Origin of the sequence: Formivibrio citricus, assembly GCF_900115065.1 — a bacterium.
GTDB classification, from domain to species: domain Bacteria; phylum Pseudomonadota; class Gammaproteobacteria; order Burkholderiales; family Chitinibacteraceae; genus Formivibrio; species Formivibrio citricus.
Map to the genome: position 1 here is coordinate 1 of NZ_FOVE01000004.1, position 115,343 is coordinate 115,343.

At 58.1% G+C, this 115,343-nt stretch carries 96 protein-coding genes, 2 tRNA genes and 1 pseudogene (1 of these 99 running past the window's edge); 59 read left to right on the forward strand and 40 right to left on the reverse strand.

The features are described 5' to 3' along the window. The 13 genes from BMZ36_RS03355 to BMZ36_RS03410 form a co-directional block, all read left to right on the forward strand. The coding region (locus BMZ36_RS03355) for a DUF2345 domain-containing protein (RefSeq protein WP_143085958.1) at positions 1-1,830 on the forward strand (1,830 nt) is incomplete at its 5' end. Next, a complete protein-coding gene (locus BMZ36_RS03360) occupies positions 1,827-3,758 on the forward strand; it encodes a phospholipase D-like domain-containing protein (RefSeq protein WP_091191411.1) in 1,932 nt (643 codons plus the stop codon). The genes BMZ36_RS03355 and BMZ36_RS03360, both read left to right, overlap by 4 nt. Before the next feature lie 3 nt (positions 3,759-3,761). After that, entirely contained in the window at positions 3,762-4,802 is a 1,041-nt protein-coding gene (locus BMZ36_RS03365; RefSeq protein WP_091191413.1) for an SEL1-like repeat protein, read from the forward strand. Positions 4,803-4,806: 4 nt separating this feature from the next. Continuing rightward, the gene (locus BMZ36_RS14785) at positions 4,807-4,929 is read left to right on the forward strand and encodes a hypothetical protein (protein WP_281242181.1); all 123 of its coding nucleotides are present in this window, start codon (positions 4,807-4,809) and stop codon (positions 4,927-4,929) included. Between the two features lie 20 nt (positions 4,930-4,949). Beyond that, positions 4,950-5,231, forward strand: a complete 282-nt coding sequence (locus BMZ36_RS03370; protein WP_143085959.1) for a hypothetical protein — start codon at positions 4,950-4,952, stop codon at positions 5,229-5,231. A gap of 16 nt (positions 5,232-5,247) precedes the next feature. After that, positions 5,248-5,442 carry a DUF6396 domain-containing protein gene (locus BMZ36_RS14845; protein WP_091191417.1) on the forward strand — a complete coding sequence of 65 codons (195 nt, stop codon included), beginning with the start codon at positions 5,248-5,250 and terminating at the stop codon, positions 5,440-5,442. 322 nt (positions 5,443-5,764) lie between these two features. Next, positions 5,765-7,624, forward strand: coding sequence for a type VI secretion system baseplate subunit TssF (gene tssF, locus BMZ36_RS03380; protein ID WP_091191419.1), 1,860 nt, complete (start codon positions 5,765-5,767; stop codon positions 7,622-7,624). Further along, positions 7,588-8,619, forward strand: a complete 1,032-nt coding sequence (gene tssG / locus BMZ36_RS03385) for a type VI secretion system baseplate subunit TssG (protein ID WP_091191775.1) — start codon at positions 7,588-7,590, stop codon at positions 8,617-8,619. Before tssF ends, tssG begins: the two co-directional genes overlap by 37 nt. 61 nt (positions 8,620-8,680) lie before the next feature. Next, positions 8,681-11,326: a type VI secretion system ATPase TssH gene (gene tssH, locus BMZ36_RS03390; protein ID WP_091191420.1), complete on the forward strand. Its 2,646-nt coding sequence runs from the start codon at positions 8,681-8,683 to the stop codon at positions 11,324-11,326. Positions 11,327-11,339: 13 nt separating this feature from the next. After that, on the forward strand, positions 11,340-12,797 hold the full coding sequence (locus tag BMZ36_RS03395) for a hypothetical protein (RefSeq protein WP_091191423.1): 1,458 nt from the start codon (positions 11,340-11,342) through the stop codon (positions 12,795-12,797). Beyond that, entirely contained in the window at positions 12,794-13,057 is a 264-nt protein-coding gene (locus tag BMZ36_RS03400; RefSeq protein WP_091191425.1) for a PAAR domain-containing protein, read from the forward strand. The genes BMZ36_RS03395 and BMZ36_RS03400 overlap by 4 nt, the downstream gene beginning before the upstream one ends. A 66-nt stretch (positions 13,058-13,123) precedes the next feature. Then, on the forward strand, positions 13,124-14,239 hold the full coding sequence (gene tssA / locus BMZ36_RS03405; protein ID WP_091191777.1) for a type VI secretion system protein TssA: 1,116 nt from the start codon (positions 13,124-13,126) through the stop codon (positions 14,237-14,239). A gap of 277 nt (positions 14,240-14,516) precedes the next feature. After that, on the forward strand, positions 14,517-15,890 hold the full coding sequence (locus BMZ36_RS03410) for an enolase C-terminal domain-like protein (RefSeq protein ID WP_218142621.1): 1,374 nt from the start codon (positions 14,517-14,519) through the stop codon (positions 15,888-15,890). Between the two features lie 270 nt (positions 15,891-16,160). Here the strand turns inward: BMZ36_RS03410 and BMZ36_RS03415 are convergent, their stop codons facing one another. Further along, positions 16,161-17,201 carry a LacI family DNA-binding transcriptional regulator gene (locus tag BMZ36_RS03415; protein ID WP_091191430.1) on the reverse strand — a complete coding sequence of 347 codons (1,041 nt, stop codon included), beginning with the start codon at positions 17,199-17,201 and terminating at the stop codon, positions 16,161-16,163. Between the two features lie 137 nt (positions 17,202-17,338). On the opposite strand from BMZ36_RS03415, the gene BMZ36_RS03420 reads away from it, so the two are divergent. Next, on the forward strand, positions 17,339-17,872 hold the full coding sequence (locus tag BMZ36_RS03420; protein WP_091191433.1) for a matrixin family metalloprotease: 534 nt from the start codon (positions 17,339-17,341) through the stop codon (positions 17,870-17,872). A gap of 359 nt (positions 17,873-18,231) precedes the next feature. Here BMZ36_RS03420 and BMZ36_RS03425 read toward each other — a convergent pair whose 3' ends face one another. The 4 genes from BMZ36_RS03425 to BMZ36_RS03440 all read right to left on the reverse strand — a co-directional run bounded on the left by BMZ36_RS03425 (position 18,232) and on the right by BMZ36_RS03440 (position 25,905). After that, positions 18,232-19,722, reverse strand: a complete 1,491-nt coding sequence (locus BMZ36_RS03425) for a YdgA family protein (RefSeq protein ID WP_091191436.1) — start codon at positions 19,720-19,722, stop codon at positions 18,232-18,234. Positions 19,723-19,782: 60 nt separating this feature from the next. Beyond that, complete coding sequence (gene purB / locus BMZ36_RS03430; protein ID WP_091191438.1) at positions 19,783-21,153, reverse strand: adenylosuccinate lyase; 1,371 nt, start codon at positions 21,151-21,153, stop codon at positions 19,783-19,785. A gap of 140 nt (positions 21,154-21,293) precedes the next feature. Beyond that, positions 21,294-25,244: a phosphoribosylformylglycinamidine synthase gene (gene purL / locus BMZ36_RS03435; protein ID WP_091191440.1), complete on the reverse strand. Its 3,951-nt coding sequence runs from the start codon at positions 25,242-25,244 to the stop codon at positions 21,294-21,296. Between the two features lie 172 nt (positions 25,245-25,416). Beyond that, on the reverse strand, positions 25,417-25,905 hold the full coding sequence (locus BMZ36_RS03440; protein WP_177187764.1) for a ComEA family DNA-binding protein: 489 nt from the start codon (positions 25,903-25,905) through the stop codon (positions 25,417-25,419). Positions 25,906-26,075: 170 nt separating this feature from the next. On the opposite strand from BMZ36_RS03440, the gene mnmL reads away from it, so the two are divergent. Continuing rightward, a complete protein-coding gene (gene mnmL, locus BMZ36_RS03445; protein WP_091191446.1) occupies positions 26,076-27,041 on the forward strand; it encodes a tRNA modification radical SAM protein MnmL/YtqA in 966 nt (321 codons plus the stop codon). A 47-nt stretch (positions 27,042-27,088) separates the two neighbouring features. Continuing rightward, positions 27,089-27,174 (forward strand) — tRNA-Leu (locus tag BMZ36_RS03450). A 48-nt stretch (positions 27,175-27,222) separates the two neighbouring features. Here BMZ36_RS03450 and BMZ36_RS03455 read toward each other — a convergent pair. The 5 genes from BMZ36_RS03455 to purM all read right to left on the reverse strand — a co-directional run bounded on the left by BMZ36_RS03455 (position 27,223) and on the right by purM (position 32,311). Beyond that, positions 27,223-28,104 (reverse strand): NAD(P)-dependent oxidoreductase, encoded by an 882-nt coding sequence (locus BMZ36_RS03455; RefSeq protein ID WP_091191449.1) that lies wholly within the window; start codon positions 28,102-28,104, stop codon positions 27,223-27,225. 26 nt (positions 28,105-28,130) lie between these two features. Continuing rightward, positions 28,131-29,387, reverse strand: coding sequence for an RsmB/NOP family class I SAM-dependent RNA methyltransferase (locus tag BMZ36_RS03460; RefSeq protein ID WP_091191452.1), 1,257 nt, complete (start codon positions 29,385-29,387; stop codon positions 28,131-28,133). 85 nt (positions 29,388-29,472) lie between these two features. Further along, positions 29,473-30,594: a DUF3108 domain-containing protein gene (locus BMZ36_RS03465; protein WP_091191456.1), complete on the reverse strand. Its 1,122-nt coding sequence runs from the start codon at positions 30,592-30,594 to the stop codon at positions 29,473-29,475. A gap of 8 nt (positions 30,595-30,602) precedes the next feature. Further along, the gene (purN, locus tag BMZ36_RS03470) at positions 30,603-31,196 is read right to left on the reverse strand and encodes a phosphoribosylglycinamide formyltransferase (protein WP_091191458.1); all 594 of its coding nucleotides are present in this window, start codon (positions 31,194-31,196) and stop codon (positions 30,603-30,605) included. Between the two features lie 77 nt (positions 31,197-31,273). Continuing rightward, entirely contained in the window at positions 31,274-32,311 is a 1,038-nt protein-coding gene (purM, locus tag BMZ36_RS03475) for a phosphoribosylformylglycinamidine cyclo-ligase (RefSeq protein WP_091191460.1), read from the reverse strand. An 80-nt stretch (positions 32,312-32,391) separates the two neighbouring features. On the opposite strand from purM, the gene BMZ36_RS03480 reads away from it, so the two are divergent. The 3 genes from BMZ36_RS03480 to BMZ36_RS03490 all read left to right on the forward strand — a co-directional run bounded on the left by BMZ36_RS03480 (position 32,392) and on the right by BMZ36_RS03490 (position 35,352). After that, complete coding sequence (locus BMZ36_RS03480) at positions 32,392-33,507, forward strand: AI-2E family transporter (RefSeq protein WP_091191462.1); 1,116 nt, start codon at positions 32,392-32,394, stop codon at positions 33,505-33,507. A 12-nt stretch (positions 33,508-33,519) separates the two neighbouring features. Further along, complete coding sequence (gene hda / locus BMZ36_RS03485) at positions 33,520-34,194, forward strand: DnaA regulatory inactivator Hda (protein WP_091191464.1); 675 nt, start codon at positions 33,520-33,522, stop codon at positions 34,192-34,194. A gap of 123 nt (positions 34,195-34,317) precedes the next feature. Further along, positions 34,318-35,352: a threonine aldolase family protein gene (locus BMZ36_RS03490; RefSeq protein WP_091191466.1), complete on the forward strand. Its 1,035-nt coding sequence runs from the start codon at positions 34,318-34,320 to the stop codon at positions 35,350-35,352. Between the two features lie 90 nt (positions 35,353-35,442). Here BMZ36_RS03490 and BMZ36_RS03495 read toward each other — a convergent pair whose 3' ends face one another. Beyond that, a complete protein-coding gene (locus tag BMZ36_RS03495) occupies positions 35,443-36,096 on the reverse strand; it encodes an MCP four helix bundle domain-containing protein (protein WP_091191468.1) in 654 nt (217 codons plus the stop codon). A gap of 89 nt (positions 36,097-36,185) precedes the next feature. Beyond that, entirely contained in the window at positions 36,186-36,809 is a 624-nt protein-coding gene (locus BMZ36_RS03500) for a cytochrome b (protein ID WP_091191470.1), read from the reverse strand. Between the two features lie 129 nt (positions 36,810-36,938). Between BMZ36_RS03500 and uvrB the strand changes: the two genes are divergently transcribed. After that, the gene (gene uvrB, locus BMZ36_RS03505) at positions 36,939-38,957 is read left to right on the forward strand and encodes an excinuclease ABC subunit UvrB (RefSeq protein WP_091191472.1); all 2,019 of its coding nucleotides are present in this window, start codon (positions 36,939-36,941) and stop codon (positions 38,955-38,957) included. Between the two features lie 161 nt (positions 38,958-39,118). Here the strand turns inward: uvrB and BMZ36_RS03510 are convergent, their stop codons facing one another. The 8 genes from BMZ36_RS03510 to BMZ36_RS14695 all read right to left on the reverse strand — a co-directional run bounded on the left by BMZ36_RS03510 (position 39,119) and on the right by BMZ36_RS14695 (position 48,514). After that, positions 39,119-39,583 carry an OmpA family protein gene (locus BMZ36_RS03510; protein WP_177187765.1) on the reverse strand — a complete coding sequence of 155 codons (465 nt, stop codon included), beginning with the start codon at positions 39,581-39,583 and terminating at the stop codon, positions 39,119-39,121. A 50-nt stretch (positions 39,584-39,633) separates the two neighbouring features. Next, on the reverse strand, positions 39,634-40,098 hold the full coding sequence (locus BMZ36_RS03515) for an OmpA family protein (RefSeq protein WP_143085961.1): 465 nt from the start codon (positions 40,096-40,098) through the stop codon (positions 39,634-39,636). Between the two features lie 57 nt (positions 40,099-40,155). After that, a complete protein-coding gene (locus BMZ36_RS03520) occupies positions 40,156-40,653 on the reverse strand; it encodes an Hcp family type VI secretion system effector (protein ID WP_091191479.1) in 498 nt (165 codons plus the stop codon). 48 nt (positions 40,654-40,701) lie between these two features. Further along, the gene (tssC, locus tag BMZ36_RS03525; protein ID WP_091191481.1) at positions 40,702-42,183 is read right to left on the reverse strand and encodes a type VI secretion system contractile sheath large subunit; all 1,482 of its coding nucleotides are present in this window, start codon (positions 42,181-42,183) and stop codon (positions 40,702-40,704) included. Continuing rightward, entirely contained in the window at positions 42,180-42,695 is a 516-nt protein-coding gene (tssB, locus tag BMZ36_RS03530) for a type VI secretion system contractile sheath small subunit (protein ID WP_091191484.1), read from the reverse strand. The genes tssC and tssB overlap by 4 nt, the downstream gene beginning before the upstream one ends. Positions 42,696-42,732: 37 nt before the next feature. Continuing rightward, a complete protein-coding gene (gene tagF / locus BMZ36_RS03535) occupies positions 42,733-43,719 on the reverse strand; it encodes a type VI secretion system-associated protein TagF (protein ID WP_091191486.1) in 987 nt (328 codons plus the stop codon). 47 nt (positions 43,720-43,766) lie between these two features. Continuing rightward, complete coding sequence (tssM, locus tag BMZ36_RS03540; RefSeq protein WP_091191489.1) at positions 43,767-47,540, reverse strand: type VI secretion system membrane subunit TssM; 3,774 nt, start codon at positions 47,538-47,540, stop codon at positions 43,767-43,769. A gap of 131 nt (positions 47,541-47,671) precedes the next feature. Then, complete coding sequence (locus BMZ36_RS14695; RefSeq protein WP_245747763.1) at positions 47,672-48,514, reverse strand: M15 family metallopeptidase; 843 nt, start codon at positions 48,512-48,514, stop codon at positions 47,672-47,674. An 8-nt stretch (positions 48,515-48,522) separates the two neighbouring features. Between BMZ36_RS14695 and tssJ the strand changes: the two genes are divergently transcribed. The 5 genes and pseudogenes from tssJ to BMZ36_RS03570 all read left to right on the forward strand — a co-directional run. Next, on the forward strand, positions 48,523-49,182 hold the full coding sequence (gene tssJ, locus BMZ36_RS03550) for a type VI secretion system lipoprotein TssJ (protein ID WP_091191492.1): 660 nt from the start codon (positions 48,523-48,525) through the stop codon (positions 49,180-49,182). 62 nt (positions 49,183-49,244) lie between these two features. Then, positions 49,245-50,594, forward strand: a complete 1,350-nt coding sequence (gene tssK / locus BMZ36_RS03555) for a type VI secretion system baseplate subunit TssK (RefSeq protein ID WP_091191494.1) — start codon at positions 49,245-49,247, stop codon at positions 50,592-50,594. A gap of 27 nt (positions 50,595-50,621) precedes the next feature. Beyond that, a complete protein-coding gene (icmH, locus tag BMZ36_RS03560; RefSeq protein WP_091191496.1) occupies positions 50,622-51,317 on the forward strand; it encodes a type IVB secretion system protein IcmH/DotU in 696 nt (231 codons plus the stop codon). Between the two features lies 1 nt (position 51,318). Further along, positions 51,319-51,801, forward strand: a complete 483-nt coding sequence (gene tssE / locus BMZ36_RS03565; RefSeq protein WP_091191498.1) for a type VI secretion system baseplate subunit TssE — start codon at positions 51,319-51,321, stop codon at positions 51,799-51,801. Between the two features lie 15 nt (positions 51,802-51,816). Continuing rightward, positions 51,817-52,233 (forward strand): annotated as a pseudogene (locus tag BMZ36_RS03570) (contractile injection system protein, VgrG/Pvc8 family); the annotation flags it as partial. Between the two features lie 126 nt (positions 52,234-52,359). Here BMZ36_RS03570 and BMZ36_RS03575 read toward each other — a convergent pair. Both BMZ36_RS03575 and BMZ36_RS03580 read right to left on the reverse strand, forming a co-directional pair. After that, positions 52,360-53,013 carry a carbonic anhydrase gene (locus tag BMZ36_RS03575; protein WP_091191500.1) on the reverse strand — a complete coding sequence of 218 codons (654 nt, stop codon included), beginning with the start codon at positions 53,011-53,013 and terminating at the stop codon, positions 52,360-52,362. A 180-nt stretch (positions 53,014-53,193) separates the two neighbouring features. Continuing rightward, positions 53,194-54,837 (reverse strand): putative manganese-dependent inorganic diphosphatase, encoded by a 1,644-nt coding sequence (locus BMZ36_RS03580; RefSeq protein ID WP_177187766.1) that lies wholly within the window; start codon positions 54,835-54,837, stop codon positions 53,194-53,196. A gap of 319 nt (positions 54,838-55,156) precedes the next feature. On the opposite strand from BMZ36_RS03580, the gene ppa reads away from it, so the two are divergent. From ppa to BMZ36_RS03600, 4 genes are all read left to right on the forward strand, one after another. Continuing rightward, positions 55,157-55,699, forward strand: coding sequence for an inorganic diphosphatase (gene ppa / locus BMZ36_RS03585; RefSeq protein ID WP_091191504.1), 543 nt, complete (start codon positions 55,157-55,159; stop codon positions 55,697-55,699). 289 nt (positions 55,700-55,988) lie between these two features. Next, a complete protein-coding gene (locus BMZ36_RS03590; protein WP_281242185.1) occupies positions 55,989-58,484 on the forward strand; it encodes a sodium-translocating pyrophosphatase in 2,496 nt (831 codons plus the stop codon). A 152-nt stretch (positions 58,485-58,636) separates the two neighbouring features. Further along, positions 58,637-59,503, forward strand: coding sequence for a PIG-L deacetylase family protein (locus tag BMZ36_RS03595; protein WP_091191508.1), 867 nt, complete (start codon positions 58,637-58,639; stop codon positions 59,501-59,503). Positions 59,504-59,657: 154 nt separating this feature from the next. Further along, positions 59,658-60,206, forward strand: a complete 549-nt coding sequence (locus BMZ36_RS03600) for a cytochrome b (RefSeq protein WP_091191511.1) — start codon at positions 59,658-59,660, stop codon at positions 60,204-60,206. A 205-nt stretch (positions 60,207-60,411) separates the two neighbouring features. On the opposite strand, the gene BMZ36_RS03605 is transcribed toward BMZ36_RS03600, so the two are convergent. The 3 genes from BMZ36_RS03605 to BMZ36_RS03615 all read right to left on the reverse strand — a co-directional run bounded on the left by BMZ36_RS03605 (position 60,412) and on the right by BMZ36_RS03615 (position 64,090). After that, the gene (locus BMZ36_RS03605) at positions 60,412-61,455 is read right to left on the reverse strand and encodes a dipeptidase (protein ID WP_091191514.1); all 1,044 of its coding nucleotides are present in this window, start codon (positions 61,453-61,455) and stop codon (positions 60,412-60,414) included. 30 nt (positions 61,456-61,485) lie between these two features. Beyond that, positions 61,486-62,877, reverse strand: coding sequence for an exonuclease domain-containing protein (locus BMZ36_RS03610; protein ID WP_091191517.1), 1,392 nt, complete (start codon positions 62,875-62,877; stop codon positions 61,486-61,488). Positions 62,878-63,151: 274 nt separating this feature from the next. Continuing rightward, positions 63,152-64,090: a class I SAM-dependent methyltransferase gene (locus tag BMZ36_RS03615; protein ID WP_091191520.1), complete on the reverse strand. Its 939-nt coding sequence runs from the start codon at positions 64,088-64,090 to the stop codon at positions 63,152-63,154. Positions 64,091-64,198: 108 nt separating this feature from the next. Here BMZ36_RS03615 and BMZ36_RS03620 point away from each other — a divergent pair, with 108 nt between their 5' ends. Further along, positions 64,199-67,639: an EAL domain-containing protein gene (locus tag BMZ36_RS03620; RefSeq protein WP_143085962.1), complete on the forward strand. Its 3,441-nt coding sequence runs from the start codon at positions 64,199-64,201 to the stop codon at positions 67,637-67,639. Here the strand turns inward: BMZ36_RS03620 and coaD are convergent. Beyond that, a complete protein-coding gene (coaD, locus tag BMZ36_RS03625) occupies positions 67,624-68,127 on the reverse strand; it encodes a pantetheine-phosphate adenylyltransferase (RefSeq protein ID WP_091191524.1) in 504 nt (167 codons plus the stop codon). The two genes, BMZ36_RS03620 and coaD, sit on opposite strands and share 16 nt — an antisense overlap. Before the next feature lie 456 nt (positions 68,128-68,583). Between coaD and BMZ36_RS03630 the strand changes: the two genes are divergently transcribed. Beyond that, positions 68,584-68,940, forward strand: a complete 357-nt coding sequence (locus tag BMZ36_RS03630) for a DUF4870 domain-containing protein (RefSeq protein WP_091191527.1) — start codon at positions 68,584-68,586, stop codon at positions 68,938-68,940. A 60-nt stretch (positions 68,941-69,000) separates the two neighbouring features. Here the strand turns inward: BMZ36_RS03630 and dnaJ are convergent, their stop codons facing one another. From dnaJ to grpE, 3 genes are all read right to left on the reverse strand, one after another. Next, on the reverse strand, positions 69,001-70,131 hold the full coding sequence (gene dnaJ, locus BMZ36_RS03635) for a molecular chaperone DnaJ (protein WP_091191529.1): 1,131 nt from the start codon (positions 70,129-70,131) through the stop codon (positions 69,001-69,003). 126 nt (positions 70,132-70,257) lie between these two features. Next, on the reverse strand, positions 70,258-72,243 hold the full coding sequence (dnaK, locus tag BMZ36_RS03640; RefSeq protein ID WP_281242186.1) for a molecular chaperone DnaK: 1,986 nt from the start codon (positions 72,241-72,243) through the stop codon (positions 70,258-70,260). A gap of 154 nt (positions 72,244-72,397) precedes the next feature. Then, entirely contained in the window at positions 72,398-72,946 is a 549-nt protein-coding gene (grpE, locus tag BMZ36_RS03645) for a nucleotide exchange factor GrpE (RefSeq protein WP_091191531.1), read from the reverse strand. 192 nt (positions 72,947-73,138) lie between these two features. Between grpE and BMZ36_RS03650 the strand changes: the two genes are divergently transcribed. Continuing rightward, positions 73,139-73,756 carry a glutathione S-transferase gene (locus tag BMZ36_RS03650; RefSeq protein WP_091191534.1) on the forward strand — a complete coding sequence of 206 codons (618 nt, stop codon included), beginning with the start codon at positions 73,139-73,141 and terminating at the stop codon, positions 73,754-73,756. Next, positions 73,753-74,160, forward strand: coding sequence for a peptide-methionine (R)-S-oxide reductase MsrB (msrB, locus tag BMZ36_RS03655; protein WP_091191537.1), 408 nt, complete (start codon positions 73,753-73,755; stop codon positions 74,158-74,160). Before BMZ36_RS03650 ends, msrB begins: the two co-directional genes overlap by 4 nt. Positions 74,161-74,192: 32 nt before the next feature. Here msrB and BMZ36_RS03660 read toward each other — a convergent pair whose 3' ends face one another. Next, the gene (locus tag BMZ36_RS03660) at positions 74,193-75,143 is read right to left on the reverse strand and encodes a cation diffusion facilitator family transporter (protein ID WP_091191539.1); all 951 of its coding nucleotides are present in this window, start codon (positions 75,141-75,143) and stop codon (positions 74,193-74,195) included. A 152-nt stretch (positions 75,144-75,295) separates the two neighbouring features. Here BMZ36_RS03660 and BMZ36_RS03665 point away from each other — a divergent pair, with 152 nt between their 5' ends. Then, positions 75,296-75,730, forward strand: coding sequence for a DUF1841 family protein (locus BMZ36_RS03665; protein ID WP_091191787.1), 435 nt, complete (start codon positions 75,296-75,298; stop codon positions 75,728-75,730). A gap of 12 nt (positions 75,731-75,742) precedes the next feature. Here the strand turns inward: BMZ36_RS03665 and queA are convergent, their stop codons facing one another. Then, positions 75,743-76,768 (reverse strand): tRNA preQ1(34) S-adenosylmethionine ribosyltransferase-isomerase QueA, encoded by a 1,026-nt coding sequence (queA, locus tag BMZ36_RS03670; protein ID WP_091191542.1) that lies wholly within the window; start codon positions 76,766-76,768, stop codon positions 75,743-75,745. Positions 76,769-76,965: 197 nt separating this feature from the next. Here queA and aroQ point away from each other — a divergent pair, with 197 nt between their 5' ends. The 6 genes from aroQ (at position 76,966) to BMZ36_RS03700 (ending at position 81,890) form a co-directional block, all read left to right on the forward strand. After that, the gene (gene aroQ, locus BMZ36_RS03675) at positions 76,966-77,421 is read left to right on the forward strand and encodes a type II 3-dehydroquinate dehydratase (RefSeq protein ID WP_091191544.1); all 456 of its coding nucleotides are present in this window, start codon (positions 76,966-76,968) and stop codon (positions 77,419-77,421) included. A gap of 35 nt (positions 77,422-77,456) precedes the next feature. Then, a complete protein-coding gene (gene accB / locus BMZ36_RS03680) occupies positions 77,457-77,918 on the forward strand; it encodes an acetyl-CoA carboxylase biotin carboxyl carrier protein (RefSeq protein ID WP_091191546.1) in 462 nt (153 codons plus the stop codon). 84 nt (positions 77,919-78,002) lie between these two features. Further along, entirely contained in the window at positions 78,003-79,370 is a 1,368-nt protein-coding gene (gene accC, locus BMZ36_RS03685; RefSeq protein ID WP_091191548.1) for an acetyl-CoA carboxylase biotin carboxylase subunit, read from the forward strand. Between the two features lie 89 nt (positions 79,371-79,459). After that, a complete protein-coding gene (prmA, locus tag BMZ36_RS03690; RefSeq protein ID WP_091191550.1) occupies positions 79,460-80,347 on the forward strand; it encodes a 50S ribosomal protein L11 methyltransferase in 888 nt (295 codons plus the stop codon). 9 nt (positions 80,348-80,356) lie between these two features. Further along, entirely contained in the window at positions 80,357-81,424 is a 1,068-nt protein-coding gene (locus BMZ36_RS03695) for a DUF3426 domain-containing protein (protein WP_091191553.1), read from the forward strand. An 88-nt stretch (positions 81,425-81,512) separates the two neighbouring features. Beyond that, positions 81,513-81,890, forward strand: a complete 378-nt coding sequence (locus BMZ36_RS03700; protein ID WP_091191556.1) for a hypothetical protein — start codon at positions 81,513-81,515, stop codon at positions 81,888-81,890. A gap of 361 nt (positions 81,891-82,251) precedes the next feature. On the opposite strand, the gene BMZ36_RS03705 is transcribed toward BMZ36_RS03700, so the two are convergent. From BMZ36_RS03705 to gabT, 6 genes are all read right to left on the reverse strand, one after another. Then, positions 82,252-82,893, reverse strand: coding sequence for a response regulator (locus BMZ36_RS03705; protein WP_091191558.1), 642 nt, complete (start codon positions 82,891-82,893; stop codon positions 82,252-82,254). Further along, positions 82,890-85,346: a PAS domain-containing sensor histidine kinase gene (locus BMZ36_RS03710; protein WP_091191560.1), complete on the reverse strand. Its 2,457-nt coding sequence runs from the start codon at positions 85,344-85,346 to the stop codon at positions 82,890-82,892. The genes BMZ36_RS03705 and BMZ36_RS03710 overlap by 4 nt, the downstream gene beginning before the upstream one ends. Continuing rightward, positions 85,346-86,524 carry an amino acid aminotransferase gene (locus tag BMZ36_RS03715; RefSeq protein WP_091191563.1) on the reverse strand — a complete coding sequence of 393 codons (1,179 nt, stop codon included), beginning with the start codon at positions 86,522-86,524 and terminating at the stop codon, positions 85,346-85,348. The genes BMZ36_RS03710 and BMZ36_RS03715 overlap by 1 nt, the downstream gene beginning before the upstream one ends. After that, positions 86,517-87,959, reverse strand: a complete 1,443-nt coding sequence (gene aspA, locus BMZ36_RS03720; protein ID WP_091191789.1) for an aspartate ammonia-lyase — start codon at positions 87,957-87,959, stop codon at positions 86,517-86,519. Before aspA ends, BMZ36_RS03715 begins: the two co-directional genes overlap by 8 nt. 316 nt (positions 87,960-88,275) lie before the next feature. Then, complete coding sequence (gene gabD, locus BMZ36_RS03725) at positions 88,276-89,736, reverse strand: NADP-dependent succinate-semialdehyde dehydrogenase (RefSeq protein WP_091191566.1); 1,461 nt, start codon at positions 89,734-89,736, stop codon at positions 88,276-88,278. 13 nt (positions 89,737-89,749) lie between these two features. Continuing rightward, complete coding sequence (gene gabT / locus BMZ36_RS03730) at positions 89,750-91,009, reverse strand: 4-aminobutyrate--2-oxoglutarate transaminase (RefSeq protein ID WP_091191791.1); 1,260 nt, start codon at positions 91,007-91,009, stop codon at positions 89,750-89,752. Between the two features lie 317 nt (positions 91,010-91,326). Between gabT and BMZ36_RS03735 the strand changes: the two genes are divergently transcribed. Next, entirely contained in the window at positions 91,327-91,872 is a 546-nt protein-coding gene (locus BMZ36_RS03735; protein ID WP_091191568.1) for a cupin domain-containing protein, read from the forward strand. Positions 91,873-91,954: 82 nt separating this feature from the next. Here BMZ36_RS03735 and hpnC read toward each other — a convergent pair whose 3' ends face one another. Next, positions 91,955-92,779 (reverse strand): squalene synthase HpnC, encoded by an 825-nt coding sequence (gene hpnC, locus BMZ36_RS03740; RefSeq protein WP_091191570.1) that lies wholly within the window; start codon positions 92,777-92,779, stop codon positions 91,955-91,957. Between the two features lie 113 nt (positions 92,780-92,892). Then, positions 92,893-93,909, reverse strand: coding sequence for a type I glyceraldehyde-3-phosphate dehydrogenase (gene gap / locus BMZ36_RS03745; protein WP_091191573.1), 1,017 nt, complete (start codon positions 93,907-93,909; stop codon positions 92,893-92,895). A 278-nt stretch (positions 93,910-94,187) separates the two neighbouring features. On the opposite strand from gap, the gene hexR reads away from it, so the two are divergent. The 12 genes from hexR (at position 94,188) to BMZ36_RS03805 (ending at position 111,319) form a co-directional block, all read left to right on the forward strand. Further along, the gene (gene hexR / locus BMZ36_RS03750) at positions 94,188-95,021 is read left to right on the forward strand and encodes a transcriptional regulator HexR (protein WP_091191575.1); all 834 of its coding nucleotides are present in this window, start codon (positions 94,188-94,190) and stop codon (positions 95,019-95,021) included. A 118-nt stretch (positions 95,022-95,139) separates the two neighbouring features. Further along, entirely contained in the window at positions 95,140-96,792 is a 1,653-nt protein-coding gene (gene pgi / locus BMZ36_RS03755) for a glucose-6-phosphate isomerase (protein WP_091191577.1), read from the forward strand. Positions 96,793-96,967: 175 nt separating this feature from the next. After that, positions 96,968-99,625 carry a pyruvate dehydrogenase (acetyl-transferring), homodimeric type gene (gene aceE, locus BMZ36_RS03760; protein WP_091191580.1) on the forward strand — a complete coding sequence of 886 codons (2,658 nt, stop codon included), beginning with the start codon at positions 96,968-96,970 and terminating at the stop codon, positions 99,623-99,625. Between the two features lie 51 nt (positions 99,626-99,676). Next, positions 99,677-101,020 (forward strand): dihydrolipoyllysine-residue acetyltransferase, encoded by a 1,344-nt coding sequence (aceF, locus tag BMZ36_RS03765; RefSeq protein ID WP_281242187.1) that lies wholly within the window; start codon positions 99,677-99,679, stop codon positions 101,018-101,020. A gap of 152 nt (positions 101,021-101,172) precedes the next feature. Beyond that, complete coding sequence (gene lpdA, locus BMZ36_RS03770) at positions 101,173-102,912, forward strand: dihydrolipoyl dehydrogenase (RefSeq protein ID WP_091191585.1); 1,740 nt, start codon at positions 101,173-101,175, stop codon at positions 102,910-102,912. Between the two features lie 237 nt (positions 102,913-103,149). Then, on the forward strand, positions 103,150-104,217 hold the full coding sequence (locus BMZ36_RS03775) for a porin (RefSeq protein WP_091191588.1): 1,068 nt from the start codon (positions 103,150-103,152) through the stop codon (positions 104,215-104,217). Positions 104,218-104,717: 500 nt separating this feature from the next. After that, positions 104,718-105,836: a porin gene (locus BMZ36_RS03780; RefSeq protein ID WP_091191591.1), complete on the forward strand. Its 1,119-nt coding sequence runs from the start codon at positions 104,718-104,720 to the stop codon at positions 105,834-105,836. Between the two features lie 174 nt (positions 105,837-106,010). Next, positions 106,011-106,925, forward strand: a complete 915-nt coding sequence (gene argF, locus BMZ36_RS03785; RefSeq protein WP_091191593.1) for an ornithine carbamoyltransferase — start codon at positions 106,011-106,013, stop codon at positions 106,923-106,925. 222 nt (positions 106,926-107,147) lie between these two features. Further along, positions 107,148-108,368, forward strand: coding sequence for an argininosuccinate synthase (locus tag BMZ36_RS03790; RefSeq protein WP_091191596.1), 1,221 nt, complete (start codon positions 107,148-107,150; stop codon positions 108,366-108,368). 159 nt (positions 108,369-108,527) lie between these two features. Continuing rightward, positions 108,528-108,839 carry a pyrimidine/purine nucleoside phosphorylase gene (gene ppnP, locus BMZ36_RS03795; protein ID WP_091191597.1) on the forward strand — a complete coding sequence of 104 codons (312 nt, stop codon included), beginning with the start codon at positions 108,528-108,530 and terminating at the stop codon, positions 108,837-108,839. Between the two features lie 14 nt (positions 108,840-108,853). Further along, positions 108,854-110,755, forward strand: coding sequence for an O-linked N-acetylglucosamine transferase, SPINDLY family protein (locus tag BMZ36_RS03800; protein ID WP_091191599.1), 1,902 nt, complete (start codon positions 108,854-108,856; stop codon positions 110,753-110,755). Between the two features lie 69 nt (positions 110,756-110,824). Then, positions 110,825-111,319: a YajQ family cyclic di-GMP-binding protein gene (locus BMZ36_RS03805; RefSeq protein ID WP_091191793.1), complete on the forward strand. Its 495-nt coding sequence runs from the start codon at positions 110,825-110,827 to the stop codon at positions 111,317-111,319. A 135-nt stretch (positions 111,320-111,454) separates the two neighbouring features. Here the strand turns inward: BMZ36_RS03805 and BMZ36_RS03810 are convergent, their stop codons facing one another. Beyond that, positions 111,455-112,534 carry a YncE family protein gene (locus tag BMZ36_RS03810; RefSeq protein ID WP_091191601.1) on the reverse strand — a complete coding sequence of 360 codons (1,080 nt, stop codon included), beginning with the start codon at positions 112,532-112,534 and terminating at the stop codon, positions 111,455-111,457. 297 nt (positions 112,535-112,831) lie between these two features. Between BMZ36_RS03810 and tpiA the strand changes: the two genes are divergently transcribed. From tpiA to BMZ36_RS03840, 6 genes are all read left to right on the forward strand, one after another. Further along, positions 112,832-113,542, forward strand: coding sequence for a triose-phosphate isomerase (gene tpiA / locus BMZ36_RS03815; RefSeq protein ID WP_091191603.1), 711 nt, complete (start codon positions 112,832-112,834; stop codon positions 113,540-113,542). A 38-nt stretch (positions 113,543-113,580) separates the two neighbouring features. Further along, entirely contained in the window at positions 113,581-113,925 is a 345-nt protein-coding gene (gene secG, locus BMZ36_RS03820; RefSeq protein WP_091191606.1) for a preprotein translocase subunit SecG, read from the forward strand. A gap of 22 nt (positions 113,926-113,947) precedes the next feature. Then, positions 113,948-114,033, forward strand: a tRNA-Leu gene (locus BMZ36_RS03825). A gap of 151 nt (positions 114,034-114,184) precedes the next feature. Continuing rightward, positions 114,185-114,553: an NADH-quinone oxidoreductase subunit A gene (locus tag BMZ36_RS03830; RefSeq protein ID WP_091191608.1), complete on the forward strand. Its 369-nt coding sequence runs from the start codon at positions 114,185-114,187 to the stop codon at positions 114,551-114,553. A 14-nt stretch (positions 114,554-114,567) separates the two neighbouring features. Continuing rightward, positions 114,568-115,077 carry a NuoB/complex I 20 kDa subunit family protein gene (locus tag BMZ36_RS03835; protein ID WP_091191795.1) on the forward strand — a complete coding sequence of 170 codons (510 nt, stop codon included), beginning with the start codon at positions 114,568-114,570 and terminating at the stop codon, positions 115,075-115,077. 7 nt (positions 115,078-115,084) lie between these two features. After that, on the forward strand, positions 115,085-115,343 hold the 5' portion of the coding sequence (locus tag BMZ36_RS03840; protein WP_091191611.1) for an NADH-quinone oxidoreductase subunit C. Its footprint extends 335 nt past the window's final position; 259 of the gene's 594 nt are visible here — the first part of the coding sequence; the start codon lies at positions 115,085-115,087; its stop codon lies beyond the right edge, outside the window.

Sequence of the window (115,343 nt, forward strand, 5' to 3'; positions counted from 1 at the left end):
GTGGTGCCGGGAGTCAGTGCCGAGGCAAGGGACAGTACGGTTGCGGGGAATGGTGATTTTGCGGGAAACGGCTTGATGCCGCTGGCCGTGCCATTCCGGGCAAAACCCACGGCGCTGGGCATTCAGACCGCCACCGTGGTCGGCCCCGCCGAAGAAGAAATCCATACCGATAGCCAGGGACGCATCAAGGTGCAGTTCCATTGGCAACGCCCGAGCGAGCATCCCGAGTTCGGGGCGAATCTGGACGACAAGTCTTCCTGCTGGTTGCGGGTGGCCTACCCCAGCGCCGGCGTGGCTTGGGGGCAGCAGTTCATTCCGCGCATCGGGCAGGAGGTGCTGGTCGATTTCATCGAGGGCGATATCGACCGCCCGGTGGTGGTGGGGGTGCTCTACAACGGCAGCCATCCGACGCCGGATTTCAGCGGGGCGGGCAAGCTGCCGGCCAACAAGACGCTGTCGGGCATCAAGAGCAAGGAATACAAAGGCAGCCAGTACAACGAGCTGTTGCTGGATGATTCCACCGGGGAGGTCCGAACCAAACTCAGTAGTGAACACGCCAAGACCCAGTTGAATCAGGGCTACCTGATCCACCCCAGGACGGAAGGCAAAGGCGAACCCCGCGGCGAGGGGTTTGAACTGCGGACCGACAAGCACGGGGCGCTCCGCGCTGCGCACGGGATTTTGCTCAGCACGGAGGCGCAGAACGGGGCGAGCGGCAAGCAACTGGATCGGGTTCAAGCGCAAAGCCAGCTCGATAGTGCTTTTACCTTAGCCCAGTCCTTGGCCGAGGTTGCCACCCATCAACAGGCGGATACGGCGGAGACCGGTCAGGATGATCAGACCGTCCAGAGCGACAACAGTGCCGGCCCCAAAACCAAACAAGGCCATCTGCATCATCTGCAACACGCCTTGAAGAGCTGGGAAGCCGGGAGCAATACCGACAAGGAGGGCCAGAGCGCTTCACAACAACAGACAGGCCAACAACCGCTGATCGTACTCAGTGCCCCGGCGGGCATCGTCAGTACCACCGCCCAAGCCCAGGCCCTGACTGCCGGGACCAATCTCGATCTGATTGCGCAGCGCGATACCCATCAAACCAGCGGGCGGCGCTGGATCCACAACGCGGGTCAGCACATCAGTCTGTTCGTTCAAGGAGTCAAAGAGCAGATCAGCCTGAAACTCATTGCGGCGCGCGGGAAAATCCAGATGCAGGCGCAGGATGACAGCATCGAGATGAATGCGGCGAAGGATATAAAACAGACGGCCAATCAGAAGGTGCATGTGATGGCAGGTGAAGAAATCCTGCTCGCCTCGGGGGGTGGGTATATCCGCTTGAGGGGTGGGGATATTGAAGTGCATTGTCCCGGCAAAATCAGCATCAAGGGCGCCGCGCATATCATCGACGGGCCGGAGCGCATGAATGTGGGGCATCCCGATTTCCCGCAAGGATCAATGAAAACCCCGCTGACCGTGCAACTGGACCAATCTCCTCTTGGGTTGCAGTTGGGTTGGGCGCGCATGCCTTACCAACTGTTCGCGGATGGAGCCTTGGTTCAGCAAGGCGTACTGGATCAAAGCGCGCAACTGCAAATAGCGCACGAAGTGGTGACGCAACAATATTTGCTGAAACTGGCCAATGGCGTGGAATACCAAATCCCCGTCGCAACGGACTATACCAATCCGGAACAAGGTGAACTTGCCAACAAGGGGTTTCACAAACATCTGGCGGGCGCAGCCCCCGAGGGGGGCGCAACCGAAGCCTCGGCAGTTGCCCGCACCGACCACTACCAAACGCTGACCGGCAAACTCGCGGAAGGCGAACAAGCATGACCGAGAAAAAAGAGAAACCCAAAAAATCAGTCGCGCCCGTGGCGTTGGGCTGCACAAAGCAAGCCACCGGCACGGCGCCCTGGTTTGTTGATCGGTCGGAGTACAACCCGCTGGGCTGCAGCTTCAAGCCACTGGTGAACGGCGAAGAAACTTTCCGCGAGGTCTATAAGGCAATCGAAGCAGCCAAGAAATCGGTCTGCATTATCTGCTGGGGCTTCCAGCCTTCGATGCACTTTATTCGCGACGGCAAGCGCAAGTATCTGATGATTGGCGAGCTCTTGGAAAAGAAAGCGGAAAAAGGTGTGGTGGTGCGCGTATTAAGTTGGGCGCTGGATGTTAAAACCAGCCTGCTGGGGCATCCGATGAACGTCACCGGCATTCAACAAATCGGCGTCAAGGAATCCAACACGCCCGGTCGGTATGGCTGGATGAACAGGTGGCAAGATCGCCCCGCTTACGAGGTAGATGCGCAATATGACTATGACAAGGAGTGGTATGCGCGGTATGACGAAAAGGGAGAGTATCTTGATCGGCTGAACAAAAAAATCAGAGCCAATGCGGGCGTCAAAACGTCAGCCAACCTGCATTTCACCAGTCGCGGCTTCAGTACGGAAGACCGGCATTATCTCGACAAGAAGAAACACGCAGACGCCGGCCTGAAAAACACGACCAAGGCGCTTCTGACGGCCTTTCCCAGTCACCACCAAAAGATGGTCCTGGTGGATTATGAGGACGGCAATCTGGCTACGGGTTTTGTCATGGGGCACAACATGCTCGATGATTATTGGGATACCGACAGGCACAGCTATATCCGCTATCACTATACCCGGGGCCGCAACAGCAAGATTGGCCCGCGCCAGGATATCTCCAGCCGTGTTACCGGCCCGGTCGTGGGAGACCTGTTCAATAACTTTGCCCTTGCCTGGAAGAAAGAAACCGGGGAATCCCTGCCCCGGCCGGACTTCTCGCAGTATCCGCTACGTGGAGACAGCGGCAACTGTCCCGTTCAGGCGCAAATTCTGCGTACCCAGCCGCAATACAACACCGAAGACATCAAGAAGAGCTACCTGCAAGCCATCAACAACGCCAGCACGATGATCTACATCGAGAACCAGTATTTCCGCTGGCCGCCGTTGGCCGACAAGATCAAGGCCGTGGCCGCCAATTTGGCCGCAAAGGGTGCGGACCCGCGCAGATACGATTCGCTGTATCTCTTTGTGGTGACCAATGCGTCGAAAGAAGGGGTTGAGTCAGGCTCGGTCAACACATACCGCATGCTGGAAAACCTGGGGCGCGCCGATACCATCCCCAAAGTCACGCGTGCCGAACGCCTGGAGGTATTGAGCAAGCAACTCAGCCAGAACGAAAGCCGGGCGGCTGGTATCGGGGCGGCTTTGAACAGCCCCGAAATCGACGATCCCAAGCTCAGGCAGGATTGGGCTCAACAGCAAGCGGCGCTCGACGCCGAACGCGCCCGGCTGAAGCAGCAGAAGCGCGTTCTGGAAGACCCGAAAGAAACGATCCGCATGAAAAAAATCCCCGGCCTCAAGGTTCACGTCTGCTCCCTGGTCGCCCCGGATACCCCGGCCGGCACGCCCTGGATGGATGTGTACGTCCACGCCAAGCTGATGATCGTGAACGACGCCTTTCTCACGCTGGGGTCGGCCAACGTCAACACCCGCAGCATGGAAGTCGACAGCGAACTCAATATCGCCCTGGCTAACCCCGTCATCACCCAAGCCCTGCGCCGCCGGCTGTGGAGTCTGCATACCGGCGGCGAAGGCGCGCAGGATGATATGCCGAAGGCTTTCAAGGCTTGGGCGGACATCATCAAAAAAAACAAAGACCGCCGATCAACAGGCCAAGCGCCCGAAGCCCCGCTGGTCGAGTTCTACTATGGCAGCGACAAACGCACCAATACGGATTGACCCATGAAACCTGTCTTCTGGCTCGCCCTGCCGCTTTGCCTGTTGCTGGCGGCCTGCAACCCCTTCCATTCCAAGGAGCGCTCCGTGCCCAAGCTTGACGAGATTCGCGCCAACCTCGCGTTTACCTGCGCCTATGAAAAAGACCGCATTCCGCCCCGCGACCCGGAGGCCGACCAGCTCTACCACTATGCTCGCTGGCTGGAGCGTAACAACCTGCTCAAACCAGACCCCGCCGTCTGGCCGCAGCAGGAACGGTTATACCGCATTGCCACCGCGTATGGTCACGACAAGGCCAATCTGGAGCTGCGGGACTTGATTGCGGAAGGCAAGGCGTTCAGCGTGGGGGAAGGCAATGAAATCCTCGATCTCACCGAAGACCTGATTCGGCGCGGCATTCCCGGCGGCTATTACGACATGGGCATCTATCTGGAAGCCGGTGCCGGCGTCAAGAAAGACCCGGAACTGGCGCTCAAGTACTTCCGCAAATCTGCCGATCTGGGCAGCCCGGAGGGGCAATATCTGGTGGCGGAGAAACTGGCCCCCATCGATAGAGCCCCAGACATCGCCCGGCAGATGCGCCTGTGCGCGGCGGAGCAGGGGCATGGCGAGGCTGCGGTGATGTTGGGAGTTAATTTGTCTGGGCTAGGCCGCTACCCCGAAGCCCTTAAGGCTTTCCAGTTGGGGGTCAAGGCCGGGAATGAGAGCGCCGCGTCCTTCCTAGAACACGGATTTGAGGGCCGGCCTGCCGATGATGGGCTCTACTACCTCGGCCAAACCAAAGACCCCGAACGCGTGCGCCGTTACATGGCCATTGGCGATGTGCTGGGGCGTTATTCTTACCGCGACCCCCAAGTGCCGGATATCGACAAGGTCGTACCGCTGCCCCCGGCCAAGCTGCCGCCGTGGGACGGCACGCTGGAATGGATCAAGGCCGACGATGCCAATATTCCCCCGTCCTTGCCAAGCGAAGCGCGCATTACGGAAATGGCCCAAGCCAAGGGGCTGGACCCGCAGACCGGGCGGCCGCTCAAGGCGGGGAAATAAGCCGATGCACCGCTCGTTGGTCTGCCTGCTTGTATCCGGATTGCTGACTGCCTGCGGGTTCTCCCATTCCAAGGAGCGCTCCGTGCCCAAGCTCGACGAGATTCGCGCCAATCTGGCCTTTGCATAAACATGGGGATAAAAACACAAATGCAAAAAAATCAACCCGTCCATTATTTTAATATCATTGTTTTTTTCTGGATTATTGTGCACAAGAGCGCATACGCTGCGGACCCCAGCGGGGGGATGTTAATGATTATTATATTAGGCGTGATCGCTACATTGGCCATAATGTGGCTTATCGCCATTTGCATTTTTTTAAAAGAATGTAGAAATTATAAAAAAGGACAAAAAATCATTACAGCACTAGCACTCCTTTCGCCAATTATTTATCTCATAATTGATTACGCTGCCAGTTGTATTTCTGGTTAATTCCATGTGATTAGGCATGGTTTCAGTTAATGACGGCTGTGAATTCAAGAAAAAACAGGAGCTGGCGCTCAAGTATTTTTGCAAATATGCCGATCGAAAAATAGCAGGCGATGCCAATATCCCCCTGCCAAGCGAAGCGCGCATTGTAGAGATGGCCCAAGCCAAGGGGCTGGACCCGCAGACCGGGCGGCCGCTCAAGGCGGGGAGGTAAAGAGTGTGTGCCGATATCCGAAGCAGCACATGAATATGTGAAAGAACAAGCAAGATGATTATGACTGTTGATTTGCCAACTCAATCGATACCGGCCTGCCATGACCACAATTATTTCTGCCCATGCCTTCGAAACCGGGTACTGCCCCATCCACGGAACACCCATGGTCGCGGCGGATGATTTGGGCAAATTCGGCATGGAAATATTTGTCATGAAATGCCCGGAACCAGCGTGCGACAGGGCGGCGTTTTCTCTTGGGCATGATGGCCAATGGTTTTGCTGCTCGCGACAGGAACTATCTGATTAAGAAGACGAGGATTTGATGCTGGAGTCGTTGCTTCCCTATTACGAACGCGAACTTGGGTTTCTTCGCGAGCTTTCCGGAGAATTTGCCCGCCGCTACCCGAAGATCGCCGGGCGATTGCAGATGGAAAACGATCAGTGCGAAGACCCGCATGCGGAGCGCTTGATCGAGTCGTTTGCCCTGCTGGCTTCGCGCATCCACAAAAAACTGGATGACGAATATCCGGAGATATCTTCCAGCTTTCTGGACATGCTGTATCCGCATTATCTGAGGCCCATTCCGGCATCGACAATCGTGCAGTTCGCATGCGATCCGGTGCGGCCCGAGATCGCCCAGCGTTACCGGATTGAGCGCGAAGAAACCGTTACGGCGCCGGCCATTCAGGGGGTGACGTGCAAATTTCGCAGTTGCTACCCGGTGGATCTTTACCCGCTCTCGTTGAGCGCGGCGCGCATTGAGTTGACCGGCAGCTCGCCGTATTTGCGTCGCCAGGCTCCCGATGCCACGGCCGTACTCACGCTGGAACTGACGACGCACGGGAATCTGCAGATCAATCAAATCGGGCTGGAATCGCTCAGGTTTTTTCTCGATGGCGAGCCGGCATTGATGCATTTGCTCTACGAGCTGCTGCTTGGGCATGCCTTGCGGGTCCGGGTGGGCAACGGCAGCGACGATCCGCGCTTCATTCGGGAGTTGCCGGCGGCCAGCATTCAGCCGGTGGGCTTCGGTCGCGACGAGGGGCTGCTTGAATACGATGAGCGCTCTTTCCTTGGCTACCGCTTGCTGACCGAATACTTCAGTTGTCCGGAGAAATTTCTTTTCGTCGATTTCACGCAACTGCAAAAGGCGGCCGCCCACCTGTCCGGCGAGAAACTGGTCATTCAGTGCCTGCTGGATACTTATCCGGATTCGGAACGCCACGCACGGCTACTCAACAGTCTGAACATCAACAACCTGAAAATGGGCTGTACGCCCATCGTGAACCTGTTCGTGCAACCGGGCGAGCCCATTCGCGTGACGCACCAGAAAGAAAGCTACCCGGTCCAGACCGATGCCAGAAAGCCGCTGGCCTATGAGGTTATCCAGGTTCGCAAGGTCATGCGGGTGGAAAAAAACGAGGCTCAGGAAAATTGCCAGGAAGTCTTGCCGTTTTATGCATTGCGACATGGTTCCGAGCGCAACCCGCCCCGCTTTTACTGGCATGCCAGCCGGGAGAATTCGCCGCGGCGGGACGACAAGGGCACCGACATCAGGCTGCATCTGGTGGACCTGAATTTCTCCCCGGTGCGCCCCGCTGCAGAGGTCTTGAGCCTGGACCTGCTTTGCAGCAATCGCGATTGGCCGGAGCAGATTCCCTTCGGCGGGAATCAGGCCGGGGCACACCTGGATTTCAGCTTGCCGGGGCATGCCGTGGTCAAGCGCGTGAAACTGCTTCGCAAACCGGGGCCGTCCTTGCGCTCCCCGCTCAAACGCGGCCTGCAATGGCGCCTGATTTCGCACCTGTCGCTGAATTATCTGTCCATTGTCGATTCCGGCCGGGAAGCATTGCAGGAGATGCTGACGCTCTACAACCTGACCGACAGCCCGGTGAATACCCGGCAAATCCAGGGAATTCATGCCATCAGCAGCCAGCCCGCCGTCACCCGTGTGGCGGGGCGCGATTTCACCGGCTTCGTGCGCGGCACGGAAATCACCCTGACGCTGGATGAGGATTACTACGTGGGCACAGGCATCTATCTTTTTGCCAGCGTGCTGGAACGTTTTTTCGCGTTGTATTGCGCGCCCAACAGCTTTACGCGATTGCGGGTGCGCGCCCTGCAACGCAATGAGGAGATTGCCGCATGGCCTGCCAGAGCCGGCGAATCGCTCGTGATCTGAATCGCGAGCTTGAGCAGGATAGTAGCCAATTCAGCTTTTTCCAGGCAGTGCGGATTCTGGGGCTGACCGCGCCGAAGCGGCGGGGAGCGCTTCCGGAAAAGCTGCGTTTTCGCTCAGTGGCAACGCTGTCGTTTCCGGCCAGCGAGCTGCATGGCTATCGCCCGGCCAGGGAAGATGCCGCCCAAGCCGATTCTCTCGACGAGATGAGTGTGGCATTCATGGGGCTGGTCGGCCCCAGCGCCGCGCTTCCCGTGCACTACACCGAACTGGTGATCGAACGGCGTCTGCACAACCGCGACAGTACCTTGCATGCGTTCCTGGACTTGTTCAGCCATCGTGCCACCGCACTGTTCTACATGGCCTGGCGGAAATACCGCTACTGGATTGCCGAAGAAGCAGGCGAGCGCGACGGTTTCGCTCGCAACCTGCTCGATTTGGGCGGCCTCGGTTTGCAACGCTTGCGCGAGCAAATGCAGCAGGACATGGCGCTCGATGAAGCGGTATTCATCTACTACGCCGGCCTCCTGAACCAGAAGCCGCTATCGAGCCAGGCCTTGGTGACACTGATCGAAGGTTTCCTGGGGGTGAAGGCACAGCTTGAACAGTTCGCCGGCCAGTGGATCAGCCTGCCGGAAACCGAACAGACCCGGCTGGGAACGCAATGCTGCGAGTTGGGCGTTTCAACATTCTCCGGCAATCGCGCCTGGGATCGGCAGACCAAGCTGGAGCTGCGGCTCGGCCCTTTGCGGCGCCCGACGTTCGATGCGCTGCAACCCGATGCGCCTGCGGCCACGGCCTTGCGCGCGCTGCTGCAATTTGCGCTGGGGCATACCCTTGCCTGCAACGTCACGCTGGAGCTCGACCGGCGCGATGTGCCTCCCGCCCGGCTTGAGGCGGACAAGCCTTTGCGGTTGGGAGGGAACGGCTGGCTGGGCGATCCCACGGAACAGCAAAAACGCGACCCGGACGAAATGCGCTATGCGCTGCTGCATTAGCGGCAGGAATCACCTTCGACATGAACAGCCCCCCTTTTTGCCAGATCGATTACGGAAAAACATGACCATCCCACTTAAAGCCCTCGTCGACCGCCTGACTCCGCCCGCTCGCCGGGCGTTTGAAGATGCCGCCAGCCGTGCACTGGCCCGAACCCATTTTGAAGTCGAAATCGAGCACGTGCTGCTGGCCGTGCTGGCACAAGACAGCAATGCCGCCTTGTCCACGCTGCATACGCTCGACATGAATCCAAGCCCCGTCGAACGCGGGCTGGAAGCTGCGCTCGACGGGTTCCGTTGCGGCAATACCCGCAACCCGGTGCTGTCTTCCTGGCTGCCCAAGTGGCTGGAAAAAGCCTGGCTTTCCGCCAGCGCCGAATTCGGGCAGGAGGATATTTCGACTCTGGATCTGCTGGTGGCGCTGCTGCGCGATGCCTCCTTGCGCAACACCCTGCAGGCCAGCATGCCCATGCTGGGGACGATGGATGTGGAAAAGGCCGTTTCCGCCTATTCCACGCTGCGCCGGCACGGCGGCGAGGCTTTGGGTTCCGCCGACGCCGATCAGGCACGGTCTGCCGCGCTGCAGCCGGAGCCCGATGCGCCAAGCTGTCGTCGGGGAAGCCCTGCTCTCGACAAATACACGATCGACCTGACAGCCCAGGCGCGCGCCGGAAAAATCGATCCGGTTCTCGGTCGCGACGTTGAAATCCGCCAGATGATCGACATCCTGCAGCGCCGCCGCCAGAACAACCCCATCCTGACCGGCGAGCCCGGCGTGGGCAAAACCGCCGTGGTCGAAGGACTGGCCCGCAAAATAGTCGCCGGCGAAGTGCCGCCCGTATTGATCGGCGTGACCTTGCGCACGCTGGATCTGGGATTGCTGCAGGCCGGGGCCAGCGTGAAGGGCGAGTTCGAAAACCGTTTGCGCCAGGTCATCGATGAGGTCAAGGCAAGTACCACGCCCATCATTTTGTTTATCGACGAGGCGCATACCCTGATCGGCGCCGGCGGGGCAGCGGGCCAGAATGACGCGGCCAATTTGCTGAAGCCGGCGCTCGCGCGCGGTGAGCTGCGAACCATCGCGGCCACGACATGGGCCGAGTACAAGAAATATTTCGAGAAGGATGCGGCACTGGCCCGGCGCTTTCAGGTCGTCAAAGTGGACGAGCCCGCTCCGGAAGTCGCGGTGCAAATGGTGCGGGGCATCGCCCAGGCAATGGCCAAGCATCATGGCGTGGAGATCCTCAACGAGGCGGTCGTCAGTGCCGTACACCTGTCCAGCCGCTACATCACGGGCCGGCAATTGCCCGACAAGGCCATCAGCGTACTGGACACGGCTTGCGCCCGGGTCGCGTTGTCGAGAGCCGGCCGCCCCGCGCCCATCGAGGACATAGAGGTGCTGCTGGCCAATATCGACCGGGAAATTGCCGCCTTGCAGCAAGAGGGCGGCCATGCGGAGCGCATCGGGGAATTGCAGGCACAACGCACCGCGCTGGAAACCGATTTGCAGGCGCATCACAGTGCATGGGAGCAGCAAAAGCTACTGGTGGCGGAAATCGATGAATTGAAGACGAATCCGGCAAAACATGCCGCCAAACCGGGGCGCGGCAAGAAATTGAGCGCCCTGCAGGCCCGGCGCAACGCCCTGAAGGATTTGCAAAAGCACCAGCCGCTGGCATTCGAATGCGTGGATGAGAATGTGATCGCCGACGTGATTTCCGGGTGGACCGGCATTCCGCTCGGACGCATGGTCAGCAATGAACTGGAGCAGGTTCGGCAATTGGCCGATCTGCTGGCGCAGCGCGTCATCGGCCAGGACCATGCGCTCCGGCAAATTGCGGAACGGATCAAGATTGCCAAGGCCAATCTGGACGATCCGTCCAAACCGAAGGGCATATTCCTGCTGGTCGGCCCCTCTGGTGTCGGCAAAACCGAAACCGCGCTTGCACTGGCCGAGGCTTTGTACGGCGGCGAGCGCAATCTCATCACGATCAACATGTCCGAATACCAGGAAGCGCATAGCGTATCCGGGCTCAAAGGTTCCCCGCCGGGATATGTCGGCTACGGCGAAGGCGGCGTTCTTACCGAGGCGGTGCGCCGGAAACCCTATTCCGTCGTCCTGCTGGATGAAGTGGAAAAAGCCCACCCCGACGTGCTGGAGCTTTTCTTCCAGGTGTTCGACAAAGGGATGCTCGAAGACGGCGAAGGCCGCGAAGTCGATTTCAAGAACACCATCATCCAGCTGACGTCCAATGCCGGGAGCGAGATCGTGATGCGCGCGCTGGAGCACGGTGTTCAGGCCGGCGACGAAACCCGCTCGCCCACCCCGGACGATCTGGTTGAATTGCTGCGGCCCACACTGCAGCAAGTATTTTCCCCGGCGTTTCTCGGCCGCCTGGACATCGTTCCCTACTTCCCGATTTCCGACGACGTACTCAGGCGCATCGTTTCGCTCAAACTCGAAAAAATTCGCCGCCGCATCGCAGAAAACCACGGGGCACACGTCGAATTCCCGGAAGAACTGGTCGATCTGGTGGTGGCGCGCTGCTTGGACGTAGACAGCGGCGCACGCGATGCCGAAGCCATCCTGACCCGCACGGTACTGGCGCGCATCTCGTCCGATCTGTTGGGGCACATGGCAAGCGGCAAACCCGTGAAGAAGATTGCGGTCTCCCTCAAGGGCGATGATCTCAAGGTCAAGTTGAGCTGACGGAGCGACCGGCATGTGGCGTATTTTGGGCCTTTTCAGTGGGCTGTTCGGTAGCTGGTGGCTGCTGTTGTGGTGGGGATTGCCGATTCAATGGCAGAAGATGAATCCTTCCCCATTGCTGTTTTTGCACGTACTGCCTCCCTTGCTGCTGGGGGTGGCATGGAAAGTCTGGCAGCGTGTTCGCGAAAAACGCCTGGCGGATTCTCGGGCACAGGCCGAAGCAACCGCCGAGGCGGAACGAAAGGCCCAGCAAAACGCAGCCCGTGCGCAGCATCTGGCCATGCTCGCCGAACGGCAGCGTACCGCGCAATGCCGCGGGGTCTGGGTGCGCGCATTGCCGGTTCAGAACGAACCAGCCTGGCTGGGCGAATCGCCGCAAGGATGCCATTGGCAAATGCTTCAGGGGGACGATCTTGTTTCCGCAGATGATCCGGATGGAATCGCCAGAATCGTGGAGGACGTTCTGTCCGGGTTGTATGCCAGCCTTCCCGGCGCCGCATGGCTGCCGGTGTACTGCGAGGCACAGTTGCAGCGAGAAGGATTGGAGCAACTCGAATGGTTCCGCAACATCCTGCAGGCCAGCATCGCAGATCAGTCTTTTGAAGCACCTCCCAAAAAAATCGAAGTACGCTTTCTGCCCGGGGACGGAGCGCTGGCCGAGCGCGTATTGCAAGTGTTGCAGCAAGACCCCGGCTTGCCCGGATTGGTGGTGCTGGCCGCCGATGCGCCAAGGCTCGATTGCGATCCGGAAGAATCGGGCGAACCCGCCACCGATCCGGACATGACCCGGCACTGGCAGGGACGGCCAGGCGCGGCCATCGCTGCATTGCTTTTCTTCCGCTCCGGGCTGCCGAACCCTGTGCAGGATGAAACGCCGGCCCAGTCCGGAGTCGACGACATTTACGTTCCCTACTGGGACAAACAACAAAACGGCGCGGAGGAATCCTGGGGAGCTGTGCCTTTCCCGTTCCGGGCCGCGCTCTACGATACCCCGGTGCTGGCTGAGTTGTGTCTTGCCGAGCGCGACATGCACGCAAAAGAAAAAATCCATGCCCGGGCAGAGCAAGTCAATGCGCTGCTTGAGAACTCGCTCATCAACGCCAGGCTGAAAGATTGTCCGTTCAGCCCGGAGGAGTGCGACCCGCAGAACAACAAGGGTGAAACCATTTCCTGGCTGGTTCACAACAGTGGCGATGCTGACGTGGGCGGAGCGCGTTTGGCGGCGATCACGATGGCGCTCAATCGACAGTCGGCCATGCTCAACCCCGTCGATGAGGCAAGCAACAGTGTCCGGGAGTGGGGCGATGTCGGCTGCGCCCGTCATGCCTTGCACACCGCCCTGGCGGTCACTCATGCCGCACGGCTTGCTGCTCCTGTGGTATTGGCCGATTTTGCGCAGCCCACTTTTGCTGCCGCGTCATCAGGCGGCATCAGCATAGCCATTGTCCGGCCGATGGAGGTTGCATCATGAAACGCGTCATTCGTCTTGGAGACCCGACCAGCCATGGCGGGGTCGTTGTCAGTGCAAGCCCGCTTACCCCCGTATTCGGTGTGCCGGTAGCCCGGCTGGGCGACATGGTGAGCTGCCCGATTCCCGGTCATGGCACCTGCCCGATTGTCGAGGGCGATGCGAGCTGGATTGTCGACGGCAGGCCGGTTGCCCTGGAGGGGCACAAGACGGCATGTGGCGCCGGTTTGATTTCAACGATCGCGGAAGTGGGCCGCAGTTAGCGAATGCCCCAAGGGAAATACCCGTTCCGATCAAGTTTCCAATTTTTAGCTCAGGATCCGATGACCATGCAAAACACCAGCAACAAACTGGCCGCCTTGTTGGCCCCAGTCTCCATGGATCGCCCGGCGGGGAGCGATCTGACCTATTCGACGTTGTTTGACCAAATCCGGGAAGCCAGACGAGCAGACGATCCCTCCTTGGCGCAAGGTGAATGGGAGCAAGCGCTCAAGGCGGCCGAATGGCCCAAAGTGGCGCAGTTGTGTGAAGAGGCGCTCTGCACTCAAAGCAAGGATCTGCAACTGGCAGGCTGGTATACGGAAGCGATGACCCATACCCAAGGCTTTTCGGGGGCCAGCCTGGGATTGCGACTGGTTGTCAACTTGCTGGTGCAGTATTGGGAATCGCTTTACCCCGAACTGGATTCTTCCAGTCTGGATGAGCGGATCGGCAAACTGGAGTGGCTCAATACCCAGTTGAGCTTTGCCCTGCGCACCGTAGCGCTTATCGATCCCGAGCTCGGCGGATACGGCTGGAACGACTGGCATCAATCCAGGGAAGTCGAAAACATCGGCATCAGGAATCCCGATGCACGGGCCGCAGCCATCGCGGAGGGCAAGCTTTCCGGCGAAGTTTTCGATAAAGCCGTGCAGGCCAGCGGCGCGGACTGGTTTGCCGGATTGGCGCAGGAAGTCGATGAGCTCCAGGCGGCATACATCGAGCTGGAAGAGATCGCCAATGCACGTTTCGGAGACGAAGCCCCCAGCCTGTACGAGCTGCGCGATACCATTCGCGTGATTCAGGAAACGGTACGACGCTTCCTCTCCCAGCATGGCCTCTCCGAGACGCCGGCGCCCAAAGTCTCACCAGTACAGGTCGTCATCGAAAAAGCCAAAGCCATGGTCAACAGAATCGCCACTCCCGCCCACATTCAGGAAAGAACGGGATGCTCCGTCACTCAACAAACCGGAGTGATCGCCAATCGGGACGATGCCATTTTCATGCTGAATGAAGTCGCGCGTTATTTCAGGACCAACGAGCCGCACAGTCCTGTAGCCCCTCTCGCGGAACGAGCGGCGCACTGGGCCAGGATGTCGCTGGAAGATTGGCTGGCTCACGTGGTGAAAGATGAAAGCACACTGCAACAATTGAATGATCTGCTTGGAACAAAAAAACAGCTTTGACTGTATAAATTCAGACTTGATCTGACAGTTCCCGATTGCCAGATCAAGCATGAATTCCTGCACAGCGAGAACCCCCGTGCCACCTCACAACTTGCGCTCAAACATTGCCCGCATTTTTGTCGATCCGCACATATTGAACCGCCTGCATTTCTTCTACCATGCATGGACAGCACCATCTTCACGGGCTGTCTTGGCTTTGCGCAAAATGGTAACGTTATCATTCAAGTCATCGATCAACCAGGACACAACCAATACAACAAGCTGAACAGGAGTCAGAATGAGCACACAAAGCACCCCTATCGTGACCTCCATGCAGGTCGTCCCCGTCGCCGGTTATGACAGCATGCTGCTGAACCTGTGTGGCGCACATGGCCCGTTTTTCACCCGCAACATCGTGATTCTCAAGGACAACCGCGGCAATACCGGCTTGGGCGAAGTACCGGGTGGAGAAGGGATTCGCCAGACGCTGGAAAAATCCATTCCGCTGGTGGTGGGCCAGTCCATCGGCCAGTACAACAATGTACTGAACAGCATGCGCCAGCAATTGCTCAGCCCCACCAAGACCACGGTGCACAAGGTCACCTCCGAGAGCGAGGCGCGCGTGCTGAAGCAGCCGCACGAGATCAACCTGCGCGCGGACAACGTGATTACCGCCGTCGAAGCCGCCCTGCTCGACCTCTTGGGCCAGTATCTGGGTGTGCCGGTCGCGGCCCTGCTCGGCACCGGCCAGCAGCGCAAGGCCGCACGCATGCTGGGCTACCTGTTCTACATCGGCGACCGCAAGAAAACCACGCTCGATTACCCGGCAGGCAGCGGCGCCAGGGACCACTGGTACGGCGTCCGCAACGAGGAAGCCATCACACCGGAAGGCATCGTGCGCCAGGCCGAATCCTGCGCCGAGCTGTACGGCTTCAACGATTTCAAGCTCAAGGGCGGCGTTATGACGGGCGAGGAAGAAATCGAAGCCATCGCAGCACTGAAAAAACGCTTCCCGACCGCCGGGATCACGCTGGACCCGAACGGTGCCTGGTCGCTGCAAGAGGCCATCGATCTGTGCAAGGGCCGTGGCGACATCCTGAGCTATGCCGAAGACCCCTGCGGACCGGAAAACGGTTACTCCGGCCGCGAAATCATGGCTGAATTCAAGCGCGCTACCGGCATCCGCACGGCCACCAACATGGTCGCGACCGACTGGCGCCAGATGAACCACTCCCTCAAGCTGGAGTCCGTGGACATTCCGCTGGCCGACCCGCACTTCTGGACCATGCAGGGCTCGGTGCGCGTGGCGCAAATGTGCCAGGAATTCGGCCTGACCTGGGGATCGCACTCCAACAACCACTTCGACATTTCGCTCGCCATGTTCACGCATTGCGCAGCCGCCGCGCCGGGCGACATCACGGCCATCGACACGCACTGGATCTGGCAGGAAGGTCAGGAACGCCTGACCCGGGAGCCGCTGAAGATCGTCGGCGGAGAAGTGGCTGTTCCGGAAAAACCGGGCTTGGGCATCGACATCGACATGGCGCAGGTCGAAAAGGCCCACGAGCTGTACAAGAAAGTGGCGACCGGGGCACGCGACGACGCCATGGCGATGCAGTTCCTGGTACCGGGCTGGAAGTACGATCCGAAGAAACCCAGCCTCGGCCGCTGATTTCGAGCATCCATGAAAAATCCCCCGCTGTTTTGCAACAGCGGGGGATTTTGTTTGGGTTCGTCGTCCGGCGTAGGGCGGTGAGAGGCAGTCTGGAGCACGGGGTTCCCCCCTTTGACAAAGGGGGGCTGGGGGGATTTCGCGGCATAGCCATAACCAGCACTGCTGAAATCCCCCTCAATCCCCCTTTTGCAAAGGGGGAAGCAAGGAGCGCACACATACCATTTCTTGCATACGAAATGATACAACTTTGCATTCAGGATCAATCAGTCAAGTCGTGCCGCGCTCGACGATCTCAAACCCTACATCAATCACGCGCTGCGCCGGTTGCCCGCCATCCATTCGCGCCAGCAAGGCATTGGCCGCCAGCACGCCAATCCTGCGCTTGTCGACGCGGATCGTGGAAAGCGGCGGCATGGTGTGTTCCGAGAAATCGAAATCGCCAAACCCCATGACTGCAAGCTGCTGCGGAACGGAAATTCCGCGCGCAGCCGCTTCGGTCAGCACGCCCTGCGCCAGCGTGTCCGAGCTGCACATCACCGCGTCGAACGCCTCGCCACCAGCCAGCAGTTCGCTCAAGCCCAGTCGCCCCAAACCCATGGTCGGGAATTTGCTCACTTCGACCGTCGGCACCAATTCGATGCCCTGCGCCCGCAGCACCGCCATCGCGCCGTCGTAGCGCTTTCTGGCGCGCTTGTCGCAAGCCCAGATCATGCCAAAGCGACGACGGCCCTTGCCCAGCAGGAAGCGGGCCATGGCGGCGCCAACTTCCTCCTGCGACAGCCCGACCACCATGTCCACGGGGTTGGCGGTCAAATCCCAGGTTTCCACAATCGGGATGCCCGCTGCCTGAAGTATCTGGCGCGTTTCGTCCGAATGATCCGTTCCGGAAAGCACCACGCCATCCGGACGGCGGCTCAGGATCGCGGGCAGCAGTTTTTCTTCCTGCTCGACGGGATAGCCGGACAAGCCCAGCAGCAGTTGGTAGCCGCGAGCTTCAAGCTGGTCGCTCAAACCCTGTACGAAATCAACAAGCATCGAGTTCGACAGACGGGGAATGATCGCCGCCACGAGGCGGCTGCGCCCGGATACAAGACTACCCGCCAGCAGATTGGGGATGTAGCCCGTTTGGGCGATGGCCTCGCGCACCCTGGCGATGGTTTCCGGGCGCACGGCAGCCGGATTGTTCAGCACCCGGGAAACCGTGATCGGAGACAGGCCGGCGAGCCTCGCAACGTCCTTGATCGTGGCGCTACGCGGTCTCGGGTTTCCCGCATCGACGGAGAGCGGCTCTGGCGGAGTATCTGGCATGTGAATCCGGTGGAAATAGGCGATTTTGCAGCTCGGGATTGTAGGTTAGCGCGAAGAGATCAAAAAGAGGGGCTGTGCGCGCCAAAAAGCACGCACCAATGATTTGCGTCATGCCTCGCCCGGGGTAGACTGCGCGCATGAAACTTTTCATTTTCGCGCTGGCCTTGCTTGGATCATTGCCTGCCTCTGCCGCGGAGGATTATGCCGTCTGGCAGGACAAGCGTTTCGTGATTGCATACAACCCGAACGGGCGACCGGAAGGCATCAGCGACACGGAGGTGATCGACGCGCTGGTCCATGCCGCTGCGGTCTGGTCGCCGTGCGGCGTGCAGGTGGTGTTCGGCGGCTTTACCGGCCAGTCACTCGACCGGCTCGACGGCCGCAACGTGATCGGCTGGCAGGCAGAGTTGCCCGGCCTGATGGCGCTGACTTTGCCGCAATACCTGCGCCGCATCTTGCTCGACGCAGACATCCGCCTCAACCGCGGCCTGATTCGCGACCGGGATACACTGCGCCGAGTGGTCGCGCATGAAATGGGACATGCGCTGGGACTTTTCAACCATTCCGGCGAGCCGGACAGCCTGATGAATGAAAGGCAGTTTCAGGCGCGCGGAATAGACACACCATCGAAAGCCGATCTGGCGCTGTGCCAAGCGCGCTACCGCTGGTAAAAAACGCCCCGGTTCCGGTAATGTCGTTCACTTAAGGATTTTCGTGCGCCTGCGGCGCAGGGTTTAGGGCCGGTTCCGCCCGGCAAACGGGAAAGGGATTTGTCTCGCCAATTCCCCTTCACCCCTAGGCGAGCCCACTCCGGCGCCCCTGCGGGGTTCCCTGCGATGCTCGCAAGACGCGGCGGCTGCGCAACTCGGCCTGCGGCCTCAAACAGTGCTCGCCGAATCCCCGCGCCCTGCTGTGCTTCTCGGCGCCTTCCAGGGCGGGGCGTGCTGCATGCAGCGCTGTTCAATAAAAATGCCGCTCACTTGGCTTAAGTGAACGGCATTACCCCGGTTCCGGGGCGTTGGCTTGTCGATTACTGCTGCGTTTGAGTCACTTGAGAAGCTTGGGTTTCTTGCTGCTTCTTGCGGAACTCTTCTTCCTGCCACGGCAGCGGCACCAGAATCTCGTTGAGCGTGAACTCGCCGCTTTCCAGTGTTGCCGATGCAGACAGCAGCTCACCATCGACCTTGATGAGTTTCTGGTCGGCCAGCCGCCCGATCTGGCCTTCGACGAACTGGCTCGCGAGGTAATCAAGATCCGCTCCGCTCACGCCCGATTCCGGACCGCCGAACATGGCGCGGGTCTGCCACATGACCAGCGTTTCCACGACCTTGCGCGGAATCGAGAAATCGGCTTTGGCTGAGAGCTTGTTCACGAAATCGACCGGGTTGTCGAGGTCTTTCTCCTGGAAGCCCTTCAAGCCCACACTCGCCGAGAATTTCAGCGCTCCTTCCGGCAATTGGACTTCCAGCTTGCGGATGCCAAAGCGCGGATCGTTGGTCAGGATCGGCATGCCGTGGGCTTTGGCCAGCTTGACGATCTCGGCTGTGGCTTCCTCGCGCTTGAGCGGGCGCTTTTGCAGCTTGTTGAATTCGTCGTTGAGCTTGGCAAGCGTCGGGCCATGCAGGTGCGATGCTTCGGCCTGCAACTCGGCCGGGCCGTAGGGTTTGTCGTTGAGGATGATCCTGGCCAGGCTGATCGTCGCTTCACCGTTGATGAAATCGCCCGATTCGGCAAGCTTGGTGTTGTAGGCCAGATTTTCGAGCGCGACCTTGACCGGCAGGCCGTCAGGCACATCGAGCGAGAACCCGGCAAGTTTGGCGCTGGTCGTCCCCAGCATCATACCGGCCTTGCCGCGCTGGTGATCGACATCGAGCGTCAGGCCGCTGAAGCTGAAATTGCCCTTTTCCTTGGCCGACCCGGACATTCCGGGCGCCACCGCATTGAGCTTGACGCGATTGAAATCACCGCCGTAATCCACGGTAGCCGTTAGCCCCTGCCATTTGGCCTTGACGCCGGAAACGGCTTCTTCGTAATCGAAACCCGGCACCTTGATCTGGATAACACCATCGTCATCGAAACCGATACGGTTTTCCATTTCGATCGGTTTTTGCGCGCCAAAGAAACGCGACAGCAACTTTTGCGTTTCCGGAGCGAACTTGAATTCGGTCTGCACCACCGCCTTGGCCGGGCGAAGACTGAACTGGCCGATCAGCGGGAAGGGGCCATGCAGCACCTTGTTGCTGTAGGTCACTTCGAATTTCGGCAATTCCTGGCCTTCCTTCTCCAGGAACAGGCGATACATTTCCGGGTTGACCGCCAGCGTGACCGTTTCGGAAGAACTGAACCAGCCGCGCTGGTATTCGCGCGACTTGACCACGAAATACGGCAGATCCGACAACCATTTGTGCTGCTTGTCGAGCGTGGCTTCGACCGATTTCCCGGCATAGAAAGCGCCGCCCGCCCAGCCTGCGCAAGCGATCACCAATGCAGCGGCGCTACCCAGAACGATCTTTTTCTTCACCGTTGTTTTCCTTCTTCCGGTTTCGGGTACGGCAACGGGCGCAAGAAGCGCCCGTGTCTGTCAGATGCGATTGGCCAATTCCTCGGCCTTGCCGAGGTAGGTCCACGGCGTCAGCGCCTTGAGGCGCTCCTTCTCTGCGGGCGGGATGGCCAGATTGTCGATGAATACCGCCAGCGTTTCACGCGTCAGCCCGCTCTTGCCGCGCGTGAGCTCCTTGAGCTGCTCGTACGGGTTGGGCACGCCGTAACGGCGCATTACAGTCTGAATCGGTTCGGCCAGCACTTCCCAATTGGCGTTGAGATCGTTCTGCATCGCCTGACGGTCGGCCAGCAGCTTGTTCAGGCCCTTGAGGCAGGACGCATAACCGAGGAACGCATAACCCAGCGCCACGCCCATATTGCGCAGCACGGTGGAATCGGTCAGGTCACGCTGCCAGCGGGAAATCGGCAGCTTTTGCGACAGGTGTGCGAGCAGCGCATTGGCCAGCCCCAGGTTGCCTTCGGAGTTTTCGAAATCGATCGGGTTGACCTTGTGCGGCATGGTCGAGGAACCGACTTCGTTCTTGTTGACCTTCTGCTTGAAGAAGCCCAGCGAGATGTAGCCCCAGATGTCGCGGTTCATATCGACGAGGATCGTGTTGATGCGCAAGCAGGTATCAAACAGCTCGCTCATGTAATCGTGCGGCTCGATCTGGATCGTGTACGGGTTGAACGTAATGCCGAGCGATTCGACGAAGCGGCGGCAGAAGTTTTCCCAGTCGATTTCCGGATAAGCCGAGAGGTGCGCGTTGTAGTTGCCGACTGCGCCGTTGATCTTGCCGAGCAGCTCGATCTTTTCCAGGCGCGCAAGCTGGCGTTCCAGACGATAGGCCACGTTAGCCATTTCCTTGCCCATCGTGGTCGGCGTGGCTGGTTGGCCGTGGGTACGGCTCATCATCGGCGCATCGGCCAGTTCATGGGCCAGACCGATCAACTTGCCGGTAATTTCCTTGAGTTTGGGCAGCACGGCGATTTCGCGCGCTTCCTTGAGCATCAGCGCATGCGACAGGTTGTTGATGTCTTCGGACGTACAGGCGAAGTGAATGAATTCGCTCGCAGCGCTCACTTCCGGATTGCCGGACAAACGCTCCTTGAGCCAGTATTCAACAGCCTTCACGTCGTGGTTGGTCGTACGCTCGATAGCTTTGACCTCCAGCGCATGCTCGGGCGAGAACTGCGCCACCACGGCATCAAGCTCGGAGATGGTCGCGGCCGAGAACGGCTTGATTTCAGTAATCTCGGCCTCTGCCGCCAGCGCCTTCAGCCAGGCCACTTCGACCGTGACGCGGTTCTTGATCAGGGCATACTCACTGAAATACGGACGCAGCTCGGCAAGCTGCTTTTCATAACGACCGTCGAGCGGCGAAAGGGCGGTAAGTGCGGAAAGCTCCATGGTGCGGACGCGGCCTGTGCTGTGTAATAAAAAACGCAGCATTTTACCACAGCACACCCGCAGCGCCCGCGCCGGATAACGGAATCTGCCTGTAAAAAAGCCCCACCGGAAACGGCGGGGCTTTTCGTACTGCAAGAAGCTTACCCAAGCATCTTGCGCGCGTTGCGGAACATGCGCAGCCACGGGCTGTCTTCACCCCAGCCCTCCGGGTGCCAGCTCATCTGCACCGTGCGGAACACACGCTCCGGGTGCGGCATCATGATGCTGAAGCGCCCGTCGGCCGTGGTCACGCCGGCGATGCCCTGCGGGCTGCCGTTCGGGTTGTACGGGTAGGTTTCCGTGACCTTGCCGCCGTTGTCGACATAACGCATCACCACGATGGCCTGCCCGATGTCGCCCTGCTGGCTGAAGTTGGCAAAACCCTCTCCATGCGAAACCACCACCGGAATCTGGCTGCCAGCCATGCCGGAGAAGAACAGCGACGGCGATTGCGGCAACTCGGCCATCACGAAGCGCGCTTCGAACTGCTCGGACTGGTTGCGCGTGAACTTCGGCCACGCTTGCGCGCCGGGGATGATGCCGGAGAGATTGGCCATCATCTGGCAACCGTTGCACACGCCCAAGCCGAAGGAATCGGCACGCTGGAAGAAGGCCTCGAACTGCGCACGCGCCTGCGGGTTGAAGAGGATCGACTTGGCCCAGCCCTCGCCCGCGCCCAGCACGTCGCCGTAGCTGAAACCGCCGCAAGCAGCCACGCCCTTGAAGTCGGCCAACTGGATACGGCCGCTGATGATGTCGCTCATGTGCACGTCGGTCGCGGCAAAACCGGCGCGGTCGAACGCGGCCGCCATTTCAACCTGGCCGTTGACGCCCTGCTCGCGCAGGATGGCGATCTTCGGCTTCGCGCCGGTAGCGATAAACGGCGCAGCGATGTTTTCGGACGGATCGAAGGTCAGCTTGGCGAACAAGCCCTTGTCGTTCTTGTCCGTAATGCGGGCGTATTCGGCATCGGCGCAAACCGGGTTGTCGCGCAGGCGCTGGATACGCCAACTGGTTTCCGACCAGGCTTGCTGCAAGGCCACGCGCGGCTCGTCGAGCAGCAGGCGGTTGCGCTTCTTGATCTTGAGGCGGTCGTCGCCGTTGAGCGAGCCGATGACGTGCAACTCAGCCGACAGGCCGGCGTTCATGAACGCAGCGATCACGGCAGCGGTGTCGCTACGCTTCACCTGCAGCACCGCACCGAGTTCCTCGTTGAACAGCACGCCCATCACGCGGCCGTTTTCGGCGCGCGCCACGTCTTCCGGCGAGAACTCGTGCGCGCCGCGCTGGCGGCAACGGCGGTCGATACACAATTCGTCGATTTCCAGCGTCACGCCAGCACGGCTGGCGAACATCATTTCCGCCACGGCGGCGAGCAGGCCGCCATCGGAACGGTCGTGATACGCAAGGATGCGATCTTCGGCATTGAGCTTTTGCACCGTCGCAAAGAAAGCCTTGAGACGCTCGGTGCTCACCACGTCCGGACAGTTGTTGCCGATCTGCTTGTAGACCTGCGCCAGTGCCGAACCGCCCAGGCGGCACTTGCCGGCCCCCAAATCGATCAGCAGCAGGTCGCTCTCTTCATCCGTCGCCAGCGCTGGCGTCAGCGTCTTGCGCGCATCGCTCACCGGAGCGAACGCGGAAATGATCAGCGACAGCGGTGCCGTCACCTGCTTCGATTCGCCGTCTTCCGACCACACCGTCTTCATGGACATCGAATCCTTGCCCACCGGAATCGAAATGCCCAGGTCGCGGCACAGGTCGAGCGCCACCGCCTTCACGGTGTCGTAGAGATTGGCGTCTTCGCCCGGATGCCCGGCCGACGCCATCCAGTTGGCCGAGAGCTTCACGTCGCCCAGATCGCGGATCGACGCAGCGGCGATATTGGTCAGCACCTCGCCCACAGCCATGCGCCCGGAAGCGGGGCCGGAAATCAGCGCCAGCGGCGTGCGCTCGCCCATCGCCATGGCTTCGCCGAGCGTGGTGTTGTAGCCCATCGTGGTTACGGCCACGTCGGCCACCGGCACCTGCCACGGACCGACCATCTGGTCGCGCGCGGTCATGCCGCCCACGGTGCGGTCACCGATGGTGATCAGGAAGTTCTTGTCCGCCACGGTCGGCAGGCGCAGCACGCGGTAGGCGGCTTCCTTCAGATTGATGAGCGAGGAATCGAACTGCGGCAGTTGCGGCTGGACGCGGGTCACGTCGCGCGTCATTTTTGGCGGCTTGCCGAGCAGCACTTCCATCGGCATGTCGACCGGGCTGTTGCCGAAGTGCTCGTCGGTCACGATCAGTTGTTTCTCGGTCGTGGCGCGCCCCACCACGGCGAACGGGCAACGCTCACGTTCACAGAGATTCTCGAACAGCATCAGATCCTGCGGCAGGATGGCCAGCACGTAGCGTTCCTGCGATTCGTTGGACCAGACTTCCTTGGGCGACATGCCGCGCTCTTCGATATGCACCTTGCGCAATTCGAATACCGCGCCGCGGTCGGCGCCATCGACAAGCTCAGGGAAGGCATTGGAAAGACCGCCCGCACCTACGTCGTGGATCGACTGGATCGGGTTGCGCTCGCCAAGCTGCCAGCAGCGGTCGATCACTTCCTGGGCGCGACGTTCGATTTCCGGATTGCCGCGCTGCACCGAGTCGAAATCCAGATCGGCGGTGTTCGTGCCGGTTGTCATCGACGAAGCCGCGCCGCCGCCCATGCCGATCAGGAAGCTCGGGCCGCCGAGCTGGATCAGCAACGAGCCGTCGGGCAGATCGTTCTTGCCGACGTGGATCGCGCAAATGTTACCCATGCCGCCGGCGATCATGATCGGTTTGTGGTAGCCGCGACGCTCGCCGTTGCAGTCTTCTTCAAAGGTACGGAAATAGCCGCATACGTTCGGGCGGCCGAATTCGTTATTGAACGCAGCGGCACCAATCGGGCCTTCGATCATGATGTCGAGCGCGGAGGCAATGCGCTCGGGCTTGCCGTAGGTCGGTTCTTCCCACGGTTGAACGGCATCGGGCAGATTCAGGTTGGAGACGGTAAAGCCGCTCAAACCCACCTTCGGCTTGCCGCCGCGGCCGGTCGAGCCCTCGTCGCGCAGCTCGCCACCGGAGCCCGTCGCAGCCCCCGGAAACGGCGAAATCGCCGTCGGGTGATTGTGCGTTTCAACCTTCATCAGGATGTGCGCGGTCTGCCGGTCGAAGCGGTATTCGGCCGAACCCGGTTGCGGGTAGAAGCGCTCGATCTCGGCGCCTTCGATCACCGACGAATTGTCGGAATAGGCCACGACGGTGCCTTCCGGATGCGCCTTGTGCGTTTCGCGGATCATGCCAAACAGGCTTTGCGGCTGTTTTTCGCCATCGACGATGAAATCGGCGTTGAAAATTTTGTGGCGGCAGTGCTCGGAGTTGGCTTGGGCGAACATGGTCAGTTCGACGTCGGTCGGATTGCGCCCCAGCTTGCGGTAGTTTTCCAGCAGATAGTCGATTTCGTCCTCGGACAGCGCCAGGCCGAATTCGCTGTTGGCTGCATCCAGTGCCGCCCGGCCACCGGAAAGGATGTCGACGCTTTGCATCGGCTTGGGTTCGAAATGCCGGAACAGCCCTTCCGCGGCATCAAGCGATTCGACGACCTGTTCGGTCATCCGGTCGTGGATCAGCGGCTTCAACGCTTCCAGCGCGGCCCCGGCCAAGGGCTTGCCAGCTGCATCGCAGGCATACACTGCCATTCCGCGCTCGACCCGCAACACGTTGTGCAAGCCGCAGTGCTCTGCAATGTCGGTCGCCTTGGAGGACCAGGGAGATACGGTACCGGCGCGCGGCAGCACGACCAGCGGATTGCCAACGGCACGCTGCGGGTCTGCTGGCTCGCCATAGCTCAGGATACGGCCAAGCACATCGTTTTCTTCCGTCCCGAGCGGAGCACTGGTTTCGGCAAAGTGCCAGAACTCGGCATAAAGCCGGGCGGAAATGCCTTGTGCAGCCAAAGCTGTTTCGATTTTTTCAAGACGGAAAGAGGAAAGCGCGGCGCCGCCGCGAAGTTTGAGCACGTCTGCCATGAGAGCGAATCCGGAAGGGCAAGGGGAACAGAGGCATAATCATACCAAAAAGCAAGGAAAGCTCTGAATCAATTGCTGCGATAGTGCTATAAACTGCATCGCACTTGTTCGCCGGCAAGCTCAGAGCTTTCCCGCCCCCCTATGCAAGGCTGCGTTTCATTGAGCCGCAGGCTTACTTGCCACCGCGCCCGCCCCCCCCTCCGCCCGATCCGCCGCCGTGCCCGTTGCTGTTACCTCCGCGGCTGCTGCTATTGCCTTTGCCTCCATCACCCTTGCCATCATCGCCTTCCGCCGATTTTTTCTGAGATCTTTCCCGGCTCTGGGTCGTTGCCTGAGTGGTATCGGCTTTCTTGGCAGGAATCGCGGCCCGAACACCAGGAATCGCAGGTGCAGTGCCGGAGCGGGTCGTCACCGCCCGGCCAGCAATGGTCAAGGATGCCCGGTTCTGGTTGAGCATTCCCTGTGTTACACCGGGAACCCTGCCAAGCACATCAGCCGAAGACTTGAAAGGACCATCTTTGGTACGAGCGGCCACAACAGCCTCTGCCTTGGCAGGCGTAAATCCCTTGAGCGCCGCGATCTGCTCGGCCGTGGCAGTATTGAGATCCAAAGCCCATGCCGGCATTGCGCCGAGCATGGCAAGTGCAAGCAACTTTTTCATGGCGAACTCCTTTCCTGCTTTTGTCCAGACAGCACCCCTGTCGCAAACCATCGCGAAAAACAATCTGTTCACGCCGCTTGCAAACAGATTCTTACAGACTATATTTATAGGCTCCGCTATTATTTGCATCTACCCGAAGCCGGACAAACGGCGCATAAACAGGAACACTCATGCCCGATCTGCTTATCCCGCCACAATTCGGCCGCCGTCGCTATCTTTCCTGGAACGACCTGCAGCAAAAGAAATATGGCGGCCGGGTGCAAAAAGTCTCGGTATCGGCTGGCTTCAATTGCCCCAACCGCGACGGCAGCAAAGGCATCGGCGGCTGCACCTTCTGCAACAACGCCGGGTTTACGCCGTCCTACCTGCGCGACCACAGCGAAATCACCGCGCAACTCGAAACCGGCCTCAATTTCCTGGCGCAACGCTATCCGGAAACCACGCATTTCGTGGCCTATTTCCAGGCCTACAGCAACACTTATGGCGAATTCGAGCGGCTGCGCACGGCCTACGAAACGGCTTTGGCCTATCCGCGCATCGACGGCCTCGTCATCGGCACCCGTCCGGACTGTGTATCAGACGAAGTGCTCGACTACCTGGCTGAACTGGCCCAAACCCGCATCGTCGAACTTGAGCTGGGCATCGAATCCTGCGACGACACCACGCTGGAACGCGTCAACCGCGGTCATGACTTCGCGGCCACCATCGACGCCATACAGCGCGCAGCAGCTCGCGGCCTGCCGGTGACCGGCCACCTGATATTCGGGCTCCCCGGAGAATCGCGCGAATCAATGCTGACCGGTGCCGAAAAGCTTTCCGCGCTGCCGTTATCCTCACTCAAGTTTCACCAGCTCCAGATCATCAAGGGAACCCAACTCGCCAACGAATGGCGGCGCGACCCCGCCAGCGTTCCGCTGCTGTCCGTCAACGAATATCTGAACCTGCTGGCCGACTTTCTGGAGCGACTTTCTCCGGACATCGCGATCCAGCGCGTTGGCAGCGAAGTTCCGCCTTCGCACAAGCTCGCACCGGAATGGAGCATCCGCCTGTCCGAACTCGCGCCCCGGCTGGATACCCTGCTCTCGGTGAGAAATTCATGGCAGGGCCGTCTTTACAAGGCGGAACAAAATCGGTAGTATTCGCCCTCCTCTGTCGGGTTCCACGAATCCGGCATGCAATACCTGCCGACATGGTGAAATTGGTAGACACGCTATCTTGAGGGGGTAGTGGCCACAGGCTGTGTGAGTTCGAGTCTCACTGTCGGCACCAATTCAAGCAAAAAGCCCGTTCCTGCGAACGGGCTTTTTGCTTTCCGGCTTACTCCGAATCCACTCCACTCATTCGTTCCAGCAACTGCAGCATTGCCACCGAATCGCGTTCGCCATCGCCCCCGCCCACCAGCGCATTGAACATCTGAGCCGTGATGGCTGCCACAGGCGACATCACACCCAGCCTGTGTGCCTCGTCAAGCACGATCTTCAAATCCTTGCGATGCATCCAGGCTTTGAATCCAGGATTGAAGTTGCGTTCCAGCATGCGCTGGCCGTGGTTTTCCAGCACCCGGCTGTGGGCCGATCCCCCGAGCATGGCTTCGCGCACCTTGGCCGGCTCGACGCCACTCGCTCGCGCGAAATTAAGCGCTTCGGCCACCATCAGCACGCCTGCACCTGTCAGGATCTGGTTGCAGGCTTTGGCAACCTGCCCTGCTCCGTTTGCGCCGACATGGGTCACCTTTTTGCCCAGGCACTGCAAAACCGGCAGAGCCTTGTCGAAAGCAGCCTGACTGCCTCCGGCCATGATCGTGAGCGCGGCATTGATCGCCCCCGTTTCGCCCCCCGAAACCGGCGCATCGAGCATCTCGACACCGTATTCTTCCAGTCGCAACGCGATGCGGCGCGCGGCACTGGGTGCAATCGTACTCATATCGATGAACAGCAAGCCCGGTCTGGCACCCTCGACCACACCGCGCTCGCCCAGCGCCACCTGCTCGACATCGGGCGCATCGGCCACCATGCTGATGACGATCTCGCAGGAAGCAGCAACCTCGGCGGCACTACCGCAGCCGATGGCGCCTGCTTCGATCAGAGGCGTCATCGATTCCGCGCGCCGCGACCAGACATGCACGCGATAACCGCCGCGCAAAAGATTGAGCACCATGGGGCGCCCCATGATGCCAAGTCCGACAAAGCCGATTTGCATGGGACGCTCCCTCAGAGAATGGAAATTTACTTTCTGGTCAAAGCCGCCGCAAAGAACCCATCAGTGCCATGCTTTTGCGGCAGCAGCTTCAGATACGGGCCATCGAGTTGGCCGGCAATACCTTCCGGCAGCAATTCGCGTGCATCGCACAGGCTGAATTCCGGATTGGCTGCGAGAAAAGCTTCGACGATGGTCTCGTTTTCCGCGCGCAGCAGGCTGCAGGTCGCGTAAACCAGTCGGCCACCCGACTTGGTGAGACGCGCCGCCGAAGCCAGGATGCTGGCCTGTTTTGCGTTGAGTTCGGCCACGCTCTCGGGCGTCTGGCGGTATTTCAGGTCCGGATTGCGGCGCAGGGTGCCCAAGCCGGAACATGGCGCATCGACCAACACCACGTCCATCTTGCCCGCCAGGCGCTTGATCTTCTGGTCGGATTCCGAAGCGATTAGTTGCGGCTGGACGTTGGAAAGACCGGAGCGCGCGAGCCGCGGCTTGAGGTTGGCGAGGCGTTTTTCCGAAACGTCGAACGCATACAAGCGCCCGGTCGATTGCATCATGGCGCCGAGCAGCAGCGTCTTGCCGCCCGCTCCCGCGCAGAAATCGGCGACCATCTGGCCGCGTTTGGCGCCGGTCAAGAGTCCCAGCAACTGGCTACCCTCGTCCTGCACTTCGACCAAACCCTCTTCGAACACCTTGGTCTTGTTGATCGGCGGCTTGCCGACCACGCGCAGACCGAACGGCGACAGCGGCGTCGGCGCGGCTTCGATGCCGGCGCCGGAAAGACGGTCGATGATTTCCTCGCGGTTCTTCGCCTTGAGCGCGTTCACGCGCAAGTCGAGCGGCGCGGATTGCAACAGGCCGATGCCCAGCGCCAGCACCTCTTCCTCGGTCTGCCCCGCCTCCAGCAGCGCATCGACCATCCATTGCGGCAAGCTGGCGCGCACAGCGAGCGGCGCATCCTTGAGCGATTTGGCCTTGAGTCCACCGGCATACTTGCGGTCGTCGTCGCTGAAAACCGATGACAACTCGCGCACGTTGAGGCGTTCGATCCCGGTAAACCAAGCCAGCAGCACCTGGCGCGGCGTAGGCATGCCCCCCACCAGCCACTCGATCTGCGGCAGGTGACGCAGGATGCCGAACACCGTCTCGGCGATCACATGCCGGTCATGGCTACCCAGCTTGCGGTTGTCGCGAAAATGGCGCGAGAGCACGGCATCGGCCGGGCCGGTAAAGCCCAGCGCTGTCGCCAATACATCGAGAATTGCGGAAAACTGCGTTTGATTCATTGTTGTTTCCTGATAAAACCAGGTTCTACTGGTGTTGAATCCGGATTGGCCATCAGTCAGTCCGATGGACAATCCAGGTTGAATTCTATCTGCCGCCGCCTCGGCGCGGTGGCGATTTGGCCACCGGAGGCTCCCATTCCAACAGCGTTTTGCCGTCCGCGATCACCTCGTTCGCCCAGATATCGAGCGTCAACTCGTTGCCCAGCACGATGGTGATCCGGACCGGAATATTGTGCCACTCCGGCGCGAGCCAGAAATCCACCTTCCGGTCATCCCATGCGCCGCGCAGCAGCAACGCATCCACTTCCTTCTTGCCCAAGCGCAACTTAGCTTCGCCTGCGACCTTGAGCTGCACATTCTCATATTTGCGCCGGCCGGAAAACATGGAGAACCTGTACTCGGGCTTGCTGCTACCGACCAAGCCAATATGGAAGGCTGCCGAGAATATATCCTGGTCGCCCGGCGCGAGTTTTTCACTCTTGCGGCTTCCCGGCTCGCCGACTTCGGCGATTCGCTTCTGCCAGTCGAAATCAACCTGGTAGAACGGCTCGGGCTTGTTGTTGCGATATTCGACAAAACGCTCCGGGGTCACACCATTCCGCCCCACCCTGCCACTACTGACGAAAGTACGGGAAATACCGAGAAAACCGCCTTCCAGCCGCAGATCGTAACGTCCCTGCGACACCTTCCAGCTCATGCGAGCCGGAACCGGGAGGAATTCCCAGATGTAGGTCATCTTCAGCTCCCGAGGGAACCGTTCCAGCGCCTGCACCGGCTGGCTATCCACCTGAGACGCCCTTGCCGGAGCCTGCACCGGCGCACTCGCGGCGGCCACGACAGCCTTGCCGGCTACCGCCGACGCTACCACCGGCACAACCCTGCTCGCAGCTATCGCAGCAGGTTTGCGTGGTTTTCTTGCCTCTGTTGGACGCGGCGCGGGCCGGGACTCGATCACGGGCTTGGCCGGCCGGCGCAGAAACACGTCCAGCGTATCCGGCGGCCTTGTCCCGCCTTTCGCCGTCGCGGCATCCTCTTCCAGCGAATGCGCCTTGAGTTCGCGGCTCGGCTGGCGCAGTTCGGCCTGCGAAAACTCGGGGCGCGTCAGCCAGGCGTAGATATCCTCTCCGCCAATCCCCAGCACATGCAGCAACAGAGAAAGAAGGAATGCGCCCAGCAAACTGCGGCGAAGCCAAGAGCATCGGCGCATGGCAGTCTTCAATCCAGAAAGACCCGGTTCGCTTCGACGCGAAGCCTGCCTTCGACAAACCAGCGAACGGCTTGCGGGTAGAGGCGATGCTCTTCTGCCAGCACGCGGGCCGACAGCGTTTGTGGGGTGTCGTCGTCCAGCACCGGCACGGCAGCTTGGGCAACGATGGGGCCATGGTCGAGTTCGGGCGTGACGAAATGCACGGTACAGCCGGCCAGTTTCACGCCAGCTTCAATGGCCCGCGCATGCGTATTGACCCCGGTAAACGCCGGAAGCAGCGAGGGATGGACATTCAGCATGCGCCCGGCATAGCGTTCGACAAATCCGGTCGTGAGAATCCGCATGAATCCGGCCAGCACAACGAGATCGGGCGCATGGCGGTCGATCACCTGCGCCAGCGCGGCGTCGAAAGCCTCGCGGTCGGCGTACTGCTTGTGATCGACGACCTCGGTGAAAATACCCTGCTCGCGCGCCCACACCAGCCCAGGCGCATCGGCCCGGTTGGAAATGACAGCGACCACACGCGAATCGGGAAGTCCGGCTTCGACGATCGCCCGCATGTTACTGCCACGGCCGGAAATCAGGATGACGATGTTTTTCATTTTTCCAGTGAAGAGGGAAGGGAAAAGGGGGAAGAGTAAAACCACCCTTCTCCCTTCGCCCTTCCCCCTTCTCAGAATCAAGCGACTTGCGTCTGGTGCTCGTCACCCACCCGTGCGCGGATTGCGCCGATGGTGAAGACCTTCTCGCCTTCGGCGGTCAGCAGTGCGGCGGCTTGTTCTGCATATTCGGCAGCCACGATCACCACCATGCCGATACCGCAGTTGAAGGTGCGATACATTTCGTTTTGCGCCACGCCACCCTTTTCCTGCAGCCACTGGAACAACTTGGGCATGCTCCAGCTCTTGGCGTCGATCTGGGCTACGGTGTTTTCCGGCAGCACGCGCGGCACGTTTTCGGTGATGCCACCGCCGGTGATGTGGGCCATGCCCTTGACCGGCAGGGTTTGCATGAGTTTCAGGAGCGGTTTTACATAAATACGGGTCGGCGCCATGATCGCGTCAGCCAGCGTCTTGTCGCCCTCGAACGTGGCATTCAGGTCGGGCTTGGCGACCTCGATGATCTTGCGTACCAGCGAATAGCCGTTGGAATGTGCGCCGTTCGAAGCCAGCCCCAGCACCACGTCGCCGGCCGCAATGGTCTTGCCGGTGATGACCTGTGACTTTTCCACGACACCAACGGCAAAACCGGCCAGATCGTATTCACCGACCGGGTACATGCCCGGCATCTCGGCGGTTTCTCCGCCGATCAGCGCGCAACCGGCCTGCTCGCAGCCATAGGCAACGCCCTTGATCACCTCGGTCGCGGACGGAACGTCGAGCTTGCCGCAAGCAAAGTAATCGAGGAAGAACAGCGGTTCGGCGCCCTGCACCAGAATGTCGTTCACGCTCATTGCCACGAGGTCGATGCCGACCGTGTCATGGCGCTTGAGTTCAAAAGCAAGCTTGAGCTTGGTGCCCACGCCGTCGGTACCGGAAACCAGAACCGGTTCTTTGTATTTCTTGGAGATTTCCACCAACGCACCGAAACCGCCAAGATCGCCCAGCACTTCCGGGCGCATGGTGCGCTTGGCAAACGGTTTGATGTTTTCAACCAGTTGGTCTCCGGCGTCGATATCGACGCCAGCATCGCGGTAGGAGAGGCTCGGGGCGGTCATGTCATTTCCTCGTGCAGGTTTGCCGGATGCGCTAGAATCTACGCATTCCCTGAAAACGCGCGATTTTACCCGATCCCGTCATGAAAAGCCCGCCTGTCCGACACTCGTTTTCGACCGCATGGTGGATCATGGCGGCCGCGCTGTTCCTGACCGGGTGGCTGGGCTATGCCCTCATGCCGATCCTGACGCCTTTCGCCGCCGCACTGCTGCTCACCTACATCGGTTATCCCGCCCATCACTGGCTGGTTCGCCATCGCATCAACCCAAGCCTTGCCGCCTTGCTGTCAATGCTGGGGTTGTTGCTCGCACTGCTGGCCGTGATGCTGATCCTGCTCCCGCTCCTGTTCCAGCAGGTTCAGGCACTGTACGGCGCTGTGGGGAAATTCGTCGCACTGGCGCAAAGCCGCTGGCTGCCTGAACTGCAAATCCGTCTGGGTCCGAACGTACTGCCGGATTTCGAACATCTTGGGACCTGGGCATCGGAGCACAGCGAAAGCCTGCGCGCCGCCGCACCTGAAATTCTCAAGGGTCTGGGCAGCCGCGGCATGTTCCTGCTCCAGCTGGCCACCAACATCGTGCTCACTCCGGTTGTCTTTTTCTATTTCCTGCGCGATTCGGACCGCCTGATCCCGCGCCTGCTGCGGCTGGTGCCACGCCGTTTCGAACCGACCGTGTCCACGCTGCTGAAAGACATCGATGCCGTACTGGGCGCCTTCCTGCGCGGCGAACTGATGGTCATGTCCATCATGTCCTTCCTCTACACCGCCGGTCTCTGGGCTGTCGGGCTCAACGGTGCACTGCCGCTGGGTTTGCTGACCGGCATTCTGACCTTCATTCCCTTTGTCGGCTCGACCATTGGACTGGTTCTGGGATCGCTTGCCGCTTTCACCCAGTTCGGCTCACTGATAGGCGTATTGCCCACGCTGACCGTATTCCTGATCGGGCAATCGCTGGAATCCAATTTCATCACGCCCAAGCTGGTGGGCGAGCGCATCGGGCTGCATCCGGTTGCCGTGATCTTCGCCTTGATGGCGTTCTGGCAGCTCTTCGGTTTCATCGGCGTCCTGCTCGCCCTACCCATGGCCGCCATCTTGCAAGTCGGCCTCTCGCACGCAATGCGGCACTACCGCGCCAGCCACTTCTACCGGCGCAGACGCGGGCCTTCCATTCCCCCAGCTCCCGGCGAGCAAGGTTGACGGGGAACGGCTTTGAAACAACTGGTTCTCGATCTCGCGCTGCCGGCACCGGAGCCGTTCAGCGATTTTGTCGCCGGCGAAAACGCCGAGCTGCTGTTCCAGCTCAACGAATGGTGCACCGGAACGCCTCATGCCCGCTTTGTCTACCTCTGGGGCGAGCCCGGCTGCGGCAAGAGCCACTTGCTGGCCGCTGCGGCCCGACGCGCTCAAGCGCGCCTCATTGATGCCTGTTGCGAAGCTTTGCCGGAAGAGATTGAACCCGACACGCTGCTGGCCGTCGATAACGTCGACAGCCTGGACCGAGCCGGGCAGGAAACGCTGTTCGCCCATTTCAACACCTTGCGAGCCGGCAGCGGCGGACTGGTATCCGCCGGCCTGCTACCGCCGATGCTGCTCTCCATGCTCCCCGATCTCGCCACCCGGCTGGGATGGGGGCTCGTTTACCAGCTCAGGCCTCTCAGCGATTCGGACAAGGCCGCCGCCATGCAGGCACGTGCGCGCCAATTGGGTTTCGACCTCTCCGGCGAACTGGCCGATTACCTGCTGCGCCACGCCCCGCGCGGCATGGCAAGCCTCTACCGCCTGCTGGAACACGCCAACGAACTCGCCCTCTCCCGCCAGAAAGCCGTGACGATGAACCTGCTGCGAGAAATACTGCGCGGGCAACACGCCACCCCGGCAGCATGACTCCGACACGATCAGCCCGAGCGAAAAACGGACCGCATTCCTTCCACCCAGGAAAAATCCCATATTTTTCGGGGCTGACTTCTGCAAGAATACCGGATTAGTCTCAACGAGAAGAACAACAACATGGCCCAGCACTTTGCCTCTGACAATTACGCCGGCGTCTGTCCGGAAGCCCTGAAATGGCTGGTTGAAGCCAACAGCAGCGGCCACGAACCTGCATACGGCGACGACCAGTGGACCCAGCGCGTCTGCGATGCGATCCGCGACCTGTTCCAGACCAACTGCGATGTGTTCTATGTTTTCAACGGCACAGCGGCCAACTCTCTGGCGCTGGCTTCGCTCTGCCAATCCTACAACTCGGTGATCTGCCACGAAGTCGCACACATCGAAACCGACGAATGCGGTGCGCCGGAATTCTTTTCCAGCGGCGCCAAGCTGATGGTCGCCTCCGGCACCAACGGCAAGCTCACCCCGCAGGCGATTGAGACCATCGTCACGCGTCGCAGCGATATCCACTACCCCAAGCCCAAGGCGGTTTCGATCACCCAGTCCACGGAAGTCGGTACGGTCTACCAGATCGATGAAATCCAGGCGATCTCCGCCATGGCGCGCAAGCACGGACTGGCACTGCATATGGACGGCGCGCGTTTTGCCAATGCGGTCGCCACGCTGGGGGCCCACCCCGCCGACATTACCTGGCGCGCAGGCGTGGATGTGCTGTGTTTCGGAGGCACCAAGAACGGCCTGCCGGTCGGCGAAGCGGTGGTGTTCTTCAACCGTGAACTGGCGCAGGATTTTGCCCACCGCGTAAAACAGGGTGGGCAACTCGCCTCCAAAATGCGCTTCATCTCCGCACCGTGGCTCGGCTTGCTGGAAAACGATGTCTGGCTGCGCAACGCGCGTCACGCCAATGCCATGGCACAGCGCCTGCACGATGCCCTGATCAAGATTCCGCAGGTGGAAATCATCTTCCCGCGCGAATCCAACGCGGTATTCGTCAAGATGCCGCAACGCGCTGCAAACAAATTGCTGGCCGACGGCTGGCGTTTCTACCAGTTCATCGGCGAAGGCGGCTGCCGCTTCATGTGCAGCTGGGATACGCAGAAAGAGATGGTGGACAAGCTTGCGGCAGCTGTCTCGGAGGCATGCGCAGGCTGAGGATCAACCGGGCGGAGCGCAGGAACCGTAATGTACGCGGGTTCCGAGCTCCGCCACATGCGAAGGCGCAGCCGCCGGATGAACCGGGTTTTAGTTCTGACGCGGCGGCAGCGTAGATTTGAACAGATAGCCGAAAACCACCAGCAGCAACGCACTGACGATCGTGACCAGTAGCACAATCCAGGCCGCGCTCCGGCCCTTGTTCATGGATTGCAGCACCACTTGATCGACCAGCCTTTCCTTGTAGCGGGAATGCTCGGCAAACGCAGCGGTCAGCCGGTCACCGGCTGGCTTCCACTCGCTTTCAACGACGACCACTGCTGCCTCGCGGTCACGGTCGTTCGATTTTTCCAGCACTTTTTCCAGTGCGGCGAGGTAAATGGCAAAGAGCTGCTTGTCGTTTTGCAGCAGTTCGCGGTCACGGCTGTTGATGATCAGGTTCTGCTCGTAATCGGCAAGCCGTTTCTGGATTTCCTGGATATTGCGGCGAATGGTGGCCTCGTGTGGCGCCTTCTTGGCCCGGTCGTCGTAGGAAAGGTGATACAGCGCGTTCACGCGGATCAAGAGGAAGTCGCGCTCGGCGCTGGAAAGAATCCCCAGACTGCGGATGATGTTTTCGTCGGTATATTTGAGTTCTTCACTGATCTGCTGCGAACTGAAGAAACCAATCAGCCCGGTAATCAGTACGGCGATCACCGCGCCGGCAATGATCGCCACTAAACGTTGATTAACCGAAAAAATCATCTAGGGATTCCCGTCATATTTGCCCACACTGGCAGCAGGCCCAATGGTAGCAGCGCCGGCGGCAAAAGCAAGGAAAGCTGGGAAGGGAATCAATGCCCTTGGCGCGGATCGGTCGGCATGACCGGCGCGTCGATGCGCAGATAGTTCTTCTCGGTTTCCGGAGAAGTGATGTAATCGGTGACCTTGCCTTCGACGCGCATCTTGGCCAGCGTGGTCCGGCCAGCAAAATAGTGCATCGCAATCGAAGCGGCGGCATGGATCAAAGCAAAGAAGATGAAGACAACGCTGACAAGGTTATGCAGTTCACGCAGCGAGGCCATGCCCGCCGGGCTGAGGATCATCGGCACCTGGAGCCCCATCACGGTCTGGCCGGCGGCATAGGAGATCGCGAGCAGTGTACCGCTGCAAGCCAGGAAGCCGATCGAGCCATAAAGCAGACCATGCAGGAAACGCATGACGTGGACCTGATGGAAATCCTGACCATCCGGAACCGGGGTGCCGAATGCGCTGAAGATCGACAGGCGGATGAGGTTGAGCAGGAACAGCAACTGGCCGGAAATCACGTGCGTTCTGACCAGCACGCCGCGCAGGGCATCGGCGCGCGAAAGGCGCGTCGCCACGGCAATCGAAGCCAGACAGACGATCACCAGCACCACGACGGACCAGTGGATCAGGACGGAGAGCGGATGGTAGGCACGTTTAGCTGCTTTCATGCAAAAAAGAATACACCAGTCGTTTCAAGCCGACAAACAGCCGGTCGGGTAATTAGTTACACCGTGCAGCCATTTGCCGCCGGCGGAGTAGAATGATCGTTCTAGACTTCATTTTTCACAATAAACGCCATGTTCGTCACCTTCCCGGATAGTCCTTACGAACTCTTCCAGCCCTTTCCGCCTGCGGGCGACCAACCCGGCGCCATCGCCAAGCTGGTCGAAGGTCTGGAGGACGGCCTGCGCTACCAGACGTTGCTCGGCGTAACCGGATCGGGCAAGACCTACACCATGGCGAACGTGATTGCGCGCACCGGCCGCCCCGCCATCATCATGGCCCCGAACAAGACACTCGCCGCGCAGCTCTATTCCGAGATGCGCGAGTTCTTCCCGAAGAACGCAGTCGAATACTTCGTCAGCTATTACGACTACTACCAGCCCGAAGCCTACGTCCCCAGCCGTGACCTGTTCATCGAGAAGGATTCCAGCATCAACGAGCACATCGAGCAGATGCGTCTTTCCGCGACCAAGGCCATTCTGGAGCGCCCCGACTGCATCATCGTCGCCACCGTCAGCGCCATCTACGGCATTGGCGATCCATCCGATTACCACCAGATGATCCTGCATCTGAAGGAAGGCGAAAAACTCGCGCAACGCGACATCATCACCCGCCTGACCACGATGCAGTACGACCGCAACGAGATGGACTTCGCACGCGGCACCTTCCGCGTGCGCGGCGACGTGATCGACATCTTCCCCGCCGAAAACGCCGATCTGGCCATCCGCATCGCGCTGTTCGACGACGAAATCGAAAAACTGCAACTCTTCGACCCGCTCACCGGCAAAATCGAAAGCCGCGTCGGGCGCTTTACCGTCTTCCCGTCCAGCCATTACGTCACCCCGCGCGCCACGGTGCTGAAAGCCATCGAGACAATCAAGATCGAACTGCGCGAACGGCTTGAGTTCTACTACAAGAACCACAAGCTGGTGGAAGCCCAGCGGCTGGAACAGCGCACGCGCTTCGATCTGGAAATGCTCAACGAGATGGGCTTCTGCAAGGGCATCGAAAACTACTCGCGGCACTTTTCCGGCAAACAAGCCGGCGAAGCACCGCCGACACTGATCGACTACCTGCCCGAAAACTGCCTGATGATTCTCGACGAATCGCACGTCACCATCCCGCAGGTCGGCGGCATGTACAAGGGCGACCGCTCGCGCAAGGAAAACCTCGTCGATTATGGCTTCCGCCTGCCCTCCGCGCTCGACAACCGCCCGCTCAAGTTCGAGGAATTCGAGCAACTGATGCCGCAGAGCATCTTTGTTTCCGCCACCCCGGCCACCTACGAGCAGGAACACCAGGGGCAAGTCGTCGAACAGGTGGTGCGCCCCACCGGCCTCGTCGACCCGCAAATAGAAGTGCGCCCGGTCGGTACGCAGGTCGACGACCTGCTTTCGGAAATACGCAAACGTGCCGAAAAGGAAGAACGCGTACTCGTCACCACGCTCACCAAGCGCATGTCCGAGCAACTCACCGAATACCTATCGGAACATGGCGTGAAGGTGCGCTACCTGCACTCCGACATCGACACTGTCGAGCGTGTCGAGATCATCCGCGACCTGCGGCTGGGCATGTTCGACGTGCTGATCGGCATCAACCTGCTGCGTGAAGGGCTGGATATTCCGGAAGTCTCGCTGGTCGCCATTCTGGATGCCGACAAGGAAGGCTTCCTGCGCAGCGAGCGCAGCCTGATCCAGACCATCGGCCGCGCCGCGCGCAACCTCAACGGCACCGCCATCCTCTACGCCGACCGCATCACCGATTCGATGAAGAAAGCCATCGGCGAAACCGAACGCCGTCGCGCCAAGCAAATTGCCTTCAACGAAGCCAACGGCATCACCCCGCGCGGCGTGGTCAAGCGCATCAAGGACATCATCGACGGCGTCTACAACGCCGAAGACGCCGCAGCCGCCCGCATCGAACAGAAACGCCACTCCATGCTCGACGAGATGGACGAAAAGCAGCTCGCCAAGGAACTCAAGCGCATCGAAAAAGAAATGATGCAGGCCGCGCAAAACCTCGAATTCGAAAAAGCCGCCAAGCTGCGCGACCAGCTCAAGGCGCTGCGCGAGAAGGCGTTTGGACACGAGTAAAAGACGGATTCCTATTCACATCATGCTCAGACATCGCTTGCAGCGCCCCGGATTACCGCTTTACGGCCAATCCATTGGGTATACGCTCTGCTGACTATAACTGATGAGCCATCACCACATTGAGTCGGCAGAGCTTCAAGGATTGACTCGAAAATGTAAAATCAGAGATGAATTTCTATACGAACGCCATGCAATGGCTCATCAATATTTGCTCCAACAAAAATTTTCTTTTCTCCAATTCCTTTTTTTACAAGGTATTTTTTCACCTCCATGGCTCGAGCCCACGATGCTTGCTGCGGATTTCCGATTTCGTTCTTGTTGCAGTTGCCGTGCAATAATATTTTTGATGCACCTTTCATTTTAAACACCAACTCATCCAGCCTCGCCTCTCCCAGCCTATCCAATTTGGCACTCATGGTTTCAAAATTAATAAAAAAAGGATCACCATGATGCATGTATTTATTTGCCGATTCAGGAACATGAACGACTGGCGACGAGGATAAAACCGGGGATTGACTTACGGACAACCCGCCACATGCAGTTAAGCTTGCAAATGACAAAAGAGCAATAAATTGCATATTCATAAACCAACCCCCACTATCTAAATAAAACTTAATTGGTCGCATGCAAAACTTCTGCATGCAAATAAATACAAGCAAAACAAAAAATTAAAAAATCAATCACCAACCTCAACCGCAACAGCATGCAACGGCTCTTTAATATCAACATCAAATGTTATTTTTGCCGGCTTGACACCCTTCTTAATTAGATATTTTTTAACCGCCAACGCACGCGCCCTGGCAACGGACGAACAATTTCTAACATCCGCCTTGTTGCAGTAACCGCGAACATGAATTTTATTGGCAAATTGCAGTTGCCGAACCAGATCATCCAGCCGTACGGTCATATCATGATTTAATTTTGTTTTTTTTCCCTCAAACAATAAATTGAAAGGCTGTTTATCTGAACTTGCATCAATATTGATAGACGCTTTTCCGGTTGCCGACGTAGAGCTGGCGGCGGCAGATGATGTCGCGTCAGATGCCGGATCGGTTGTACACGCCGCAAGGTAAGTCACGCACAAAATTGCAAACAATTTTCTGATCATGGCTGTAGAAGAATCCTGATAATGAATATTCAAATGCCGGCTGCTCTTTGAAACCAGAAAGAGCAGCCTGCCCTTCGTGCACAACAAGTATCAAGCAATTGTTTTGTTCGCAGTAAGATCCCAGCCAGAGCTGACGTTACCGCCCCCCGCGCCATCTGCACGTTTCTGCTGCGTATAAGTCCATTTGATTTTTCCATAGCTAAAGCTAACAAGCTCACAGGGAAAGCCGCTGTCATTTGCAGAACCAGTTGACTCCACTTTGGAAATCAGGACTTGCTCAAGCTTGACTTCGTAATATTTGACTTTGTCGCCACCGGAGCGGCAAATTTCAATTGTCACATCGTTGATATGCTTCCCCGTGCAGCAAGCTTCATAAATTTTTGGGCTGGCTTTATCAAGGCAATGCGTGATTTGGTAAACGCCGTGGTTTACGCGCTCGGCGGTAGCACCACCCGCAGTGGATGCCGTTGCTTGAGCCGGTTGTTCAATCATGTGACTGAAAGACAAAATCTCAATCCAGTCCTTATGCTTATCATCCGTCGACTCACCTGGAATTCCATCAATCTTCAAAAAAGCATCAAATGCCATAATAATCTCCTTGCTATTGAGTGATAAAAACAACCTGGCACAACAACCTTAACGCGCGGGCTTCGGCAGCTCTGCCACCAGCCGCAATGAAATCGTCAGTTCATCCAGTTGGAAATGCGGACGCAAGAAAGCGGCGGCGCGGTAAACGCCCGGCTTTCCAGGAACTTCAACAACATCTACCCGGGCTTCGCGCAGCGGATATTTGGCCTTGGCCTCCTGGCTTGCTGAATCATCAAGCAAAACATATTGAGCCAGCCACGTATTCAAATAGTCCTGAACGTTTTGCCTTGATGCAAAGCTGCCAATCTTGTCGCGCATGATTGATTTCATGTAGTGCGCAATACGTGACACCGAAAATATGTATGGCAATTGTGTGGATAGCCTGGCGTTGGCGTTTGCTGAATCCGTGTTGTAGGTTTTTGCCTTTTGTGCAGATTGTCCGCCAAAAAAGGCTGCATAATCTGTATTCTTGCAATGCACAAGCGCAATAAATCCAAGGTCAGAAAGCAGTTTTTCTGTTCTGTCGGTAATTGCAATTTCGGTCGGGCATTTCAAGGCAACTTCGCCATCGTCAGTATTGAAGGTATGAGTTGGCAATCCTTCAACCAGCCCGCCTCCTTCTACTCCGCGAATTGCAGCCAGCCATCCATACTGGGCAAATGCTGAGGTTAAACGTGCGCCATAGGAATATGCCGCGTTTGTCCACAGATATTTGCCATGGTCAGTTCCATCCACGTTTTCATTAAAGTCAAAATCCTCAACCGGCACGGTTTCCCGACCATATGGCAATCGACCCAATACATGCGGCAGGACTATTCCCACATATCTGGAATCTTCTGATTCACGGAAGCTCTTCCATTTTGCATATTCAACGGTGTCAAAAATTTTTGACAAATCGCGGGGTTTTCCAATGTCGGCAAAGCTTTCCAGTCCGAACATGCCTGGGGCTGCAGCTGTAATCATCGGGGCATGCGCAGCAGCAGCAACATGCGAAAGTTCTTTTAAAAGATAAAAGTCTTCAGGGTGGCGGCCAAATTCGTAATCTGCAATAAGTGCGGCAAATGGAGCCCCGCCAAATGTGCCATACTCCTCTTCGTATATTTTCTTGAAAATTGCACTTTGATCAAATTCAGATGACGATTTAAAATCCTTGATCAAGTCCTTCTTGGAAACATTGAGAACTTTGATTTTAAGCATTGTGCCTGTTTCTGATTCGTCCACCAAATACTTTAGACCTCTCCATGAGGCCTCCAATTTTTGGAAGTCGGAATTATGCATAATTTCGTTTAGCTGATCAGATATCAAACCGTCAATTTCAGCTATGCGCGCATCAATACTGGCCGTCAAATCGCGAGATATGGTAACCGTCCCGGCTACAACCTGATCAACAAGCTCGCCAATCAAATCCCGCGCAAAAATTACTTCCTGCTCGTTGGTCGCAATTCTGCTTGATTCAATGATGTGGTCAAGTAACCCTGTAGACTCTGGCAGCTGAATAGATGACTCATTCAGTAATTGCTCGCTATTCATGATTTCACCTCAATGGCTTGAGCGCAGGAATTGCTGATTTTATGTAGCATTTCCGTATCGCCCACAACGTTATCCAGAAGTGTTTCCAGTTTGTCATTCCCTGCCATCTTGTTTCGCAGGTCAGCCAACCGTTTGCGCACATTTAAAAGTTTACTGAGCGGCTCAACCTGCATGGCTATGTTTTGTGGCTCAAAGTCAGACAGGCAACTGAAATTCAATTCAACGGAAAGTTGACTGCTGTCATTTTTCAGCTTGTTATCCGCCCGAATGGCCAAGCGAGGCGCGACCCCCTTCAGAACATCGTCGAAATTGTCGCGATCAATTTGCACATATTTGCGCTCTTTGACTTTTGGCAACGGATTCTTGTTGTGTCCCGAGTAATCGCCAATTACGCCAAGCACAAAAGGCAATTCCTTTGTTTCTATTGCGTCGCCAATCTCTACGTCATAAGTTATCTGAACGCGCGGCGGGCGCACCCTGGACAGTTTTTTTTGCGTGCTTTCCTTGCTCATTTTTCCTCTGCCGTTATGTGGTGGATTGCGTACCTGATCAACTGATGCGAGCAGCAATACCGTTGAGAATGTCATGTAATTGAGATAAAAGTAGCCTGCTATTCGATAACTGTCTCCCTATGACATATGAGGCCTCAGCCCACTCATGATTTGAATGCCATGGCGTATTGGAATCCTGTGGGTGTATATATATGCTTTGGTCTGCGTCATGGCCAAAAGCAAGTGCCATCATGTGCTCTGTAAAATCACCAGGGGCTAAAATCATGCGCTGATCAACATCAGGGAATAGCAATATTCCGCGCAAAGGCGGTTGATCATGATTTGCAATGGCCGCCTGGTATAATCCAACCCAGGTTGCGGCCATCAATATGCCTTCTCCTGTTCCGCTCGGCAGTGGCAGCTTGAAACATTGTGCCGGCATGCTGCTTTTGAATCGGCGCAACAATTGGGCGTGAAATGCAAAACCAAGCAGTAAATGATCCAGTCCGGTTGGGGTTTCGCTTTGCAGCAACATTTCAAGTTCTTGCACGGTTGTACAATTGTTGTAGCGGGACATTAATTGTTGTGCCAATGGCTCCAAGTCGGCCAATGAGCTAGCACTGATCGGGTGCTCTTCTTCAAAAAACTGGCGACACGCAAGCATTTCTACCGCGTTTTCCATTGCGCTTGTCAGGTGTTCATGCAGTCCACTCAGAAATAATTCATTTGCCAATAAATATGAAGCAAGGCTTGAATTGGATGTCTTCTCTGCAGTTATCACGCCAGCAACCAGCGGGTAGCAGCGGCCAGCTTCATCCTGGCTAGGACGTATGGCACCCAAAAATGACCAGCGCCCGTCCCGTGACCGGAAAAAAATCGATGAGGGCGGTGCAGACAGAAATCGTTCTTGCCAGCCGTCTGTATCGCTCATCAAACGAAGGCTGCTGGCGATCAGGCAGTCCAGCTCCAGCGCAGCGGGGTGACTGGCATTTATTCGAATAAAGTCTGCGCGCCGCGGCAATTTCCCAAAAATGGCATACTGCATTTATGATTTGATCCGGAAAGAATTTATAAACATTTCAATTAATTTCTTTATAAAGTAACCCGTTCAGGCAAAGACAGTCTTCGCAAGCCGGAAATCTGTAGCGGATTTACTCCTCCAACCAGGCGGAAATTAAGGCTGATAATTTCAGGATCTCTGGAGTTTGTTTTTGGCGTTTTCCAGGAAAGCTGAACCGTTTGACTGTCCAGATTCCTGGCTTGAGCCTGGGAAAGCAAACGCACAAGGCCCATCCTTCCCTGCTGATTACTGACCGTGATGGATTCCCCGTTGAATGCAACCACTTGCAGACGGGCCCCCTGTTGTTTACCTGTGCCCGGCCAAGTAAATGTTTGCCATGGTTGTGGTCCGTTGCGATAACGCATGTCCTGCCCGTCAATTTCAAGCAAAATCTCAGACAGGCCGGGTGTCGGGACGGGTTGCAGTTCAAGTCTTGCATTGTCCGATTCAGATAGTTGAACGCTGGATATGGAAGAGAGTCGTTCAATACTGGAGAGGAACGCAGGGTTAAAATGCAAACCGAGATTTGCCCATGTGCGGGGGGTAAATTTATCCCCCTTCTTTACGATCAACCCATTAAGGTATTTGCTGACAAATTTATCGATTGTTCCATCGTTCGGCTTGATGAATTTGTTGATATCAGACATAGGGGCTTCCATGCCGGTATCGCTAAATGGATATTTACCGGATAGAGTCTTCCATTGTCCGTATACCTCGCGCTGCCATGCCTGATTAATTTCGTTTTCCAATGGTCCGAGCATGGCTGAGTAGGCCTGTATCAATGGCCTTGTCAGTAATGGCCTTACTATCTCGCGCGTTTCTTGGTTGGAGTTGGATAGCAATGTCCCGTCAACATAGTTAAGTGTCTCGGATAATTCTGAGTTGCTGCCATTCAAAGTTGCTTGCACGGTTGCACGCAACTGTTCCCCGGTGGCATCACTTGAGGCGAGCTTGGCTAATTTAAGCTTGAGTTTTTCCAGATGTGCAAAGTATCCGTCAATCGGCGCACCGTTCCCCTTGCCGTGAACCAGGTTGGTAATTCCAGAAAATTGTGCCCCCACGATTCCATATTCCGGGCCAGATTCATTTTTCAATGAATCAGTACCCTTTAGAAACTCAGTTGTCCTTTCAAGCATGGACTGCTTGGCATGTTCAATTTTTCTGGACACTTCGGACGGGTTGTCCCATGCCGTTTCGTACGCCGCCCGGATTAGCAATTGTTTGGTTGGAGAGTTGTTTTGATCGGCAAGTTTACTTATGGCATTGACACTGGAGTTAAGATCAGTAAAGTCACGAATTGCTACACCCTGGAGAAATTTTTTCCACTCATTTGCATATTCTGCCTTGTACAGGGCGAGCAGCTGTGCCCGGCTTTTGTCTATATCTCCGGCACGACCGAGGCCACCAGAGATGCTGCTGGCCAATACCCAGTCTTCCCCCTTTATTTCGCCTTTGCATGCATCCTCGATTGCGCCTCGGATATAGCTGTCCAATGCTTCCCGGGTGAATGCACCTGCAACCATCTGGCTACCTGCAACAATATCCATATTTTGATTATTCAGGATGCGGGCCACTGTCAATGGTGCGAATTTGGCATTGGCGCGCGCCTTGATCTCGCCATAAGCACGTTCTTCGGCAGATAATTGGGTTATCGAACCTCGCAATATTTCTCGTGCTCCAGACACAATTTGTGTGTTGTTTTCTATAAGTGGGAGATCCGGTGCTTTAATCTGGTTTACGTAAAAAGCCACCAAGCGCTCGGCCAGCGCCATGATCTCTTCCTGGCGGTATTCTCCGCGGTTTGACTCAAGCCAATTACGCCAATGGCGAGGAAGTTGGTCGGCAAGATGCGCCTCGTCCATCTTGTTTTGCTCATGCAGCATCAAGTAGGTTTTGAGCGCGTTATATCCCTGATCGAGCTTTATGGCTTGATTTGCATCGGGAGCTTGAATTGTGTTTGTCTGGCGAGAAGCCGTTGCGCGCTGCGGGATATGCCAAACACTCACATCGATGGTAGGCAATCTTTTACCCGGCACGGAACGCTGCATCCTGGGCTTCTGCTGCGGAATTACGGGTGCTGTTTTTTTGTCATGGTCGTTTGCTTTGACTGCACTGGGCGATTTCGCCGCAGGTATGAGGCGTTGTTTTGCCAATTGCATAAGTGTTGACTCCAGACTTTGTTTTACTGGCGTCAGCATGATTTCCCGGATGCCAGCAAAGTATTCTTTGCGTAAATTGGCCTCCAGTTTGCCTCCTTGATAAAGACCGAGCCCGATTTGCCATGGATGGCCATTGTTTTTAAATGCTTGCAGCTGTTCAATTCGTTGCTGCAACTTGTCCAGTGCTTTTAGCCGCTTATAAATTTGTGCGCTCTTGGATTGCAGTTGCGCTTGGTGATATTCATGGCTAACTTGTGCAATCAGCTTCTGGTTGCCGATATATGACCATGTCCATATTCCTGCGATGGTCGCCAATAGCGAGAGACCGGACAGCATTCCTGCCAGACGCAACCGCCCCGCGGCAGGTTTGGTTTGTCTGCATACCAAATGCTGGTCATGGAAAATCACCTCGCGGAATAAATCGCGCAGGAAGTAGCCGTATGAAGCAACACCCAGCGGCACCTTCAATCCGGTACGGTCAAGGTTGAACTGACTGGAAATCCGGCTTGCCGCTGCAATGCGAGGTACGCCCTCTTGCAGGGCGCTTGTGAAGTAAAAGCCGCGGAGCAATGGTTTCGCGTGGTAAGGGTCTTCTTCATGCAGCAGGCGCACAAATTTGACCACTGCATCTCGCAGCCCATGAAACTCGATCGGAAATGCAAAATAGGCCGGCCTGGATTCAGCTCCTCGGTATTGGGCAAGTTTTTCTTCGCCTATCTGCACCAATCCGCGATATAAGCAGTCAAATTGCTGCCCTGTTGCAATCGTTGCATCAAAGCCCTGGCCTTGTTCCGAAGGGAATGTGGCACCCCAAACCTTGTTTCGCAGCGCATCGTTATTGTCATCTTCAAAAAATTGGCAAAAGCCTCCGAGAAGATCGAGCTTGGTGAGAATCAAATAAATGGGGACTTGCAAGCCGAAGTTGTCTTCTATCTCATGAATCCGTTCACGGATTTGGCGAGCGTAGAGTGTGAAACTTTCGCTGTTATGCTGCGCCAGTTCTGGCAGGCTGATGGCGACCAAAATGCCGTTGACCGGCGCCTTGCTGCGATAACGCTTCAGCAGTTTGAGAAACGATACCCACTCGCTACGGTCTTCACTTTGCGTGGCGTAGCGACCTGCGGTATCGAGCAGTACGCCCTCCGTTGAAAAAAACCAGTCGCAGTTGCGTGTTCCTCCTACACCTTGTATTCCGCCTTCTCCACTGAACGGAAAGGTGAGGCCGGATTGCAAAATTGCGGAGCTTTTGCCCGCCGCAGGATGACCGATGATCATGTACCAGGGCAGTTCGTAGAGCGCTGCATTACCACGAGCTTTACCAAGCCTGGATGTTTTCAATGTATCAATCGCACCAAGCAGACGTTGGCGAAGCAGGGTTACTTCTGCCCTCTTGTCGGCACTTGCGTTCATTACGGCGTCATCGGCTTGGGTTTGCAGCATCTTTTTGATGAGCCCCCCGGCCTTGTTGGCGAGCAGTTGTCCTACAAGCAAGGACGCAACCCACAAAAGCATGACCGCAAAAATCCAGGCGAAGCGGGATTCAATCGATTTGAGTCCAGCCCATGGCCCAAGAAGCCAAATCAGCGCAACAAGAATCAGAAAGCCAGCCGCCGAGATCAGCTTGGCATTGCATAACCAACGCTTCATAAAAGAACAAACTCCTTGTTGATCTGTGAGAGCCTGTTCATGGTTCTGCAGCTTCGCGCTACAAACTTTGAACAGGTTCTATGGGCGTTCCGTTTTTGCCTGCCGTGGCGAATGTCTTGCTTATGCAATTGTCAATTTCTGTCTGGGAAGGACCTTGTGCGGCCAGTGCGCTCAATGTGTCCGTAGTCCCTGAAGCTCCAGCGACCGCCCCATGTCAAGCCGAGCGCTTCTGCTTCCTCACCCAACGCCCGGTAAGCTTCCATGGCCCAGGTATCTCGTTCCGAAATCACGACTTTCCCATCTCGCACGGGGGCAAGATCAACCGCCAATCCAAATTGGTGTTGGCTATGCCCCCCTTTTGCCTTGGTGACACCCCCGTTTTCGTACAGGGCATCTTGTCGCTCCGGGCTGCGATACCCTTCCAGCAGGGCCATCGGATAGCCGCGCTGCCTGAGCTTTTCAATCACTGTCAAAACCACCTGCACAAAATCCTGGTTCAGCTTTCCCCAGTCGCGATCCGCATTTGCCAAGCTTGGGCGTTCGGCAAATACCCCCACAAAACTTTCTGGCGGCAATGGCAAAGGGGGAACCAATTTTTCTTCCGTCAGAGCCAGTTGGATGTGGGTGTGTCGCGTATCGCTCGCGGGCATCAGTGACGGGATGGAATGCAGATCGCCAATTTGCAAAACAAAAGCCATCGTTGCACACGCGAGTACCAAGCCCGCGGCATGCCAAACGTACCCATGAAAATCCGCCCGGCAGCATCTTACTACACAATTCAATGCAACTGACAATAGCTTTCTCAATATTAGAATTTGCTTGTGTAAAAAATTACGATATCCGGCGAATGACTCGTGGGTCGTTTGTGCGTCTCGAACGACCGTCCTGCGGCAAAAAAAATACCAGCCTATCCATGCAAGTAAAAAAAGCAGGAAGGCAAGCATGCAAAAAACTGGAAAATTGCCAATAATCATGATGTTGAATGTTTCATCAGGCCGGCGGCGCAAGGATGGGGCGCGAGGCGCGGCGTGAATGTAAATTTACTTGTGCATTGATATTTCTTAAGCGAAGCATAATAATACTTGCCCATATCTTTCGTGTGAAAATTATCATGCCAAGCAAGGTAGTCCGCAAGATCAAATACTTTCTGCTGGTCATCGCCGGTGCGTGCACGCTATGTGCGTGCAGCGGCCCGAAGCCCATGGCCATTCACGGGAGTGCTGATCATCTGCTTAACGTCGATGCAAACGGAAAACCGCTCTCCGTGGTGCTCCGGGTATACCAGTTGAGTAGCCGAAACGCCTTCGGCAGGTTGACCTTCGAAGCGATCAATAGCGGGAAGACTGATATGGAGCTGTTCGGCAACGAACTGATTTCACGGGAAGAAATCGTGTTGTTGCCTGGGCAGGCATTGAAGCTGGAGCAGACGGTCGCCAAGGAAACTAGCCATGTGGGCGTGGTGGGCTTCTTCCGCAGTCCAGATCCGCATTTCTGGCGGGTATTGGTCGATGCCGACGACGTGCGCAAAAAAACGCTCAGCTTTCAGGTTCATAACTGCGCCATTCGGCTGATTTCTCCAAAAGCGCCGCCTCTTCCTGGCCAGCCCGCTACCTTCAAGGCCGAATGCGCCCCCCAACGGTAGCGTGACAGGCAGACCCCAGATCCAATTTTTGTGTAGACCGAGCCATTGTTACGGAAAATTTCATGTCCAAAGCAAAACGTATTTTGTGGGGCGAGGGGATGTTTCTTCGTCCGCAGCATTTTCAGCAACAAGCCATGTTTGCGGATGAGCAGCGAGCGGAGTTGACCCGATTGCTGCGGCGTAACGCATGGGGAATGGCACGTTGCCGGCTTGACGAGGAGGCATTGCGTGGCGGCCAGGTACGGATTGATGAACTTGAGGTACTGTTTCGCGATGGCACGCCTTATCAGGCCCCGGGCAATGAGCCGCTGCCGCTATCCAGAAACCTTAACGAACTGCCGCAGACAGGTGTTGCCACAACGCTCTATGCCTGCCTGCCATATTTGCAACCGTACGGGAACAATACCTGGTCTGATAGTGGAGCGCCGCCTCGGCCCACTCGTTATCGCAACCAGCAGGTGGAAGTCGTCGATTATTTTACCCAGGCACTGGAAAGTGAACTGACCACTCTGGTGCTTGATGTCCGGTTAATGATTGAAGAGGAAAATCGCGACGGATACGACGCCATCGCCATTGCAAAGCTGGTCAAGGATGCCAATGGGCAATGGGTTTCCGCAGCCGATTTCTTGCCGCCCATGACCTCAATCCATGCAACGGCGGAGCTTCCGCGTTTACTGAGGCGATTGCTGGATATCCTGCTGGTCAAAAGCCAGAATTTGGCCGGAGGGCATCGGGAGCGAGCCAAGAACGTATTGGAATTTGGAACCATCGATATTGCATCGTTCTGGCTGTTGCATGCGGTCAATCGTAATTTTGCAGCGCTTTCCCACCTGTCGCGCTGCGAGCCGCTGCCCCCGGAAGAGCTCTACTGTGCATTGGCCACATTCTGCGGCGAACTTCAAACCTTCTCCAATCTGTACACATTGGCAGATATTCCTCCGTACAGGCACGAAGCCTTGCAGGAAGTTTTCCCCGTGATCGATGCGCAAGTACGTGAATTGCTTGAAACGGTCATCTCTGCACGCTACATGATCATTCCGTTGGCATCACCCAAGCCATCGTTCTACGTCGGGCGCTTGGAAAGCGATCGGCTGCTGGAAAATGTCGATTACTACCTGTCGGTACAAAGCGATTTGCCCACGGCGCAAATTCTGGAGAACGTGCCGATGAAACTGAAGATCGGCGCGCCGGACGATGTTGAAAAAATCCTCAACTCGGCGTTGCGCGGCGTCAGTCTCGTTCACGCCCCCCAAACACCTTCGGCCATACCTGTTCGGGTAGGAAATCATTATTTCTCTCTTGAGCCCAAGGGGGACATTTACCAACGCATGCTGCAGTCGCACAGCATTTGCATTTACGTGCCGCAACTGCTGACCGATCTCAAGCTCGAATTGATTGCCGTGTTTCGTTAACGGTCAGACCTTTTACAGAGTTGCATCATGAACCAGGCCACTACTCAAGCGCATCCTCTCAACATCGAAACGCCAGCGGCGCCAAGCCTGCGCGAATTATTGGAAGACGGAATTTATCTCCTGTTCCTGCTCCGCGATGGCAACAGCCCGCCGAGTTCCGCTGAATTCAACCGCAGCATCGACCAGTTTTTAAGCCGGTTTGAGCGCCATGCCCAAGAATTTGGCAAGGAAAAGGCGATGGTCGAGCACGCCAAATATGCATTTTGCGCATTATTGGACGAAATCGTCCTCTCGTCGGACTTTCCGTTGCGCGAAGACTGGGAGCGCATGCCCTTGCAGTTGCGGCTTTTCGGCGAGCACCTGGCCGGGGAGGGCTTTTTTGACCGGCTGGAAGCCTTGCGAATTGATCCCCCCAAAAACATCGATGCTCTCGAGATTTATTACTGCGCCCTGCTGCTCGGATTTCAGGGCAAATACTTGCTTGAAGGCCAAGAGAAGCTGGGTTATCTGACTGCCAGGCTAGGGCAGGAAATTCAGCACGTACGAGGAGGCAAAGCGGAATTCGCACCCAACTGGAAGGTTCCGCATCGTGCCCAAGCCTACGTGCAGTACGAATTGTCCCTGTGGCTCTACTTCGCGCTCCTGGCACTCGCCGGAGCAGGCATATATGCCACTTTCCGCTGGCTTCTTGCCAGTCAGGTCAATCAAGCGTTCGGGCTATAGCATGCACAAAGTCCGCCGCCAGACCCTTGCCCTGCCGTCCATACTGGACAGATTGCTTGATGATGCGCCAGATCAAACTCAAGCCGCAGGTTTGTTGCTGTTTGAACTTCCTCAGTTCAAACAAGGCTTGGCGCGCGATCTTGAAATGTTGCTCAACACCCGGGTCATGGCATTGAGCGAGCTTTTCGAATCCTATCCGTTGGCCAGGCAATCCATATTGCAATTCGGCATCCCGGATCTTTCCGGGATCAGCCTCTTGAATCCGGACGATAGAAATCTGTTACGCGAACAGTTACGCCAAGCCATCGAACGGTACGAACCACGCTTGTCGCATGTGAGGGTAACGCTTGATACGCCGCGAGAGCTTGAGCGCCATCTGCGTTTTCGGGTCGATGCGGTACTGAAGGTGCATCCCCACCGGCCTCCGGTCACGTTCGACGCCACCTTGCAACTGTCTTCCAAGGTATACCGCGTACAAGGGTAATTCTCTCGATCATGAATGACCTTTCTCCCCTTTCCGGATTTTGCCTCTCTCTTCCAGCAAAGCGCCCGCCTGCTGACGTTCCGTCTGGAGGGGCTGTCCGGCGAGGACTTGCTGCTGCACACGCTACAGGGCGAAGAAGGCGTGTCGAAGCTGTACCGGTATGGATTGGTCTGCCTGTCCCCCGAAGCCGGGCTGGAGCTCAAAGCCCTGCTGTGTCGGCCCGCCCGCTTGGGCATTTTGAGTGCTGACGGGACTGAGCGGGCAATCTGTGGGTTGGTGACGGCAGCGGAGTATCTGGGTTCGGACGGCGGGTTCGCCCGCTATGGCCTGACCATTGAACCCGCGCTGGCCTTACAGGCTTTGCGGCGCACCAGCCGGGTGTTTCAGGATTTGAGCGTGCCGGACATCGTCCAGCAGATTCTGGAGGGGCATCCGGCGCATGCGGACGATCTGGCCGATGCGCGGGAATTCATCGTGCTCAGTCAGATGCTGAATCCGTCTGGGGTTTGGGGTAACTCATATCTCAACCGATTTATGCAACAAAGCCCTGTCGATCTGCTAGCCCCTCCTCTCCGGCGCCATCACCAGAGGGCGAAAGGCGTTGCTTTCCTGGTCGAAATCGTAGAGTTCGCCCTTCTGGATATCGAAATACCAGCCGATCAGCGCCAACTTCCCGCTTTCCACCCGCTCAGAGATAAAAGGGAACGTCATCAGGTTGTCCATCGACACGATGATGGAGGCCACCTCACAGGCGCGCAACTGCTCGGCCATCGGTCGATCCGACATATCTTGCTGCACCTGACGCCGGGCGGATTCGGCAATCTGCATCCATCGCCCGACAAAATCCGCTTCAGACTGGGGGGTGTGACCGCTCATCAATGCTTGAATCCCGCCACAACCGGAGTGACCCAGCACGATGATCTGCCGGACCTTCAGATCGCACACCGCGAATTCAATTGCCGCCGAGACGCCGTGCGTGGAAAAGTCGTTTTCGAACGGCGGCACCAAGTTGGCCACGTTGCGCACGACAAACAGGTCGCCGGGATCGCAATCGGTCAGCAAAGCCGGATCGACCCGCGAATCCGAGCAGCCGATCAGCAGCGTCTTGGGGTTTTGCTTGCGCTTGAGTTGATCAAACAATTCGCTGTGTTCGCCGAAATACTTGTGTTGAAAGCGGCGAAACCCGCTGATAAATCTTTGAATATCATCCATATCAATCCATGTGCACCTGCGGTCGCGTCGAGGCCATTCTACCCAAGTTTGTCCACCGCTCGGGTTGTTAATTTGCATAAACAGTTTGGTGAACCCCCTGCTGCCATATCGCAGCCCTCATAAAAAGAATGGCGTGCACCCGGCACGCCATTCTCGACACTGACAAGTCACTTGACCCGATCAGTTCTTGCCCATCACGTCCAGGATACGGAGCACTTCCGGCAACAACTGCTTTTTGCGCGACAGCACGCCAGGCAGATCGAACATGCCGCTTTCGAGCTTCTTGTAGGCTAGTTCGCTCTCGGCTTCCGGCCAGTCGGTACAAAGCAGGACACTGTGCTCGCGCACGATATCGGTTACCAGCAGCATGGCCCAGGTCAGGTTGCGTTCCTTACGGAAATCGTTGAGGGTTGCCATCAGGCTGGCCTTGACGTCCTCGACATCGGCCAAGGTACCCACTTCAACTTGACCAACACCAGCCGAGAATCCGTGCTCGGTGTATTCCTTGAAATCCGCGCCGACAATCTTGACCGGATCGGCAGTCTTGAGGCTCGCCACGCAGGACAGCATGCGGGTGCCGTATTCCTGCAGGTCAACACCGGCCAGTCTGGCCAGTTCAGTGGCGTAGTTGCGGTCTTCCGGCGTCGTTGTCGGGGAACGCAGCAGCATCGTGTCCGACAGCAGGCCGGAGAGCATCAACAGCGCCGTCTCGCGGTCGGGTTCGATGCCGGCCATGCGGTAGTGCGCAAATACGATGGAGCAGGTCGAACCGATCGGTTTGGAATAGATATAGATCGGCGTGCTGGTCTTTTCTGCACCCAGGCGGTGGTGGTCGATGATTTCGCAGATTTCGGCCTCTTCCGCGCCCAGAATGGCCTGCCCGATTTCGTTGTGATCGACCAGAATGAGCTTGCGCTTGGGCTTCTCGATGAAGCTGGCACGCGTTACCACGCCGGCAAAGCGGCCCTTGCGCAGAACCGGCAACCCCCGGAATTCCGAGTTGAACAGGGTTTTCTTGGCTTCGTCGAACAGCGTGTCATGCGTCAGGCACAGCGGTTCGGTATCCATGATCTGCTTGACCGGAACGGACAACTGAAGCTGGCGGACGGTTTCGGCGGTATCGCTCTCGGAGAGATAAACCGAGCCCTCGTAGCGGCTAAAGTCGACCTTCGGTTCTTCTTCCAGATCGAAGCCGGTAAGGATGATGGCCGGGACCTGGCAATCAATCGCGTAGTTGATCAAGTCCGGGCGGTGCCCCACGACCATGATCGGCTTGGCCGGCTCAATCGAATGGATGTATTTCACGGAATTTTCATAATTCATGGCTCCGATCAGGATCGGGGCGCTGAACTCTTCCAGCTTGCCGCGCTTCAGGAAGCGACCGGGCAACACTTTTTCGATGTTGTCGAGGCGGAAGGTGTTGCACGGACGCGACTTGAGGCTGCCATCCACGAAATAGCGGGTGATTTCGTGCATGCTGATCACGCCGCTAAGCGTATCCTGCCCCTCGAACACCGGCACGATCGAGATGGTGTGTTCGTCCAGATCTTCGAAGGCCAGCATGATCGGGTCGTTACCATCCAGACGCAGGCAATCGGCGTCGGCAATATCGAGCACGCGCGGCTGAACATCCTTCAGGTAGACCGGCGGCTCAACGCCGGCATTGGAAAACACGAACTTGGTCTGCTCGCCCAGAGGACCGCAAACCGCGGCCACATAACGGCCTTCCGGGTTGACGGTATTCTTGAAGCGCGCGTAGCTCCATGCCGCGCAAGCCGAGTCGGTATCTGGATTCTTGTGACCAATAACAATAATTTCTGACATATTTACTCCGGGTACAGCCCCTTTGGGTTCGCGCGGATGGTAGGGAACAGTCGTAAGCTCGTCAATGCAAAACTGACATCCTGCAGGCCGTTCGTCCATTTGGCTGTACCACCTTGATCTCCCGCATCAGCTTCGTTCATCCCGCTGCAAACAAACTGCCTTTCTTGAAACAGGCAATATTCCCTCCATCCTCGAGTTCCCCCGATGCGATCGGCGGGATACAATTTGATCCAGGACAAACTTTTAAAGTTTTATCAATCGAATCAATAGGTAATGCCTATTTTTGCGGCCACCAAGTCAAACACAAGAAAGAAACAACATGGACATCAGCAAAATTCCCGCGGGTGAGAACCTGCCTTACGACTTCAACGTCGTAATCGAAATCCCCGCCAACTCGGCTCCGATCAAGTTCGAGCACGACAAGGCATCGGGCGCGATTTTCGTGGACCGGCTGCTGGGCACCAGCATGTCGTATCCGCTGAATTACGGCTACATTCCCCATACCATCGCCGGCGACGGCGATCCGGTCGACGTCCTGGTCGCCACGCCTTTCCCCTTGCTGCCCGGCGTCGTGGTTCGCGCGCGCCCCATCGGCCTGTTACGCATGGAAGACGAATCAGGCCAGGATGCCAAGGTGCTGGCCGTGCCGGTCCCGAAGCTGACCACGCTATACGACGACGTACAAACCTTTGAAGACCTGCCGCTGCTGCTCACCAACCAGATCGTGCACTTTTTCGAGCACTACAAGGATCTGGAACACGGCAAATGGGTCAAGGTGCTCGGCTGGGAGGGCATCGATGCCGCCGGCGAGGAAATCATGGCCGGTGTGGCAAGTTTTGCCGCAGAACACCCCGAGCAGTAGTCAATCTCCAAGGGCTACATCCGAAGAGAACCGGAGCAGCCCCTCCTCTCGCTTTGCCGATCCTTATATCTTCTAGCCTGTCAGCTACACACTTTCCGCAGGATTTCGCGTAACATTCACTGAACGCTGAAAGCGCCGAGACACGACTACATCGCCGCTTGATGCCGATCAAACCAAAAAATCATGCGCCCGAGAAAAATGCTCGTCGTGCAGATCATGCAGCAAGGATTTACCCAGTAATACCATTCAAAAAAACTTTCAGAGAGGGCCCCTTATGTCGTTCACACGCATGGCATTGTCGCAAGGGAAACACCGGCCAGTTTCAAGCCGGCTCCTGTCGTTGTTCGCTGTCACCCTGGGTATGACCGCCCTCCCCGCTTTCGCCGGCGGCGGAGAAGCCAGCCTCGTTCTACCCAATCTCGCCGATCCCAAGCTCGCCACCTTCCTCGGCGGCATGACCGGTTCGAGCCTGTTGTCGTGGGGTCTCCTGATCTGTATCGCCGGCTTGCTCTTCGGCGCCGTGTTCTTCGGCCAGGTCAAAAAGCTGCCGGCTCACAAGGCCATGGTCGAGGTCAGCGAGCTGATCTACGAAACCTGCAAGACCTATCTCGCAACCCAGGGCAAGTTCCTCCTGATTCTGTGGGTATTCATCGCCGCTATCATCGTGGCTTACTTCGGCGGCATCCAGAGCCTGAGCATGAAGGATGTCCTGGTCATCCTGCTGTTCTCGCTGATCGGTATCGCCGGCTCCTTCGGCGTGGCCTGGTTCGGCATTCGCATCAACACCTATGCCAACAGCCGCGTCGCTTTTGCCTCGCTCGCCGGCAAGGGTTTCCCCTGCTACGCTATCCCGCTGAAGTCCGGCATTTCGATTGGCATGCTGCTGATTTCGACCGAACTCCTGATCATGCTGGGCATCCTCCTGTTCGTGCCGTCCGAAATGGCCGGCAAATGCTTCATCGGCTTTGCTATTGGCGAATCACTGGGAGCAGCCGCGCTGCGTATCGCCGGCGGCATCTTTACCAAGATTGCCGACATCGGCTCCGACCTGATGAAGATCGTTTTCAAGATCAAGGAAGACGATGCGCGCAACCCTGGCGTGATTGCCGACTGCGCGGGTGACAACGCGGGCGATTCCGTCGGCCCGACCGCTGACGGCTTTGAAACCTACGGCGTGACCTGTGTGGCCCTGGTAACCTTCATCATGGCTGCAATTCCGGAAACCGCCGTTCAGGTACAACTGCTGGTCTGGATCTTTGCCATCGGCGCGATGATGATTCTGGCCTCCGGCTTTTCCTATCTGGTCAACGAAATGATCGCCAAGGGCAAGTATGGCGATGCGGTGCACTTCAACTTTGAAGCGCCGCTGACCTCGCTGGTCTGGATCACCTCCATCGTTTCAATGGTTGTGACCTTCGTCGTCTCCAAGCTGCTGATCGGCGACATCGCCATTGCCGGCAAGGTCTACCCCAATCTGTGGTGGCAACTCGCGTTGATCATCAACTGCGGCACGCTGGCTGGTGCGCTGATTCCGGAAGCGGTGAAGGCCTTCACTTCGACCAACTCCGGCCATGTGCGTGAAATCGTGACCGCTTCCCGCGAAGGCGGCGCATCGCTGAACGTGCTGGCAGGCCTGACCGCGGGTAACTTCTCGGCCTACTGGCTCGGGCTGGTTATCACGGCATTGATGGCCGGCGCCTACCTGATCTCGCAGAACGACCTTGCCGCCGTTATCAACCCGGATACTGCCAAGGGCGTGGTCATGGCTGCCGTGTTTGCCTTCGGTCTGGTCGCCTTCGGCTTCCTGAGCATGGGCCCGGTTACCATCGCCGTAGACAGCTATGGCCCGGTCACGGACAACGCCCAGTCGGTGTACGAGCTTTCCACCATCGAACAGCTCCCTGGCATCGAAGCCGAGATCAAGCGCGACTTCAACGTCGACGTCAATTTCGATGTTGCCAAGGATTTGCTGGAAGAAAACGACAGCGCCGGCAACACCTTCAAGGCCACGTCCAAACCGGTGTTGATCGGTACCGCTGTGGTCGGTTCGGCCACGATGGTGTTCTCGATCATCATGCTGCTGACCGATGGCCTGTCGGTTAACCTGGGTCTGCTCTCCGTGCTGCATCCGCCGTTCCTCTTGGGCCTGATTGCCGGTGGTGCCACGATCTTCTGGTTCTCCGGCGCAGCCACCCAGGCCGTTTCCACCGGTGCTTACCGGGCCGTGGAATTCATCAAGGGCAACATCAAGCTCGACGGCGAAACCAAGGCTTCGGTCGAAGACTCCAAGCGCGTGGTGGAAATCTGCACCCAGTATGCACAGAAGGGCATGTTCAACATCTTCATGGCCGTATTCTTTGGCACGCTGGCCTGCGCCTTTGTTGAACCGTTCTTCTTTATCGGTTACCTGTTCTCCATCGCCATCGTTGGCCTGTACCAAGCAGTATTCATGGCCAACGCCGGCGGCGCGTGGGACAACGCCAAGAAGATCGTGGAAACCGAGCTGCGCGCCAAGGGCACCCCGCTGCACGATGCCGTCGTGGTCGGCGACACCGTCGGCGATCCGTTCAAGGACACCTCCTCGGTGGCCCTGAACCCGGTCATCAAGTTCACCACCCTGTTCGGCCTTTTGGCCGTGGAAATGGCGGTCGGACTCAAGGCCAGCGGCCAGGGCGGACTGACTTTGGCACTGGCAGCCATATTCCTCGCTATCAACCTGTTTTTTGTCTACCGCAGCTTCTACGGCATGCGCATCAACGTTGAGATACCGAAAGACGCAGCCTGATCCGCGACTTCACTCCGACAACAACGCCGCTTTCCTTTGGGGAAGCGGCGTTTTTCATGGCCAACATCAGGCTCACTTTGCTAAAACTGGCTCCAAAACGAGACAAAATCCCATCTGCGTCATAAGCTGAAGAAAAAAGACGGAGATACACCATGAGCTCGCCCCAACTCGATTTCGTCAAGGCACATGCCGCCTTGCTGAATCAGACATCGCTGCCGGCCATCAAAACCCTGAACGGCCTCACCCCGCCACCCCGCCCGGCTTTGGCTGCCAATGCGCCAGTAGCGATGCTGTTTTCCCCGCACCCGGACGACGAATGCATTACCGGCGCCCTGCCCTTGCGCCTGATGCGCGAGGCCGGGTATCGCGTCGTCAACCTGCCGGTCACGCTCGGCTCAAACCCGCGCCGCATCGAGGAGCGGGAGCACGAACTGCAACGTGCCTGCACTTGGCTCGGCTTCGACATACAGGAAATCGAACCGGAGGGCCTGAGCCACATCAACGCCCATGCTCGCGACAAGGAACCCGAAGCTTGGGCGGAAAAGGTCGAGGACGTCGCTGGTATCATCGCCCGCTTCAAGCCCGCCATCGTGATCTGCCCCAACGACGACGACGGGCACGCCACGCACATCGGCACGCACCATCTCGTCACCGATGCATTGGCGCACGAAAACCACGCCTGCTGGCTGGTACAGACCGAATTCTGGCGCGCAATGACTCACCCCAACCTGCTCGTCGAATCCAGCCTCAAGGACACCGCTGATCTCGTCACCGCATTGTCCTGCCACGTCGGCGAAATCAAGCGCAACCCCTACCATCTGCGCCTGACCTCCTGGATGGCCGACAACGTGCGGCGCGGCGGCGAACTGATCGGCGGCGCAGGCGTGCAGGCCCCCGACTTTGCATTCGGCACGCTCTACCGCATGGACCGCTTCGATGGCGAGCAGATCGTGCAGCACAAGGAACGGCATGTCATCGGCGCCAAAGAAACACTGGAAATTTTGTTTGGCGGCGTTTGAGCCGCCAGCCGGATGAAGAGCTGCGCATTCCCCGCCCATTGCAAAACCATCCGATAATGATAATACTTACCAAACAAGGCTTGTTTACCCTTTGCTTTTACGGGCAAACGGACAAGTTCTTATGCTACCAAGACACGTTCGACAGGAGAGCAGCATGACCGGATGGAAAAGCACTGACCAATCTTATGGCAAACTATCAATATGCATGCACTGGCTGATGCTGCTTTTGCTGGTAGGCGTCTATGCTTGCATTGAACTCCGGGTGCTTTACCCCAAGGGCAGCGACCCGCGCGAAGCCCTGAAAGCCTGGCACTTCATGTTGGGCCTGTCCGTCTTTGCCCTGGTGTGGATTCGCATTGCCACCCGCCTGATGGAGCCGACACCTTCCATCGAACCGGCGCCTTCGGCACTGGAAAACCTGCTGGCCAAGGCCATGCACGGTGTGCTTTATCTCATGATGATCGGCCTGCCCTTGGTGGGGTGGCTATCGCTCAGCGCAGCCGGAAAGCCCGTGCTGTTCTTCGGGCTACCACTCCCCGCGCTGACCGCAGAAAACAAGGCTCTCGCCAAGGCGCTCAAGGAATTCCACGAGGTGGCAGGCAAGGCAGGCTACATTCTGATCGGACTGCATGCGGCCGCAGCCTTGTTTCATCATTACATCAAGCGCGACAACACCCTGATCCGCATGCTGCCCCACAAATAAGCGAGCCACTGAGTAGGGGCAAGATCAACCCGTAAGGCGGATTCGCGAAGCAATCCGCCGCGCGATGGTTCAAGCAACCGATGATGGCGGAATGTCGCTTCGCACCGATTCCGCCGTACGTTGCCCTTCGCGGATTGCATCCGCTCCTACAATCCTTCTCCCGAACGGAAATGGATTCCAGCCTTTGCCGAATTCAACCTGCGAATTACGCCCCTGCGCTCATGGCCTGCTGCAAGATACGCAGATAATTGCCCCCCATCACCGCGCCGATCTCGGCATCCTTCAAACCCAGCCGCGAAAGCTCGGCCGCCACGGCGGGTAAATCCCGGCAGCCGGACAGCGCCGAGCGCGGCAAGCCACCGTGGTCGGTGCCGATGCCGACATGCGACACGCCCAGCGCTTCCACCAGCTTGAAGAGGTATGCAGCAAAGGCTTCCGGCGTGCGCTGGCGCATCGGGAACGCGCCAATCACGCCGCCTTTTGCGGCAATGGTCTTGGCCAAGGGCGCATGAATCGCCCGCGCCGTGCGCCTGGCATGATCGGGGGGCGTATCGCTCACCCAGCCGTGGGAGTAAATCAGGGGTTGGGTGGAAATTTCGAGTGCGTGCAGGATGCCTGCCGAGCTGCAATGCGCCACATCGACCAGCATGCCCAGCCGGTTGCATTCGCGCACCACGTCCTTGCCGAAATCGCTCAGGCCGTTGTAACGCGGGGGAAGATTGCAGATGTCGCCGACTTCCATCAGGCGGTAATGGACCAGTTGCAGGTGGCTCACACCCAGCGTTCGGGCGGCTTTCAGGGGTTCGAGCTTGCCTTCCAGGAAATCCGCGCCTTCGACCGCCAGCACGATTCCCGGCTTGCGGCCATCAAGCACCGACTTGAGATCGTGGCGCGCGCCCACCACGATCAGATCGTCTTTTCTGGCGCGCTTCAGGACATACTCGGCCATCTCGTCGAAATAACCGCGCAGCGATCCCGGCGAGGCATATTCCACGACCTCGGTCCCGGTATGGCCGCGCCGGAACTGCGGGTAGTCCGCAACGATATTGATCGCCGCCAGCAGCAAACCGGCTTCGGTCATTGCTTCCCTCAGCCCGACCACATCCAGCGCCCCGGAACCGCCGCGCGCGCTGATGCCCCAGTGGCTGTGCATGTCTACACGGTTCAATGCCGGCGAGGTTGCCCATGCGGGCAAGGAAGAGGCTGCAGCCAGCGCGGCAGCGCCGGCACAAAAAGCACGTCGGTCCATGCAACACCCCTCTTGAGAGGTCCGATCAAATCATCGCAGCTTGACCACTTTGGTTGCGGCCTTTTTCATCTCGGAACGCAGCAGTTTCATCATTTCCGGATCGAACGGCGGGCGCGTGGCCAGCAGCAATTCTGGCAGCTCGCTGGCATCGTGCAGCGAACCGAGATAATTCCAGTGTTCGAACACGTGCAGCACCGGCGCCCAGTCCGGGCCTTCGGCGATGCCGATCGGGCCGGGGTACGGCCAAGCCGGCATGCGCAGGCGCGACAGGCCGGCCAGCAAGCGGGCCTGATGGCTCGACAGCGATTCGCGCCCGATGCACGCGCCCTTGCATTTGCCGGCGGCGAGCCCCAGGCAGGCAGGCGAATCCGGTCGCGGCGCTTCCAGCCCGAGCACGCGCTTGCACAAACCTTGGGCTTCGACCTGGCGCGTCAGTGCGTTCGTGGCCTCGCGCCGGCTGCGGAACGGGCCGAACAGGTCGCGATCGGCAGGTACGCCTTCCGCAAGCGAAATCAATTCCAGTTGCCCGCTCGCCACATCCCAGCGCCAGCAGCAGGGCTCGCGCATTTCCGGTACGGGCGGGTTGTATTGCGGGGCAAGTTCGCGCAGCAGCTTTTTTTCCAGCAAGGCCGAGCCGAAATCACCCGAAGTTTCGAACCACTCCAGCCGTTGTGTAAACTTGACCAGCGGCAGCTCGCGCCGCTGCTTGCGCTTGCCGGCGAAGTGCGCCAGCACCTCCTTGCGCACGTTGCCCGCGCTACCGACGAACAGCGGTGCGCCGTGTTCGCCATAACAGACGAACACCCCCGGCGTTTCCGGAAGCTCGTCCATCAGCGCCGTATCGAGCCCTTCCGGCCAGGCCGGCAGGCGCGTGAGTTCGGCAACCGCGGCATCGATGGCTTCCGGCCCTTGGGCACGTTCGGCCACCTGCATGAACTGGCGCAACAATTCGGCATCGGTCAGGGCGCGATGGCGCTCGCCTTCGATGACAAGCCCGTGCCGGCTGACCAGCATGTCGAGGTTGTGCTTGTGCTCCAGCGGATAGAGTTTCTTGGACAACTGCACCGTGCACAGCACACGGGCGCGGAAATGGATGCCCAGGCGCTGGAATTCGCTTTTCAGAAACCCGTAATCGAAGCGCGCGTTGTGTGCGATAAACAGCCGCCCCTCCAGCTTGGCGAGCACGGTTTGCGCCAGATCGGCGAACGCGGGGGCATCGGCGACCATCGCATCGTCGATACCGGTCAGGTTCTGGATGAACGGCGGGATCGGCACGCCGGGATTGACAAGGCTCGACCAGCTTTCCACCCGGCCATCCTGCACCAGCACCAGCCCGATTTCGGTGATGCGGTCGCGCAAGGGATTGGCGCCAGTGGTTTCGAGATCGACGAAAGCGAGCGGTTCGTTGGCCAGCGCGCTCATTGGGAAATCCTCACCACAGAGGCACAGAGACCGGGAGAAAACCTGTTGAACGTGATCCCTCGCAGACGGCCTGTGGTTTTTCCTCTGTGTTCTCCGTGTCTCTGTGGTTCAAATGCTTTTTTGAACTTCATGCAGGTATTCTCTCAAACCGCCTCAAAAAATCGGCGAGCGAAGGCAAATCAAGGAGCACGGAACACAGCAACCGGAATGGACATGTAGTCCATGAGGATTGCGAGTACCGCGCGACGCAGGGTTGGCGAGCGCAGCCATTTTTTCAGGCGGTTTCGAACCGGAAACACTGGTGGATCTTTTTGTTCCGAAAATCCTCCGGCACCGACTGCGCCGAGATGTCCTTGCACTGCGGCTGCAGCGATTCATCCATCTTGAAGGTGCGCAAGTTGTTGGAGAAATACAGCACGCCGCCGGGGCTCAGCAGCGCGAGGCACGATTCGATCAGCCAGGCATGGTCGCGCTGCACGTCGAGAATGCCCTGCATTTTTTTCGAGTTGGAAAACGACGGCGGATCGCAGACGATCAGGTCGAATTTCTCGCGCCGCTCCAGCGCCTCGCGCAGATAAACGAACACATCTTCGCGGATGCGCGCGTGCTGGCGGATATCCATGCCGTTGAGGCCGAAGTTGCGCCCGGCCCAGTCGAGATAGGTATTGGACATGTCCACCGTCACCGTCTCGCGCGCGCCGCCGGCTGCGGCATAGACGCTGAAGGCGCCGGTATAGCTGAAGAGGTTGAGGAAGCGTTTGCCGGCCGCCTCGCCGCGCACGCGCTTGCGGGTATTGCGGTGATCGAGGAACAGGCCGGTATCGAGATAGGCATCGAGATTGACGTAAAACCCCAGCCCATCCTCGTGGACGACGAAATCCTCACCTTGCTCGCCGGTCTTCTCGTACTGCTGCTCGCCACGCTGGCGGCGGCGGGTTTTCAGGCTGACTGCGGCCAGCGGGATTTCCAGCACCTCGGAGCAAGCCAGACGGATGCCGTCCAGCCACAGCGCATGGTCTTCATCGCTCTCCACCCAGCCGGTCTCCACCTCCTGCAGGTGCACGCGGCCTTCGTACCAATCGACGATCACGGGGAATTCGGGAACATCCCGGTCATAGAGGCGATAGCAACTGATGTTCTGGCGGCGCGCCCACTTGGCCCAGTGGCGGGCATTCTTGAGCAGACGGTTGCGGAAGCTGGAAAAATCGGACATGGGGCAGCAATCAGTACAAACCAAAGGCGACAGTTTAGCAATTTGAACAAACCCATGCCGTGCATTGTCAAAAAATTGCTTATGCTGAGAAGATAACAGGAGTTGCTTTTGCTCCTGCAGCTTCACTTCGCCAACCTGCATCGTTTCATTCCGGAGCGAACCGTGAACTTCGACGAGAAACTGGCTTCGCCGCTGGCGCAGGCGCTTGCCCGCTCAGCCGACGGCTGGGCGCTGTTCTCGCCCGAACAGAACGAAAGCGGAGAGATTGTCGATTTCACTTGCCGCTTCAGCAATGCAGCCATGCAGCGGCTTTGGGCGTCAGGTCCGGCCGGATGGCTGCTGTCAGAAAAGAGGCTGCCGTCTCTCCCGCCGGAAACCCGGCAGGCCCGTTATGCGGAAGCATTCCAGAACCACTCGCCGCACTCATGGGAATATTCGATGGAAGTCGGAGGGGGCCCAACCCTGTACCGCGAGACCTGCCAGCGCATCGGAACCTATGCCGCCGTACAAATCCAGGACTGTGGCACCGGGCATGTGAGCAACCCGCAACCCCAGGAACAGGCGCGCCATCTGGAATCGGAGCTGGCCCGTCACATTGCCCGCCTGAACGAGGTGGAACGCCGCTCCGACGAGCTACTGGCACACATTCATGCCGGTGTCCTTATTTACAGTCCGGACGGGCAGATCGTCACCTTCAACCTGGCCGCGTGCAGCATCCTCGGACTGACGCCGGGACAACTGACCGGCAAGGAAGCCATCTTGCCCGGATGGCATTTCTGTCGCGAAGACGGCTCGGACATGCCAGTCGATGAGTACCCGATCAACCGAGTGCTCGGGAGCCAGGAAACCTTGCGTGACTATGTACTGGGCATCCAACCCGAACGGCAAGTGGAGCCGGTATGGTGCCTGGTCAATGCCTATCCGGTTTTTGAAAACGGGCAAGTGGATGCCGTCGTCGTCAGCTTCATCGACATCAGCAGCCAGCGCCGGCTGGCCGATGCAGCGGAAAGCAACCGCCTGCGCGCCGAGGCGCTGCTCGACCTGAACGCCCGCGCCCATCAACTTGACGAGGACACACTGCTGGAGGAAGGGCTGGCCCTGGCGCTCCGATTAACCGGCAGCCGCATGGGGCATCTCTATTTCATCGAACCCGATGGCGCACTGCGCCTTGCCGCCTGCCTGACCCATACCCGGAGTCCGTGCATCACGGGCGACATCTTGCCGCTGGATGAGGCCGGGCAGTGGGCGGACTGCATCCGGCAACGCAAACCGGTCATCCACAACGATTTTTCCCCTCCCATGAGCCCCAAGGGGCTACCCCGACGCAGCAGTGCACTGCACCGACACCTTGGCGCGCCCACGCTGGAGAACGGCCAGGTCGTCATGATGATCGGCGTCGCCAACAAGCCGGGAGCCTACGATGATGCCGACATCCAGCTTCTGCAAATGCTGGCGCACGACCTGTGGAAAGCCCTGCTGCAACAACGCACTCTGGCAGTCTGGCAAGCTGACCGCCGCCGGCTGGAACAGGTGATTGCCGCCAGCCATGCAGGGATCTGGGAATTCCATCTGGGCGAAAAAGGAGCCGCCGTTACGCTCCGCCAGTCCGGTCAAACAGAATACGGAGAGGAAGAGCCGCTGGACCGGTTTATCGAACGCATCCATCCGCAGGATCAGCCTGGTGTCCTGCGCGCCATCAGCGCCTGCCTGATCGGCAGCAACAACCACTACCAGCAGGAATTCCGTCTGCACGATGCGGGGCTGGATGCATACCGCTGGATACTGGCGTCCGGAGAAGTCGTCGACCGCGACGAAGCCGGCATGCCGGTCAGCATGGCCGGAACCCATATCGATATCACCGAACAACGCGCTGTCGAAGAGCAACTGCGGCTCGCCGCCACGGTTTTTGACAGCAACAGCGAAGGCATCATGATCACCGACCCGGAACTGCGCATTCTCAGTGTCAACCGGGTCTTCAGCGAAGTGACCGGCTATTCGCCCGAGGAAGCGCTGGGGCGCAAACCCAGCCTGCTCGCTTCCGGCCAGCACGGGGCGGATTTTTACGTGGCCATGTGGCAAGCGATCCGCCGCGATGGCCGCTGGCAGGGCGAGATATGCAACCGGCGCAAGGACGGAACGCTTTATCCGGAATGGCTTTCCATCAGCACCGTGAACGACGAAGAGGGCAAGGTCACCCATTATGTCGGCATTTTCTCCGACATCACGGAAAGGAAGCGACAGCAGGCCCATATCGAATTCCTGGCCTTCCACGATCCCTTGACCGGCCTGCCCAACCGTCAGTTGCTGTCCGACCGTTTCATGGTGGCGCATGCGCTTGCCGACCGGCAAAACCAGAAAATGGCGCTGCTGTTCCTCGATCTCGACCGCTTCAAGCTCGTCAACGATACGCTGGGACATCAGATCGGCGACCTGATACTCACCGAGACTGCTGGCAGGCTGACCGAAATCGTGCGCGAAAGCGACACGGTTTGCCGTTTGGGGGGTGACGAATTCGTGATTCTTCTCGGCGGTCTGCGCTCTCCGGATGAAGCAACCGATGTAGCCCAAGCCATCATTACGTCGATCGACCATCCATTCGTGACCGCGGATCATGAGATCCGGATTGCCATCAGCGTAGGCATCGCGGTGTATCCAGACGATTCCCGCAACTTTACGGAGCTGTTGAAAAAGGCGGATACCGCACTCTACCGCGCCAAACAGGAAGGACGGCACGCCTACCGTTTCTTCACCGACCGGATGAACGCCTACTCCATTGCCCGGCAACTGCAGGAAAACCGTTTGCGCGAAGGCTTGGAACTGGGCGAACTGGAAGTTTATTACCAGCCCCAAGTCTCGCTGCCCGAATGCCGGCTGGTAGGAGTCGAGGCACTGGTGCGCTGGCACCATCCAGCAGACGGCTTGCTTCTGCCGCAAAGTTTCCTGTCCATCGCCGAAGAAAGTGGGCTGATTCTGCCGATTGGCGCATTCGTGCTCAAGGAATCGTGCCTCCAGATGAAGCAATGGCTGGAAATGGGCATTGCGCCTCCCGTCCTGTGCGTCAATCTTTCCCTTCAGCAGATCGCCTACTGCAATCTGGTCCAGCTTGCTCACGATGCCCTGCAGCATGCCGACTTGCCAGCACACCGGCTGGAGCTGGAATTAAGCGAAACAATCCTGCAAGCCTGCGGAGATACCGAACGAAAGACACTGGAAACGCTTCGGGGAATGGGGCTGCGGATTGCCATTGACGACTTTGGCGCCGGCTATTCCAGTCTGGCCAATTTGCTGCAACTCAACGCCGAAAAACTGAAGATAGACAACCGCTTCATCGGCTCGTTGAGCCAGCCCCAGAGTGAGACCATCGTACGCAGCACCATCCTCATGGCCCAAGCGATGGGATTCTCGACAGTTGCTGAAGGTGTGGAAAATCAGGAACAGCTTGAAAAGCTCATCCAGCTTGGTTGCAACGGCATCCAAGGCTGGCTGATTGCGCAAGCGATGCCGGCACAGGAATGCACTCGCTGGCTTGGTAGCTACACGGTGCGCTGACTTTCATGCCAGCGAATCAGGCGCAGGTATGCAGGCTCGGGAACGTAATGGCGAACGACATCCTTCCAGCCATCCGGGCCGACCAAGCCCTTGACCATGGTCGAGCTGACTTCGGCAATTTCGCGCGGCGGCATCAGAAAAACGGTATCGATAGCCGGTGCCAGATCGGCGTTGATATAGCGCATCTTGCGTTCGAATTCATAATCGGCACCCTCGCGAATGCCGCGCAAAATGAAATTCGCACCGACCTCCCTGGCGAAATTGACCAGGAAACAGTTCTTGAAATCTTCCACGCGCACCCGCGGCAAATGAGCGGTCGTTTCCCTCAACATGGCCAGCCGGTCGGCATGGTCAAAGGTGTAACGCTTGTCCGGGTTTTCGCCAATCGCAACGATCATCTCGTCGAAAAGCTCGACCCCCCGCTCGATCATCCACAGGTGGCCATTGGTCACCGGGTCGAAACTGCCTGCATAAACACCGCGCCGCATCTTGTCTGAATCCTTTTGCTTACTACCGCAGCGCAACTATATCACCGGCACGGAGAATGCCATCCGGGAAAAACATGAAAAACGGCCAAAATACGACATGGCGCAACATCGTGCGCCGTTTCCTTGCATACGAAAGAAAAGCCTCCTAGGCTCTGTTGACGTTGGTTACAAATCTGCGCTGGGCCGGAAAAATGCCGGTCACAAGGCATGCGACGCAGACAATAACCGGTTATTTTCAAGGCGCATAACGCGGTGAATGGCGTTTTTCCGTCCCAGCCCTTCGGGTTTGGGGTATTTCGAGCGGCTTTCCGCGTTGCAAACCGCTTGCAATACCCGTATTGCGGCGCGCTTTGCGCCTTGAAAACCATCTCGAACTACCCTAAACGCAGATTTGTAACCAACGTCAACAGAGCCTAAATTGGCTCAGAACCTTGGAAACCTGACAGGAGCCTTGAAATGGACAATCCGCAACCGCCCGTTCCGCAACCGCAAGCTGGCCAGACCGATGCAAAAACCATCGCCATCTTGGTCTGGATCGGCACCATCTTCCTCGGATTCATACCGTCGCTCATCGTATTCCTGCTCAAGAAAGACGACGAATTCCTGCTCGATCACACGCGGGAAGCGCTCAACTGGTCGATCACGGTGCTGGTCGGCTGGTTCGCTTCGATGATCCTTACCTTCATCCTGATCGGCCTGCTGGGCTATCTCGTCCTGATCGTCAGCAACCTGGTTTTCTGCCTCATGGGTGCGATCAAGGCCAGCAACAACCAGACCTTCCGCGCGCCGGTCTGCCTGCGTCTCATCAAGTAATTCGTTCAAAAAACAAAGGGCTGCCCACGGGCAGCCCTTTGTTTCGCCTTTGCAAAGCGCTCAACCTCCGAAGAATTCCGCCACCTTGTCGAACCAGGTCTTGGATTTCGGTGTGTGCTTGGCCGCATCGCCCTTGCTGATCTCCTCGAATTCCTTCAGCAATTCCTTCTGGCGGCTGGTCAGGTTCACGGGCGTTTCAACCACGACATGACACATCAGATCGCCGGTGATCGCGCTGCGCACACCCTTGATCCCCTTGCCGCGCAGGCGGAATACCTGGCCGGTCTGGGTTTCGGCCGGAATGGCGAGCCGCGCCTTGCCGTCGAGCGTCGGAATCTCGATTTCGCCGCCCAAAGCGGCAATCGTGATGCTGATCGGCATTTCGCAATGCAGATCGTTGCCGTCGCGCTGGAACACGGCGTGCTGCCGGATGTGGATCACGACATACAGGTCGCCGGGCGGGCCGCCGTTGACACCGGGTTCGCCTTCGCCGGAAAGACGGATGCGGTCGCCTTCGTCCACGCCGGACGGAATCTTGACCGCAAGCGTCTTGGTGGTCTGCACCCGTCCCGTGCCCTTGCAATTGCGGCAGGGGTCGGGAATGTACTTGCCGCTGCCGTGGCAGGTCGGGCAGGTCTGCTGGATGCTGAAAAAGCCCTGCGATACCCGTACCTGGCCATGCCCGCCGCAAGTGTGGCAGGTCTTGGCTTCGGAGCCGGGCTTGGCGCCGGTGCCGTGGCAGACGTCGCACTCGTCGTGCGAGGGAATGCGCAACTGTTTTTCCACGCCGCGCGCGGCTTCTTCCAGGCTGATTTCCAGGTTGTAGCGCAAGTCCGCACCGCGATACACGTTGCTGCGCCCGCCACCGCCACTGCGGCCGCCACCGAAGATGTCGCCGAAGATGTCGGAGAACGCATCGCCGAAGCCGCCAAAACCGCCCGCACCGCCACCAAAACCGGCTTGCGGATCGACGCCGGCATGCCCGTACTGGTCATAGGCCGCGCGCTTCTGGCCATCGGAGAGAATCTCGTAAGCCTCTTTGGCTTCCTTGAATTTCTCTTCGGCATCCTTGCTGTCCGGGTTGCGGTCCGGGTGGTATTTCATCGCAAGCTTGCGATAGGCCTTCTTGATATCCTCTTCGCTCGCATCCCGGTTTACGCCCAGAATTTCGTAAAAATCTTTTTTAGCCATTGTGCTAAACGCCTTCGCGTAAAAACCAATTCATTTACCACGAAGAACACAAAGAGCACGAAGGAAAAACAGCTCCCTTGGTGCTCTTCGTGATCTTGGTGGTGAGGGATTTTGCCTTTACAGCGCTTACTTGTCCTTCACCTCTGTAAACTCGGCATCGACCACGTTGCCGTCATCGCCCTTCTTCTTGCCAGCTTGAGGCTGGGCTTCGGCACCGGCACCCGCTGCGGCACCTTCCGCGCCCTGCTGTTCGGCGTACATATGCTCGGCGAGCTTGTGGCTGGCTTGCATCAGCGCTTCGGACTTGGCGTCGATCTTTTCCTTGTCGTCGCCCTTGACCACTTCTTCGGCATCCTTCAGCGCGGCTTCGACCTTGGCCTTGTCATCGGCGGAGATCTTGTCGCCATACTCGGTCAGCGACTTCTTGACAGAGTGGATCAGGCTGTCCAGCTGGTTGCGTGCGGTGACAAGCTCGTGAAGCTTCTTGTCTTCCTCGGCGTTGATCTCGGCATCGCGCACCATCTTCTGGATTTCTTCCTCGCTCAAGCCCGAAGATGCCTGGATCTTGATCTTGGCTTCCTTGCCGGTGGCCTTGTCCTTGGCGCCCACATGCAGGATACCGTTGGCGTCGATGTCGAAGGTCACTTCGATCTGCGGAATGCCGCGCGGAGCCGGCGGGATGTCGGACAGGTTGAACTGGCCCAGGCTCTTGTTGGCAGAGGCTTTTTCGCGCTCGCCCTGCAGCACGTGGATCGTCACGGCCGACTGGTTGTCGTCTGCCGTCGAGAATACCTGGTTGGCCTTGGTCGGGATCGTGGTGTTCTTGTTGATGAGCTTGGTCATCACGCCGCCGAGGGTTTCAATACCGAGCGACAGCGGGGTCACGTCGAGCAGCAGCACGTCCTTGCGGTCGCCAGCCAGCACGGAGCCCTGGATTGCGGCACCGACGGCCACGGCTTCGTCCGGGTTCACGTCCTTGCGCGGTTCCTTACCGAAGAATTCGCGTACCTTGTCGATGACCTTCGGCATGCGGGTCTGGCCGCCGACCAGAATCACGTCGTCGAGATCGCCTGCCTTCAGGCCGGCATCGCGCAGTGCGATGCGGCACGGCTCGATCGAGCGCTCGATCAGGTCGTCAACCAGCGCTTCGAACTTGGCACGGGTGATCTTCATGGTCAGGTGCTTCGGACCGGTCGCATCCATCGTGATGTACGGCAGGTTGATGTCAGTCTGCTGGCCGGAGGAAAGCTCGATCTTGGCCTTTTCGGCGGCTTCCTTCAGGCGTTGCAGCGCCATCACGTCGTTCTTCAGGTTGATGCCGGAATCCTTCTGGAATTCGGCGATGATGTAATCGATGATGCGCTGGTCGAAGTCTTCGCCGCCGAGGAAGGTATCGCCGTTGGTGGCGAGCACTTCGAACTGCTTGTCGCCTTCGACGTCGGCGATTTCGATGATCGAGATGTCGAAGGTACCGCCGCCAAGGTCATACACGGCGATCTTGCGGTCGCCCTTTTCGGACTTGTCCATACCGAACGCGAGCGCAGCAGCAGTCGGTTCGTTGATGATGCGCTTGACTTCCAGACCGGCGATGCGGCCGGCATCCTTGGTGGCTTGGCGCTGGCTGTCATTGAAGTAGGCCGGCACGGTAATCACGGCCTCGGTCACTTCTTCGCCAAGGTAATCTTCGGCGGTCTTCTTCATCTTGCGCAGCACTTCGGCGCTGATTTGCGGCGGGGCCATCTTCTTGTCGCGCACCTGCACCCAAGCATCGCCGTTGTCGGCCTTGATGATCGAGAACGGCATCAGGTCAATGTCCTTCTGGACTTCCTTGTCCTCGAAGCGGCGGCCGATCAGGCGCTTGATCGCGTACAGCGTGTTCTTCGGGTTGGTGACCGCCTGGCGTTTGGCCGGTGCGCCGACCTGGATTTCGCCATCTTCTGCGTAGGCGATGATCGACGGGGTGGTGCGTGCACCTTCGGAGTTTTCGATGACCTTGGTCTGGCCGTTTTCCACGATGGCCACGCAGGAGTTGGTAGTTCCGAGGTCAATACCGATGATTTTTGCCATTTCAGTTTCCTTCTGTGTTTCAAAGGCTTGCGCTTGGGCAAGCACTGGACTCAATAACCTTGCTCAAAAAATGGGGATGCCTGCGCGCTTTTCAAGCTTTGTATTCGGGAAGGGTGAAGGGGGAAGAGAGAAGGGTACATGCGCCATGGGCTGCAATCTGTTTTCCCTTCCCCCTTCACTCTTCTCCCTTCCCAAGAAATTACTTGGGCGCCGCCACCACCACCATCGCCGGACGCAGCAGGCGGCCGGACAGTTGATAGCCCTTCTGCATGACCTGCACGATTGCATTGGCTTCAAGCTCGTGCGGCACCGCGGAAATGGCCTGGTGCAGGTTCGGATCGAGCTTGTCACCCACAGCCGGGGCGATTTCCTTGAGATCGAACTTCTCGAACGCGGACACCAGCGATTTCTGGGTCAGGTCCACGCCCATCTTCAGCGCATCGAAATTGCCGGACTGGTCCAGCAAGGCCATTTCCAGCGCATCCTTCACACCCAGCAGCTCGCGGGCAAATTTCTCCACGGCAAACTTGCGTGCCTTGTCGGCCTCCTCGGCTGCCCGGCGACGGATGTTTTCCGCTTCGGCCTTGGCATACAACACATCGGCTTTGGTTTTTTCCAGTTCGGTCAGCACGTTGGCAAGCTGGCTATCCAGATCCCCGGATGCAGTACTCTCGCCCGTCGTTTCCGTGACTGCAGCTTCTCCGGCCGCAGCCTGATTCAACTCTTCCTGTTTCAATTCTTCTGACATAGCCAAGTAATCTCCAAAAACACTTCCGCTATATGGGGATGCCCATACTCATTTCAAGGGCTTGCCCGCACCTCGCAGATTCCGGGCGGGCAATAACACTATTCACCTTGTTGCAATGCCGCAACAACGCTGGCTTACCGCATAACGGCCAACTAGAATTAACAGCTTGACCATGCAAGCCCGAAAATACCGATGAAACTGCTGACCTCCCTCACCAGCCCGTTTGGCCGCAAGATTCGCATCGTACTGGCCGAAAAACGCATCGAATGCGAACTGGTCGAAACCAATCCGTTCGATCCGGAAAACAGCCTGTCCCAAGCCAACCCGCTGGGGAAAGTTCCTGTTTTGCTGCTCGACGACGGCGCAGCGGTTTACGATTCGCGCGTGATCGCCGAATACCTGGACAACATCTCCCCGGTCAGCCGCCTGATCCCGCAAGACCACCGCCAGGCAATCAGCGTAAAACGGCGCGAAGCACTGGCCGACGGCATCACCGATGCAGCAATCCTGATCCTGCTGGAACGCCGCCGGCCTGCGCGTCAGCAATCCAGGGAGTGGGTTGCCCGGCAAATGACAAAAATCACGCAAGGCCTAGTGACGCTTTCCGAAGAATTGGGAGAGCGGAAATGGTTGATGGGAGATGCCTTTTCGCTGGCAGACATCGCAACCGGGTGCATGCTGGGCTTTCTGGATTTCCGCCTGCCCGACATCGACTGGCGCACCCAGCACCCCAACCTGGTGAACTTCCTGAACCGCCTGAAAAAAGAAACACCGGCCTTCACCGAAACCGCGCCCCCCGCAAACGCATGAGCGAATCCATCAGGAAAAGCGCGGAAGAATGGCGCGAACAACTGACCCCGGAGCAATATCGAGTCACACGCGAAGCCGGAACCGAGCGCCCTTTTTCCGGCGAATACTACCGCCAGGAAGCCGACGGCAATTACCATTGCATCTGCTGCGGGGCATTGCTGTTTCGCTCGGGCACAAAATTCGATGCCGGCTGCGGCTGGCCCAGCTTTTGGGAAGAGGCTGCTCCCGGCGCGATCACCCGCATCACGGACACCAGCCACGGAATGATCCGCACCGAGGTCCGCTGCGCCGCCTGCGACGCACATCTGGGCCACGTTTTCCCCGATGGCCCGCAACCGACCGGGGAGCGCTATTGCATCAATTCGGTCGCACTGGATTTCAAGAGCAAACGGGAAACCGCCTGAAGGAGCGACCTTCAAGCGAAACACGCAGCGTGTTATACCTCGAAAGAGCGACGCATCACCGGCTCATGATCCCGATCGGGATCTTCGCCCGCCGGATCGACATGCACCAACACATTGAGCACCTTGTGCTCTTCCATCACGCGGCGACGGACTTCAACTCCGATATCGTGCCCGACAGCCACATTGACCTCCGGGTCGACTTCGATATGCAGATCCACCATAGCAAAGTCGCCCATCTTGCGCGTACGGATGTCATGCACGCCCAGCACGCCTGAAGTTCCCTGCGCCGTCGTCTGGATCGCCGCGACTTCATCTTCAGGCAGCGCATGATCGGTCAGGTCGTCGAACGCCGCCCGGGTAAATTCCCACCCCATCTTGCCGACCATCACCCCTACGACCAAACCTGCCAACGGATCAAGAACCGGGTAACCCAGCATGTTGCCGCCGATGCCGGCTGCCACCACCAGCGACGACAAGGCATCCGAACGTGCATGCCAGGCATTGGCCACGAGCATGCTCGAACCGATGCGCTCGGCCACCGCCAGCATGTAGCGGAACAGGCACTCCTTGGCAGCAAGAGAAATCAGCGCCACCCAGAGCGCCAAGCTGCCGACCTTGCCCATGCTGCCTGGCGTCATGAATTTCTGGATCGCCGCCCAGCCCATGTAGACGCCCACCACCAGCAACAACACCCCCAGCAGCAACGAAGCCGCATTTTCAAACCGGGCATGTCCGTAATGATGGTGTTCGTCCGCATCTTCCCGACTATGGCGCGCCGCCAGCAACACCACAAAATCCGCAACCAGGTCGGACAGCGAGTGGATACCGTCGGCGATCAGGCCGAAGGAGCCCGTAATCACGCCAGCAAAGATCTGACCGAACGTCAACACAATGTTGATGAAAACACTGACCCAGGTACTCTTCACCGCTGCGGCATGGCGTTCATCTGGGGTCAGCGAAGGGTCGGCATGAGAGGCGGACATATCTAAGTAACTCCGTAATCCGTTTCTTTTTGGGCGGCCTGGAAAGCACTGACTTGTTCAGAGATTCCCAAGGCATTCAAAATCGTGCGCTATGATGCCGCATACGTCCTTGCGCCGGAATGACGCAGCGCAAAAACCGAGGAAACACGATCATGCTTTTTACTCCCAGCCGCGACGAAGCGCGGCGTTTTTTCATCGCAGTCTGGCAAAAACACCAAACCGGCCAGCCCTTGGCCGATCTTGAACGCATGACGCTGGCAATCCTGCTCGATCATCCCGAATACCACCGCTATCTGGTCGAAGACCAGGTCGATCATGACTGGCGCCCGGAACACGGCGAAACCAATCCGTTTCTGCATATCGGCATGCATCTGGCCATTGAGGAGCAATTGTCGATCGACCAGCCGCCCGGAATACGGCCCCTCTATCAGGCGCTTTGCCAAGCACTGGCGGACGAGCACGCGGCCAGGCACGAAATGATGGACGGGCTCGCGGAAATGATCTGGCAAGCACAGCGCAACCGCACCGCCCCCGACCCGGCGATCTATCTTGAAGTTCTGAGAAAAAAAGCCGGGCCCCGCCAATAACCGGAAAACCGGTTACGCCCTCGCCCGCTCCAGTAGCATGGCATCGCCGTAGCTGAAGAAACGGTACTCCCCGGCAATGGCGTGACGGTAAGCTGCCATGATCGTGTCGTAACCGGCAAACGCCGCCACCAGCATCAGCAGGGTCGACTTGGGCAAGTGGAAGTTGGTGATCAGCCGGTCCACCACCCTGAATTGGTAGCCGGGGGTAATGAAAATGTCGGTATCCCCTTCCGGCTCGGCCAGCAATCCGTTCCGGCTTGCTGCCTCCAGCGCACGCAGGCTCGTCGTACCCACCGCAATCACGCGCCCCCCGGCCTCCCGCGTCTTGCGGATCAACTCGCAAGTTTCAGCGGGAATGGAGTAGCGCTCGTGATGCATGACATGCTCGGCTACGTTTTCCACGCGCACCGGCTGGAAAGTTCCCGCGCCGACATGCAGGGTGACAAACGCGGTCTGCACGCCCGCAGCCCGGATTTTTTCCAGCAGGGCATCGGTAAAATGCAGTCCGGCCGTGGGTGCTGCGACCGCGCCCGGATCGCGGGCATAGACGGTCTGGTAGCGCTTGGCATCCTCGTCGTCCGGGGTGTGCGTGATGTAGGGCGGCAAGGGCAGGAGGCCGGCTGCTTCCAGGATATCGAGCACGCTTTCTTCGCCTGCGAACCGCAACAGGAACAGGTCGCCGCGACGCTCGACCATCTCGGCCACCCAATTTTCGGCGAAGATCAGCTTCGTCCCCGGCTTGGGCGCCTTGGATGCGCGCACATGCGCAAGCGCCGTATGCCGATCCAGCACGCGCTCCACCAGCGCCTCAATCTGCCCCCCGCTCCCCTTCTTGCCGAAGAGGCGTGCCTTGACGACCTTGGTGTCATTGAAAACCAGCAAATCCCCAGCGCAAAGAAAACGGGGCAAATCAGAAAAGAACACGTCTTCGAGGCGGCTGCCATCCACGTGCAGCAAGCGGCTTGCCCCGCGTTCGGCGGGAGGAAACTGGGCGATCAGTCGTTCGGGAAGGAAGTAATCGAAATCGGAAACTTGCATGTAATAATCATCTCGCTGAAGGCGCTGGATTATAGCGCGACAATCCTTGCCGGACGGCGTTTTCACGGCATTCGCATGTGCAAAAGCGACAGCATTTTTCAGCGATCTTCACAAAAAATAGCGTATTTTTGCTGGACAAACACAAACAAGCTGCGGCAAACTTCGCCGATCGACAGGGAAATCCCAGGTGAAAACTGATGTCCAGAGCCCGCAAGATTCTGGTTTTGCACGGCCCCAACCTGAACCTGCTTGGCAAGCGAGAACCTCAGCATTACGGTGCCGATACGCTTGCCGCCATCAACGCCAGACTGGCCGAAATTGGCCAGGCACGCGGCGTACAAATCGAATCGCTTCAATCCAACCGCGAGTATGAATTGATCGACCGCATCCATGCAACCATGGATGACGACACGGATTTCATCATCATCAATCCGGCGGCGTTCACCCATACCAGCGTGGCGATTCGCGACGCCCTGGCTGCAGTGAGAAAACCCTTTGTCGAAGTACATCTTTCCAATGTGCATGCCCGCGAGCCCTTCCGTAGCCACTCCTACTTTTCCGATCTCGCCATTGGCGTGATCAGCGGGCTGGGTGCGAAAGGGTATGAATTTGCGCTTCATTACGCGCTTGAATACACCCCGAAGGCGTCCTGAGACGCCCTTTTTGTTTGTCGAGGAGAAATTTCCGCATGGATCTGCGCAAACTCAAGAAATTGATCGATCTGGTAGAAGAATCCGGCATTGCCGAGCTTGAAGTCACCGAGGGCGAAGAAAAAGTCCGCATCACGCGCGTTTCGAATGTCGCGCCGACCTACATCCAGCAAGCCCCGGCCATGCAGTATCAGGCCATGGGCGCAGCACCGGCTGCCGCTCCGGCCGCAGCCGCTCCGGCAGAAGCAACCGCCAAGGCCCCCGAAGGCCATGCCGTCAAATCCCCGATGGTCGGAACATTCTACCGCTCGCCCTCGCCCGAGGCCGCAGCTTTCGTCGAAGTCGGCCAGACCGTCAACGTCGGCGACACCCTGTGCATCATCGAAGCGATGAAGCTTCTCAACGAGATCGAGTCCGACAAGGCCGGTGTCGTCAAGGCAATCCTGATCGAGAGCGGCCAACCGGTCGAATACGGCGAACCGCTGTTCATCATCGGCTAATCTCTGTGAGGCGCGAAGAGTGAGGTGTGAGGAGAAAAATCTCGACACCTCACGCCTGACCCCTCACTCCTCACGGAGTCAAACATGTTTGAGAAAATCCTTATTGCCAACCGCGGGGAGATCGCCCTGCGGATTCTGCGCGCCTGTCGCGAGATGGGCATCAAGACCGTGGTTGTGCACTCCGAAGCCGACCGCGAAGCCAAATACGTCAAGCTGGCCGACGAATCGGTCTGTATCGGCCCGGCACCCAGCCCGCAAAGCTATCTGCACATCCCGGCGCTGATCGCAGCCGCCGAGGTTACGCAAGCCGAAGCCATCCATCCCGGCTACGGTTTCCTGTCGGAAAACGCCGACTTCGCCCAGCGCGTCGAGGAATCCGGATTCATTTTCATCGGCCCGACCCCGGAAGCCATCCGCCTGATGGGCGACAAGGTTTCCGCCAAGGATGCAATGAAGAAAGCCGGCGTTCCTTGCGTACCGGGTTCGGAGGGCGCACTGCCCGACAACCCGCAGGAAGTCCTCAAGATGGGCCGCCAGGTTGGCTATCCCGTCATTATCAAGGCAGCGGGCGGCGGCGGCGGACGCGGCATGCGCGTGGTGCATCACGAGGAAGAATTGCTGCGCGCGGTTGAAATGACCAAATCGGAAGCGCAGGCAGCCTTTGGCAACCCCATGGTTTACATGGAAAAATTCCTGCAAAAGCCGCGCCACATCGAAATCCAGATCTTGGCCGATACGCATGGCCATGCCATCTACCTGGGCGAACGCGATTGCTCGATGCAGCGCCGTCACCAGAAGGTCATCGAAGAAGCGCCGGCCCCCGGCATCACCGACGCCCAGCGCAAGAAAATCGGCGAAGCCTGTGCGCAGGCCTGCCGCCAGATCGGCTACCGCGGCGCGGGTACGTTCGAATTCCTCTATGAAAATGGCGAGTTCTACTTCATCGAAATGAACACGCGCGTGCAGGTCGAGCACCCCGTCACCGAGATGATCACCGGCATCGACATCGTGCAGGAACAGATTCGCGTTGCTGCGGGCGAGAAGCTCCGTTACGAGCAGAAGGACGTCAAGCTGCGCGGTCACGCCATGGAATGCCGCATCAACGCGGAAGACCCGCTGAAATTTGTGCCCTGCCCCGGTCGCATCACGGCTTACCATACGCCGGGTGGCCCCGGTGTGCGCGTCGATTCGCACGTCTATCAGGGTTACATGGTGCCGCCGAACTACGATTCGATGATCGGCAAGATCATCACCTACGGCGATTCCCGCGAGCAGGCCATGGCCCGCATGCGCATCGCGCTGTCTGAAATGGTCGTCGAAGGCATCCGCACCAACATTCCGCTGCACCAGCAGTTGCTGGTCGATGCCGGTTTCGTCAAGGGCGGCGCCAGCATCCACCACCTTGAACACCGCATGCCCGACATCCGGGCCCTGCTGGAAAACAAGTCGTAATCTCGGGAAACGGGGCGCAGCGAATCGGGAATACCCGGCAGCGCCCTTTCCTCGCCCCTCCCCAACACTTCACTCTCCGGTTTCCGATCATGCCCTGGCAAGAACTCCGCATCACCGCCGATTCCACCCACGCCGAAGCGCTTTCCGATGCGCTGTTCGATCTGGGCGCGCTTTCCGTTTCGATTGAGGATGCTGCCGCCGGCACCGATCAGGAAAAACCGATTTTCGGCGAGCCCGGCGAACCGGTGGAGCAGCTCTGGGAAAAGAGCATTGTCGTTGCGCTGCTCGAAGCAGACGCCGACGCTGCGCTCATGGCCACGGCAGCCGCCAACACCGTGCGCATCGCGCCGCCGCCGTTCACGGTCAGCGTGGTCGAGGAGCAGGATTGGGTACGGCTCACCCAATCGCAGTTCGACCCGATCCCGATCTCGTCGCGCCTGTGGATCACGCCGACCTGGCACGAATGCCCCGACTCGTCCGCCATCAGCATCCAGCTCGATCCGGGGCTCGCTTTCGGCACCGGCAGCCACCCGACCACCCGCCTCTGCCTGAAATGGCTCGACGCCCACATCAAGGGCGGAGAAACGGTTCTGGATTACGGTTGCGGTTCCGGCATCCTGGCCATTGCCGCGAAAAAACTCGGCGCAGGCAAGACCGATGGCGTGGACATCGACCCGCAAGCCATGATCGCCTCGCGCCAGAATGCTGAGCAGAACCAGGTGAGTGTCGATTTCTACCTGCCGGATCAGGAACCGCAAGGCCAGTACGATGTCGTGGTCGCCAACATCCTCACCAACCCGCTCAAGGCGCTGGCCCCGTTGCTGTCCGGCAAGGTTCGGGCTGGCGGCCGCCTGGCCCTGTCCGGGATTCTGGAAGAGCAGGCCGAAGAAGTCATGGCCATCTACGGCCAGTGGTTCAATTTTGCCCCCGCTGTGGCCGAAGAAGGCTGGGTTTGTCTTTCCGGGGTAAAAATGTAGAATCCCTTCATGGACCACATTACCCGCTGCCCCAACTGTTCGACCACCTTCCGGGTCACCGAAGCGCAGCTTGCCGCCTTTCAGGGCAAAGTGCGCTGCGGGAAATGTGCCTTCGTCTTCAACGCCAGACAATCCCTGATCGAACCGCCACCTGCACCCGTCCAACCTCAGCCCGAGGCACCGTCGCAACCGGCGGAGACAACAGTCCCCGCTCCAAGCGCTCCAAGCGCTCCAAGCGCTCCAAGCGCTCCAAGCGAATATCTCCCTTTCGAAACTGCACCGCAAAGCCACGCAACGGCAGAAGACCTGCCTGCGACAGCGGACGATTTCGCTGTCGTCGCCCACGAATCACCGGCAGAAGTCCAAGCGGAAACACAAGCAGAAACGCATGCCGAAACTGAAATCGGCGCCGAGACCGAAGCCGAGAAAGAGGAAAGCGCGGAAGAAGTGCGCGAGGAAGACGATCCGACCGCACTGATGCAAACGGAGGAACTGCCCCCTCCCCCGGACGGAACCGCATCGGGAAACACCGAAGCCGGCGGTTATCGTCCCATCGTTCTGCCGGAAGACGAAGCGCTGTTTGCACCGCTGCCACCGCCGAGGCATGCCAGAATCTGGGCCTTCGCCGCCTTGCTTGCGGGTTTTGCATTCCTGCTGCAGCTTGCGTTCGCCTACCGCCTCAACCTGATCGTGGAGTTCCCGGCCCTGCAACCCAAGCTCGCCGGCCTGTGCCAGACCCTCGGCTGCGAAATGCCGCTGCCGCGCAAGACCGAGCAGTTGCGGCTGGAGTGGTCGGAGCTGACCTTCGTACCGGATCACCCCTCGCTTGTGCAGCTTTCCGCCACGCTGCGCAATCTCGCATCCTACGACCAGGCCCTGCCGCTTCTGGAGCTCACATTGACCGACACGCGCGAGCGCGTCGTCGCCCGCCGCATCCTGCGCCCCGACGAATACCTCACTGCGACCGAGAAGATGCGCACCAGCCTGCCGCGCGGTGACGAACTGCACGCCTTCCTGCAACTCGATCTCGGCGAGCTGAAGTCCACGGGTTATTCGCTGTACTGGTTCTACGAATAAGAAGCGCTCTTCGCGGATTACATCCGCTCCCACATGCCCTCGCCACGGCAGCCCCCTGATTAATTCAACGAATCGGATCGAACAGCCGATGGAATTCTTGCTTGAACTGCTTCTTGAGTTTGTGATTCAGATTGTCGGTGAAGCCCTATTCGAGCTTGGCCTGCATTCCATGTCGGAGCCTTTCCGCAAACCACCCAATCCGAGGCTTGCCGCCGTCGGTTATGCGCTCTTTGGCGCAATACTGGGAGGCATTAGCCTCTGGTTGTTCCCTCGACACATGGTCGCTTCCGTCACATGGCGATGGATCAATCTTCTAGTCACACCTACACTGGCAGGCTTGTGCATGTCATGGATCGGTACTTGGCGCGCCAAGCAAGGTCAGGCGGTACTTCGCATTGATCGCTTCTCTTATGGTTTTTTGTTTGCTTTCAGCTTGGCATTGGTGAGGTTCTTTGGGGCGAGATAACTGTCCATGCGCCGGATAGCTACTCGCCGTCGTTGCCCCATCGCGGATTGCATCCGCTCCCACATACCCTCGCCACGACAGACGACTTGCCTCATCCCCTCGGCCAGCGCCGAGGAAGCGGAGCGAGACCCAGGCTCGCGACCGACCGAGGGCAGCCCGGAGGGCCGCAAGGCGGGGGCGCCTTCTTTTGTTTTCTTTTCTTGGCGAAGCAAGAAAAGAAACTCGCCTGCCGGGGCGAACTCCCGGCATCAATCAGGCGCGCCGCAGGCGCATAAAACCCGTTATCAACTTGCTGCGGCGGCGAACAACACCGCACCCGCTCCCTGGCCCTCTCCCTCGAAGGGCGAGGGAGTTCGTCCGATCAAATCCCGCCCTGAAACAACTGCCGCTCCAACGCATACCGCACCAGGTCCGCCGTGGAATGTGCGTCCAGCTTCTGCATCAAGCGTATCTTGTGCGTGCTCACGGTCTTGGCGCTGATGTTCAGCCGGTCGCCGATGTCGCTCACGCCCAGGCCGCTGACCAGCATCTCGAAAATCTGGAACTCGCGCTCCGACAGCGTTTCATGCGGCGGGCGGCTATCGTTGAGGCCGATTTCAAACACCATGCGGTCGGCAATTGCCGGGTCGATGTAGCGCCCGCCTCCCGCGACCTTTCGGATGGCCGAGAGCAGCATCGCGGGGTCGCTGTCCTTGGTGGCGAAACCCGATGCGCCGGCTTTCAGCGCCCGGCTGGCGATCTGGGTTTCGTTGTGCATGGTCAGCACCAGGATTTTCGGCGCCGGGCTCATGCCGGCGATGCGCTTGATCATTTCGATGCCGTGCGGCCCCGGCATGGTCATGTCCAGCAGCACGAGGTTGCAGGGCTGGCGGCGCAATAAATCCAGCAGCGCATCGCCGCTGCTCGCCTCGCCCGCGACTTCGATGTCCGGCGCCAGCGCCAGCAACTGTTTGATGCCTTCGCGCACCAGCGTATGGTCTTCTGCGATCAGGACGCTGATCATTGGCTTTCTCCTGCATGCGGTATCTTGACGATGATGCGGGTTCCCGCGCCCGGCGCGCTGTCGATCTCCAGCGTGCCGCGCAGCATCCACACCCGTTCACGAATGCCCACCAGGCCGAAGGTGCGGGAAATGGATTCCGTATCGAACCCGCAACCGTTGTCCTCAACCAGCAACGAAAGCCCGGAATCCTCGTGCCGGATGCGGATCAGCACCCAGTTGGCCCGGGCATGGCGCGCGACATTGGTCAGCGCCTCCTGAACGATGCGGAACAGGATCACGCCGCGCGCTTCGTCGATATCCTGCACATCCGGATCGATTTCCAGCACGCATTGCAGTTCCAGGCGCTCTTGCAACCGCTGCGTCAGCCATTCCAGCGCGGGCAGCAAGCCCAGGTCGAGCGCGGGCGGGCGCAGCGCCGTGACCACGTTGCGCGAAATCTGCAGCGTGCGGTCGATGAGCTTTTTCAGCCCGGCCAGGCGTTGCGCCAGCGCGGGTTGGCCCTCGCCCAGCGCCATTTCGCAGACCGAGGTCTCGATCTTCATCGCGGTCAATACCTGCCCCAGCTCGTCGTGAACCTCGCGGGCGATGCTGGCTTTTTCGCGCTCGCGCACGGCTTCGTGATGCGCCGCCAATTCGCGCAGCAACAGGCGCGATTCGCCCAGCGACTGTTCGATGCGCTTGTTGGCGGTGATGTCCCACGCCATGCCGTCCCAAATGCGGGTGCCGTCGGCCTCAACGCGCAGGCTCGCCTTGAGGTCCACCCACTTGACCTCGCTGCGGTCGGTCACGATGCGCCCCGCCCAGTTCCAGCCGGTGCCTTCGGCAATCGCCACGGTCAGGCTTTCGCGGAAGGCAGCGACCTCCATGGGGTGGACGATGCTTTGCAGGTGCGCCGGATTGCTGCGGATGTAGTCGGCCGGATAGCCGCACAGCGCAGCGCCGGCTTCGCTGAGGTAGGCCAGCTCCGCCGTCGCCGCACCCTCCGGCTGGCGCAACTGGAACACCATGCCGGGAACGTGGTTGGCCAGCTCGCGAAAGCGCGCTTCGCTTTCTTCGAGCGCACGGCGGATGCGGTTGCGCTCGCTGATGTCGGTCATGAACAGCACCAGGTACTCGTTCTCTTCATACGCCTGGTGGCAGGCATGCACTTCGACCGGGAACAGGCTGCCGTCGTTGCGCCGGAGCTCGCACTCATAATTGCGAAAATGCTGGCGCCGCAAGCCGTTCCAGTAGGCCAGCCATTCGGCATTGGCATCGGTGAACGCCGGGTCGATTTCCTGGAAGCGTCGGGTCATCAGCACGGGCAACTCCAGCCCGAGATCGGCGCAGATCGCCTGATTGGCATACTGGATGCGCCCGTCCCAATGCAACCGCAAGATGCCGATCGGGCTGTGGTCGACGGAAAACTGCGTATGCGACAGCGCCATGGAAAGCTTCTGGCGAGCCAGCAACTCGCTTTCCAGTTGCCGCAACTGGAGCTGAGTCTGGTCGCTCAGGCGGCGATTCTTCATGGCCATGACGGCGAAGAGCAGCGCAATCGCCAGCGACAGGCAGGCCAGCGCGCCCCAGAAGAAGGGATGCTCCCACCATTCGCGCTGGTCGGTGCGAATCCAGCGCGCCTCGATCTCCATGACCCGGTCGCGCGGCAAATCCGCCAGCGCCTGATCCAGGATTTCGTTGAGCTCGGGCCAGTCGTCGCGCGAAGCCACCCGCAACAGCGACTGGAAGCCGGCATCGCCGCCGACTTGCAGCGTAGCATGCTGGGGTTGCTGCAACCAGTACAGGGCCTGGGCGCGGTCGAGCACGGCGACCTGGACTTCGTCGGTTGCCAGTTTCTGCAGCGACACCACGGCATTGGCCGTCGGAACCTGCTTGAGCTCTGGATAGTTGCGTTCCAGGAAGCGCGCGACCTGCGCATTCTGCGGCACCGCCAGCACTTCGCGGGACAAGGCTTCGGGCGATTCGACGCGGTTCTTGCCGCTACGCATCACCAGCTTGTTCGCCACCTTCAGATAGGATTCGGAAAACAGCCAGTAGCGCAAGCGGACGGGGAACTGCTCCACGCCGAGCGCCATGTCGATCTTGCGCGCCAGCCCCAGCCGCTCCAGCTCCTCTTCGGAGGCCACGACCACCGGCTTGAGCGTGACGCCCAGATCTTGCTGCAGCAGATTGAGATAGTCGAGGGAAAGCCCCTGGTAGCCGCCTTTGCTATCCACCTGCACATACGGCGGAGCCAGCACCATGCCGACGCTGATTTCCGGATGGCTCGCCAGCCACTGCTTCTGCGGAGGCGTCCAGCTGACTTCCGCTCGCGCACCCAGCATGCACAAAAGCAGATGCAGCGCGACCAGACAGCGCACGCCAATGGTTCTACTGCGGCCAACCATCGTCATATCAGGCAACACGAATGAAAACGCGAGAATACCGCTTTTTAGGTCGACGGGCTTGCGCATCAAACCACTGCCGCAATGGCGCTGGCGATTTGCTGCACGTTGTTCTCGTTGGCGCCGGCTACGCAGATGCGGCCGGAGCCGAGCATGTACACGGCATGCGTCTCCCTCAACTCTGCGACTTGGCCGGCGCTGAGGCCGGTATAGGCGAACATGCCGCGCTGCCTGAGCAGGTAGGAAAAATCCTCGCCGGGCAATTCGCTTTGCAGCAGGGAAAAAAGTCGTTTCCGCATGATCTGCATGCGCGTGCGCATTTCATCGAGCTCCGCCTGCCACTCTGCGCACAAAGCCGGCGTTTGCAACACCGTGCTCACGATACGGGCGCCATGACTCGGCGGGCTGGAGTAATTGCGGCGCACGGTGAATTTGAGCTGGCCCAGCACCCGCTCCGCTTCCTCTGAGTGGGAGCAAATCACGCTCAGCGAGCCGCAGCGCTCTCCGTACAGCGAGAAAATCTTGGAAAACGAATTGCAAATCAGACCGGCCTTGAGCCGTCCGGCCAAAGTCCGCACCACATAAGCATCCTCGTCCAGCCCTTCGCCGAAACCCCAATAGGCCATGTCCACGAAAGGAATCAGTTTCCGCCGCACGATCAGCTCGATCAATTGCGCCCATTGGTCGCGATCCGGATCGCACCCGGTCGGGTTGTGGCAACACGGGTGCAGCAGAACGATGCTTCCGGCCGGCAAGGACTCGAAACACGCCAGCATCCCGGCAAAATCGACACCATGCGTGGCTGGGTCGAAATACGGGTAGCGATGAACCTTGAACCCTGCGCCCTCGAAGATGGAAACGTGGTTCTCCCAAGTCGGGTCGCTCACCCAGACTTCAGAATCCGGGAAATACCGTTTCAGGAAATCCGCGCCGACTTTCAGCGCTCCGGAACCGCCCAGGGTCTGGATGGTTGCAATGTGATCACCGTCTTGCCCGGCAAACAGGAACCGCTGCACCGTACGGCGATAAGCCTCGTCGCCTTCCATGGGCAGGTAGGTACAAGGCACCTGTTCTTCATGCAACACGGCTTTGGCACGCGCCACCGCACGCATCTGGGGAATTCGCCCCTGCTCGTCGTAATACAGACCGATCCCCAGATTGACCTTGCCAGAGCGGGGATCCTGAGCGAACTGCCCGACCATGGAAAGGATGGGATCTCCGGCGTAGCTCTCTACCGCGCTAAACACGCCGCTCTCCAGACTCGCTCCGCAACAATGGCTGCAACTTGGGCCGGGTCAGGACATCGGGCTGGAGGATTTCCGCCAATTGCTCTGCAGTCAGCAAGCCTTTTTCCAGCACCAATTCGGATACGCCCCTACCGCTCACCAGCGCCAACTGGGCGATTTCGGTAGCGTTGACATAACCGATATAGGGGTTGAGCGCTGTCACCACGCCGATGGAATCCGCGACGCTCTTGCGCAGCCGCTCTTCGTTGGCAGTGATGCCGGAAACGCAAAGGTCGGCCAGCACACGGCAACCGCGGGTGAGGTGGGCAATGCTCTTGCCCAGGCTGTGGGCGATAATCGGCTCGAAGGCGTTGAGCTGGAGCTGCCCCGCTTCGGCGGCCATGGTGACCGTCATGTCGTTGCCGATGACTTCAAAGGCGATCTGGTTGACCACTTCCGGAATCACGGGGTTGACCTTGCCCGGCATGATGCTGGAGCCGGCCTGCATCGGCGGCAGGTTGATTTCGCCCAAGCCGGCGCGCGGGCCGCTGGAGAGCAGGCGCAGGTCGTTGCAGACCTTGGAGAGCTTGACGGCGACGCGCTTCAGTACGCCCGAAAGCTGCACGAAGCTGCCGCAATCCTGCGTGGCTTCGACCAGGTTGGGCGCAGTGATCAGCGGCATGCCGGTAATCCTGGCCAAGTGATGGCGAACCCGCTCCGCATAGCGCGGATGCGTGGTAATGCCCGTACCGATGGCAGTAGCGCCCAAATTGATCTCGCACAGCAAACGCGCCGCTTCGCGCACGCGCTCCACGTCCTCGCCGAGCATGACGGCATAGGTGGAAAACTCCTGCCCCAGCGTCATCGGCACGGCATCCTGCAACTGGGTACGGCCCATTTTCAGGATGTCCTTGAATTCCTCGGCCTTGGCCTCGAAAACACCGCGCAGGTATTCCATGCCCTCGACCAGATTGCCCAGATCCGCATAGGTCGACAGGCGCAACGCGGTCGGATAGACGTCGTTGGTCGACTGGCTCAGGTTGACGTCTTCGTTCGGATGCAGCCTGGAATAGTCGCCCTTTTCATGGCCCATGATTTCCAGCGCGCGGTTGGCAATCACTTCGTTGGCGTTCATGTTGGTCGAAGTGCCGGCACCGCCCTGGATCACGTCGATGACGAACTGGTCGTGCAGCTTGCCGGCGACGATCTCCTCGCAGGCCGACACAATCGCCTCCAGCTTCGGAAGCGGCAAAAAGCCCAGCTCGTGATTGGCCCGTGCTGCGGCCATCTTGATCTCGGCCAGCGCCCGGATCAGCGCCGGATAGACCGAGATCGGCGTGCCGGTGATCGGGAAGTTTTCCAGCGCACGCAGCGTGTGGATTCCGTAGTAGGCCGATGCCGGCACATCCCGGTCGCCCAACAGATCATGCTCATGACGAAATTCGCCGTTGCTCATCATTCATCCCTTAGCTGTTACGTTTGAAGACCGTTACCAAACCCAAATAATTCACCACAGAGACACAGAGTCACAGAGGAAGGGAGAAAAACCTGTTCAGGGTTTACCTCGGTGTTCTCTGTGCCTTTGTGGTTTACCCGTTTTTATCGCCGTGCAGAATCCCCCTTTGACATAGGGAGAAGCGAGATTCGCCTGCAGAGTGAATCTGAAAAATCCGTTCGTCCTTCGCTTGTCAAAGAATGAACGGATTCTCCGCCACCACTAAGGTTTTCCCCCTGTGTCTCTGTGTCTCTGTGTCTCTGTGGTTAACCCGCTTTTATTGGTTAAGGCCGCCAAAACACAGATACTTGATCTCCAGATAGTCTTCCACGCCGTAATGCGAGCCTTCGCGCCCCAGCCCGGATTGCTTCACGCCGCCGAATGGTGCGGCCTCGTTGGAAATCATGCCGGTATTGATGCCGACCATGCCGTATTCCAGCGCCTCGGCCACGCGCCAGATGCGGCCGATGTCGCGGCTGTAGAAATAGCTCGCCAGACCGAACTCGGTATCGTTGGCGAACGCGATCAGTTCAGCTTCGGTTTCAAAGCGAAAGACCGGAGCCAGCGGGCCGAAGGTTTCCTCGCGCGCGACCAGCATGCGGGCATCCACGTCCTTGACGATGGTCGGTTCGAAGAACGAATGGCCCAGCGCATGGCGTTTGCCGCCGGCGACCAGCTTGCCGCCCTTGGCGAGCGCATCGGCGATGTGCTCTTCGACCTTGAGCATGGCCTTTTCGTCGATCATCGGCCCTTGAGTCACGCCGGCTTCCATGCCGTTACCGATCTTGAGCTTGCCCACTGCTGCGGCCAATTTTTCGATGAAGGCATCGTAGACGCCGGACTGCACGTAGAGGCGGTTGGCGCAGACGCAGGTCTGGCCAGCATTGCGGAACTTGGAGGCCATCGCACCTTCGACGGCGGCATCCAGATCGGCATCGTCGAACACCACGAAAGGCGCATTGCCGCCGAGTTCCATCGAGGTTTTCTTGACCGTGGCCGCGCATTGCGCCATCAGGAGCTTGCCGATGTCGGTCGAGCCGGTGAACGAGAGCTTGGCCACCTTCGGGTTGCCGGTCAACTCGCCGCCAATGGCTGTCGAGTTGCCGGTGATGACACTGAAGAGGCCAGCCGGAACGCCGGCTTCTTCGGCCAGCACAGCCAGCGCCAGCGCGGAATACGGTGTCTGCATCGCGGGCTTGAGCACCATGGAACAGCCCACGGCCAGCGCCGGGCCAGCCTTGCGGGTAATCATGGCGTTGGGGAAGTTCCACGGCGTGATCGCGGCCGTCACACCGATCGGCTGTTTGATCACGACGATGCGCTTGTCACCCTGCGGCGACGGGATGGTGTCGCCGTACACGCGCTTGGCTTCTTCGGCAAACCATTCAATGAAGCTGGCGCCATAGGCGATTTCGCCACGAGATTCAGCGAGCGGCTTGCCCTGTTCGGCCGTGAGGATGATCGCGAGGTCTTCCTGGTTTTCCATCATCAACTCGAACCAGCGGCGCAACACTGCGGCGCGGGCCTTGCCGGTCTTCTGCTTCCAGTCCTGCATGGCGATTTCGGCCGCATCGATAGCGCGACGGGTTTCTTCGACCCCCATGACCGGCACCGTACCCAGCACTTCACCGGTCGCCGGGTTGGTGACTTCCTTGACCGCGCCGGAATCGGCATCGATCCATTGCCCGGCCACATAGGCTTGCTGGCGGAACAGGGCGGGATTCTTCAATGGCAGCATGTCGGTTCTCCGGTTACGAACGCAGGGCGATTTCAAGGATGCCGAGTGCTTCATCAAGCACGGCGTTTTCGATGGTCAGCGGGCACAGGAAACGGATCACGTTGCCGTGTGTGCCGCAGGTCAGGAGGATCAGCCCCATTTCCAGCGCCGTGGCCTTGACCTTGGCGGCGAACTCGGGCGCTGGCTTGCCGTCCTGCATAAGTTCAACAGCCACCATTGCGCCGGGGCCGCGCACGTCGGCGATCTGCGGAACCTGTTTTTGCAGGCGCAGCAAGGTTGCCTTGATCTTGTCGCCGACCACGTTGGCACGCTCGCAAAGCTTTTCATCCTCGATGACATCGAGCACGGCCAGCGCTGCAGCGATACCGATCGGGCTGCCGGCGTAGGTTCCGCCCAGCCCGCCCGGATTGGCCGCATCCATAACCTCGGCCCGGCCCACCACGCCGGAGAGCGGGAAGCCGCCCGCAAGCGACTTGGCCATCGTCATCAGGTCCGGCTTGATGTCGTAATGCTCCATGGCGAACAGCTTGCCGGTGCGCGCAAAACCCGTCTGGATTTCGTCGGCAATCAGCAGGATGCCGTGCTCGTCGCAAATCTTGCGCAGGCCGCGCATGAATTCGGCCGGAGCCTGGACGAAGCCGCCCTCGCCCTGCACCGGCTCGGCGATGATCGCCGCAACCCGCTTGGGTTCGATGGCATATTTGAAGAGTTCCTTCACGGAAGCGAGCGCATCTTCGACGCTCACACCGTACAACTCATTCGGATACTGGGCATGAAACACATCACCGGGGAACGGGCCGAAGCCGATCTTGTACGGCGCCACCTTGCCGGTCAGCGCCATCGTCATCATCGTGCGGCCATGGAACCCCGCAGCAAACGCGATCACGCCGGGGCGGCCGGTCGCGGCGCGGGCAATCTTGATGGCGTTTTCAACCGCTTCCGCGCCGGAGCTCAGGAACATGGTCTTGGCCGGCCCTTCGATGGGCGCCTGCGCATTGATGCGCTCGGCGAGTTCGACGTAGCCCCAGTACGGCATGACCTGGTAGCAGGTATGGGAGAACGCGTTCATCTGCTCCAGCACCGCAGCCTTGATGCGCGGGTGCATGTGCCCGGTGTTGAGCACGGCGATCCCGGAAGCGAAATCGATGTAGCGGCGACCTTCCTCATCCCACACTTCGGAATTGAGCGCCTTCTTGGCAAAAATGGTCGTGGTCAGACCGACACCGCGCGGCGTGGCGGCAAGACGGCGTTCGTTCCAGCTTTGATTGGTCATGCTGACTTTGGCATCCATGGCAAACTTCCTTCAGCTTGTGAATCAGATTGATCGAGGCAGGCAGTACATCCGGGCACGGCCGTGGTTTTTGCATGAAGGCCAGTCTACGCATGTCAATTAAAATTAACAAGCACGGGTGATAAAAATTTTTACCATAATGGCGATTGATGTAAAATATTGCATATCAAAAAGCGTCAATACACCCAGCAATAACGCAACAAGCCACGAAAAAAGTGGTTAAACCTGGATAAAACAGGTGTGCCGTTTTGGTGCAACAATAGTCAAACGTTTATTATATTGAACAAATTGAGGGCAACATGGATATCGGGGCACGGCTCAAAATGGTGCGCGAAGCACAGGGGATCTCCCAGCGCGAACTGGCCAAGCGCGCCGGCGTCACCAACGCCTCCATCTCGCTGATCGAACAAAACCGCGTCAGTCCGTCGGTAAGTTCGCTGAAAAAGGTACTGGATGGCCTGCCCATGTCCATGGCCGATTTCTTCACCTTCGAACTGGAACAACAGCCGCCGCGCCAGGTATTTGCCGCTGCAGAGCAACCGGACCTGGGCGGAAACGGCGTCGCCATGTGGCTGGTCGGCGCAGGCGTGGAAAACCGCCAGATCGGCTTGCTGCGGGAGGTCTACGCGCCGGGCGCCGACACCGGAACGGAAATGCTGAAACACGAAGGACAGGAATGCGGCGTCGTCACCCAAGGCTGCATCGAACTGACCATCGATACACAAGTGCACATCCTGCACCCCGGCGACGGTTATTATTTTTCCAGCAACCAGCCGCACCGCTTCCGCAACATCGGCGAAACGGAAGCCATCCTCATCAGCGCCAACAATCCGCCAACGCTGTAAGAAGCCGCTCATGATCTGTCGTGAACAGGCTCTAAAAGCGGCCAACAAAAAACCGGCAACACATGCGCCGGTTTTTTGTTGATCACAACGCCCGCCAGAGAATCCGCGGCCAGTCGCCTCCTTTTAGCTTGGGGCGCTTGCGAAACACATCGTAATCCACTGCTTCGATCCGTTGCAGCAAGCGGTCCGCCGCCGCCACGATGGTTCTGATTTCCAGGCCAATACGCCCCGGCAAGCGCCGCCCCAGCGGCTTGCCCTCATACAGCATGGCCCGCGCGCGCATCACTTCAAACGCCAAAAGGTCGCGCAACGCCCGGTCCAACCGGCCTTCGGCCAGCTGTGACTCGTTCACACCGAAACGCTTCAAGTCTTCCTGCGGGATATATACCCGCCCCTTCTGCCAGTCGATGGCGACGTCCTGCCAGAAGTTGATGAGCTGCAAGGCCGTGCAAATGCAGTCCGACTGCCGCAGGTTTTCCGGCGTCGCTTCGCCGAAGATATGCAGCAGGATACGCCCAACCGGATCGGCAGAGCGCCGGCAGTAATCCTTGAGCGTATCGAAGTCCTCGTAGCGCTTTTTCACCACATCCTGACGGAATGCCGATAGCAGGTCTTCGAACAATTGCAGCGGAATGCCATGCCCGGCAACGAACGGGACCAGATCGGCGAACAGACGATCCGGCGGCATCTCGCCCCGACCGATGCGCGCCAGCTCGGCGCTGCACGCATCCAGCGCAGCAATGCGTTCGGAATCGGAGGCATCGCCCTCGTCAGCCAGATCGTCGGCATGGCGGGCAAAGCGGTACACGGCGGCCACGGCCGGGCGAAACCGGGCTGGCAGCAAGACGGAACCGACCGGGAAGTTTTCGTAGTGACCGACGGATTGTTCGGGGGTCAGCGCGGACATGGCTCATTCCATCAGAATTGATCGGGATAAACAAAGAGCCACCCGAAGGCGGCTCTTTTGGCACAGAAAACGGAGCACCCGACCGCAAGAGGCAAAGGCGCAACCGTCTGCGATTACTTGGCTTCCATCAATGCCTTGGTGGTATCCAGCATGCGGTTGGAGAAGCCCCACTCGTTGTCGTACCAGGCCAGAACCTTTACCAGCGTACCGTTGTTGGTCACGCGGGTTTCGGAAGCATCGTAGGTCGACGAAGCCGAATCGTGATTGAAGTCGGACGACACCAGCGGCAGATCGTTGTACTTCAGAATGCCCTTGAGCGCGCCTTCGCTGGCTTCCTTGATGATGCTGTTGATTTCTTCCTTGGTAGTCGGACGGGCGGCCACGAAGGTCAGGTCAACCAGGGAAACATTGATGGTCGGAACGCGAACAGACAGGCCGTCGAGCTTGCCGTTGAGTTCCGGCAACACCAGACCCACTGCAGCAGCCGCACCAGTCTTGGTCGGGATCATCGACTGGGTAGCAGAACGGGCACGGCGCAGGTCGCTGTGGTACACATCGGTCAGCACCTGGTCGTTGGTGTAAGCGTGGATGGTGTTCATCAGGCCGGAAACCACACCGATCTTCTCGTGCAGCGGCTTGACCAGCGGAGCCAGGCAGTTGGTGGTGCAGGATGCATTGGAGATAACGGTATCGCTGGCCTTCAGGATGCTGTGGTTCACACCGAACACCACGGTCGCATCGACATCGTTGCCGCCCGGAGCAGAAATCACGACTTTCTTGGCGCCAGCGGTCAGGTGAGCGGAAGCCTTGGCCTTGCTGGTGAAGAGGCCGGTACACTCCATCACCACATCGATGTCCAGTTCCTTCCACGGCAATTCGGCCGGGTTGCGCACAGCGCAAACGCGGATCTTGTCGCCATTGACCACCATGTAGTCGCCATCGACGGACACGGTGCCGTTGAAACGGCCGTGTGCGGTATCGTATTGCGTCAGGTGCGCATTGGTCTTGGCATCGCCCAGGTCATTGATGGCAACAATCTGGATTTCATGGGTGCGGCCAGACTCATACAGGGCACGCAGAACATTACGACCAATACGGCCGTAGCCGTTGATAGCGACACGAATAGCCATTGCGGTTAGCTCCTAGGGGTAGAAAAAGCCGATGCGGACAGGCACTCGTTTCGCCTTCGCCCGCCTGGCGGCAGCAAGCCCATGATTATAACGCCGCGCAGCCGCAGTGCACAAACGCAGCCCCCCTACAATTTGCAATAAAACACATTAAATTGACCCCGGATCGACGTATCGTCTCCCTTATAATGCAAAAGCCCGAAACCGCCTCCGGCCAGCAAACGCCAAGTGCGCTTTCAATTGCGGCAACATCCCCAAGGCAATCCCGAGAAAGGCCCGAAATGCTGGACAGAATCAGATCCTCGCTAGACAGCCTGAGCAAATCAGAGCGCCGCGTCGCCGAGCTTGCGCTCGCCCAGCCCAATCTGGTCGCCAACGCGCCTATTGCCCACATTGCCGACATCGCTCAGGTTTCGCAGCCGACGGTCATCCGCTTCTGCCGCTCATTGGGATGCTCCGGTCTGCAGGATTTCAAACTGCGGCTGACCCGCAGCCTGGTTTCCGGTGTTCCCTACGTCCACTCGATGGTATCGCCGGACGATTCCGCTCACGACCTCGCGCGCAAGCTCTTCGACAACAACATCTCCAACCTGATGCGTTGCCGCAACGAGCTCGACACGGATGCCCTGGAGCGCGCCTTCAACATCCTGGCGCACGCCAACAAGATTGACGTCTACGGACAGGGCCAGTCCGGCGCGGTGGCCATCGACTGCCAGCACAAATTCTTCCGGCTCGGTGTTCCGACCGTGGCCTATACCGATCCGCACATGCACAGCATGTCCGCCGCCATGCTCAAGCCGGGCGACGCCGTCATCGCCATCTCCAACTCGGGGCGCACGCTCGACATCCTGCGTTCCGTCGAGATCGCCCGCGAAGCCGGCGCCGACGTGATCGGCATCACCCACTCCAAATCGCCGCTCGCCAAGCACTGCTCGGTCTGCCTGTTCGCCGACACCACGGAAGACCAGGATCTCTATACGCCGATGATCACGCGCATCGTCCACCTCGTCATCGTCGATACGCTTGCGGTCGGCGTCGCCTTGAAACGCGGGCCGGAACTCATTGATCAACTGGAAAAAATGAAGCACAGCCTGAAAGAAAAACGCACCCGCTAATTGCAGCGCAACATCGAATTTTCACCAAAATTCGATTCAGGATCAGGAAAGCAGGCTTAAAATAAAACGATGCGCGAAGTACTGGCGCCCATTGTCGATTCAGTTTCCCGGCCCGATCATGCCCACTCCTACCGATCTCCCTGCCTGGCATCAGCTCCAGTCTCACGTCGAAAATCTCCGCCATCTGCACATGCGGGATCTTTTTGCTTCCGACCCGCTCCGGTTCGAGCGCTTCTCGCTAGAAGCGGCTGGCATTTTTCTCGACTACTCGAAGAACCGCATCACGACCGAAACCCTCCCCCTGCTCGCGCAACTGGCCCGCGAAGCCGGCGTGGAATCGTTGCGCGAGCGCATGTTCAGCGGCGAAAGAATCAATCGCACGGAAAACCGCGCCGTGCTTCACACCGCATTGCGCAATCTGGACAACACTCCGGTCATGGTCGACGGCGTGGACGTCATGCCGCAGGTCAACGCCGTGCGCCAGCGCATGGCCCGCTTTGCCGAAAGCGTACGAAATGGCGAGTGGAGAGGCCATACCGGCCAGCCGATAACCGATGTCGTCAACATTGGCATCGGCGGCTCAGATCTGGGGCCGCTCATGGTCTGCCGGGCGCTCCACCGCTTTGCCCATCCCCGGCTGCGCATGCATTTCGTTTCAACCGTCGACGGCGACCAGATCGGCTGCCTGCTGAAAAAGCTGAACCCTGCCACCACGCTTTTCATCGTCGCCTCCAAAACCTTCACCACCCAGGAAACGCTGACCAACGCCCATACGGCGCGCCAGTGGTTCCTCGATGCCGGAAACGACACGCCCGCCATCGCGCGCCACTTCGTCGCCATCTCGACCAACACCCAAGCCGTTCGCAACTTCGGCATCGACCCGGACAACATGTTCGAGTTCTGGGACTGGGTCGGAGGGCGTTATTCGCTCTGGTCTGCCATCGGTCTGTCCATTGCCATCTGCATTGGCCCGGATAATTTCGAAAAACTGCTGGCCGGCGCGCAGGCCATGGACCGGCATTTCCGCGAAATGCCCATCGAAAAGAACATGCCGATGTTGCTGGCGCTGCTCGGAATTCTGAATGGGAATTATTTCCATTGTCATTCACACCTCATATCGCCCTACAATCAGGCATTGGATCGCTTTCCCGCCTACCTGCAGCAACTGGACATGGAATCGAACGGAAAAACAGTCGACATCGATGGTCGACACATCACTGACTACGAAACCGGCCCTGTGGTCTGGGGCGATTCCGGCATCAACGGTCAGCACGCCTATTATCAATTGCTGCATCAGGGCAGCAACGTCACACCGGTCGATTTCATCGTTTCCATAGAACACCCCGATGCACCTCCCGCTCACCGCGACATCCTGATGGCCAATTTCTTTGCCCAGACCGAGGCGCTGATGCGAGGCAAGACCGAGGCAGAAGTACGCGCCGAACTGGCCGCGCAAGGGCTGAGCGGGGAAGCGCTTGAAAAACTCGTTCCGCACAAGATATTTGAAGGCAACCGCCCCAGCAATTCCATCCTGCTGCAACGGCTCGATCCGCAAACGCTCGGCGCGCTGATTGCACTCTATGAGCACAAGGTTTTCGTGCAAGGCGCCATCTGGAACATCAATTCCTATGATCAATGGGGAGTGGAACTCGGCAAGCAGCTTGCCAAAAAGATCGAGGCACAACTGGCGACATCGGAGCCGACGACCTGCCACGACGCCTCGACCAACGGGCTGATCAACTACTACAAAAAGCGCCGTCAAGTTTCATAAGCACAGGATTCAGGCGCCAGAAGATTTCAGGACATGGGCAAGAAGACAAGGATATTTATCTCCATCCAGACCGAAAATATTGGATTCCGCACAAAACCACAAAGATTTATGGATTAAAAAGAAAGCGTGCCCATGCAGCACGCTTGTCATCCAACCACAGAAGAAGGTAGACAACATGGCAGAGCAGTTTCATGACCAGGATCCACTGGAAACACGCGAATGGCTTGAATCGCTGGCAAGCGTCCGGGAACGCGAAGGGGCAGACCGGGCGCAGTTCCTGGTAGAACAAGTCCTCAACCAAGCCCGCACCGACGGCATCAAGCTTCCCTTCAACATCACCACCGAATACGTCAACACCATCCCGGCCAGCATCGAGGCCAAAAATCCCGGCAACGCCCAGTTCGAAGAACGCATCCTCGCCTACACGCGCTGGAATGCCGCAGCGATGGTGGTCAAGGCCAACCGCGGCGAAGGCGAACCGGGCGGGCACATCACCTCGTTTGCCTCCGCCGCCACCCTCTACGACGTGGGCTGGAACCACTTCTGGCATGCCCCGAGCGAAAATCACGGCGGCGACCTGGTTTACTTCCAGGGCCACTGCGCACCCGGCATGTATTCCCGCGCCTTCCTCGAAGGCCGCATTTCGGAAGACCAGCTCAACCAGTTCCGCCGCGAAGTCGGCGGCCAGGGGCTTTCGTCCTATCCGCATCCGTGGCTGATGCCGAACTTCTGGCAATTCCCGACCGTATCCATGGGCCTTGGGCCGCTGATGGCGATCTACCAGGCCCGCTTCATGAAATACCTCGACGACCGTGGCTTCGCGCAAAAAGGCAACCGCAAAGTCTGGTGCTTCTGCGGCGACGGGGAAATGGATGAACCGGAATCCTTGGGCGCCATCTCGCTCGCCGGCCGTGAAAAACTCGACAACCTCGTGTTCGTCATCAACTGCAACCTGCAGCGTCTGGATGGCCCGGTACGCGGCAACGCCAAGATCGTGCAGGAACTCGAAGGCGACTTCCGCGGCGCGGGCTGGAACGTGATCAAGGTGCTGTGGGGCTCGGGCTGGGACAAGCTGCTCGCGCAGGATACCCACGGCTTGCTGCAAAAGCGCATGATGGAAGTCGTTGACGGCGAATACCAGAACTACAAGTCCCGAAACGGCGCCTACATCCGCCAGCACTTCTTCGGCAAATACCCGCAACTGCTGGCGATGGTGGTCGATCTGTCCGACGACGAAATCTGGGCACTGACCCGCGGCGGCAACGACATGACCAAGGTCTACGCCGCCTACAAAGCCGCCACCGAGCACAAGGACCAGCCGACCCTGATCCTTGCCAAGACCGTCAAGGGCTACGGCATGGGCTCCGCGGGCGAATCGCAAAACGTCGCCCACCAGACCAAGAAGCTCTCCGACAGCGACATGCTCTACCTGCGCGACCGTCTCAAGGTTCCGCTGAGCGACGAAGAAGCCACCGCCTGCAAGTTCTACCTGCCGCCCGCCGATGCGCCCGAGCTCAAGTACATGCAGGAACGCCGCGCCGCACTGGGCGGCTACATCCCCTCGCGCAAGCCGGTCGACGAACCGCTGCCGGTACCGGAACTGGATGCCTTCAAGGCCCTGCTAGAAAACACCGGCGACCGCGAAATGTCCACCACCATGGCCTTCGTGCGTCTCCTGAACGTACTGGTCAAGGACAAGCAGATCGGCAACCGCGTCGTTCCCATCGTGCCGGATGAATCCCGCACCTTTGGCATGGAAGGCATGTTCCGCCAGCTCGGCATCTGGTCGCACGTCGGCCAGCTCTACACCCCGCAGGATTCCGACCAGTTGATGTTCTACAAGGAATCGAAGCAGGGCCAGATCCTGCAGGAAGGCATCAACGAAGCCGGCGCCATGGCCGACTGGATTGCCGCCGCTACGGCCTACGCCAACCACGGCGTAACCATGATCCCGTTCTACATCTACTACTCGATGTTCGGCTTCCAGCGCATCGGCGATCTGGCTTGGGCTGCGGGCGACATGCGCGCGCGCGGCTTCCTCGTCGGCGGCACCGCAGGTCGCACCACGCTCAACGGCGAAGGTCTGCAACATCAGGACGGCCACGGGCATCTGTTTGCCGAGTTCATCCCGAACTGCCTCTCCTACGATCCGACCTTCCACTACGAGCTGGCCGTGATCGTGCAGGACGGCATGCGCCGCATGTACCAGAACCAGGAAAACATCTACTACTACATCTCGGTGATGAACGAGAACTACAGCCATCCGGCCATGCCGGAAGGCGCGGAAACCGGCATCCTCAAGGGCCTGTACCTGTTTCAGGAAGGCGGCAAGTCCGACCTCAAGGTACAGCTCATGGGTTCGGGCACGATCTTCCGCGAAGTCATCGCCGCCGCCGAGCTGCTGAAAACCGACTTCGGCGTCGAAGCCGACATCTGGTCCGCGCCGAGCTTCAACGAGCTCTACCGCGACGGCATCGCCGCCCAGCGCTACAACATGCTGCACCCGACCGCAGAGCAGAAGACGCCGTACGTGACCGAATGCCTGCAAGGCCGCACCGGCCCGGTGATCGCGGCGACCGACTACAAGCGCACCTACACCGAACAGGTTCGTGCGTTCGTACCGGCACGCTACGTCACGCTGGGCACCGACGGCTTCGGCCGCTCCGACAGCCGCGCCCAGTTGCGCAAGTTCTTCGAGGTCGACCGCTACAGCGTTGCCGTGGCCGCACTCAAGGCACTGGCCGACGAAGGCAAGATCGGTGCAGACAAGGTGGCAGAAGCGATTGCCAAGTACGGGATCGATGCTGACAAACCGGCACCGTGGACTGTTTGAAGCTGTGAGGTGTCAGGTGTGAGGTGTGAGGAGTAAAACCCGCACCCACCCCTGACCAAAGCAGGCCATCCGCCTCACTCCTCACCCCTCACTCCTCACAAGGATTGGATAATGAGCAACGTGATTGAATTGAAAGTCCCGGACATCGGCGGCCATGAAGGCGTCGATGTCATCGAAGTATCCGTCAAGGCCGGCGACCGCATCGAAGCCGAGCAAACGCTGATTACCCTGGAAACCGACAAGGCCACGATGGAAGTCCCGGCCACCGCAGCCGGCACCGTCAAGGAAGTCAAAATCAAGGTCGGCGACAAGGTATCGGAAGGCGCCGTTATCCTGCTGCTGGAATCCGGCGAAGCTACCGCCTCAGCACCGCAGGCTGCCGCCCCGGCAGCGGCTCCGGCACCTGTTGCTGCAGCGCCAGCACCGGCCCCTGTTGCGGCAGCCGCCCCGGCACCTGCGGCCACCCAAACCTACAAATACGCCCACGCCAGCCCATCGGTGCGTCATTTCGCCCGCGAAAAAGGCGTGGACATCAGCAAGGTCGTCGGCACCGGCCCCAAAGGCCGCATCCTGCGCGACGACGTGCTGAATTTCCTCAAGGGTGGCGCGCCCGTCGCTGCACCGGCAGCCGCCGCAGCAGCCCCTGCAGGCACAGGCGTCGGTCTCGATCTGCTGCCATGGCCCAAGGTCGATTTCGCCAAGTTCGGCCCGGTCGAAGTCCAGCCGCTGTCGCGCATCAAGAAGATTTCCGGCGCCAACCTGCATCGCAACTGGGTCATGATCCCGCACGTTACTTTCAACGACGATGCCGACATCACCGATCTGGAAGCCTTCCGCAAGGACATCAGCAAGGAATGGGAAAAGGAAGGCATCAAGCCCTCCCCGCTCGCCTTCATCATCAAGGCCGCAGTGGATGCGCTCAAGGCCTTCCCGGAGTTCAACGCCAGTCTCGACGGCGACAACCTGGTGCTGAAGAAGTACTACAACATCGGCTTTGCCGCAGATACGCCAAACGGCTTGGTCGTGCCGGTCATCAAGGACGCCGACAAGAAGGGCATCAAGCAGATCACCAGAGAACTGGGCGAGCTCTCCAAGCTGGCGCGTGACGGCAAGCTCAAGCCGACCGACATGCAGGGCGCCACCTTCACGATCTCCAGCCTCGGCGGCATCGGCGGCACTGGCTTCACACCGATCGTCAACGCGCCGGAAGTCGCGATCCTCGGCGTCTGCAAATCGCAGATCAAGCCGGTATGGAACGGCAAGGAATTCGCCCCGCGCCTGATGTGCCCGCTGTCGCTCTCCTTCGATCACCGCGTGATCGACGGCGCAGCCGGCGCGCGCTTCACCGTACATCTGGCGAAGCTGCTCGGCGATTTGCGTCGCCTGATTCTCTAATGGAGGGAAGGGTGAAGGGGGAAGAGAGAAGGGCAAAAACACTTACCCCCCACCCTTGCCGAAACAGGAAACCCTGGTATACGGGGTAAGCGAAAGCGGGGCTCCCCTTCCCCCTTCTCCCTTCCCCCTTCTCTAAAAAGAAGGATTGAGCAATGAGCAACGTGATTGAACTGAAAGTACCGGACATCGGCGGGCACGATAACGTCGACATCATCGAAGTCTTCGTCAAGGTAGGCGACACCATCGCCATCGACGATTCGCTGATCACGCTGGAAACCGACAAGGCCAGCATGGAAGTTCCGTCCACCGCCACCGGCGTGGTCAAGGAAATGAAGGTCAAGGTTGGTGACAAGATTTCCGAAGGCGGCACCATCCTGCTGCTGGAAATCGCCACCCAGGCATCCGAAGCCGCCCCGGCCCAGGCCAGCGCCGCGCCGGCCGCCGCCATCAGCGGCGACGTGATCGAATGCGATGTCATGGTACTGGGCGGTGGCCCCGGCGGCTATTCCGCAGCCTTCCGCTCCGCCGACCTGGGCATGAAGACCGTGCTGGTCGAACGCTACGGCACGCTCGGCGGCGTCTGTCTGAACGTCGGCTGCATTCCGTCCAAGGCCCTGCTGCACAACGCAGCCCTGATCGACGAAGTCTCCCACCTGGAAAAGAACGGCATCAAGTTCGGCAAGCCGGAAGTCGATATCGACGCCCTGCGCGGCTACAAGGAAAAGGTCATCGGCAAGCTCACCAGCGGGCTCGCCGGCATGGCCAAGATGCGCAACGTCGAATACGTGCGCGGCATCGGTCGCTTCCTCGACGCCAACCACCTCGAAGTACAGCTCACCACCGGCAAGAGCAAAGACCTCACCGGCAAGATCCAGATCATCAAGTTCAAGCAGGCCATCATCGCCGCCGGTTCCTACGCCGTGAAGCTGCCGTTCATCCCGGACGATCCGCGCGTCATCGATTCGACCGGCGCACTGGAGCTCAAGAACGTGCCCAAGCGCATGCTGATCATCGGCGGCGGCATCATCGGTCTGGAAATGGGTACCGTGTACTCGACGCTCGGCGCACGCCTCGACGTGGTCGAACTCGCAGACGGCCTGATGCTCGGCGCCGACCGCGATCTGGTCAAGGTCTGGCAAAACTGGAACAAGCACCGTTTCGACAACATCATGCTGCAATCGAAGACCACCTCGATCGTACCGAAGGAAGACGGCGTCTGGGTCACCTTCGAAGGCCCGAACGTGCCGAAAGAGCCACAATGCTACGACATCGTGCTCTACTCCACCGGCCGCGCGCCCAACGGCAAGAGCATCGGTGCGGAAAACGCCGGGATCAACGTCGACGAACGCGGCTTCATCCAGACCGACAAGCAACAGCGCACCAACGTGCCGCACATCTTCGCCATCGGCGACATCATCGGCCAGCCGATGCTGGCGCACAAAGCGGTGCATGAAGCGCACATTGCTGCCGAAAATGCCGCCGGTCACGAAGCCTGGTTCGATGCCCGCGTGATTCCGGGTGTCGCCTACACCGACCCGGAAGTCGCATGGGTTGGCCTCACCGAAGACCAGGCCAAGAAGGACGGCATCGCCATCACCAAGGGCGTGTTCCCGTGGGCAGCATCGGGCCGCGCCATTGCCAACGGCCGTGACGAAGGCTTCACCAAGCTGATCTTCGATGCCGAAAACGGCCAGATTCTGGGCGGTGCCATCGTCGGCCCGCATGCCGGCGACATGATCGGCGAAATCTGCCTCGGCATTGAAATGGGCGCGGATGCCATCGACATCGGCAAAACCATCCACCCGCACCCGACCATGGGCGAATCAATCGGCATGGCCGCCGAAGTCGCCAAGGGGGTGTGTACCGATCTGCCACCGCAACGCAAGAAATAAGCTTGCCTCACCCGACACAAAGGCCGCGACTATTCGCGGCCTTTGTGTTGGCGGCATGCAGCGCCCGAAGCGTGCCTTCCGGCCAATCCGTAGCTTTATTACAACAACAGACGTGTAAAAAAGCTTAAACACTTGCAACAAAAAGGTAAAAAAAGGATCCTCCTTACCGAGAAGGTCACCAGAAATGTTCTGGTAGATTTTCACAGACAACACACTCAACCTACAAAGGTATTAACCATGAAGAAAATCATTGCTCTGGCAGTTGCCTCCGCATTCGTTGCTCCGGCAGTCATGGCCGAAGCCGTTATCTACGGCTCCCTGCGTCCGCACGTTGAATACTCCAAGATCACCGACAACAGCACCAACGACCTCACTAAAACCCGTCTGGTAGACGACGTTTCCCGTATCGGCTTCAAGGGCACCGACAAGCTGGACAACGGCCTGCAACTGTTCTGGCAAGTTGAAAACCGCATCCATATCGGCGCACCAAACAGCACAAGCGGCTTCAACTCGCGCGACTCGTTCGTCGGTGTACGCGGCAACTTCGGTGAAGTTTCCGTCGGCAAGATCTCCGACCTGACCGACGATTTCGTTGGCATCCTGCCGGGTCTTGACTACTGGAACGGCGCCAATGCCAGCGCATATATTTTCGCCACACATGGCGACACCGCCCGCTTGCCGAACGCAGCCCTGTACTCGTCCCCGGTATTTTTCGGAGGCCTGCAAGCCAAGGCCCTGTATGACTTCGGCAAAAAGACCACCACAGCCAACTACCAAGGCTATCAGGGCGAGCTGACCTACAGCACAAAACTGTTCAAGGTTGGCGGCGTATACAAGCAAAACAATGACACCGCAAACAACGGTGATAGCGGCACCGCAACCCTCGGCGCCGAAAACTATTACAAATCCTACATCCTCGGTGCCAACATCACCCCCGTTGACGGCTTCGACATCTCCGTGATGTGGGATCGCAAGAAGACCCGCACCGCTGGTGTAGAAGCTCGCCAAGACGCTTGGGCCGTCGGCGCATCCTACCTGACCGGCAAGCACGGCATCGGCGTGCAGTACGCCAAGATGGGCGACATCAAGAACGGTAGCGGCACCTCCTCTTCGGATACCGGCGCCTACGCTTTGGTTGCCCAGTACAAGTACAGCCTGAGCAAGCAAACGACCGCCATTGCCGCAATCGGCCGCACCCGTAACGACAACAACGCCGCATTCAGCATGCATAGCGATTCGCTTGCTACCATCGGCAACGGCGCGAAGATCACCACGATCTCCGCGGGCGTACGCACCGATTTCTGATCCTCACTCAGACCAGAAACACAACTCAAAAAGGGCGGAATTTCCGCCCTTTTTTATTCCTCATTAGCGCCACACCGCAGCACAAAGAACCATCACGGAAAGACTCACTTCGGTTCATCCGTATTTATTTGAATAAACAGCCCTGAATTCATCCTGCCCGCCCTCCCAAGCAGAACCCGGAAGGCAACACCATATGCTGGGAGCTTGCCCCCCATGAACACCCTTCAAACAGATTCATGACAGGCAATTTATAGCCAATGGCCACACCTAAGCCTGCCCACACACCAGGCCAGCACGCAACGCCCCCTCCCTTCGCACTCTACACAAACAGGAACTGTGTACTTTTCCCAACACTTTCCCCCTGGAATCGCGCCTTCATTTGCAAGAAGCCTCAAGATTGCGGCATGCTACACCCAAGGCATCATTTGGCTTGCCATTTGATACCGAGAGGTAGATAACCCGCCAAAAGCGGCTCCCTTTAAATATCGAGGATTAAACCCATGAAAAAAATCATTGCTCTGGCTGTTGCCTCTGCATTCGTTGCACCGGCCGTTATGGCCGAAGTTACCGTTTACGGCTCCATGCGTCCGAACGTGGAACACACCCGCATCAGCGACACCACCAACGCTGACGTTAACAAGACCCAACTGATCGACAACTCGTCCCGTATCGGTTTCAAGGGCACCGACAAGCTGGACAACGGCCTGCAACTGTTCTGGCAAGTTGAAAACCGTGTCCGTATCGGCACCGCCGACAACGCCAACACCACCAACGGCTTCAACTCCCGCGAATCTTTCGTTGGCCTGCGTGGCAACTTCGGTGAAGTGTTCGTTGGCAAGTCCTCCGACCTGACCGATAGCTTCAACGGCGAAGTTCTGCCGGGCCTGGCTTCCTGGAACACTGCCAGCCAAGATATGCGCAACTTCATCATTCGCGATACCGAGCGTCTGAACAACATCGCCCAGTACAACTCCCCGGTATTCCTCGGCGGCCTGCAAGCCAAGGCCCTGTATGACTTCGGCGCCAAGACTGGCGGCGTAACCGGCTACAACTACTACGGCTACCAAGCTCAGTTGGCTTACAAGAGCCAGATGTTCAACGTAGGCGGTATTTACAAGGAAAACAAGGATCTGTTCTCCTACAACACCAGCACCGCACAAAGCGGTACCGGTGCAGCTGCAGGCGCCGCCGCAGAAGATTACTACAAGAAGTTCATCCTGGGTGGCAACATCACCCCGATGGCTGGCTTTGACATCTCCGCTCAGTGGGTTCGCGAAAAGTCTTTCGACAAGTCCGCAAACAACGAAGTCAAGGTTGATTCTTGGGGCATTGGCGCTGCCTACACCACCGGCAAGCATGCCGTTGCATTGCAATACGCCAAGATCAACGACTACAAGCTGAACGGTAACTCTGCTGCCGATACCGGCGCAAAAGCCTTTGGCGTTCAGTACAAGTATGCGCTGAGCAAGCAAACCTCCTTCTTGGCCACCGCAACTCGCCTGTCCAACGACAAGAACGCCACGTACTACCAAACTACTGGCTCCGCTCAGACCGTGGTTCAGGCTAACGCTGGCGCCAAGGTCACTGCAATCTCCGCAGGCCTGCGCACCGACTTCTAATCTGACTTGTTCAGTTTAGTTGCTTGATTAGAAGGGGCAGGATTTCCTGCCCCTTCTTTTTTGCCATTTCATCTCGCCATTCCCAGCCAAGACTTGCGCGTTTCCCGCGCAGATTCAATAATGTACCCTTTTCAAAAATAGTCGCGACTTCCGGTTCGCGACGGGAATTTGCCCATGCGCCACTACCTGCAATTCAAGGATTTCTCGCGCGAGGAATACGATTACCTTTTTGAGCGTGCAGCCAAGATCAAGAAGATCGTCAAATCCGGCCAGCTCTACCAGCCCCTGCCCGGCAAGGTCATGGGGATGATTTTCGAGAAATCGTCCACCCGCACCCGCGTATCCTTCGAAGCCGGCATGTATCAATTGGGTGGCCATGCCATGTTCCTGAATTCGGAAAGCACCCAGCTCGGGCGCGGTGAGCCGATTGAGGACATGGCCAAGGTCATGAGCCGCATGGTCGATATCGTGATGATCCGCACCTTCGAGCAAAGCATCGTCGAACGTTTTGCCGAACACTCGCTGGTGCCACTCATCAACGGCCTAACCAACGAATACCACCCCTGCCAGATCATGGCTGACATCTTTACCTATGTTGAGCGCTTTGGCTCCATAGAAGGCAAGACCGTGGCCTGGATCGGCGATTCCAACAACGTTTCCCGCACTTGGCTGCAAGCCGCCAAGGTGTTCGGCTTCAAGCTCAAGCTCGCCTGCCCCGCCGGTTACGACATGGTGGTACTGGATGGCCAGGAATACGGCCCGGACATCTTCGAAACCTGCCGCGACCCGTATGTTGCCGTTGAAGGCGCCGACATCGTTACGACCGACGTTTCTGTCTCGATGGGTTTCGAGCGCGAAACCCTGCAGCGCAAGAAGGACTTCATCAATTACAAGGTCACAGAACAACTGATGAAGGCCGCCAAGCCGGAAGCCGTGTTCATGCACTGCCTGCCTGCGCATCGCGGCGAAGAGGTCGATCCGGAAGTCATCGACGGCCCGCAATCCATCGTCTGGGACGAAGCAGAAAACCGCATGCACGCCCAGAAGGCCGTGATCGAATATCTGTTGCTGGGTAAAATTACTGACTGATCTTTTCACCACAAGGTTTTGTAGGGTGCGCCATGCGCACCTCCCACCGGAAACCGGCTGGCGTGCTGACTGCGTTAATGCCGCGTGCGCGTGGCGCACCCTACTACTGATTACAAAATCTCATCACAGAGACACAGAGTCGCAGAGAAATTCAGAACCGTTGTTTTTCTCCCCCTCTCTGTGACTCCGTGGTGAACAGCTTTTATATATAGGGAAACAAGCATGAGCGACATCAAGCGTGTAGTGCTCGCCTACTCCGGCGGGCTGGATACTTCCGTGATCCTGAAATGGCTGCAAGACGAATACCAGGCCGAAGTCATCACCTTCACCGCCGACCTCGGCCAGGGCGAAGAACTGGAACCGGCACGCGCCAAAGCCCTGAAAGCCGGCATCAAGCCGGAAAACATCTTCATCGACGACTTGCGCGAAGAATTCGTGCGCGATTTCGTGTTCCCGATGTTCCGCGCCAACACGATTTACGAAGGCGAATACCTGCTCGGCACATCGATTGCCCGCCCGCTGATCGCCAAGCGCCAGATCGAGATCACCAACCTGCGCGACGCCGAGGCGGTCTGCCACGGTGCCACCGGCAAGGGCAACGACCAGGTACGTTTTGAACTGGGCTATTACGGCCTGCGCCCGGACATCAAGGTCATCGCCCCGTGGCGCGAATGGGATCTGCTCTCGCGCGAGAAGCTGCTCGCCTACGCAGAGAAAAACGGCATCGCCGTGGAAATGAAGCACAAGCAAGGCGGCGCACCGTATTCCATGGACGCCAACCTGCTGCACATCTCCTACGAAGGTCGCCATCTGGAAAACCCGTCCAACGAGGCCGAAGAAGCCATGTGGCGCTGGACCGTCAGCCCGGAAGCCGCCCCCGATCAGGCCGAATACCTTGATCTGGAATTCGAGAAGGGTGATCTGGTTTCGATCAACGGTACCCCCATGGCTGCCCATGAACTGCTGGCCAAGCTCAACGAACTCGGCGGCAAGCACGGCATCGGCCGTCTGGATCTGGTAGAAAATCGCTACGTCGGCATGAAAAGCCGCGGCTGCTACGAAACCCCGGGCGGCACGATCCTGCTCAAGGCTCACCGCGCCATCGAGTCGATCACGCTCGACCGCGAAGTTGCCCACCTCAAGGACGATCTGATGCCGCGCTACGCCAGCCTGATCTACAACGGCTACTGGTGGGCACCGGAACGCAAGGCGCTGCAAACCCTGATCGACAACACTCAACAGACCGTCAACGGCTGGGTACGCCTGAAGCTCTACAAAGGCAACGTCATCGTCGTCAGCCGCGACTCGAAGACCGATTCGCTGTTCGACATGAACATCGCCACGTTCGATGACGACGGCGGCGCCTACAACCAGGCCGATGCGGGCGGCTTCATCAAGCTCAACGCCCTGCGCATGCGCATTGCGTCGCGCCTGAAGAAATAATCGCTCTTCACTCTCTCCCTCCAAGGGAGAGAGGGCTGGGGTGAGGGTATAGAGGAACTGAAACGGTGCGCACGGTGCACCCTACAACTTGCGAACTCCATACCCCACCCTGCCCTCCCCCTGAAATGGGGAGGGAACACAACCCATACAGGAACCCTCATGAGCCAATTCGACAACGTTTCCGTTCTCAAGCAAGCCAATGTCTATTTCGACGGCAAGTGCATCTCCCACACCGTCGTCTTCGGCAACGGCGAAAAGAAAACCGTAGGCGTAATCCTGCCGTCCAAACTCACGTTCAACACCGGCGCGCCGGAAATCATGGAAGGCATCGCAGGTTCCTGCAAAATCAAGCTTGCGGGCTGCGATGAAATTAAAGAATACAAGGCAGGGGAATCGTTCCACGTGCCGGGCAATTCAAGCTTCGAAATCGAAGTTACCGAGCCTTATCACTACGTCTGCCATTTTGCCTGAACCCCAATCTTTGCATGAAAAACAAATTCAACAACATCAGTTCCAACACTTTTCATCATTCGAACGATGATTTTTGTGCAAACAAAATATCTGACCTGATTAGCAATGGTCATTTATTTATTGCAGCAGAAATCTGTCAACAACATCTCCAAAAAAAAAACCGAAACCCTGTGGCGGCTTATTTTTATGGGACAATTTTATGCAAACTCGGCAAACATGCCGAGGCCAAACCATGGCTAAAAATCGCAATAAATTCCATGCCAAACAACCCGGAAATTATTTACGGTTGGGCCAATTTCCTTAAAGACACCGGAGACTATACCGGCGCAAAAAAAAATTATTTAAAAGCAATAAAAACAAGTCACCACCTTAACGACATACACAGAAATATCTCTGAGGTTTACTTTGAGCTTGGCGACATTACCAATGCACAAGCCTCGCTCAAACAGCATCTTGCCTCATCTCCGTCGGATACCGACGGATGGGCTCGTCTTGGAAAAATGCAAATCTCTCAAAACAAGCTTGTCGATGCGACATCATCCGCAAGAAATGCTTTAAAAATTGATAAAAACAACGATCAAGCAAATTTCACATTAGGATGTGCTCTAATTTTATCCGGAGACACCTCTGCCGGGTGGGAGCATCTAAAAAGATGCTGCATATCAAACCTCAGCCCCCTTCAATTGAGTCCGTTTTTGTTTCATCTAAATGCACTGCCACAGCTAACACGCGAAGAAATCACAAACTTCCATATAATAATTTCCAAAAAAATGGAAGAGGCTTACGCAGATTACGCCCCAAAGCACACCAACGCAAAACACAAAGAACGAAAAATTAGTGTTGGCCTGATTTCAGGGGATCTCCTTGCACACCCCATTGGCTTCTTTATAGAAAGCTTCATAAAGCATATTGACCATAACAAAATATATTTAACCGCATACGCAAATCAAACCGCATTTGACGCAACATCAGAAAAAATCAAATCATCATGTCAAAACTGGAAGAATATTTCAAAACTCAGCAACCAAGAATTACACAAAACAATAATTGAAGACAAAATTGATATTCTAATAGATCTCTCCGGACACACAACCGACAATCGTCTTGCGGTATTCGCAGCCAAGGCAGCCCCAATTCAAGTCACATATTTGGGATACTTTGCAACCACAGGATTACGCAATATCGACTACATTTTGTGCAACAACGACATAATACCTAAAGAAGAAGCTCATCTTTATTCGGAAACTCCATGGCATTTACCAGACACTCACATCTGTTATTCGCCACACAATAACGCCCCACCCCCTGTGCGGCACATACAAAATAGCAAAAACATCACATTCGGCTGTTTTAATAGGTTAATCAAACTCAACGATACCGTTCTTGATGTTTGGGCTAAAATTCTACATAAAACGAAAGACAGCCACCTACTACTCATATGCAAGGAAATGAATGACGAGCTTAGCGCTGCCTCACTCCTTGAAAGGTTCATTGCCAGAGACGTCCACCCAAACAGGATCACATTAGAAGGCTCTATGTCGCACGATGATTATCTTGCCGCACATAACCGTGTCGATATCATGCTCGATCCTTTCCCCTACAATGGAACCACCACCACCATGGATGCGCTATGGATGGGTGTGCCCGTACTTACGCTGCATGGGGATCGATATTGTGCCCATATGACGGAAGCCGTCCTGAGGCAGGCAGAACTACATGAGTGGATTGCCAAGGACAAAGAAGACTATGTTCGAATTGCAGTAGAATACGCCACAAAACCTCAAGCGCTCGCGACGTTACGCATAGAATTGCGTGAGCGTCTCTCTTCATCACCTTTGCTTGATGCGCCAGGTTTTGCTAAAAAATTTAGTGCTGCCCTGCTTGGCATGTGGCACAAATATTGCGACAAGAAATAACTCCATGAAATTCCGACAGAGTTGGTATTTTCACGATTTACTTAATCAAATTGGTTAATGGAATACAACATGCCCTCTTTTGACTTTACCTCCGAAGCCGACATGGTTGCGTTGAAGAACGCGGTCGATGTCGCCATGCGCCAGATCGACAACCGTTTCGACTTCAAAGGCACCAGCGCCAAGATCGACTTCAACGAGAAGGACAAAACCCTGACCTTGTTCGGCGATTCCGATAACCAGCTGGATCAGGTCAAGGCCATTCTCTTTCCCGCCATGGAAAAGAAGGAAGCCGACAGCTCCAAGCGCCTCGACGCGCAGAAGGTGGAAAGCGTATCCGGCAACAAGGTCAAGCAGGTTCTCAAGATCAAGGACGGGATTGAGAGCGAACTCGCCAAGAAGATCGTCAAGCAGATCAAGGATGCCAAGCTCAAGGTCCAGGCTGCCATCCAGGGCGAAGCGGTACGGGTAACGGGGGGCAAGCGCGACGATCTGCAGGAATGCATTGCGATGATCCGTCAGTCGATCACGGATTATCCGATCAAGGCCGGCAACTTCCGCGATTAAGCCTGCCTTGTGCGCAAAGGCCGGTTTGCTGCATTAAAACGAATCGGGCCGGCACTTGGTGCCGGCCCGATTTATCAGAGATTACGAACAGCATCGAAACGGCATGCAGCCGTCCATTTCGATGCTTGTCCCCGATTACTTCTTCGTAAATGTAAACACGGTAAAGGTATTATCGAAGAAGGTGTTGGCATAGAACGGGGAAACAGAAGTCGTGATCTTCCTGGAGGCATCAGCAGAGCCTTCCGCAGAAATCGCGTAAATCTTCTTGGTCTTCGGGTGCATTGCAAACGAACGCATGCCCTGACGGGTCCCCAATGTTTCCACCGGCTTGTAGGTATCTGCATTAACCTGTTCAAACACATTGAGAACAGCGCCAACACCGTTCCCGAGGAACACACGCTTCAGGTCGGCATCGTAAATCACGCTGTCATTGCCACCGCCAATCTCGCTGGTGTAAACCACTTTGCCTGTTTCTGCATTCATCACAGCAAAGGAAGGTTTGACCTTGGCGTTGCCGCGGCAGCCCAAAAAGATACGCTTGTTGCCGTTGTCCATGGCCAAGCCATTGGTCTGGCCACAGCCCGGGGCCGGCCAGGTGGCAGTAACCTTCATGGTTTTGGTATCAACACGATGCACAGCTTCCATATCACGGGAAGCGACAAACAGATTACCCTTTTCATCTACATCCAGGCTTTGCGGCTTCCTGGACGGCAGTTTGACCTTGCCCACCATCTTCAGCGTGGCAGCATCTACAACAGCCAGGTCAGCACCGGTCTTGTCTCCATCCAGAACCACAAAGATACGCTTGGTTGCAGGATCATAAACACTCGAATCAGCCTCATTGCCAAGCTTGATCGGTTCGCCAATTGTATTCAGGGTGGACAATTTGAACGGTGTAATCGTGCCATTTTCGTTGGTCGAGATACCAAGATCAAATTCCGGAATAAGCAACGCGCCGTTGGAGCTTCCGCTTGCAGTCTTGTCAATCAGCTTAACCACTTTGTTTGAGGCCAAATCAAAAACCTGCAGCCCCTGTTTGCGATGACCAATGAACAGCCGGTTACCATCAGCATCTACCGTCAACCCATCCCACGAGCCGGTCTTGCCGGGAATGGCAGTGGCGCTATCAAGGTGCCAGCCATCGAACGCAAAAGCAGGACTTGCTACGAGAACACTCGCACAAAACAGACCAACGATTTTGCAACTCTTCATCATTCCATCCTTTACATAGAACTAGCGGCCAGGCTGCTGCGACTCAAAATCTCAGAAGCCTCTCCTGACAATTTATAATAAATATTTTTCCGTCGACGACCCGTGCTTACAACAGAGCACGGCCCGAAGACATCCTAGCACCGGGAATAATCACATGTAGATAGGACGCCACCGGATACATGAGTTATTTTTATGTTCTTAAATAAACAAGATTTATTAACATCCCAAACCTGTAAAATTGACGCGATGCCCCGCGGTTGCTAGCATCCGCTCACTTTTCACCGGCACGAGGATGATGCGATGTCCAAGCAGTTTGTAATCGGCAACTGGAAACTCAACGGCAACAGCGACCAGATCAAATCGGTACTGGGCGCGGTCGCGCAGCATCAGTTCGCAGCCGAAGTCGGCGTCTGCGTGCCCTTTCCTTATCTGGCTCTGGCTGCGGAAACCCTGAAAGGCGGCTCCGTGCAGCTGGGGGCGCAGGATGTGAGCCGGTACGCCTCGGGCGCCTACACGGGCGAAGTCTCCGCCCCCATGCTCAAGGAGATCGGTTGCCGGATGGCGCTGGTTGCGCATTCCGAGCGGCGCCAGCTGTTCGCTGAAACGACCGAAACCGCCGCACTCAAGATTCGTCTTTGCATCGACGCCGGCCTGCTGCCTGTCTATTGCGTCGGCGAAAGTACGGAAGAACGCAATGCCGGCAAGATGCAGGAAACCATCGCAACCCAACTCGACGCCGTCAAGGATTTGCCGGTAGACCAGTACACCATCGCTTACGAACCGACCTGGGCCATCGGCACCGGCGCTTCTGCCAGCCCGGGGCAGATAGCCGAGGTTCATGGTTTCATCAAGGACAAGCTCGGCAACGGGGCGCGCGTTTTCTACGGCGGCAGCGTCAAGGGCAGCAATGCGGCAAGCGTGCTGGCAACACCCGGGGTCGACGGCGTGCTCGTGGGCGGTGCTTCGCTGAATGCACAGGAATTTGTCGAGATTTGCAAAGCCGCGCGCTGATGTTAGAATTCCGCGCTTACTCAGACTGAATTGCAAAAATGGAATTCGTAGATACCCTTATCCAGATTCTGAATGTCATCGCCGCACTGGCGGTGATCGTTCTTGTTCTCCTGCAACACGGCAAGGGCGCCGACATGGGTGCTGCTTTCGGCAGCGGCTCTGCCGGCAGCTTGTTCGGTTCTGCGGGTTCCGCCAACTTCCTGAGCCGCCTGACCGCCGTATCCGCGAGCGTTTTCTTTATTACCTGCCTTTCTTTGGTTCTGATCGCCTCCAAATCGCAAAAACCGGGTGGCGAACTTGGCATCATGGAAGGTGTAGTCAGCACGGTTGCCTCCCAGCCTGCCGAAGCCTCGCAACCGGCCCAGAAAAAGATTCCGGACTGATTTTCGTCCAGACTGCAGTACCGCCGACATGGTGAAATTGGTAGACACGCTATCTTGAGGGGGTAGTGGCCACAGGCTGTGTGAGTTCGAGTCTCACTGTCGGCACCAACCGTTTATGGGGCCCAAGCTATACTGACGCTTGGCTCCACAAGCAAAAACAATAAAAGCCGGGAAAAACCCGGCTTTATTACTCAATCATTGAGTAATAATAATTATTACCATTGCAAACAAGCGCCTCGTGCGCTGAACTGGGGGCATCATGCTGCAAAGTTATTTCCCCGTCCTGCTGTTTCTGGTCATCGGCGCCCTGATCGGCGTCGCGCCCATGGTTACCGGCTACGTTGTCGGAAAAGTGCTGGGAACCATCCGGCCGGATCCGGCCAAGCAATCTCCCTATGAATGCGGCTTCGATGCCTTCGACGATGCGCGCATGCAGTTCGACGTGCGCTATTACCTCGTCGCCATCCTGTTCATCCTGTTCGATCTCGAAGTCGCATTTCTCGTCCCTTGGGCTGTGGTGCTCAAGGAACTGGGGTTGTTCGGCTTCACCTCGATGATGGTCTTTCTCGCCATTCTGGTCGTGGGCTTTGTCTACGAGTGGAAAAAAGGCGCTCTGGAGTGGGAATGATGGATTCCGGAACCATGGAAATGTCCGGCCTGGATCAGCGCGGTTTTGTAGTCACCACCGCCGACACGGCCATCAACTGGGTTCGTTCCAATTCGCTCTGGCCGGTCACTTTCGGGCTGGCCTGTTGTGCGGTGGAAATGATGCACGTCGGCGCGTCGCGCTATGACCTCGACCGTTTCGGCAGCTTCTTCCGCCCCAGCCCGCGCCAATCCGACCTGATGATCGTGGCCGGCACCTTGACCAACAAGATGGCCGCAGCCTTGCGCAAGGTGTACGACCAGATGCCGGAGCCGCGCTGGGTCATTTCGATGGGCTCGTGCGCCAACGGCGGCGGCTACTATCACTATTCGTATTCCGTGGTGCGCGGCTGCGACCGCATCGTACCGGTGGACATTTACGTTCCCGGCTGCCCGCCCACTGCCGAAGCCCTGCTCTACGGCTTCATCCAGCTCCAGAACAAGATCAAGCGCACCAACACCATTGCCCGCAGCGGGCTGCCGGCGCGCCTTCTCTCCAGCTCCTGAGGCAACCATGGCGAGCAGACTTTCCCTTTTGACGGACCAGTTGAAGCGCACGCTGAACGAGAACGAAATTGCCGGTCTCAAGCAAGCGCTCAACGAAATCACGCTGGAAACCCCGGCTGCGCACTGGCAGACCGTTGCGCTGAAGCTGCGCGACCAGCTCGGTTTTGAATCGTGTCTCGACGTTTGCGGCGTGGACTACAGCGAATTCGAAGACGGTGCCTGGCAAGGCCCGCGCTTTGCCGCGGTTTACCACCTCCTGTCGATCA

What these genes read in the sequence shown, in the direction of transcription:
- BMZ36_RS03805 (WP_091191793.1), top strand. Translation starts at nt 110,825, where the DNA reads ATGCCCTCTTTTGACTTTACCTCCGAAGCCGACATGGTTGCGTTGAAG.
- tssJ (WP_091191492.1), top strand. Translation starts at nt 48,523, where the DNA reads ATGTTTCATCAGGCCGGCGGCGCAAGGATGGGGCGCGAGGCGCGGCGT.
- tssC (WP_091191481.1), bottom strand. Translation starts at nt 42,183, where the DNA reads ATGAATAGCGAGCAATTACTGAATGAGTCATCTATTCAGCTGCCAGAG.
- tssA (WP_091191777.1), top strand. Translation starts at nt 13,124, where the DNA reads ATGCAAAACACCAGCAACAAACTGGCCGCCTTGTTGGCCCCAGTCTCC.
- BMZ36_RS03835 (WP_091191795.1), top strand. Translation starts at nt 114,568, where the DNA reads ATGGAAATGTCCGGCCTGGATCAGCGCGGTTTTGTAGTCACCACCGCC.
- BMZ36_RS03605 (WP_091191514.1), bottom strand. Translation starts at nt 61,455, where the DNA reads ATGGACCGACGTGCTTTTTGTGCCGGCGCTGCCGCGCTGGCTGCAGCC.
- BMZ36_RS03695 (WP_091191553.1), top strand. Translation starts at nt 80,357, where the DNA reads ATGGACCACATTACCCGCTGCCCCAACTGTTCGACCACCTTCCGGGTC.
- msrB (WP_091191537.1), top strand. Translation starts at nt 73,753, where the DNA reads ATGAGCGAATCCATCAGGAAAAGCGCGGAAGAATGGCGCGAACAACTG.
- BMZ36_RS03575 (WP_091191500.1), bottom strand. Translation starts at nt 53,013, where the DNA reads ATGGATGATATTCAAAGATTTATCAGCGGGTTTCGCCGCTTTCAACAC.
- BMZ36_RS03610 (WP_091191517.1), bottom strand. Translation starts at nt 62,877, where the DNA reads ATGAGCGCGCTGGCCAACGAACCGCTCGCTTTCGTCGATCTCGAAACC.
- BMZ36_RS03735 (WP_091191568.1), top strand. Translation starts at nt 91,327, where the DNA reads ATGGATATCGGGGCACGGCTCAAAATGGTGCGCGAAGCACAGGGGATC.
- tssG (WP_091191775.1), top strand. Translation starts at nt 7,588, where the DNA reads ATGGCCTGCCAGAGCCGGCGAATCGCTCGTGATCTGAATCGCGAGCTT.
- hexR (WP_091191575.1), top strand. Translation starts at nt 94,188, where the DNA reads ATGCTGGACAGAATCAGATCCTCGCTAGACAGCCTGAGCAAATCAGAG.
- tssK (WP_091191494.1), top strand. Translation starts at nt 49,245, where the DNA reads ATGTCCAAAGCAAAACGTATTTTGTGGGGCGAGGGGATGTTTCTTCGT.
- BMZ36_RS03360 (WP_091191411.1), top strand. Translation starts at nt 1,827, where the DNA reads ATGACCGAGAAAAAAGAGAAACCCAAAAAATCAGTCGCGCCCGTGGCG.
- gap (WP_091191573.1), bottom strand. Translation starts at nt 93,909, where the DNA reads ATGGCTATTCGTGTCGCTATCAACGGCTACGGCCGTATTGGTCGTAAT.
- BMZ36_RS03500 (WP_091191470.1), bottom strand. Translation starts at nt 36,809, where the DNA reads ATGAAAGCAGCTAAACGTGCCTACCATCCGCTCTCCGTCCTGATCCAC.
- BMZ36_RS03775 (WP_091191588.1), top strand. Translation starts at nt 103,150, where the DNA reads ATGAAGAAAATCATTGCTCTGGCAGTTGCCTCCGCATTCGTTGCTCCG.
- purB (WP_091191438.1), bottom strand. Translation starts at nt 21,153, where the DNA reads ATGGAGCTTTCCGCACTTACCGCCCTTTCGCCGCTCGACGGTCGTTAT.
- BMZ36_RS03465 (WP_091191456.1), bottom strand. Translation starts at nt 30,594, where the DNA reads ATGCGCCGATGCTCTTGGCTTCGCCGCAGTTTGCTGGGCGCATTCCTT.
- grpE (WP_091191531.1), bottom strand. Translation starts at nt 72,946, where the DNA reads ATGTCAGAAGAATTGAAACAGGAAGAGTTGAATCAGGCTGCGGCCGGA.
- tssB (WP_091191484.1), bottom strand. Translation starts at nt 42,695, where the DNA reads ATGAGCAAGGAAAGCACGCAAAAAAAACTGTCCAGGGTGCGCCCGCCG.
- tssF (WP_091191419.1), top strand. Translation starts at nt 5,765, where the DNA reads ATGCTGGAGTCGTTGCTTCCCTATTACGAACGCGAACTTGGGTTTCTT.
- accB (WP_091191546.1), top strand. Translation starts at nt 77,457, where the DNA reads ATGGATCTGCGCAAACTCAAGAAATTGATCGATCTGGTAGAAGAATCC.
- lpdA (WP_091191585.1), top strand. Translation starts at nt 101,173, where the DNA reads ATGAGCAACGTGATTGAACTGAAAGTACCGGACATCGGCGGGCACGAT.
- BMZ36_RS03400 (WP_091191425.1), top strand. Translation starts at nt 12,794, where the DNA reads ATGAAACGCGTCATTCGTCTTGGAGACCCGACCAGCCATGGCGGGGTC.
- tpiA (WP_091191603.1), top strand. Translation starts at nt 112,832, where the DNA reads ATGTCCAAGCAGTTTGTAATCGGCAACTGGAAACTCAACGGCAACAGC.
- BMZ36_RS03460 (WP_091191452.1), bottom strand. Translation starts at nt 29,387, where the DNA reads ATGAATCAAACGCAGTTTTCCGCAATTCTCGATGTATTGGCGACAGCG.
- argF (WP_091191593.1), top strand. Translation starts at nt 106,011, where the DNA reads ATGCGCCACTACCTGCAATTCAAGGATTTCTCGCGCGAGGAATACGAT.
- BMZ36_RS03580 (WP_177187766.1), bottom strand. Translation starts at nt 54,837, where the DNA reads ATGTCAGAAATTATTGTTATTGGTCACAAGAATCCAGATACCGACTCG.
- BMZ36_RS03615 (WP_091191520.1), bottom strand. Translation starts at nt 64,090, where the DNA reads ATGTCCGATTTTTCCAGCTTCCGCAACCGTCTGCTCAAGAATGCCCGC.
- BMZ36_RS03520 (WP_091191479.1), bottom strand. Translation starts at nt 40,653, where the DNA reads ATGGCATTTGATGCTTTTTTGAAGATTGATGGAATTCCAGGTGAGTCG.
- purM (WP_091191460.1), bottom strand. Translation starts at nt 32,311, where the DNA reads ATGACCGCCCCGAGCCTCTCCTACCGCGATGCTGGCGTCGATATCGAC.
- tssE (WP_091191498.1), top strand. Translation starts at nt 51,319, where the DNA reads ATGCACAAAGTCCGCCGCCAGACCCTTGCCCTGCCGTCCATACTGGAC.
- BMZ36_RS03455 (WP_091191449.1), bottom strand. Translation starts at nt 28,104, where the DNA reads ATGCAAATCGGCTTTGTCGGACTTGGCATCATGGGGCGCCCCATGGTG.
- BMZ36_RS14845 (WP_091191417.1), top strand. Translation starts at nt 5,248, where the DNA reads ATGGTTTCAGTTAATGACGGCTGTGAATTCAAGAAAAAACAGGAGCTG.
- tssM (WP_091191489.1), bottom strand. Translation starts at nt 47,540, where the DNA reads ATGAAGCGTTGGTTATGCAATGCCAAGCTGATCTCGGCGGCTGGCTTT.
- hpnC (WP_091191570.1), bottom strand. Translation starts at nt 92,779, where the DNA reads ATGTCCGCGCTGACCCCCGAACAATCCGTCGGTCACTACGAAAACTTC.
- BMZ36_RS03650 (WP_091191534.1), top strand. Translation starts at nt 73,139, where the DNA reads ATGAAACTGCTGACCTCCCTCACCAGCCCGTTTGGCCGCAAGATTCGC.
- BMZ36_RS03490 (WP_091191466.1), top strand. Translation starts at nt 34,318, where the DNA reads ATGGCCCAGCACTTTGCCTCTGACAATTACGCCGGCGTCTGTCCGGAA.
- gabT (WP_091191791.1), bottom strand. Translation starts at nt 91,009, where the DNA reads ATGACCAATCAAAGCTGGAACGAACGCCGTCTTGCCGCCACGCCGCGC.
- BMZ36_RS03370 (WP_143085959.1), top strand. Translation starts at nt 4,950, where the DNA reads ATGCAAAAAAATCAACCCGTCCATTATTTTAATATCATTGTTTTTTTC.
- aroQ (WP_091191544.1), top strand. Translation starts at nt 76,966, where the DNA reads ATGTCCAGAGCCCGCAAGATTCTGGTTTTGCACGGCCCCAACCTGAAC.
- uvrB (WP_091191472.1), top strand. Translation starts at nt 36,939, where the DNA reads ATGTTCGTCACCTTCCCGGATAGTCCTTACGAACTCTTCCAGCCCTTT.
- BMZ36_RS03810 (WP_091191601.1), bottom strand. Translation starts at nt 112,534, where the DNA reads ATGATGAAGAGTTGCAAAATCGTTGGTCTGTTTTGTGCGAGTGTTCTC.
- BMZ36_RS03395 (WP_091191423.1), top strand. Translation starts at nt 11,340, where the DNA reads ATGTGGCGTATTTTGGGCCTTTTCAGTGGGCTGTTCGGTAGCTGGTGG.
- BMZ36_RS03420 (WP_091191433.1), top strand. Translation starts at nt 17,339, where the DNA reads ATGAAACTTTTCATTTTCGCGCTGGCCTTGCTTGGATCATTGCCTGCC.
- BMZ36_RS03495 (WP_091191468.1), bottom strand. Translation starts at nt 36,096, where the DNA reads ATGATTTTTTCGGTTAATCAACGTTTAGTGGCGATCATTGCCGGCGCG.
- BMZ36_RS03700 (WP_091191556.1), top strand. Translation starts at nt 81,513, where the DNA reads ATGGAATTCTTGCTTGAACTGCTTCTTGAGTTTGTGATTCAGATTGTC.
- BMZ36_RS03705 (WP_091191558.1), bottom strand. Translation starts at nt 82,893, where the DNA reads ATGATCAGCGTCCTGATCGCAGAAGACCATACGCTGGTGCGCGAAGGC.
- dnaJ (WP_091191529.1), bottom strand. Translation starts at nt 70,131, where the DNA reads ATGGCTAAAAAAGATTTTTACGAAATTCTGGGCGTAAACCGGGATGCG.
- tssH (WP_091191420.1), top strand. Translation starts at nt 8,681, where the DNA reads ATGACCATCCCACTTAAAGCCCTCGTCGACCGCCTGACTCCGCCCGCT.
- ppa (WP_091191504.1), top strand. Translation starts at nt 55,157, where the DNA reads ATGGACATCAGCAAAATTCCCGCGGGTGAGAACCTGCCTTACGACTTC.
- mnmL (WP_091191446.1), top strand. Translation starts at nt 26,076, where the DNA reads ATGCCCGATCTGCTTATCCCGCCACAATTCGGCCGCCGTCGCTATCTT.
- icmH (WP_091191496.1), top strand. Translation starts at nt 50,622, where the DNA reads ATGAACCAGGCCACTACTCAAGCGCATCCTCTCAACATCGAAACGCCA.
- BMZ36_RS03410 (WP_218142621.1), top strand. Translation starts at nt 14,517, where the DNA reads ATGAGCACACAAAGCACCCCTATCGTGACCTCCATGCAGGTCGTCCCC.
- BMZ36_RS03480 (WP_091191462.1), top strand. Translation starts at nt 32,392, where the DNA reads ATGAAAAGCCCGCCTGTCCGACACTCGTTTTCGACCGCATGGTGGATC.
- BMZ36_RS03830 (WP_091191608.1), top strand. Translation starts at nt 114,185, where the DNA reads ATGCTGCAAAGTTATTTCCCCGTCCTGCTGTTTCTGGTCATCGGCGCC.
- BMZ36_RS14695 (WP_245747763.1), bottom strand. Translation starts at nt 48,514, where the DNA reads ATGATTATTGGCAATTTTCCAGTTTTTTGCATGCTTGCCTTCCTGCTT.
- prmA (WP_091191550.1), top strand. Translation starts at nt 79,460, where the DNA reads ATGCCCTGGCAAGAACTCCGCATCACCGCCGATTCCACCCACGCCGAA.
- pgi (WP_091191577.1), top strand. Translation starts at nt 95,140, where the DNA reads ATGCCCACTCCTACCGATCTCCCTGCCTGGCATCAGCTCCAGTCTCAC.
- queA (WP_091191542.1), bottom strand. Translation starts at nt 76,768, where the DNA reads ATGCAAGTTTCCGATTTCGATTACTTCCTTCCCGAACGACTGATCGCC.
- BMZ36_RS03660 (WP_091191539.1), bottom strand. Translation starts at nt 75,143, where the DNA reads ATGTCCGCCTCTCATGCCGACCCTTCGCTGACCCCAGATGAACGCCAT.
- aceE (WP_091191580.1), top strand. Translation starts at nt 96,968, where the DNA reads ATGGCAGAGCAGTTTCATGACCAGGATCCACTGGAAACACGCGAATGG.
- BMZ36_RS03590 (WP_281242185.1), top strand. Translation starts at nt 55,989, where the DNA reads ATGGCATTGTCGCAAGGGAAACACCGGCCAGTTTCAAGCCGGCTCCTG.
- BMZ36_RS14785 (WP_281242181.1), top strand. Translation starts at nt 4,807, where the DNA reads ATGCACCGCTCGTTGGTCTGCCTGCTTGTATCCGGATTGCTGACTGCC.
- BMZ36_RS03630 (WP_091191527.1), top strand. Translation starts at nt 68,584, where the DNA reads ATGGACAATCCGCAACCGCCCGTTCCGCAACCGCAAGCTGGCCAGACC.
- BMZ36_RS03600 (WP_091191511.1), top strand. Translation starts at nt 59,658, where the DNA reads ATGACCGGATGGAAAAGCACTGACCAATCTTATGGCAAACTATCAATA.
- aspA (WP_091191789.1), bottom strand. Translation starts at nt 87,959, where the DNA reads ATGAGCAACGGCGAATTTCGTCATGAGCATGATCTGTTGGGCGACCGG.
- BMZ36_RS03790 (WP_091191596.1), top strand. Translation starts at nt 107,148, where the DNA reads ATGAGCGACATCAAGCGTGTAGTGCTCGCCTACTCCGGCGGGCTGGAT.
- purN (WP_091191458.1), bottom strand. Translation starts at nt 31,196, where the DNA reads ATGAAAAACATCGTCATCCTGATTTCCGGCCGTGGCAGTAACATGCGG.
- ppnP (WP_091191597.1), top strand. Translation starts at nt 108,528, where the DNA reads ATGAGCCAATTCGACAACGTTTCCGTTCTCAAGCAAGCCAATGTCTAT.
- BMZ36_RS03780 (WP_091191591.1), top strand. Translation starts at nt 104,718, where the DNA reads ATGAAAAAAATCATTGCTCTGGCTGTTGCCTCTGCATTCGTTGCACCG.
- purL (WP_091191440.1), bottom strand. Translation starts at nt 25,244, where the DNA reads ATGGCAGACGTGCTCAAACTTCGCGGCGGCGCCGCGCTTTCCTCTTTC.
- BMZ36_RS03510 (WP_177187765.1), bottom strand. Translation starts at nt 39,583, where the DNA reads ATGCGACCAATTAAGTTTTATTTAGATAGTGGGGGTTGGTTTATGAAT.
- BMZ36_RS03440 (WP_177187764.1), bottom strand. Translation starts at nt 25,905, where the DNA reads ATGAAAAAGTTGCTTGCACTTGCCATGCTCGGCGCAATGCCGGCATGG.
- gabD (WP_091191566.1), bottom strand. Translation starts at nt 89,736, where the DNA reads ATGCTGCCATTGAAGAATCCCGCCCTGTTCCGCCAGCAAGCCTATGTG.
- BMZ36_RS03415 (WP_091191430.1), bottom strand. Translation starts at nt 17,201, where the DNA reads ATGCCAGATACTCCGCCAGAGCCGCTCTCCGTCGATGCGGGAAACCCG.
- BMZ36_RS03665 (WP_091191787.1), top strand. Translation starts at nt 75,296, where the DNA reads ATGCTTTTTACTCCCAGCCGCGACGAAGCGCGGCGTTTTTTCATCGCA.
- BMZ36_RS03710 (WP_091191560.1), bottom strand. Translation starts at nt 85,346, where the DNA reads ATGCGCAAGCCCGTCGACCTAAAAAGCGGTATTCTCGCGTTTTCATTC.
- coaD (WP_091191524.1), bottom strand. Translation starts at nt 68,127, where the DNA reads ATGCGGCGCGGTGTTTATGCAGGCAGTTTCGACCCGGTGACCAATGGC.
- BMZ36_RS03595 (WP_091191508.1), top strand. Translation starts at nt 58,637, where the DNA reads ATGAGCTCGCCCCAACTCGATTTCGTCAAGGCACATGCCGCCTTGCTG.
- accC (WP_091191548.1), top strand. Translation starts at nt 78,003, where the DNA reads ATGTTTGAGAAAATCCTTATTGCCAACCGCGGGGAGATCGCCCTGCGG.
- BMZ36_RS03800 (WP_091191599.1), top strand. Translation starts at nt 108,854, where the DNA reads ATGAAAAACAAATTCAACAACATCAGTTCCAACACTTTTCATCATTCG.
- tagF (WP_091191486.1), bottom strand. Translation starts at nt 43,719, where the DNA reads ATGCAGTATGCCATTTTTGGGAAATTGCCGCGGCGCGCAGACTTTATT.
- secG (WP_091191606.1), top strand. Translation starts at nt 113,581, where the DNA reads ATGGAATTCGTAGATACCCTTATCCAGATTCTGAATGTCATCGCCGCA.
- BMZ36_RS03365 (WP_091191413.1), top strand. Translation starts at nt 3,762, where the DNA reads ATGAAACCTGTCTTCTGGCTCGCCCTGCCGCTTTGCCTGTTGCTGGCG.